Genomic DNA, 115343 nt, shown 5'->3' with positions numbered 1-115343 from the left:
AGGACACCCTCAAGCGCTACGAGGCGTACGGCTGGCACGTCCAGCGCGTCGCGCAGCAGGAGAACGGCGACCTCGACCCGAAGGCCCTCTACGCGGCGCTGCAGGCGGCCAAGGCCGAGACCGGGCGTCCGTCCTTCATCGCGGCCCGCTCGATCATCGCCTGGCCGGCTCCGCACGCCCAGGGCACCGAGGCCTCGCACGGCTCCGCGCTCGGCGACGACGAGGTCGCGGCCACCAAGCGCGTCCTCGGCTTCGACCCGGAGCAGACCTTCGAGGTCTCCGACGAGGTCATCGCGCACACCCGCAAGGCGCTGGACCGCGGCCGCGAGGCCAAGGCCGCGTGGGAGAAGGACTTCTCCGCCTGGCGCACCGCCAACCCGCAGCGCGCGGCCGAGTTCGACCGCATCAACGCCAATGAGCTGCCCGCGGGCTGGGAGGACGAGCTCCCCGTCTTCGAGGCCGGCAAGGGCGTCGCCACCCGCGCCGCCTCCGGCAAGGTCCTGCAGGCCCTCGGCGCGGTCATCCCGGAGCTGTGGGGCGGCTCGGCCGACCTGGCCGGCTCCAACAACACCACCATCGACAAGGAATCCTCGTTCCTGCCGGTGGGCAACCCGCTGCCGGAGGCCGACCCGTACGGCCGCACCATCCACTTCGGCATCCGCGAGCACGCCATGGCCGCGGCCATGAACGGCATCGCCCTGCACGGCCACACCCGCATCTACGGCGGCACCTTCCTGGTGTTCTCCGACTACATGCGCAACGCGGTCCGCCTCTCCGCCCTGATGCACGTGCCGGTCACCTACGTGTGGACGCACGACTCCATCGGTCTGGGCGAGGACGGCCCCACCCACCAGCCGGTCGAGCACCTCGCCTCGCTGCGCGCCATCCCGGGCCTGAACGTGGTCCGCCCGGCCGACGCCAACGAGACCGCCATCGCCTGGCGCGAGATCCTCAAGCGCCACACCAAGGTGTTCGGCAAGGGTGCCCCGCACGGCCTGGCCCTGACCCGCCAGGGCGTGCCGACCTACGCGCGCAACGAGGACGCCGCCAAGGGCGGGTACGTGATGTTCGAGGCCGAGGGCGGTCCTGCGGAGGTCGTCCTCATCGGCACCGGCTCCGAGGTGCACCTGGCCGTCGAGGCCCGCGAGCAGCTCCAGGCCGAGGGCATCCCGACCCGGGTCGTCTCGATGCCGTCCGTCGAGTGGTTCGAGGAGCAGGACCAGGCGTACAAGGACAGCGTCCTGCCGTCCTCCGTCAGGGCGCGCGTCGCGGTCGAGGCGGGCATCGGCCTGACCTGGCACCGCTACGTCGGCGACGCGGGCCGGATCGTGTCCCTGGAACACTTCGGCGCCTCCGCCGACGCGAAGGTGCTGTTCCGCGAGTTCGGCTTCACCGCCGAGGCCGTGACCGCCGCCGCCAAGGCCTCCCTCGCCGCAGCCGCACGCTGACGCCCGTACCGAACCAGTAGGAGATGCAATTCCCATGACAGACGCACTCAAGCGCCTCTCCGACGAGGGCGTGGCGATCTGGCTGGACGACCTGTCCCGCAAGCGCATCACGTCCGGCAACCTGGCCGAGCTCATCGACGAGTCGCACGTGGTCGGCGTCACCACCAACCCGGCGATCTTCCAGAAGGCCATCAGCGGCGGCGAGGGGTACGAGCAGCAGCTCACCGACCTCGCGACCCGCAAGGTGACCGTCGACGAGGCCCTGCGCATGATCACCACGGCGGACGTCCGCGACGCCGCCGACATCCTGCGCCCGGTCTACGACCGCACCGACGGCCAGGACGGCCGCGTGTCGATCGAGGTCGACCCGCGCCTGGCCCACGACACCGCGGCGACCGTCGCCGAGGCCAAGCAGCTCGCCTGGCTGGTGGACCGCCCGAACACGCTCATCAAGATCCCGGCGACCAAGGCCGGCCTGCCGGCGATCACCGAGGTCATCGGCAAGGGCATCAGCGTCAACGTCACGCTGATCTTCTCGCTGGAGCGCTACCGCGAGGTCATGGACGCCTACCTGGCGGGTCTGGAGAAGGCCAAGGCCGCCGGTCTGGACCTCTCCCTGATCCACTCGGTCGCCTCCTTCTTCGTGTCCCGCGTGGACAGCGAGATCGACAAGCGCCTGGACGCCGTCGGCACCGACGAGGCCAAGGCCCTGAAGGGCAAGGCGGCGCTCGCCAACGCCCGTCTGGCCTACCAGGCCTACGAGGAGGTCTTCTCCTCGGACCGCTGGACCGCCCTGGAGCGGGTCGGCGCCAACAAGCAGCGTGCGCTGTGGGCCTCGACGGGCGTCAAGGACCCGGCGTACAAGGACACCCTGTACGTGGACGACCTGGTCGCCCCGAACACCGTGAACACCATGCCGGAGGCCACCTTGGAGGCCACCGCCGACCACGGGCAGATCACGGGCGACACCGTGCGCGGCAGCTACGAGCAGGCGCGCGCCGAGCTCGATGCGGTCGCGAAGCTGGGCATCTCGTACGACGATGTGGTGCAGCTGCTCGAGGACGAGGGCGTCGAGAAGTTCGAGGCGTCCTGGAACGACCTGCTGAAGTCGACCGAGGCGGAGCTCGAGCGCCTCGCCCCCACGGAGGCCTGAACACCTTGTCTGTAAACGGAGCGAACCCGCTTCGTGACGCACAGGACCGGCGGCTCCCGCGCATCGCGGGGCCGTCCGGCCTGGTCATTTTCGGCGTTACGGGTGACCTGTCGCGCAAGAAGCTGATGCCTGCCGTCTACGACCTGGCCAACCGCGGCCTGCTCCCCCCGGGCTTCTCGCTGATCGGCTTCGCCCGCCGGGAGTGGGAGCACGAGGACTTCGCCCAGGAGGTGTACGAGGCCGTCAAGGAGCACTCGCGCACGCCGTTCCGGGAGGAGGTCTGGCAGCAGCTGGTGCAGGGCTGCCGGTTCGTCCAGGGCGACTTCGACGACGACGCGGCCTTCGAGACGCTGAAGGCGACGATCGACGAACTCGACAAGGCGCAGGGCACGGGCGGCAACTTCGCCTTCTACCTGTCCGTCCCGCCGAAGTTCTTCCCCAAGGTGGTCCAGCAGCTCAAGGACCACGGTCTGGCCCAGAAGGAGGGCTCCTGGCGGCGCGCCGTCATCGAGAAGCCCTTCGGCCACGACCTGAAGAGCGCCGAGGAGCTCAACAAGGTCGTCCACGAGGTCTTCCCGCGTGACGAGGTCTTCCGGATCGACCACTACCTCGGCAAGGAGACCGTCCAGAACATCCTGGCGCTCCGCTTCGCGAACACCATGTTCGAGCCGATCTGGAACCGGTCGTACGTCGACCACGTGCAGATCACCATGGCCGAGGACATCGGCATCGGCGGCCGGGCCGGCTACTACGACGGCATCGGCGCGGCGCGTGACGTCATCCAGAACCACCTGCTCCAGCTGCTCGCGCTGACCGCGATGGAGGAGCCGGGCTCCTTCCACCCGAAGGCGCTGGTGGCGGAGAAGCTCAAGGTGCTGACCGCCGTGCAGCTGCCGGATGACCTGGGCAAGCACACCGTGCGCGGCCAGTACGCGGCCGCGTGGCAGGGCGGCGAGAAGGTCGTCGGGTACCTCGAAGAGGACGGCATCGACCCCAAGTCGAAGACCGACACCTACGCGGCCATCCGCCTGGAGATCAACAACCGCCGCTGGGCGGGCGTCCCGTTCTACCTGCGGACGGGCAAGCGCCTGGGCCGCCGGGTGACCGAGATCGCGGTGGTCTTCAAGCGGGCCCCCTACCTGCCGTTCGAGTCGGGTGCGACCGAGGAGCTGGGACAGAACGCCCTGGTCATCCGGGTCCAGCCGGACGAGGGCGTGACGGTCCGCTTCGGCTCCAAGGTCCCGGGCACCTCCATGGAGGTCCGGGACGTCACGATGGACTTCGCGTACGGCGAGTCCTTCACGGAGTCGAGCCCCGAGGCGTACGAGCGGCTCATCCTGGACGTCCTGCTGGGCGACGCGAACCTCTTCCCGCGTCACCAGGAGGTCGAACTGTCCTGGAACATCCTCGACCCGATCGAGGAGTACTGGGACAAGCACGGCAAGCCCGCGCAGTATCCGGCGGGCACCTGGGGGCCGGTCGAGGCGGACGAGATGCTCGCACGAGACGGACGGAGCTGGCGCCGGCCATGAAGATCGACCTCACGGAGACCAACTCCAGCAAGATCAACGCCGCGCTGGTGCAGGCACGCCGGGACATCGGCACGCCGGCCATCGGCATGGTCCTCACGCTGGTGATCGTGACCGACGAGGAGAACGCGTACGACGCGCTCAAGTCGGCGAACGACGCGTCCCACGAACACCCCTCGCGGATCGTCGTCGTCATCAAGCGGGTCAGCCGCTCGCCGCGCAGCCGCCGTGATGCCCGTCTTGACGCGGAAGTCCGCGTCGGGGCGGACTCCGGCACCGGCGAGACGGTCGTGCTCCGCCTTCACGGCGAACTGGTCGACCACGCCCAGTCGGTGGTTCTCCCCCTTCTGCTGCCGGACGCCCCCGTGGTCGTCTGGTGGCCGGACGGTGCTCCCGCGGACCTGGCGGGCGACCCGCTGGGGGCGCTGGGCCAGCGCCGGATCACGGACACGTACTCCTGCGAGGACCCGACCGGGGCGCTCGCGGCCCGCGCCGCGGCCTACGCACCCGGGGACACGGACCTGTCGTGGACCCGGATCACCCCGTGGCGCTCGATGCTGGCGGCCGCACTGGACCAGCAGAACCTGTCGGTCTCCTCGGCGAGCGTCGAGGGCGAGTCGGACAACCCGAGCTGCGAGCTGCTGGCCATGTGGCTGGCGGACCGGCTCCAGGTGCCCGTCCGGCGCACGCCGTCGGCGGGTCCGGGTCTGACGGCCGTACGCCTGGAGACCAAGGACGGCGCGATCGTCCTGGACCGGGCGGACGGAGCGCTGGCCACGCTGTGCATGCCGGGGCAGCCCGACCGCAACGTGGCGCTCAAGCGCCGCGACACGGCCGAGCTCCTGGCGGAGGAGCTGCGCCGGCTGGACCCGGACAACACGTACGAGGCCTCGCTGAAGTTCGGCGTGGCGAAGCTGCGGTCGTCCGACCCGGTCCCGTCCGAGCCCCCGGCCAAGGCCGAGGCCGAGGCTCCGGCCAAGGCCGGGGCTCCGGCCGAGGAGGCCCCGAAGCCGGCGGCCAAGCCGGCGAAGAAGGCCGCGGCCAAGTAACCGGGCCCTGCGGGGCCTTCCACCGCCCCGCCCCTTCCCGAAACCGGGGCTCCGCCCCAGATCCCGGTCCTCACACGCCGGACGGGCTGCAGTGCAGCCTCGCCGGCGTGTGAGGCGCGGGGGCCCGGGCGGAGTCCCGGGAACCGGGGAAAGGGCACGGCGGGGAGCGGCTCCGCCGAGCGGCCCCACCCCACCCTCACTACCGACAAGGCGGCAGCACATGGGTATGACGACTCCCCAGGTCGTCGTCCACCGGGACAAGGAGCTGATGGCCCAGGCCACGGCCGCCCGGCTCATCACGAAGATCGTGGACGCACAGGCGGCCCGGGGCACGGCGTCCGTGGTCCTCACCGGCGGCCGCAACGGCAACGGCCTCCTCGCGGCGCTGGCCGCCGCCCCGGCCCGGGACGCCATCGACTGGTCCCGGCTGGACCTGTGGTGGGGCGACGAGCGCTACGTCCCCGCCGACGACCCCGAGCGCAACCACACCCAGGCCCGCGAGGCCCTGCTGGACTCCGTCCCGGTGGACCCGGCCCGCGTGCACGTCATGCCCGCCTCGGACGGCCCGTACGGGGCCGACGTGGACGCGGCGGCGGCCTCGTACGCGGCCGAGCTGGCGAAGGCGGCCGGCCCGGAGGACCACGGCCCCGTGCCGCGCTTCGACGTGCTGATGCTGGGCGTGGGCCCCGACACCCACGTGGCCTCGCTCTTCCCGGAGCACCCGGCGACCCGCGAGACCGAGCGCACGGTGGTCGGCGTGCACGGCGCCCCGAAGCCCCCGCCCACCCGCGTCTCGCTCACCCTCCCGGCGATCCGGGCGGCCCGCGAGGTCTGGCTGCTGGCGGCGGGCGAGGACAAGGCCGGCGCGGTGTCCATCGCCCTCGGCGGCGCGGGCGGGGTCCAGGCCCCGGCAGCGGCCGCCTACGGCCGTTCGCGCACCCTGTGGCTCCTGGACCGCGCGGCGGCCGCCAAGCTCCCGAGCGGGATGTACCCCCCGGCCGCCTCCTGACCCCGGCACCCCGACGGGCCCGCTCCCCGGGAGAGCAGGCCCGTCGCGCAGAGCGGCGGGCGGCGGGCGGCTCATGCCCGCCGCCCGCCGCCCGCGGTCAGCTCCGGCCGCGCAGCTCCCGGTAGGTGTCCACCAGCGCCTTCGTCGAGGCGTCCAGCCCCGGCACGTCCGCGCCCCCGGTCAGCGCGGGCTCGACCCGCTTCGCGAGGACCTTGCCGAGCTCCACGCCCCACTGGTCGAAGGAGTCGATGTTCCACACCGCGCCCTGGACGAACACCTTGTGCTCGTACAGGGCGATCAGCTGCCCCAGCACCGCCGGGGTGAGCTCGGGGGCCAGGATGGTGGTCGTCGGGTGGTTCCCCCGGAACGTCTTGTGCGGGACCAGCGATTCGGCAGCGCCCTCCGCCCGCACCTCCTGTGCCGTCTTGCCGAAGGCCAGGGCCTGGGTCTGCGCGAAGAAGTTCGCCATCAGCAGGTCGTGCTGCGCCGCGAACGAGGGCTCCAGCTCGGCCACCGGACGCGCGAAGCCGATGAAGTCCGCCGGGATCACCTTCGTCCCCTGGTGGATCAGCTGGTAGTACGCGTGCTGCCCGTTGGTGCCGGGCGTGCCCCACACCACCGGACCCGTCTGCCACTCCACCGGATTGCCTTCGCGGTCCACCGACTTGCCGTTGGACTCCATGTCCAGCTGCTGCAAGTAGGCGGTGAAACGGGAGAGGTAGTGGCTGTAGGGGAGCACCGCGTGCGCCTGCGCGTCGAAAAAGGCCCCGTACCAGATGCCCAACAGCCCCAGCAGCAGCGGGGCGTTCTCCTCCGGCGGCGCGGTGCGGAAGTGCCGGTCCATGGCGTGGAAGCCGCCCAGCATCTCCCGGAAGGCGTCCGGGCCGATGGCGATCATCAGCGAGAGCCCGATGGCCGAGTCGAAGGAGTAGCGGCCGCCGACCCAGTCCCAGAACTCGAACATGTTGGCCGGATCGATGCCGAAGTCCGTGACCTTCTCGGCGTTGGTCGACAGCGCCACGAAGTGCCGTGCCACGGCCGCCTGGTCACCGCCCAGTCCCGCGAGCAGCCACTCGCGCGCCGACGTGGCGTTGGTGATGGTCTCGATGGTGGTGAAGGTCTTGGAGGCGATGATGAACAGGGTCTCGGCCGGGTCCAGGTCGCGCACGGCCTCGTGCAGGTCCGCGCCGTCCACGTTGGACACGAAGCGCACCGTCAGTCCGCGGTCGGTGAAGGCCCGCAGGGCCTCGTAGGCCATCGCGGGACCCAGGTCGGAGCCGCCGATGCCGATGTTGACGACGTTCCTGATGCGCTTGCCCGTGGAGCCCGTCCACTCCCCCGACCTGACCCGGCCGGAGAAGTCGGCCATCTTGTCGAGGACGGCGTGCACGGCGGGGACGACGTTCTCGCCGTCGACCTCGACGACGGCGTCCGCGGGCGCCCGCAGGGCGGTGTGCAGGACCGCCCGGCCCTCGGTCGTGTTGATCTTCTCGCCGCGGAACATCGCCTCGCGCAGCTCGGCCACGCCCGTCGCCGCGGCCAGTTCACGCAGCAGCGTCAGCGTCTCGTCGGTCACGAGGTGCTTCGAGTAGTCGATGTGCAGGTCCCCGACCCGCAGCGTGTAGCCGGTGCCCCGGCCCGGATTCTCCTCGAACAGCTCCCGCAGATGCGTCTGCCCGAACTCCTCCCGGTGCTTGCCGAGTGCCAGCCACTCCGGCATCCGGTTGAGCTTCGTACGGCTGTCTGCGTTCATCTCGGACATCAACCCACTTCTTCCGTCCTGTCGTGCCCCGCCGATCACCAACTTAAGGGATCCGAAGCGGACCAACGCACACAAAGAGGCCCGGTCCCGTCGGAGATGTCTCCAACAGGACCGGGCCTCGCGTCACATGTCTTCTCGGTCGTTCAGATCTCGCCGCGGAGCTTGGCGAGGGCCTCGGCGAGGATCGCCTCGCCGTCGGCGTCCGTGCGCCGCTCCCGTACGTACGCCAGGTGCGTCTTGTAGGGCTCGGTGCGCGGCGGCGCGGGCGGGTTGTCCCGGTCCTGGCCGGCCGGGAACCCGCAGCGCGGGCAGTCCCAGGTGTCCGGCACCTGCGCGTCGCTGGCGAAGCTCGGCTGCGTCTCGTGCCCGTTCGAGCACCAGAAGGAGATGCGCAGGCGGGGCGCGGACTCGCCGCGCTCGGCCTCACCCATCGGCCCCGCTCCGACCCGGCTACCACGGATCGCGTTGCCACTTGCCACGGTCGTAACTCCCCTGCGTGATGGTGCCGCCAAGCATGAGGTATGTCTGCTCAAGGCACCCCGGGTACGTAAAGACCCAACTCGCGTACAGCGTGCGGAGGGATCGACCCCCTCAGGTGCGGGGAGCAGAATAACTCGTTCCGCAACCAGGGTGCAGGACCTCATGATAGGCCGGGCTCCGCCGACCGGACTGCCGGATGGCCAGAACGGTCAGTTGCTCGACTTCATCAGGAGGCCGAGCGCGACGATGCACGCGAACCACAACAGACCGACCACGACGGTGATGCGGTCCAGGTTCCGCTCCGCCACGGAGGAACCGCCGACCGACGACTGCATGCCGCCGCCGAACATGTCGGAAAGGCCGCCGCCCTTGCCCTTGTGCATCAGCACGAGCAGCATCAGCAGGGCGCTGAAGACGATCAGGGCGATCGAGAACCCCATAATCACGGCTGATTCCTACTTTCTGGCTTTTCTGGCTTTCCGGCTGTGCGGGATGTGCGCGGGGGCCAGTGGCTGGTGTCCAGCCTGCCGGCCCCCGCAAGGGTACGACGGATCCGCCCTACCGCATACTCGCTGCCGGCCTACTGGTCGCGGAAGCGGACGATCTTGACGAACTCCTCCGCGTCCAGCGCCGCGCCGCCGATCAGGGCACCGTCGACGTCGGGCTGGGCCATGATCGCCGCGATGTTCCCGGACTTCACCGAGCCGCCGTACTGGATGCGGACCTTGTCGGCCAGCTCCTGCGAGTACAGCTCCGCGAGACGGCCGCGGATCGCCCCGCAGACCTCCTGGGCGTCCTCGGGGGTGGCGACCTCGCCGGTACCGATGGCCCAGACGGGCTCGTACGCGATCACGATGGACTCGACCTGCTCGGCCGGGACGTCCTTGAGGCCGCCGTCGACCTGGCTCAGCGTGTACGGGACCTGCCGGCCGGCCTTGCGGACGTCCAGGCCCTCGCCGACGCACAGGATCGGGGTGAGCCCGTGCCGGTACGCGGCCTTGACCTTGGCGTTGCAGAGCTCGTCGCTCTCGCCGTGGTACTGGCGGCGCTCGCTGTGGCCGACGGCCACGTACGTGCACTTCAGCTTCGACAGCATGGCACCGGAGATCTCGCCGGTGTAGGCGCCGGAGTCCTGCGCGGAGATGTCCTGGGCGCCGTACTTGATCTTCAGCTTGTCGCCGTCGACCAGCGTCTGGACCGAGCGGAGGTCGACGAAGGGCGGCAGGACCGCGACCTCGACGGCGTCGTAGTCCTTGTCGGTGAGGGCGAAGGCGAGCTTCTGGACGTGGGCGATGGCCTCGAGGTGGTTGAGGTTCATCTTCCAGTTGCCCGCCATCAGCGGGGTACGGCCGTTTTCAACTGCGGTCATGACGGGTCAGCCCTCCAGGGCGGCGAGGCCGGGGAGCGTCTTGCCCTCGAGGTATTCGAGGGAGGCGCCGCCACCGGTGGAAATGTGGCCGAAGGCCTTCTCGTCGAAGCCGAGCGTACGCACGGCCGCGGCCGAGTCGCCGCCGCCGACGACGGTGAAGGCGTTGCTGTCGACCAGGGCCTGCGCGATGGCGGTGGTGCCGCCCGCGTAGTCCGGGTGCTCGAAGACGCCGACCGGTCCGTTCCAGAACACGGTCTCGGCATCGGCGATCTTGGACGCGTAGAGCTCGCGCGTCTTGGGGCCGATGTCCAGGCCCTCCTTGTCGGACGGGATGCCGTCCGCGTCGACCGTTTCGAAGACGGCCGGGGTCTTGCCCTTGAGGTCGGGGAATTCGGCCGAAACGAGCACGTCGACCGGGAGGACCAGCTCGACGCCGGTGTCCTTGGCGCGCTGCATGTACTCGGTCACCTTCGGGATCTGGTCCTCCTGGAGGAGGGAGATGCCGACCTCGTGGCCCAGGGCCTTGAGGAAGGTGTACGCCATGCCGCCGCCGATGAGGATGCGGTCGGCCTTGCCGAGCAGCTCGTCGATGACGGCGAGCTTGTCGGAGACCTTGGCGCCGCCGAGGACGACCACGTAGGGGCGCTTGACCTCGTCGGTCAGCTTCTTCAGGACGCCGACCTCGGTGGCGATGAGGTAGCCGGCCGCGTGCGGGAGGCGCGCGGGGAGGTCGAAGACCGAGGCGTGCTTGCGGTGGACGGCGCCGAAGCCGTCGCCGACGTAGACGTCGGCGAGCTCCGCGAGCTGGTCGGCGAAGGCGCCGCGCTCGGCGTCGTCCTTCGCCGTCTCACCGGGGTTGAAGCGCAGGTTCTCGATGACCGCCACCTGGCCGTCGGCGAGCGCCGCGACGGTCTCCTTGGCGGAGTCGCCGACGGTGTCGGTGGCGAACGCGACGTCCGCACCGAGCAGTTCGCCCAGGCGCGCGGCGGCCGGGGCGAGCGAGAAGGCCGGGTCCGGGGCGCCCTTGGGGCGGCCCAGGTGCGAGGCCACGATGACGCGGGCGCCGGAGGCGGCGAGCTTCGCGATCGTGGGCTGGACGGCGCGGATGCGGCCGTCGTCGGTGATGCTGCCCTGGGCCAACGGGACGTTGAGGTCGGCGCGGACGAAGACCCGCTTGCCCTTGACGCCCTCGGCGAGCAGTTCGTCGATCGTCTTCATGTGTTTCTACTCCTTTGAGCCCTTCTCGCGAAGGGCGAGGAAGGGAGACCGAGACAAGCGACAGGGCCCGTGCGGCGCTTCGTCGCGCAGCCCGGACCCTGTGCTCACATCGTGGTGCCTACCTTAGAACCAGAACCGGGTGACCTCAGAGCTGGCCACCGACGAAGACCGTGAGGTCCACGAGACGGTTGGAGTAGCCCCACTCGTTGTCGTACCAGCCGACGACCTTGACGCTCTTGCCCTGGACCATGGTCAGGGAGGAGTCGAAGGTGCAGGACGCGGGCCAGTTCACGATGTCGGAAGAGACGATCGCGTCCTCGGTGTAGTCGAGGATGCCCTTCAGCTGGCCCTCGGCGGCCTTCTGGAAGGCGGTGTTGACCTCGTCCTTGGTCACCTCGCGCTCCAGCTCGATGACCAGGTCCGTCACCGAGCCGGTGGGGACCGGGACGCGCATCGCGATGCCGTCGAGCTTGCCCGCCAGCTCCGGGATCACCAGCGCGGTGGCCTTGGCGGCACCGGTGGTGGTCGGGATGATGTTCTCGGCGGCGGCGCGGGCGCGGCGCAGGTCCGAGTGCGGGAAGTCCAGGATGCGCTGGTCGTTCGTGTAGGCGTGGACCGTGGTCATCATGCCCTTGACGATGCCGAAGTTCTCCAGGAGGACCTTGGCCATCGGCGCCACGCAGTTGGTGGTGCAGGAGGCGTTGGAGATGACGTGGTGGTTGGCCGCGTCGTACTTGTCCTGGTTGACGCCCATCACGATCGTGATGTCCTCGTCCTTGGCCGGAGCCGAGATGAGGACCTTCTTCGCGCCGGCGGCGATGTGCTTGGCGGCGTCGGCCTTCTTCGTGAAGATGCCGGTCGACTCGATGACGATGTCGGCGCCCAGCTCGCCCCAGGGGAGGTTCGCGGGGTCGCGCTCGGCGAAGGTCTTGAAGGTGTTGCCGCCGACGGTGATGGTGTCGTCGGTGTGGGAGACCTCGGCCTTGAGGCGGCCCAGGATGGTGTCGTACTTGAGCAGGTGCACCAGGGTGGCGTTGTCAGTCAGGTCGTTGACACCGACGATCTCGATGTCCGCTCCCTGCTCAAGGAGCGCCCGGAAGTAGTTGCGGCCAATTCGGCCAAAACCGTTGATGCCTACGCGGATCGTCACGAACCGATCTCCTCGTTGGTGCGCCGGTAAGTGCGCCGGCGAGCTGTATGGGATGTCCCCGACCGCTTACGACCCTACCTCTCCGTGAGCTTTTGAGTGACATCGGTCGGAGCCTGACACGCCCCGAGGCCCCGTACCGATTGCCCGGCACGGGACCTCGGGGGACTTTCTCCCCGTCACTCAGGGTGAACCCGGTGAGGGCCCCTGATCAGCGGTTCAGCGCCCGGAGCGCCTTACCGACGAGTACGGCACGGTCAGCCGCCGCCGACACGTGCTCCAGGCCGAAGCCCAGCAGGACGGTGTCACGCGTAGTCACCGCCGCGTAGGACTTGAACAGCTCTCCCGACCGGGACCAATCGCCCGGAACTTCGGGGCTGCCGGCAGGCGCGCCCTGAGCGGTCCACTCGCCGAACGAGGTCTCGAAGCCCTCGGCGGCCCCGTCCGTGCCGCCCACGTTCAGGCGCGCCTCGTCCGCGAAGACGCCGCGGCCGCCCGAGCCGCCGTCGGTGACGGAGGAGAGCGAGACCTCGACGGTCTTGCCCGCGTAGGCGCTCAGGTCGAAGGAGACCTGCTTCCAGCCGCCCGAGGACCCGGTGAAGCTGTTCCACGCCCCGCTGGTGCCCTTCGCGGTGCAGCTGCCGCCCTCGAGGGTGAGGTAGTGGCGCAGGAACGGGTGGCCGTTGACGAAGAACCCCGCCCCGCACTCCTCGGGAACGGTGGTGCTGCTCAGGCCGCCCGCGTCCGGGAGGGTGGTCCAGTCGTCCGCGCCGGCGGTACGGGCCTCCAGCACGGCGTGGTCGTAGCCCTCCTCGACGTTCCAGCTCATCGCGAGCTTCAGCTGCGGCTTGTCCGCGGCGGAGACCTTGGTGAGGTCGATCGTGCGGGTCAGCCGCTTCCAGTCGTCGTCCTCGTGGAGGGCGGAGGCCATCTGGCTGCCGGCATAGGGGGCGTACGGGTTGACGACCCCGCCGAACTGACCGGCCTGCGCGCTCTTGAACTGCGGGAACTGCGCGGGGGCCAGGCTGTCGGAGGTCACCAGGTACGAGCCGGGGGCGTCGAGCGGGTTGCCCGCGGCGTTGCCGAGGCCGCCCTTGGCCCCGGCCAGGGCTCCGGCGCCGGAGAATCCGGTGGCGCCGCTGACGCTCGTACGGCCGTAGGCCCCGAGCCAGTACTGGCTGAAGTCGTTGGTCACGGCGCGGCCGACCTGGGCGTTGCCGCCGGCCAGTTCACCGGCCTCGATCAGCTTGCCGCCCTCGTTGAGGAAGTCGCGGACCGCCAGCTGGGTGTCCCCGCCCGGGGTCTTGCCCCCGGTGTAGTGCAGGGCCGTACGGAAGTGGGAGAGCACCCCGAGGTGGTGCGGCGCCCCCTGGGTGGCGACGTCCCAGACCGCCGCGGACCTGCCGTTGGCGCGCAGCGCGTCGACGTAGCTCTGGGCGTGCTGGGCCTTGGCTCCCTCTTCCGCGATCACCAGCACGTCCGCGCGCGGCCGCTCGGCCACCGTGTACGTGAAGTGCTCGCTGGAGACCCGCTTGCCGGAGCCGTCGCGGCCGGTGAACCAGACCTCGACCTCGTCGCCGGGCTTCGCGCCGTCCACCTCGGCCCGGTACTCGTCGAACCAGTTGTTGTCCTCGCCGCCGTAGACCTCGCCGCCCTTCCAGGCCTTGAGGTCCTCGTCGTGCGTCCGGCCGCCGTTGATCCGGAAGTTGAGCTCCTTGTCCTTCAGCGCCTTGCGGGCCGTGACGGAGACCGTCTGGTCCTCGCCGCGGGACGCGTAGGAGGTCGTGAAGGGGTCCGGGGTGAAGTCGGCGGCGCTCAGGCCGACGACGGACGCCGGACGGTCCGGGTGCGCGGCGCTCTCGCCGACCGACAGGGCGAAGGGGACGTTCTTGGCGAACTCGGCCTGGATGAGCTTCTCGTCGTCCGGGAAGTTGAAGCCGGAGGCGCAGTCCTCGGGCTTCCACCGGTCGTTCGGGTCGATCTCGGAGGCCGTCTGGCAGGTGGTCATCTCCGGCGTGAACATCATGATGCCGTTGACGTTGGAGGCGTGGCCGTCGGCCTCGCCGTTGGTCGTGTAGAGCTCGGAGGACACCTGCGGGTAGTAGCCCGGGACAGCGGGGTTCTCCGGGGTGCCCGCGAGCGCCTTGTAGGCGACGTCGTCGGGGGTGTCGGTGGCCACCTGCCAGCCCACGCCGTAGAGGAGCAGCTCGGCGGCGGAGTGGTAGTTGATGGCGTACTCGAAGCCGATGCGCTTCTCGAAGGCGTCGAGGGCCGCGGTCTCGGGCTCGGAGCCGGCCTTGGGGCCGCGGTAGGTCTCGCTCGCCTGGCTGGGCGAGGACCCTTCGTTGTCGTAGCCCCACTTGTAGGCGAAGTTGCGGTTCAGGTCGACGCCGTCGACGGCGGTGTGCTTGCCGTCTCCGTTGTTGTCGCGCATGTTCTTGCGCCACAGCCGCTCGCCGTCGGGCGCGTGGGTGTAGTCGTACCCGTCGGGGTTGGCCGTGAGCAGGAACCACAGCTCGGTGGAGTCCACCAGCTTGGTGATCCGCGGGTCCTTGCCGTAGTTGTCGACGGTGTGGTGCATCAGCCGCCGCGTCATCTCCGGGGTGATCCACTCGCGGGCGTGCTGGTTGGACATGTAGAGCACGGCCGGCTTGTCGCCGTCCTTGGTCTTCCGGGCGTTCTTGGTGACCTTGAGGGCGAGGATGTCCTTGCCCTGGACGGTCTTGCCGATGGAGACGACCTTGGTGAGCGCGGGGTTCTCCCGGCCGGTCCGCAGGATCTCCTCCTGGAGTCCGCCCTTGCCGCTGTACGGGCGGAACACCCCGTCCCCGGCGGACTTGGCGCGGGCGAGTCCCTCGCCGGTGACCTCGCGTTCGGCGAGCTTGACGCCCTGGGCGGCGAGCGCGTCGGCCTGATCGCCGGTGAGGAAGAGCTCGACCTTGGCGGTGCCGCTCTCCGGCGCGCGTTCGGCGAGCTCGTGCGCGTCCTGGCCGGCCGCGAGGACCAGCGGGACCTGCTCCTTGGTGATGTCGGCTTCGTAGACGCGTACTTCGGCATCGGACGCGGCGCCCGGTGTGGCGCCGGAGCCGGGCTGGGCCTGCGCCGCCGCGGGTAGCGCGGCGAGTGCGGTGCCGAAGACGAGTGCGCTTGCGGCGAGGGTCGATCTCGCTCGGTGCCTCATATGCCCCCCTGGGCGTCGTCTGCCACGAAAGTGTCCGGACGAAAGGCTCACGACCAGTCCATGCTCATGTCAATGGGGCGTGGGACGGGAAGGGGGCCCGCACGAGTGATCGTGCAGGCCCCCTCCAGCGCGGGTACGGCCAGGTCAGCCGACCTGGTCAGCCGGCCATGTTGTCGGCCATCTCCTCGCTGAGATCGAGGTTCGACTCGGTGCCCGGGATGCCGAGGTCCTGGGCCCGCTTGTCGGCCATCGCCAGCAGGCGGCGGATCCGGCCCGCGACCGCGTCCTTGGTCAGCGGCGGGTCGGCGAGCGCGCCGAGCTCCTCGAGGGAGGCCTGCTTGTGCTCCATGCGCAGCCGGCCGGCCGCGGCGAGGTGCTCGGGGACCTCCTCGCCGAGGATCTCCAGCGCGCGCTGCACCCGGGCTCCGGCGGCCACGGCGGCCCGCGCCGAGCGGCGCAGGTTGGCGTCGTCGAAGTTGGCCAGGCGGTTGGCGGTGGCGCGCACCTCGCGCCGCATCCGCCGCTCCTCCCAGGCCAGCACGGACTCGTGGGCGCCGAGGCGGGTCAGCAGGGCGCCGATCGCGTCGCCGTCGCGGACGACGACCCGGTCGACACCCCGCACCTCGCGCGCCTTGGCGGCGATGGAGAGCCTGCGGGCGGCGCCCACCAGGGCCAGGGCGGCCTCCGGACCGGGGCAGGTGACCTCCAGGGAGGAGGACCGGCCCGGCTCGGTGAGCGAGCCGTGGGCCAGGAAGGCGCCGCGCCAGGCCGCCTCCGCGTCACAGGTGGCCCCGGAGACCACCTGCGGGGGAAGACCCCGGATGGGACGGCCGCGGCCGTCCACGAGGCCGGTCTGGCGTGCCAGCTGGTCGCCGCCGGCCACGACCCGGACCACGTAGCGGCTGCCGCGGCGCAGTCCGCCGGGAGCCATGACCACCAGGTCCGAGGAGTGCCCGAAGATCTCGAGGATGTCCTTGCGCAGGCGTCTGGCCGCGATCCCGGTGTCGAGCTCCGCCTCGATGACGATGCGGCCGCTCACCAGGTGGAGGCCGCCCGCGAACCGAAGGATCGCCGAGACCTCCGCCTTCCTGCAGCAGGTCCGGGTGACGGGGAGGCGGGAGATCTCATCCTTCACCGCGGGCGTCATCGCCATGGGCCGATCCTTCCATGCATCCGAAAAATACGGTCGTACGCGGCGGCGAGCAGCTCCGGATCATGCTTCGGAGACCCGTCCTCCCTGGCCACGGGCGCCAGCTCGACCGCGGCACCGAACCGTTTTGCGGCATCGGCGAGGGACTCGCGGTCGGGCACGGCGGCCTCGTCGGCCAGCACCACGTCCAGGGCGAGTTTAGGGGCGTGTCGGGCCAAAACCTCCAAATGACGCTGCGGAGAGAAGCCCTCTGTTTCGCCGGGCTGCGGCGCGAGGTTCAGCGAGAGCACCCGGCGGGCCTTCGTCTCGACCAGTGCGTCCAGCAGCTCCGGCACCAGCAGGTGCGGGATGACGGAGGAGAACCACGACCCCGGACCGAGCACCACCCAGTCGGCGTCCAGGACCGCCGCGACGGCCTCCGGTACGGCCGGCGGGTCGGCGGGCACGACCTGGACGGAGTGCACCTCGCCCGGGGTCAGGGCCACGGTGGCCTGCCCACGGACGGTGTCCACCTCCTCGGGCCTGGCCGGATCGTGCCCCTTGACCAGGGCCTGGAGCTCCAGCGGAACCGCCGACATCGGCAGCACCCGGCCCTGCGCGCCCAGCAGCCTGCCGACCAGGTCGAGGGCCTGGACGGGGTCGCCGAGCTGTTCCCACAGGGCGACGATCAGCAGGTTGCCGACGGCGTGGCCGTGCAGGTCGCCCTGGGACTGGAAACGGTGCTGGATGACCCGGGCCCAGGTCTGGCCCCAGTCGTCGTCGCCGCACAGCGCGGCCAGCGCCTTGCGCAGGTCGCCGGGCGGCAGCACGCCGAGCTCCTCGCGGAGCCGGCCGCTGGAGCCGCCGTCGTCGGCGACGGTGACCACGGCGGTGAGGTCACCGGTGATGCGGCGCAGGGCGGCGAGCGAGGCCGACAGGCCCTGGCCGCCGCCCAGGGCGACCACCTTGGGCGTGGCTCCGCGCCGGCGTCCGGAACGGCCCGCGCCGTCCTCGCCCCGTCCCGGGGTGAGGCGGCGCAGGCGGCTCAGGCGCGGGGTCCGTGCGGTCACTCGCGCCCCATGTCCCGGTGGACGACGACGGTCTCGACTCCCTCGGAGGCGAGGCGGGCGGCGAGCTTCTCGGACACGGCCACGCTGCGGTGCTTGCCGCCCGTGCAGCCGACCGCGATGGTCACGTACCGCTTGCCCTCGCGGCGGTAGCCGGCGGCGATGAGCTGGAGCAGTTCGGTGTAGCGGTCGAGGAACTCCTTCACGCCGGGCTGGCCGAAGACGTACCCCGACACCTCCTCGTTGAGCCCGGTGAAGGGGCGCAGCTCGGGCACCCAGTGCGGGTTGGGGATGAAGCGGCAGTCGACGACGAGGTCGGCGTCGACGGGCAGGCCGTACTTGTAGCCGAAGGACATGACGGTGGCCCGCAGCTCGGGCTCCTCGTCCCCGGCGAACTGGGCGTCCATCTTGGCGCGCAGCTCGTGCACGTTCAGGCTGGAGGTGTCGATCACCAGGTCGGCGTCCCCGCGCAGCTCGCGCAGCAGGTCGCGCTCGGCGGCGATGCCGTCGGTGATGCGCCCGTCGCCCTGCAGCGGGTGCGGGCGGCGGACCGACTCGAAGCGGCGTACCAGCGCGTCGTCGGAGGACTCCAGGAACACGATGCGGCGGGTGACCCCGCGGCTGTCGAGGTCGGCGAGGGACTCGCGCAGGGCGTCGAAGAACTGGCGGCCGCGGACGTCGACGACGACGGCGATGCGCGCCACGTTGCCCTGGGAGCGGGCGCCGAGCTCCACCATGGTGGGGATCAGCGCCGGCGGCAGGTTGTCGACGACGAACCAGCCGAGGTCCTCCAGACACTTGGCCGCCGTACTGCGGCCGGCCCCGGACATCCCGGAGATGATCACCAGCTCGGGGATGGCCGCCTCGGCGGTCTCGCCGGGCTCCACTGTCGTGCCCGTACTCACCTGTGCTCCGTCTCGGTCGTGCGCGGTCTCGTGCTCGGTCATTGATCGGTCCCCCGTTCGGACGATGCCTCCCGGCCGCCGCCGGGAGGTGCCCCCACCCGCTGGGCGGGGTTCTCATCCTCAATGATCTCTCCTGTGGCCGTGTTGACGGCAGGACCGGCGGGGACCGACCGGGCGAGGGCCACGGCCACGGCCTCGGCCGTCTTGCGGCCTATGCCCGGGACCTCGCAGATCTGGTCGATTGTCGCCTGTCGGAGCTTCTTCACCGAACCGAAGTGTTTGACCAGGGCGTGTTTGCGACTCTCGCCGAGGCCGGGCACCTCGTCCAGGGGGCCCGCCTTCAGGCGCTTGCCGCGCTTGTTGCGCTGGTACTGGATGGCGAAGCGGTGGGCTTCGTCACGCACCCGCTGGAGCAGGTAGAGGCCCTCGCTGCTGCGGGGCAGCACGACCGGGTCGTCCTCCCCGGGCAGCCAGACCTCCTCCAGCCGCTTGGCCAGGCCGCAGACGGCCACGTCGTCGACGCCGAGCTCCTCCAGGGCCCGCTTGGCGGCGGCGACCTGCGGCTGCCCGCCGTCGACCACCACCAGCTGGGGCGGGTAGGCGAAGCGCTTGGCCCGCCCGTCGTCCTCGGGTGCCTCGCCCTCCTGCGCCTCCCACTCGCCGGTCTTCAGCTTCTCCTGGAGGTAGCGGCGGAAGCGGCGGGAGACCACCTCGTGCATGGAGCGGACGTCGTCCTGCCCCTCGAAGGACTTGATCTGGAAGCGCCGGTACTCGCTCTTGCGGGCGAGCCCGTCCTCGAAGACCACCATCGACGCGACCACGTCGTCCCCCTGGAGGTGGGAGATGTCGAAGCACTCGATGCGCAGCGGTGCGCTGTCCAGCTCCAGCGCCCCGGCGATCTCCTCCAGGGCCCGGGAGCGGGTGGTGAGGTCGCTGGCGCGCTTGGTCTTGTGGAGGGCGAGGGACTGCTGCGCGTTGCGGTGGACGGTCTCCATGAGGGCCTTCTTGTCGCCGCGCTGCGGGATGCGCAGGCTGACCCCGGACCCCCGGCGCTCGGCGAGCCACTGGCTCAGCGCGGGCGTGTCCTCGGGCAGCGCGGGGACGAGCACCTCCTTGGGGACGGACTCGCCGGTCTCCTCCCCGTAGAGCTGCTGCAGGGCGTGCTCGACCAGCCCGGCCGTGTCGACGGCCTCGACCTTGTCGGTGACCCAGCCGCGCTGGCCCCGGACCCGGCCGCCGCGGACGTGGAAGATCTGCACGGCGGCCTCGAGCTCGTCCTCGGCGACCGCGACGAGGTCGGCGTCGGTCGCGTCGGCGAGCACCACGGCGTTCTTCTCCATGGCCCGGCGCAGCGCCCCGATGTCGTCGCGCAGCCGGGCGGCCTTCTCGTACTCCATCTCCTCGGCCGCCTCGTGCATCTCCTTCTCCAGCCGGGAGAGGTAGGTGCCGGTGCGGCCTGCCATGAAGTCGCAGAAGTCCTCGGCCAGTTCGCGGTGCTCCTCGGGCGTGACCCGGCCGACGCAGGGCGCGGAGCACTTGCCGATGTAGCCGAGCAGGCAGGGCCGGCCGATCTGCGCGGAGCGCTTGAACACCCCGGCCGAGCAGGTGCGCACGGGGAAGACCCGCAGCATGAGGTCGACGGTCTCGCGGATGGCCCAGGCGTGCCCGTACGGACCGAAGTAGCGCACGCCCTTCTTCTTGGGCCCGCGCATGACCTGGACGCGCGGGTACGGTTCGTTCATCGTCACGGCGAGGGAGGGGTAGCTCTTGTCGTCGCGGTACTTGACGTTGAACCGCGGGTCGTACTCCTTGATCCAGGAGTACTCCAGCTGGAGCGCCTCGACCTCGGTGGACACCACCGTCCACTCGACGGAGGCGGCCGTGGTCACCATGGTGGCGGTACGGGGATGCAGGCCGGCGATGTCCTGGAAGTAGCTGGCCAGGCGCTGGCGCAGGCTCTTGGCCTTACCGACGTAGATCACCCGACGGTGCTCGTCGCGGAATCTGTACACCCCTGGGGAGTCGGGGACCTGTCCCGGCTTGGGTCGGTAACTGGAAGGGTCGGCCATGCCAACCACCCTACTGGCGCCCACCGACAACGGGCCGTACCCCTCCACGGCCCGCCCGCCCGGCCTGCCTGCCCGAGGAGCGGGGCACAGGGCCCGGCCCCTGGCGGGAACCGGACCCTGTGGGCGCGGGGCGGGGGCGGCGCCCTGGCAGCGGCGCCTCCCCCGCGGACCGCGCGCGAACCGGGTCAGGCCTGCGCGTGCGCCCGGCGCGACCTGCGCACCGCGGCCACGCCGAGCCCTGCCAGGGCGACCGCCCCCACCGCACTCCCGGCCGCCACGGGCACACCGGTCTGCGGGCCCGGCGGCGGCACCGCGGCCCCGTCGGCGAAGCCGCCCGCCGTGCCGCGCTCTGCGTACGCGGAGCCGGGGAGCTTGTCCCCGTAGGCCTTCGTGACCCGGGCCCGGTAGGCACCGAGGCTCGTACCCCCGGCGCCCACGGCGCCGGCCGCGTCCTCGTCCAGCGGCAGCACCCGCTCGCCCCCGGCCACGTACCACGCGTCGATCTGCGGCTCGCGGAACACCGTCCCGCCGGGCAGTTTCTCCGCGCCCAGCTGCGCGTAGCGGAACTCGTCGTCGCCGGTGGCGATGTTCACGACCTGCCAGCCGGCCTCCGTCCGGGCCGTCCACAGCGCGGCCAGCTGCCCGTCGGCGGAGACGGCCTTGCTGGCGAGGAACTCCAGGCGGGCCACGGAGGCGCCCGGTGTGCCGGCGACGAAGTCCGGGGAGAGGTGGTGCACCGGTATCGCCTCCCCTTCGATGCGGGGCTGGGCGGCGGTGGGCGAGATCCTGCCCTCCCTGGCGAAGAACCGGGAGAGGGTGGCCAGGCTGTCCGGTGCCCCGGCCGCCGACGCGGCGGCCGCCCGGGTCTCGGCGGTGGCGGTCTGCGGCTGCGGCACGGGCGCCGCGGCGGCCTGCGGGGCGAGGCCGAGGAGGACGGCGGAGGCAGCGGCGGCCAGGACCGCGGCAGTGGCGCGCAGGGTCATGGCGCTCACGCCCCGATCCGGTAGAGGGAGTGGGTCCAGGAGAAGGTGCCGTTGTTGACGTACCAGGCGTGCGAGGCCCAGTTGTAGCGGTCGCTGGAGGGCCACGGATCGCCCCAGTACACCCAGCTGTTGGCGGTGTCGTAGCCGTAGATGACGTGCATGTGACCGCCGCCGCCCGACCACTGGATCCGGGTCTCGATCGGGCGGTTGGCGTTGATCTCGGTCTGGACGGTGGAGTACTGGAGCCAGCCGTTCACGTACGAACCGGGGTTGATGCCCGCCCAGCGCAGGCCGGTCTGGACGTTGCCGAGGGTGGCCTGGTTGTTCGGGCAGTCGTAGCCCTGCTGGCGGTTGAAGGCGGCGTTGCAGAACTGGTTCTGGGTGTAGGTGCGGCCGAACCAGGTGGTGATGGTGTTGCCGCCGGCGGCCCAGCACCAGTTGGTCTTCTGCTGCGCCTGCATGGTGATGTTCAGGCGCTTGTACGCGAGGGCGGAATCGGTGTCGGCGGGGGTGGGGACGGCGGCGGTGGCGGTACCGGCGCCGAGGGGCAGGGCGAGCAGCAGGGCGGAGACGAAGGCGGCGAGGGACAACCGCCGGTTTCGGTGGCGCATCGCGTTCCTCCCGAAGCGGGGATGTGGGGGTGGAGGAGCGCGTCCGGACGCTGTGGAGGAGCATCGGGGTGTTGTCGCGATCAGGTCAACACGCTTCAATACGCGGTGACATTGCAGTGTGAACGGTGGGGCTGCGGTGTGAACGGTTGCTGCCGTGTCACCTGGTCCCCCGGAGCCCCCGGAGCCCCAGGCACGATCCCCCGCGCCGACGCGAGTGAACGTTCACAGAGGAGTCGCCATGCGGCCGACCGGCGAGACGGCGGACCCGGCGGACGCCACGGGCACGGCAGAGCTCCGACAGCTGCTGCGCGGCGGCCCCTTCCACCTCGCCCTGCGCGCCGCCCTCGCCGCGCGCGGACTGCCCCTGCACCGGGTGCAGCACCGGCTGGCGGCACGCGGCATCAAGGTCGGTGTCACCAGCCTCAGTTACTGGCAGCAGGGCGCCCGGCGGCCCCGGCACGCGGAGTCCCTGCGGGCCGTCACCGCCCTGGAGCAGATCCTCGAGCTGCCGGACGGCGCCCTCCTGCGGCTGCTGGCCGCCCCCGAATCCGGCCGCGGCCCCGCCCGTCCGGCCGCCCGCCCCTACCGGGCCCTGGTGAGCGTGGGCGCGGCGGTGGAACAGCTGCTGGCCGGGATGGACCTCCCGCCCGACGGCGGACTGCACTCGCTCGGGCACCACGAGCGGGTGCGGATCGGGGCGGCCGGCGAAATGCGGACCCGCGAGTCGCAGCAGATCGTCCGCGCCCACCGCGACGGCGTCGACCGCTACCTCGCCATCCACCACGGCGATCCGGGCTGCGACACGTCCCGGATCGAGGTGGCGGCGTACGAGAACTGCCGCACCGGGCGGGTGCGCAGCCACGGGGAGGCCGGGGTGGTGGTGGCGGAGCTGCTCTTCGACGCCCGGCTGCGGCGCGGTGACACGTACGTCTTCGGCTACGGCATCGAGGACGGCACGGGCGCGCGAAGCGGCGAGTACGTGCGCGGGTTCAGCTATGCGGGCGGCCAGTACATGCTCCAGGTCCGCTTCGACGAGGCGGCCCTGCCGGTGCGCTGCCGCCGCTTCGCCCGTTCCGGGCCACAGGCCCCGCGCACCGGCCTCGCCGACCTCACGCCGAGCGGCCGCCACCGGGCGGTGCACCTGGTGGAACAGTCGGTGCGGCGCGGAATCCTCGGGATCGCCTGGGACTGGGACTGAGCCCGGCGCGGCCCTGGCGCGGCCCCGCGCGAGCCCCGGGCGGTCAGCCCGCGATGAGCCTGCCGTTCTCCGCCCTGACGGGGACGGCGGGCAGCGGGTCGGCGGCGGGGCCCTTCAGGACCTTTCCGGTGGTCACGTCGAAGCGGCTGCCGTGGCAGGGGCAGTTGCCCTCGCCCTCGACGATCTTGTCGAGGACGCAGCCGGCGTGCGTGCACTGGGCGCTGAACGCCTTGTACTCGCCCGCCGCCGGGCAGCTGACGATCAGCTTCCGCTCCCGGTACAGCTTCGCCCCGCCCACGGGCACCTCGGCGGCGGCCCCCAGTTCCACGGGGGCGGTGGGTGTCGCGGGGGTGTTCCCGCCGCTGTGGGTCCCGGTCGAGCAGGCCGCGAGGGCCGCACCGGCGCCGGCTGCCCCCGCGAGCGCGGCCGCGCCCCTGAGAACGGTGCGGCGGGCGGGGGACGGCGATGCGGGCATGGAACTCTCCGGGTGGAAGGGGCGGCGCGGGGTGCACCCGACGATACCGCCGTCCGATGGGGTAGCTTCCCCCGCGTGATCGTCGTCGGCGGAGAAGCCCTCATCGACCTGGTCCCCGTCGCGCGGCCGACGGGCGCACTGCTGCCCCGGCCGGGCGGCGGACCGTACAACACCGCGCTCGCGCTCGGGCGCCTGGGCGCCGAGGTCGCCTTCTGCTCACGGGTCTCGGCGGACGGGTTCGGCGAGAGCCTGCTGGCGGGGCTGCGCGCGGCCGGAGTGGACCTGTCGCTGGTGCAGCGCGGTCCGGAGCCGACCACCCTCGCCGTGCCCTCGCTGGCCCCGGACGGCTCGGCCTCCTACGGCTTCTACGTCGAGGGCACGGCGGACCGCCTGTTCACGCTTCCGGCCGCCCTTCCGCAGACGGTACGGGCCCTCGCGCTCGGGACCTGCTCGCTGGTCCTGGAGCCGGGCGCGAGCGCGTACGAGGCCCTGCTGCGCCGGGAGTCGCGGCGCGGGCTGCTGACCTTGCTGGACCCCAACATCCGGCCGGCGCTGATCGCGGACCCGGCGGGCTACCGCGCCCGGTTCCTGACGCGGCTGCTGCCGTACGCCTCCGTCCTCAAGCTGTCGGAGGAGGACGCGGTCTGGCTGGGCGGACGGGTCACCGACTGGCTCGCGGCGGGTCCCTCGGCCGTGGTGCTGACCCGGGGCGCGGCGGGGCTGACGGTGTGGACCCGGGAGGGCGCGGAGCATTCGGTGGCGGCCCGTCCGGTCGCCGTGGCGGACACGATCGGGGCGGGCGACACCGTCAACGCCGCCTTGCTGCACCGGCTTTCCGCGGCGGGGAGCGGCCCGGTGGACTGGCCGGACGTGCTGGGGTACGCGGCGCACGCGGCGGCCCTGACCTGCACCCGGGCGGGCGCGGAGCCGCCGTACGCGGCGGAGCTCACCGGATAGCCGCCACACACGGTCCGGGCAACGGCGGAGGGGAACCCGGCAGCCCGGCAGCGGCACCGCGGACGGGGCCCGGCATCCGGCAGCGGCACCTGCGGACGGCGAAGGGGGCCCGGCCGCCGGGCCGGACCCCCTTCCCGCGCACGCTGGGGCCGGGCTACGCCTTGCGCGCCCGCGCCGTCGCCTTCTTGGCCGGGACAGCCGCCTTCTTGGCCGCGGCGGTCTTCTTGGCAGCCGGGGCCTTCTTGGCGGCCGGCGCCTTCCTGGCCGCGGCGACCGCGGGAGGCGACCCGGCGTCGGAGATCCGGTCCGCCCCCAGGATGTCCCGCAGGAACTTGCCCGTGTGGCTCGCCCCCACGGACGCGACCTGCTCCGGCGTGCCCTCGGCCACCACCAGGCCGCCGCCGTAGCCGCCCTCCGGGCCCATGTCGATGACCCAGTCCGCGGTCTTGATGACGTCCAGGTTGTGCTCGATGACGATCACCGAGTTCCCCTTGTCCACCAGCCCCGACAGGACCTTGATCAGCTTCGAGATGTCCTCGAAGTGCAGACCCGTCGTCGGCTCGTCCAGCACGTAGACCGTGCGACCCGTCGACCGCTTCTGCAGCTCCGACGCCAGCTTCACGCGCTGCGCCTCACCGCCGGACAGCGTCGGCGCCGACTGGCCGAGCCGGACGTAGCCCAGCCCCACCTCGTTCAGCGTCCGCAGGTGCCGCGCGATCGTCGGCACCGCCTCGAAGAAGTCCAGCGCCTCCTCGATCGGCATGTTGAGGACTTCCGCGATGGACTTGCCCTTGTAGTGGACCTCCAGCGTCTCCCGGTTGTAGCGGTCGCCGTGGCAGACCTCGCACGGGACGTAGACGTCCGGCAGGAAGTTCATCTCGATCTTGATCGTGCCGTCGCCGGAGCAGTTCTCGCACCGGCCGCCCTTCACGTTGAAGGAGAAGCGGCCCGGCAGGTAGCCGCGCACCTTCGCCTCCATGGTCTCCGCGAACAGCTTGCGCACGTGGTCGAAGACGCCGGTGTAGGTGGCCGGGTTGGACCTGGGGGTCCGGCCGATCGGCGACTGGTCGACGTGCACGACCTTGTCGACGAGGTCGTCCCCGTCCACCCGCGTGTGCCGCCCCGGCACCGACCGGGCGCCGTTCAGCTCGCGCGCCAGGTGCGTGTAGAGGATGTCGTTGACCAGCGTCGACTTGCCGGAACCCGACACCCCGGTCACGGCCGTGAGCACGCCCAGCGGGAAGGCGACGTCGATGTCCCGGAGGTTGTTCTCCTTGGCGCCGTGGACGGTCAGCTTCCGCTCGCCGTTCACGGGCCGGCGTACGTCCGGGATCGCGATGGAGCGCTTGCCCGACAGGTACTGGCCGGTCATCGACTCGGAGTTCTTCAGCAGCTCCTTCAGCGAACCGCTGTGCACCACCTTGCCGCCGTGCTCACCCGCGCCGGGGCCGATGTCCACGACCCAGTCGGCCACCTTGATGGTGTCCTCGTCGTGCTCGACGACGATCAGGGTGTTGCCCATGTCCCGCAGCCGCACCAGCGTCTCGATCAGCCGGTGGTTGTCGCGCTGGTGCAGGCCGATGGAGGGCTCGTCCAGCACGTACAGCACGCCGACCAGACCGGAGCCGATCTGCGTGGCGAGGCGGATGCGCTGGGCCTCGCCGCCGGACAGGGTGCCCGCGGCGCGGTTCAGCGAGAGGTAGTCCAGGCCGACGTCGACGAGGAAGCGGAGCCGCTCGTTGACCTCCTTGAGGACGCGCTCGGCGATCTTCTTGTCGCGGGCGTCGAGCCGCAGCCGGCCGAGGAAGTCCGCGCATTCGCTGATCGACATGGCGGCGACCTCGGCGATGGACTTCTCCATCACCGTCACGGCGAGCACGATCGGCTTGAGCCGGGTGCCCTCACAGGTCGGGCAGGGCACCTCGCGCATGTAGCCCTCGAAGCGCTCGCGGCTGGCGTCGCTCTCGGACTCCGCGTGCCGCCGCTTGACGAAGGGCACGGCGCCCTCGAAGGCGGTGGTGTACGCCCGCTCCCGCCCGTAGCGGTTGCGGTAGCGGACCTCGATCTGCGTCCTGTGCCCGTAGAGCAGGGCCTTCTTGGCGCGGGCCGGCAGCCCGGCCCACGGGATGTCCGTCCGGAAGCCCAGCTCCCCGGCGAGCGCGCCGATCAGCCGCTGGAAGTAGTCCTTGGTGTGGCCCAGCGACCACGGCGAGACGGCCCCCTCGTCCAGGGACTTCTCCTCGTCCGGAATGATCAGCTCCGGGTCCACCTCCATGCGCGTGCCGATGCCCGTGCACTCGGGACAGGCGCCGAACGGCGAGTTGAAGGAGAAGGAGCGCGGCTCCAGCTCCTCGAAGGAGAGGTCGTCGTACGGGCAGTAGAGGTGCTCGGAGTACATCCGCTCACGCTCGGGGTCGTCCTCGGGGAGGTCGACGAAGTCCAGGATGACCATGCCGCCGGAGAGGCCGAGCGCGGTCTCCACCGAGTCGGTGAGCCTGCGCTTGGCGCTGTCCTTGACGGTGAGGCGGTCGATGACCACCTCGATGGTGTGCTTCTCCTGCTTCTTCAGGGTGGGCGGCTCGGAGAGCTGGATGGTCTGCCCGTCCACCCGCGCCCGGCTGTACCCCTTGGTCTGCAGGTCGGCGAAGAGGTCGACGAACTCGCCCTTGCGCTCGCGCACCAGCGGCGAGAGCACCTGGAAGCGGCTGCCCTCGGGGAGCGCGAGCACCTTGTCGACGATCGCCTGCGGCGACTGCCGCGAGATGGGGCGCCGGCACTCGGGGCAGTGCGGCTTGCCGATGCGGGCGAAGAGGAGGCGGAGGTAGTCGTAGACCTCGGTGATGGTGCCCACGGTCGAGCGCGGGTTGCGCGAGGTCGACTTCTGGTCGATCGAGACGGCCGGCGAGAGCCCCTCGATGAAGTCGACGTCGGGCTTGTCCATCTGCCCGAGGAACTGGCGGGCGTACGACGAGAGCGACTCGACGTAGCGGCGCTGGCCTTCGGCGAAGATCGTGTCGAAGGCCAGGGAGGACTTGCCCGACCCGGAGAGTCCGGTGAAGACGATGAGTGAGTCGCGGGGCAGGTCGAGCGAGACGTTCTTGAGGTTGTGCTCGCGAGCGCCACGAACGATGAGACGGTCGGTCACGCCGGTCCGCACCTTTCTTGAGAGAGCGGGGGGCACGGGGCCCCCGTCCCAGGGTATGGGGGGCGCCTCTGCGGTGGAGATGGAGTCTGACTTCCGAGCGTATAGCACGCACATTCGATTTACGGCACTCCGCCAACCGCTTCACCCGATCGTGTGGCCGGAGCCGGGAGAGCACTAGGCTCGCCCTCATGACTGATCATGTGCACGACCTGCGATCTGTACGTGAAGCGACGGACCGACTGCTGACCGCGGTCGCGAAGCTGGACAACGCCGCGCTCGCCGAGGAGTCACACCTCCCCGGCTGGAGCCGCGGCCACGTCCTGGCCCACCTCGCGCGCAACGCCGACGCCCTCGTCAACGTCTTCGAGGGGCGCCCGATGTACGAGAGCGCCACCGCGCGCGACGCGGACATCGAACGCGACGCCGGCCGGCCTCTGGAAGAACACCTGGCGGACCTCCGTGATTCCGCGGCCCGCTTCCTCGCCACCACCGAGCGCGACCAGGACTGGTCCCGCACCGTCGAGCTGCGCAACGGCGTCACCGACCTCGCAGCCAACGTGCCGTTCCGCCGCTGGGTCGAGGTCGCGCTGCACCACGTCGACCTGAACATCGGCTACGAGCTCTCGGACCTCCCGGAGGAGTTCACCGACCGCGAGATCGCCTTCCTCGCCGACCGCTGGTCCGGGCGCCCGGAGGTCCCGCCGGTCACGCTCCGCGCCACGCCCGACGGGGTCTGGCACACCGGCGGCACGGAAGGCACCCCGGTGGTCCTCGAGGGACCCAAGGACGAGCTCCTCGGCTGGCTGGCCGGGCGCGGTCGGCGGGGCGCCCGCCTCTCCGTCACGGCCGGCGCCGGCCTGCCCGAGCTCCCGCCGCTCTAGGAACCGACACCTCTAGGATCAAGACATGACGTACACCGGAGAGGTCAAGGTCGGCGGCCCGGCCGACGTGCACGAACTCGCGGACCTGATGATTTCCAAGGTCGCGGTGGGTCCGATGAACAACAACGCCTACCTGCTGCGCTGCCGGGCGACCGACGAGCAGCTGCTGATCGACGCGGCGGCGGACGCGGGCACGCTGCTGAGCCTGATCGGGGACGACGGCATCGCGTCCGTCGTCACCACCCACCAGCACGGCGACCACTGGGGCGCGCTCCAGGCCGTGGTCGATGCGACGGGGGCGACCACGTACGCCGGCGCCTATGACGCCGAAGGCATCCCGGTGGCGACGGACGTCCCGGTGGCGGACGGGGACACCGTCCGCGTCGGGCGGGTCGAGCTCACCGCGCGCCACCTGGTCGGACACACCCCCGGATCGATCGCCCTGATCTACGACGACCCGCACGGGCACCCGCACGTCTTCACCGGCGACTGCCTCTTCCCGGGCGGCGTCGGGAACACCTGGGGCGACCCGAAGGCCTTCGCGAGCCTGATCGACGACGTCCAGCACAAGATCTTCGACCGGCTCCCGGACGAGACCTGGATCTACCCCGGCCACGGGAACGACACCACGCTGGGCGCCGAGCGCCCGCACCTGGCCGAGTGGCGCGAACGCGGCTGGTAGGTCCGCAATCCGTCAACTTCGCGGCGCGGGGAGCTCCTTCCGGTCGATAAGAGCCGAACGCACCCCCCGAGGGCCGGGGAGGGGGTATCTGCTGCACCATGCACCAAGAGCCCTCCCCGTCCCCCTCCCCCGCCGCGTCCCGCCCCGCCCCCTCGATGCTGCGCCTGGCCTCGGCCTCCCTCGCCGGAACCGCCATCGAGTTCTACGACTTCTTCGTGTACGGAACGGCCGCCGCCCTCGTGCTCGGCCCGCTGTACTTCCCTTCCTTCTCCCCGCTCGCCGGTACCCTCGCCGCGTTCGGGACCTTCGGCGTCGGCTTCCTCGCCCGTCCGCTCGGCTCGGCGGTCTTCGGCCACATCGGCGACCGCTACGGGCGCCGGCCCGTGCTCCTGGCCTCCCTGCTGCTCACCGGCCTCGCCACCGTCGCCGTCGGCTGCGTGCCGACGTACGACTCGATCGGCGCGGCCGCGCCCGCGCTGCTGCTCGCGCTGCGCTTCCTGCAGGGTCTGGGGCTCGGCGGCGAATGGGGCGGCGCGGTCCTGCTGACCGCCGAGCACGCCCCCGAGCGGCGGCGCGGCCTGTGGTCGAGCTTCCCGCAGATCGGCCCGCCGGTGGGCTTCCTGCTGGCCAACGGCATCGTCCTCGCCCTGTCGGCGGCCCTGACCGACGCGCAGTTCACCTCCTGGGGCTGGCGCGTCCCGTTCTGGGCGGCCGGACTGCTGGCCCTTGCGGGGCTGTGGCTGCGCCGCACGGTGGAGGAGACCCCGCAGTTCCGGGCGCTGGCCGGCAGCGGACGGCGGGCGGACGCCCCGCTGGCGGAGGTGGCCCGCCAGCACTGGCGGCTGCTCCTGCTCACCGGCGGGGCGCTGGCCGTGGGGTACGCCGTGTTCTACGCGGTCACCACCTGGTCCCTGGCGTACGCGACCGAGCGCCTGGGCATGGGCCGCACGACGGTGCTGGCGTGCATCATGGGCGCCGTCGCGTTGATGGGCCTGGTGACGCCGCCGCTGGCGGTGCTCGGTGACCGGTACGGGAGGCGGCCGCTGTGCCTGGCCGGATCGGCGGCCTGCGCGGTGTGGATGTTCCCGCTGGTGGCCCTGCTGGGCACGGCCGATCCGGTGCTGATGACGGTGGGCTTCGTCGGGGCCCTGCTGGGCATGGTGACGATGTTCGCGGTGGTGGGCGCGTACCTGCCGGAGTTGTACGCCCCGCGGATCCGCTGCACGGGCGCGGCCGTCGGCTACAACCTGGGCGGGGTGCTGGGCGGGGCGCTGACCCCGATCGTGGCGACGGCGCTGGCGGACGGGTCCGGCAGGCCGTGGGGGGTGGCCGTGTACCTGAGCGCGATCGCCCTGGTCAGCCTGGGCTGCTTCGCACTGCTGCCGGAGACCGGCCCGGCGGTCGTACGGCCGCGGTCGGCCCCCGACGCGACGGCGGGCACGCAAACGGGGGCGGCCGAAACGGCCGCCCCCGCGTAGCCCGGCCCCGGCGTCAGGCGTCAGGCGTCAGGCGTCGATGCTCTCCGGGCGGGCGGCGGCTTCGGCCGCCGCCTGCTTCTTGGAGGCCATCAGGCTGGTGATCGTGGTGATGACCAGGACACCGCAGATGACTCCCAGGGAGACCGGGATCGAGATGACCGGGACGTGCACCCCGGACTCGTGCAGGGCGTGCAGCACCAGCTTGACGCCGATGAAGCCCAGGATGATCGACAGGCCGTAGCTGAGGTGGACCAGCTTCTTGAGCAGGCCGCCGATCAGGAAGTACAGCTGGCGCAGCCCCATCAGGGCGAAGGCGTTGGCCGTGAAGACGATGTACGGGTCCTGGGTGAGGCCGAAGATCGCGGGGATGGAGTCCAGGGCGAACAGCACGTCGGTGGTGCCGATGGCGAGCATGACGACCATCAGCGGGGTCAGGACGCGCTTGCCGTTGTTCCGGATGAAGAGCTTGGTGCCGTGGTAGCGGTCGGCGACGCCGAACTTCTTCTCCACGGACTTCAGGAGGCGGTTCTCTTCGAACTCGTCCTCGTCCTCGTCCTTGCGGGCCTCCTGGATCAGCTTCCACGCGGTGTAGATGAGGAAGGCGCCGAAGAGGTAGAAGACCCAGGAGAAGCTGGCGATGATCGCCGCGCCGGCCGCGATGAAGACCGCGCGGAGCACCAGGGCGATCAGCACGCCCACGAGCAGCACGCGCTGCTGGAGGTGGGAGGGCACCGCGAACTTCGCCATGATCAGGACGAAGACGAACAGGTTGTCGACGCTCAGGGACTTCTCGGTGATGAAGCCCGCGAAGAACTCCTGGGAGGCCTGGCCGTTGCCGAAGAACCACAGGCCGAGGCCGAAGAGCGCGGCGAGGACGATCCAGACGACCGTCCAGGTGCCCGCTTCCTTGATCGATACGTCGTGGGGTTTGCGGCCGATGAAGAAATCGGCGCCGATGAGGAGGGACAGACCGAGGATGGTCAGCGCCCACAGGGTCCAGGAAACTTCCACGTAAACACGCCTCCGGCGGATGGCTCAGCACTTCGTCAGCGTCATCGCTGCCGGAGGTCTCTTCCACCCGGGCGGCCTGGAGGCCGTGGGCCGACGCCCCGGGACCGGCTGCGCTCACTCACCGCAGTGGTCCGTATTGACGGGTACGCCGTAGCAGGAAAGCAGGAATACTCCCCTCCGCGCTCCTCAGGGTACCCGCCGGAAGGCAAAAAGGTAAAGGGAGTCCCAAGAGGTGGTCAGCGGCAGGTCATCGACCTGCCGCTTCTCCCTCACGGGCGGGTGCGCCGCCGGGCCTGCGCCACCCGGTCCAGTGCCTGGTCGAGGACCTGGCTGCCCTGCGGGGGCAGGTCCGGTTCGAAGGTCCAGGCGTGGTGGACCCAGGGGTCGGCGAGGTGGCTGTCCGGTACGGGCGACAGCCGCATGAGCGAGCGCCACAGCGGGTCCAGCAGCGGGCCGTAGGCCGAGGCCTCGTCACGGTCCGCGACCATCAGCAGGTGCACGCCGACCGCCGGGCCCTCGTCGGCGAGGTAGCGCAACTGCGTGACGGCCCGGTCGTCGAAGCCGTGCGGGAAGTCGTGCACGAGGAGCAGCTGGTCGGCCGTGTCCACGTCGGGCGGCAGGTCCTCGGGCGCGCCGGCCCGCAGCGCCATCTGGACGAGGTCCACCCGCTTGGTCAGCCGCGCCAGCGTCTCGGTGACCCCGGCGGCCCCGGCGGCGGGCGGACCGGCCAGCACCCCGGCGCGTACCAGGGGCGCCAGGGAGGCGGCCGCGGCTCCGGCTGCGTCGATGACGTGGACGGAGAACCGGTCGGCGGGGTGGACGGCGAGCAGCCGGGCCGCGTGGGCGACGGCCATGTCCATGGCGGCCCGGCGCAGCCGGTCGGTGTCCATGGCCATCGCGGCCTCGGAGCCGGTGCGGCCGTTGTCGATCCAGAGGCCGCGCTCCAGCGGGAGCCTCATCAGCATGGGGATCCGCAGGTCTGGGCGCTCGGGCAGGTACAGGTCGCCCAGGCGCAGGGCGAGCGGGTTCTCCTCGGGCGGAGCGGCGGACCGGCCGGCGTGCCAGACCGGGTTGGCCCAGCGGGCGTACGCGGCCGGCAGGGCCGGCTCGACCACTTCGGACTCGGCGACCAGCTGGGCGAGGTCGCGGTCGAGGACGGCCCGGGCCTGGGCCACGAGCTCCTCGCGGCGCGCCCGGGCGGTGTCGCGGGCCGCGTTCCCGGAGCCTCCCAGGCGGTGGCGGGGGTCGGACAGCGCCTCGTCGAGCTCGCGGTCCATGCGGGAGTCGGCGAAGTCGACGGCGCTGCGGTAAGCGGCGACCGTGCGGGCCAGGTCCTCGAACATGCCCCAGACCTGGTTGTAGAGCCGCTCCTCCATGGACCAGCCGCTGGCGTCCCCGGCGACGGGCCTCGGGGGCTGCCCGGGCTCCTGGGCCGGGGCGGTGCGCGGCGCGGGCTCGGGCGGCTCGGTGGCGGCGGGGCGGCGCCGCGGGTGGGCGTAGCTGATGGTGCTGTTGCCGTCGGCTGGAGGTGGGGCCGCAGGGGTGGGCGCGGGGCCGGGCGTGGGCGCGGGGCCGGGCGTGCCCGCGTACGGGGTTCCGGAAACGGGGGCCACCGGGTCGGGTGCGACGGGAACCGGGTCGGGTGCCACCGGCGCCGCGACGCCGGCGTGCACGCGGGCGGCCAGCTCGGCGGCGGCGGGGGCGCCGAGCCCCTGGTCGGCCAGCAGGGCGGCGAGCCCGTCGGCGTAGCCCTGGCCGACGGCGCGGACCTTCCAGGCTCCCTGGCGGCGGTAGAGCTCGAGGGCGACGACGGCCGTCTCGGCCTCCAGCCCTGTCAGGGTGTACTCGGCCAGCCCGGTGCCGTCCATGTCCGTGACGGCCACGTGCGTGGCCGGGACGGCACCGAAGCGGGCCGGGCCGCCCGGGGGCAGGGAGAGCAGGACGCCGACGCGGTGCACCTCGGCGGCCACCGCGTCGAGGTCGACGGCGAACCGGTGCCGGTCCGCGGATCCGCCGGGCGCCTCGACCCCCGGAAGGTCGCCCGCACCGGGGTGCGCGATCCCTTCCGGGCCGGTCACGGCACCCCGCTCGTCTGCGAGCGAGGCCAGGGCGAGCACCGGTGTGCCCGCCGAGACCGTGATCCGCACCCGGTGTTCGGACAGGGCATGGTTCTGCCCCCGGACCAGTTCGGCCGCCATCGTCCCGTCTCCCCCCGTTCTTCTTCGCTTACAGGTGCGGCAGGATCGCCGGCATCAGGTCCTGGAACGTACGGCCGTTGGCCGGGTTGCCGAGGGCCGTCATCTGCCAGCCGGCACCCGAGCGGGACACCTTCGCCATGATCTGCGCGGTGTACTGGCCGCCCCCGTCGAGGGTGTAGCGGGCCAGCTCCTGGCCGTTGGTCTCGTCGACGATGCGGCAGAACGCGTTCTGCACCTCCTGGAACGTCTGGCCGGTGAAGGAGTTCACCGTGAAGACGATCTGGTCGATGTGCACCGGCACGCGCTGGAGGTCGACGAGGATGGCCTCGTCGTCCCCGCCCTGGCCCACGCCGCCGACCAGGTTGTCGCCGGTGTGCCGGACCGAGCCGTCGTCGCTCTGCAGGTGCCGGAAGAAGACGACGTCCACCGGCTGCTTGTCGGCGAAGAGAACCGCCGACGCGTCCAGGTCGATCTCCCGGGTCCGCGAGCCGAACAGCCCGCGGCGCTTGGCCGCCTGCCAGCCCAGACCCATCCGGACCGCGGTCAGGGTGCCCCCGTCCGACTTTTGCAGACTGATGGCCTGACCCTTGGTCATGTTGACCGTCACGCGCTGTCCCCTCTCCATAGCCCGCCCCAACAACGGGAGCGCAGCGTGTACCTGCGGCTGAGACCCAACCCTACTGACAGGCCCGGGGTCAGGCGAGGCCCGCTTCCTTCATCTGTCGCAGCTCCTTCTTCAGCTCGCCCACCTCGTCCCGGATCCGGGCCGCGACCTCGAACTGCAGCTCGGCCGCCGCCGCCCGCATGCGCTCGGTCATCTCCTCGATGATCGCGGCCAGTTCGGCGGCGGGCCGGTCGGTGAGCACCGCGGCCGCCTTGGCGCCCTTCGCGCCCTTCGCACCCTTCCCGGCCTTGGCCGAGACCGCCTTGCCGCCCAGGGCGGGAACCGGTGTTTTGACGCCCTTGCCGTCCTTGGCCTGCCGGTACCCGGTGCCGAGGAGCTCCTCGGTGTCGAGTTCCTCGCGGGCGATCGTGGCGACGATGTCGTTGATCTTCTTGCGCAGCGGCTGCGGGTCGATGCCGTGGGCGGTGTTGTAGGCGACCTGCTTCTCCCGGCGGCGGTTCGTCTCGTCGATCGCCTGGGCCATGGCCGGGGTGATGCTGTCCGCGTACATGTGGACCTGGCCGGAGACGTTGCGCGCCGCGCGGCCGATGGTCTGGATCAGCGAAGTGCCGGAGCGCAGGAAGCCCTGCTTGTCGGCGTCGAGGATCGCCACGAGCGACACTTCGGGCAGGTCGAGCCCCTCGCGCAGGAGGTTGATGCCGACCAGGACGTCGAACTCGCCGGAGCGCAGCTCGCGCAGCAGCTCGATGCGGCGCAGCGTGTCGACGTCGCTGTGCAGGTAGCGGACCTGGATGCCGAGCTCCAGGAAGTAGTCCGTGAGGTCCTCGGCCATCTTCTTGGTGAGGGTGGTGACCAGGACCCGCTCGTCCTTCTCGACCCGCTCGCGGATCTCGTGCACCAGGTCGTCGATCTGGCCCTCGGTGGGCTTGACCACGACCTCGGGGTCGACGAGGCCGGTGGGACGGATGATCTGCTCGACGAAGCCGTCGCCGCGCGAGAGCTCGTACTTGCCGGGGGTGGCCGACAGGTAGACGGTCTGGCCGATCCGCTCCTGGAACTCCTCCCACTTCAGCGGCCGGTTGTCGAGGGCCGACGGCAGCCGGAAGCCGTGGTCGACCAGGGTCCGCTTGCGCGAGGCGTCGCCCTCGTACATGGCGCCGATCTGCGGGACGGTGACGTGCGACTCGTCGATGACCAGGAGGAAGTCCTCCGGGAAGTAGTCGATGAGGGTGTTGGGCGCCGAGCCGGGCTCGCGGTCGTCCATGTGCAGCGAGTAGTTCTCGATGCCGGAGCAGGACCCGATCTGCCGCATCATCTCGAGGTCGTAGGTGGTGCGCATGCGCAGCCGCTGGGCCTCCAGCATCTTGCCCTGCTTCTCCAGCTCGGCCAGGCGCGCGGCCAGCTCGGCCTCGATGCCGCGGACCGCCTTCTCCATGCGCTCGGGGCCCGCGACGTAGTGGCTGGCGGGGAAGACGTACAGCTCGCGGTCGTCGCTGATCACCTCGCCGGTCAGCGGGTGCAGGGTGGAGAGGGCCTCGATCTCGTCGCCGAACATCTCGATGCGGACGGCCAGTTCCTCGTAGACCGGGAAGATCTCGATGGTGTCGCCGCGCACCCGGAAGGTGCCGCGGGTGAAGGCCACGTCGTTGCGCGTGTACTGGATGTCGACGAAGCGGCGCAGCAGCTGGTCCCGGTCGATCTCCTCGCCCACCTTGAGCGAGACCATCCGGTCGACGTACTCCTGCGGGGTGCCGAGGCCGTAGATGCAGGACACGGACGCGACGACGATGACGTCGCGCCGGGTGAGCAGCGAGTTGGTCGCGGAGTGGCGCAGCCGCTCCACCTCCTCGTTGATCGAGGAGTCCTTCTCGATGTAGGTGTCCGACTGCGGAACGTAGGCCTCGGGCTGGTAGTAGTCGTAGTACGAGACGAAGTACTCGACGGCGTTGTTCGGCAGGAGCTCGCGGAACTCGTTCGCCAGCTGGGCGGCGAGGGTCTTGTTCGGCGCCATCACCAGGGTGGGGCGCTGGAGCTTTTCGATCATCCACGCGGTGGTCGCCGACTTGCCGGTGCCGGTCGCACCCAGCAGGACGACATCCTTCTCACCTGCACGGATGCGCTTCTCCAGCTCGGCGATGGCCGCCGGCTGGTCGCCGCTGGGCTGGTAGGGGCTGACGACCTCGAAAGGCGCCACCGTGCGTTCGATCTTCGATACGGGCCGCATGAGTCAACCGTACGACCCCCCACTGACACTCACGTATCCGCGCGCGGCCGCGCGGCGCGCCCGGCCGGAGCGGCATCACACGTTCTGGTCCGTTTGTCGTAGTTCGGTAGCGGCTCGGTGATCTTCAACCGCATGATCGCGGTGAAGGCCCCGCGTGCAGCGCACCGCCACAACGTCTGCCTCCGCGCACCCGTCTGACGCAGGAACAGGGCTCCCGACCCGAGGAGAACGCATGTACGTCCGACCCGCCGCCGCGGCAGCCGCCGCGTTCCTGGGCTTGACCCTCACCCTGCTGGGCGGGACGGCCTCGTACGCCGCCACCGGCCCCGGCCCCGCCCCCGGACCGGCGGGGCTCCTGGGGAACCCCGTCGTGTACGCCCACCGGGGGGCTTCGGCGTACGCCCCGGAGAACACCCTCGACGCGATCGACCTGGCGATGCGGCTCGGGTTCAGCTGGGTGGAGAACGACGTGCAGCGCACCAAGGACGGCGAGCTGGTGGTCATCCACGACGACACCCTGTCCCGGACCACGGACGTCGAGGAGCTGTTCCCGGACCGGCGGCCCTGGAAGGTCAAGGACTTCACGGCGGCGGAGATCGCCCTGCTGGACGCGGGCAGCTGGTTCGGGCAGGAGTACACGGGCGCCCGGGTGCCCACCCTGAGGGAGTACCTCGACCGGGTGCAGCGCAACCGGCAGCGGCTTCTGCTGGAGATCAAGAGGCCCGAGCTGTACCCCGGGATCGAGCAGCAGACCCTGAAGGTGCTGGACGAGGCGGGCTGGCTCGACCGGCGCCACGTGGAGCAGCGGCTGGTCGTGCAGAGCTTCAGCGCCGACTGCGTGCGCATCGTGCACGACCTGCGCCCGGACCTGGTCACGGCCTTCCTGGGCACCCCGCCGGTCGCGGACCTGCCGCGGTACGCGCAGTTCACCGACCGGATCAACCCGTGGCACACCACGATCTCCGCCGAGTGGGTCGCGGCGGTGCACGGGCTGCTCGGAGCCCACGGCAAGGCCATGGAGGTGGACACCTGGATCGTGGACGACGCCACGACCGCCCGCAAGGTCCGGGCCATGGGCGTGGACGGGATCATCACCAACGCCCCCGACGTCGTCCGCGAGGCCGTCGGCGGCTTCTGACGCGAACCGGGCCGTCGGTTGTCGGTGGGGCGCCGTACCGTGGACCCGTGGACAGCACCGAGCGGCCCCGCGGGCCGCGCCTCGAATGGACCGTCGTCGCGAGCGACATCGGTCCCCTGCTCCTGGCCGCGACCCCGGAGGGTCTGGTCCGGGTCGAGTTCCATGCCGGGCCCGACCGGGTCGACGCGATGATCGGCCCGCTCGTCTCCCGGCTGGGCGCCGACGCCTGGCGGCCCGCGCCGGGCGAGGAAGTCCTGCTGGCCGAGCCGATACGCCAGCTGGCCGCGTACTTCGCCGGCTCGCTGCGGCGCTTCGAGCTGCCCCTGGACTGGCGCCTGAGCTCCGGCTTCAACCGCCAGGTGCTCCAGGAACTGGACCGGTCCGTGCCGTACGGGGCGGTCGTCGGGTACGGGGAGCTGGCCGCCCGCGCCGGACAGCCGGGAGCCGCCCAGGCCGTGGGCAACGCCATGGGATCGAACCCGCTCCCGCTGGTGGTGGCCTGCCACCGGGTGGTGGAGAACGACGGGGGAATCGGCGGCTTCGGCGGCGGGATCGAGACCAAGCGCCGGCTGCTCGCGCTGGAGGGCGTCCTCCCACAGCCGCTGTTCTGAGCGGGACGCCTACCCGGTTCCGCCCGCCCGGTAAGGGGTGGCACACTGCCGCGGTGACTACTCCAGCCGCCGCACCCGGCCGCAGCGCGTCCCACCCCTCCGCGCACCCCCGCCCGCGCGGGGGGTGTCCGGCATGACCGCCTCCCCCGGCACGGACCGGCTCGCCACGGCGGCCGGCCTCCCGGACCTGGCCCGTCTGCGGCGGCGCACCACCGGGGTGCTCATCGCCAGCCAGATGCTCGGCGGGCTCGGCGTGCCCATCAGCATCGCCCTGGCCCCCGTACTCGCCAGCGAGGTCAGCGGCACCGAGGCCCTGTCCGGCCTCGCCTCCACCGCCGCCGTGATCGGCACCGCCCTGATCTCCCTGCCGCTCGCCGCCCTGATGACCGCGCGCGGCCGGCGCCCGGGGCTGGTCCTGGCGTACCTGATCGGCGCCGCCGGCGCGGGCCTCGTCGTCCTCGCCGCGACGATCAAGAGCTTCCCGCTGCTGATGCTCGGCATGGCCGCCTTCGGCTCCGCCTCCTCGGCCAACCTCCAGGCCCGGTTCGCCGCCGCCGACCTCGCCGCCCCGGACCGCCGGGCCCGCTCCATCTCCGTCGTCGTGTGGGCGTCCACCATCGGCGCGGTGCTCGGCCCCAACCTGTCCGCCCCCGCCAGCCGCAGCTTCGCCGGCACCTCCATACCCGAGACGGCGGGGCCCTTCGTGTGGGCCGCCGCCGTCTTCCTCGTCACGGGCACGCTGATCGCGGTGCTCCTGCGTCCGGACCCGCTGCTGACGGCCCGTGCGCTGGCCGCGCCCGAGGAGCAGACCCGCGAGGGCCGTTCCCTGCGCGCCGGGTTCGCAGCCGTCAAGGCCTCCCCGCGGGCCCGGCTCGCGCTGGTCACCGTGGCCGTGTCGCACACCACCATGGTCTCGATCATGGTGATGACCCCGATGGACCTGGGCCACCACGGTGCGGGGCTGGAGCTCGTCGGGCTGGTGATCAGCGGTCACATCGCCGGCATGTTCGCCTTCTCCCCCCTGATGGGCTGGCTCGCGGACCGCCTCGGCCGGCTGTCCGGGATCGGTCTGGCGGCCGGGCTGCTGTCGATCGCGGCGCTGCTCGCCGGCACGGCGGGGCCGCACCACGGCCAGAGCGCGGCGGGCCTCTTCCTGCTCGGCCTCGGCTGGTCCGCCGGGATGGTGTCCGGGTCGGCGCTGCTGACCGACTCGGTGCCGCAGCCCGCGCGGGCCGCCGTACAGGGGCTGAGCGACCTGACGATGAACACGGCCGCGGGCGTGGGCGGCGCGGCGGCCGGGCTGGTCATGGCCCAGGCGGGCTACGGCTGGCTGAACGCCGTCGGCGCCTGCCTGCTGCTGCCGATGGCGGCGCTCGCGCTGTTCACCGCGCGCCGCCACCCCGCCCCCGCGAAGGGCGAGGTCAGCAGTTGATGTGGTAGGCCTTGCGGAGCGTCTCGTGCACGGTCCAGGTCGTCTTGTCGCCCTCCCGGAGCACGCACGCGGACCCGGGGCCCACCTCCAGGGTCGCGCCGCCCTCGACCTCGATGGTGGCCCGGCCGCTGACCACGACGAACAGCTCGTCGGCCTCGGTGTCGGTGACCACGCCCGGGGTGATCTGCCAGATCCCGCGGACCTGCCGGCCGTCGGGCGACTCCCAGAGCACCTTGCCGCTCACCACCGGTTCTCCGGAGACGATCTGCCCGGGGTCGAGGTCCTCGGCCTCCAGTTCGGCGTCCGGTACGTCCGGAACGCAGACGGCGAAGGAGGCGGAGGCGCTGTGATCACTGGTGCTCATGAGCCGCGAGCCTAATCCGGCCGGGCGGCGCGGCGCGGTGACCAGAGCGTCCAGCGGGGCCGGGGCGGACGCGTCACCCTGTCCAGCGGCCGGCCGCGCGGTCCGCGCAGTCCGCGCTGGGAGCGGTACTCGGACAGGTTGGGGCGGGTGGGGCGGGAGCGCGTTTGGGGGCGCGAATCCGGTGCCATGGATGGGGACATGTCACAGCACACAGCAACTGCATCCCGGTCCACCCCGTCCGGCGGACCGGTCCTGTCGGAAGAGGTACGCGAGGCGCTCGACCGGAACCGACCCGTGGTGGCCCTGGAGTCGACGATCATCGCCCACGGCCTGCCGCGTCCCCGCAACCTGGCGGTGGGCCTCGAGCTGGAGGCGCTGGTCCGCTCGGAAGGCGCGGTTCCGGCGACGATCGCCGTCATCGACGGCGTGGCGCACGCGGGTCTGGACAAGGACCAGCTGGAGCGGATCGCGGGCGGGGAGGGCGTACGCAAGCTCGGCCACCGGGACCTGGCGCCCGCGCTCGCGGCGGGTGCCACCGGGGCGACCACGGTGTCCGGCACGGCCTTCCTGGCCGCGCGGGCGGGCCTGCGCGTCTTCGCCACGGGCGGGCTGGGCGGCGTACACCGCGAATGGGCGCAGACGCAGGACGAGTCGGCGGACCTGTCCCTGCTGGCGCGGACGCGGATCACGGTGGTGTGTGCGGGGGTGAAGTCGATCCTGGACGTGCCGGGCACGCTGCAGCGGCTGGAGACGCTGGGCGTGGGCGTGCTCGGCTACCGGACGCAGCGGTTCCCCGGCTTCTACCTGGCCGATTCCGGCGAGCCGGTGGACTGGACGGTGGACGGCCCCGAGGAGGTCGCGGCGGTGATGGCCGCTCAGGACGCCCTCGGCGGCCCGGCCGCCGCCCTGCTGGTGGCCAACCCCGTCGCGGAGGCGGAGCAGCTGGATCCGCAGCTGCACGACCGGGTGCTGGCCGAGGCCCTCGCCGAGTGCCGTGAGCGCGGGATCACGGGGCAGGCGGTGACACCGTTCCTGCTGGGGTTCCTGGTGCGGGCGACGGGCGGGGCCTCGCTGGAGGCGAACCTGGCGGCGGTGCGGGGCAACGTGCGGCTGGGGGCCAGGATCGCAGGGGCCTGGGCGGCGCGGGCATGACCCGGGCGCAGCCGGCCGGTCCCGGGGCGCTGCTGGTCATCGGGGACGTGGTCACCGATGTGGTGGCGGTCCACCCGGAGCCGCTCGTTCCGGCCACCGACACGGCCGCCCGCATCCGGACCCTGCCGGGCGGCGCGGGGGCCAACGCGGCGTGCTGGGCCGCCCGTACGGGGGCCGCGGAGGTACGGCTCCTCGCGCGGGTGGGGACCGAGTCGGCGCGGTGGCACGAGCGGGCCCTGCTGGACGCGGGGGTGCTGCCGCGGCTGGTGGTCGACCGGCAGGAGCCGACGGGGACGGTGGTCGCGCTGGTCGGCAAGGACGCGGAGCGGACGTTCCTGACCGACAGCGGGGCCGCGCTGCGCCTGTGCCCCGCCGACTGGTCGCCGTCCCTGCTGGACGGGGTGGCCCACCTCCACCTGTCCGGGTACCTGTTCTTCGCCGACAGCAGCCGGGAGCTGGCCCTGGTGGCGCTGCGGGCGGCCCGGGCGCGGGGGGTGCCGGTGAGCGTGGACCCCGCCTCGGCCGGGTTCCTGGCCGGGCTGGGCCCACAGCGGTTCCTCGATGCGGTGGAGGGGGCCTGCGTCCTGCTGCCCAACGAGGACGAGGCCCGGCTGCTGGCCGGCCTGCCGGAGCCGGGCGGGGTGGCGGGGGCCGCGGCGCGGCTGAGCCGGCGGATACCCCTGGTGGTGGTGACCCGGGGCGCGGCGGGGGCGCTGGTGGCCGAGCGGGGCCGGATCACCGCCGAGGTCACGGCGGAGCCGGTGGAGGCGGTGGACTCCACCGGCGCGGGGGACGCCTTCACCGGCGGCTTCCTCGCGGCCCGGCTGGCGGGCGCGGACCCTGCCGGGGCCGCCCGTGCGGGCTGCCGGGCGGCCGCCCTGGCCGTGACGCGCCTGGGCGGCAGGCCCTGAGGCTCCTACCGCGAGGCTCCTACCGCGCGCGGATGCCCGTCCAGGCGGGGTGGCGGGGGTCGTCGGCCCGGACCACCGCGTCGGCGGCCGAGGCCGGGTCCGTGTCGGCCTCGTAGCGCGCGAAGGCCGGCAGCGTCCAGCGCGCGGACTCCTCGGTGCGGCGCGCGAGCGCGCCCGGGGAGAGCCGGATGTGCACGCTCAGGTCGAAGGGGAACCAGTGGCCGAGGAGCAGCGGGCCGTGCACGATCAGCACGCCGCCGGGCGGGAGTTCGGCGTACGGACTGCGGGTCGCCCGGTCGCTCACCGGGTCCCAGAGGTCGGGCAGTACCCGCCCGGTGCCGCCCGGATCGGTCGGGCCGAAGACCTCCCGCCAGAGCGCGGCCGTGTCGTACCAGCCGCCGAGGTACGCATCCACGTCCTGGCGGCCGAACTCGAAGCGGAGGGAGGCCGGTCGCAGGAAACCCTCGGCGGCCACCACCAGGGCCGACCGTCCGCGCAGGCGCAGCGCGTCGGCGAGGTGCCCGGCCAGGACGCCCGTCTCGGCCGCCGGGGCCCCGTCGATGCCCACCCGCTGCCAACTCCCCTGTCCGGGGGCGGCCTCGGGGAGGGTGGCGGGGTCGTCGAGGTGACCGGCGAGCCGCTCGGCCATCCGCTGCCATGTGATCGCTTCCAGCTGCACGAGCCCATTGTCAGTGGTGGGCCGTAGCGTTTTTCACGAGGGATCACCGGCGGAAAAGCAGTCGGCGGCCCGGCCTTTGGGGAGGGGTCTGTCATGGCTCGGGAGACGACGTATCTGGAGCTGTCGCAGGAAGACGGCGCCGCGCACAAGTTCTACGAGGTCACGGTGGACGGCACTGCCGTCAGCGTGCGGTACGGCCGCATAGGCGCGGACGGCCAGCTGCAGAGTTCCTCCTTCCCGACGGTGGACAAGGCCCGGGCGGCGGCCGCCAAGAAGATCGGGGAGAAGATCCGCAAGGGGTACGCCCCGGCCGTGCCCGGGCAGCGCGCCGCCCGGTCGGTGACCCGCCGGCAGGTCACGTCGGCGCCCTCGACGGCGCGGTCCGTGGCTCCGGTGCTGTGGCGGTTCCGCACGGGCTCCTCGGCCTTCGGGATCCACGTCGACGAGGACCGCTGCTGGGTCGGCAACCAGGCGGGTGACGTCTACACCCTGAGCCACGACGGGGAGGTGCTGGCGCGGTACTCCCTGCCGGACGGGGTGAAGTGCCTGGTGGCGGACGAGTTCTGGATCTACGCGGGCTGTGACGACGGCACGGTGTACGACCTGTCGTCGAAGGTGCCGTTCGGGGCCTACGACATAGCCGCCGATGTGGACATCTTCTGGCTCGACATCCGGGAGGGCGTGCTGAACGTGTCCGACCGCAGCGGCGGGCTGACGGTCATCGACCACGAGGACGAGTTCCAGTGGTCGCGGCGCTCGGACGGCTCCAACGCCTGGATGGTCCGGGCGGACGCGGACGCGGTCTACCACGGACACAGCAAGGGGGTCACCGCGTACGCCCCGGACGGGGGGCGGGAGCTGTGGCACACCGCCACGAACGGCTCTGTGCTGTTCGGCTGGCAGGAGGACCACGCGGTGTACGCGGGGACGGGGCGCAACACGGTGCAGCGGCTCTCGAAGGCGACCGGCGCGGTCGAGGCCTCCTACCCGTGCGACGCGGCGGTGTACTCGTGCGCGACCTCCCCGGACGGCCGGCACGTCTTCGCCGGCGACCTCGCCTCCTCGGTGTACTGCTTCGACGCCGACGGGCAGCGGCTGTGGAAGCTGGGCACGGGCAGCGGGGCCGCGCTGTCGATGCAGTACCGGGACGAGCGGCTGTACCTGGTGACCACGGACGGATCGCTGGTCTGTGTGGATGCGAGCGAGCAGGCGATATCCGCGGCCCAGCAGGGCTCGGTGCCGGCGCCGGTGGACGTGAAGTCGGCGGCCGCGCTGCCCGTCTACACCCCGGCCGCGTCGGCGGCGGCGGTCGCCACCGTCTCGGTGGCGGCGGCCGGGGCGGGCGGCGTGGTGGTGGAGTGCGTCCAGCAGGGCGGCCGGATGCGGGTGCAGGTGGTTTCGGGAGGCTTCGAGCCCTCCTGGAACGTGCAGTTCCCGCGCGGGATACGGGAGCCGGGCGCCCGGTACGTGGTGGACGGGCTGCACGCGGCCTCGGGCGGCTTCTACCGGGTGCGCGGGGAGATACGCCGGCTGGTGTGATCCCGCAGCCGGGGGCGGGACCCGGTCATGCGGCGTGCTCGCGGCAGACGGCCGGGGTGACTCCGGGCGGGGGCGGGGTGGGTATCGCGAAGGGGGTTCCGACGGGGAGCGAGGGGGTCACGTGGAGCACGACCGGCTCGCTGCCGAAGTTGTGGCCCAGGTGGATGTGCCCGATGCCCGCGGGTTCCTCGAAGGCGGTCCCGGGCCGGTGCACCTCGACCGTGCCGTCGTGCAGGACCCGGGTCAGGGTCCCGGCGAGGACGACGGCGTGCAGCCGCACCCGGTGGTAGTGCCAGCCGGTGCAGCCGCCCGGCGGTATGACGATCTTGCGGCCCGCCGGGGCCGCCGGAATGCGTGCCCTTGCCGGCCGAACCGTCACCTGCTGCCCCGTCATGTGCCCTCCTCGGTGGACCGGCCGCCGTCCACGGGCTCACCGTAGAAGGGTGCCACGGCATCGAGGAAGAGTTGCCGAAACATCAACCACCCTTCTCCATCAGGTGATATGAGGCCCCTTCGGCGGTATCACCCCTGTATGAGCCTGGTGGTGTTCGAGTCCGGTAAGCAGATCCACTGCGCGGAGTGCCGGCAGGGCCCGCTCCGGCACCTCGTGCGCGAGGCGGGCGTGCCGCGCTGCCTGGACTGCGCGGATCTCGGTCATCTGGTGTACCTCCCGCGCGGGGACGCGGCGCTGACCCGCCGCTCCCGCGAGGCGAGTGCGCTGTCCGCCGTCGTCGTGCGCTTCAACAGGCGCCGCCGCCGCTACGAGCGCCAGGGCATCCTCGTCGAGGATGCCGCCCTGGCCCGCGCCGAGCGTGCGTGCCTGGCGGACGCCGAGGCCCGGGCCAGGCGCCGGGAGCGGGACCGGCTGCGTCGCGCCGCCGAGGACACCCGGTTCACGGCGGCCTTCGCCGCCGAGATAGTCCGGCTGTTCCCCGGCTGCCCGGCCGAGCGGGCCGTGGCCATCGCCACGCACGCCTCGGTGCGCGGCAGCGGCCGGGTCGGCCGCAGCGCCGCCGGCCGGGCCCTGGACGAGCGCGCCGTCTCGTACGCGGTGCGCGCGGCCGTGCGGCACACGGACACCGAGTACGACGCCCTGCTGATGGCAGGTGTCCCGCGCTTCGCGGCCCGGGCCCGGCTGGCCGCACGGATCGACGCCATCCTGGACGGCTGGCGCCCCGTACCGCCCGGCCGCCCGGCCTAGCCGAGGCCGAAGCGGCGGTAGAGCAGCGCTCCGCCGAGGAGGAGCGCTCCGCCGGCGGGGAGCAGGTAGCCGACGGCGTCGGTGCCGGTGTGGGCCAGGGCCTCGGTGTGCCGCGGCGGCGTCGGCGGGGCCACCGGCCGCTCGACGACGGGCGGTTGGACGGGCGGTTGGACGGGCGGCTTGGCGCCGGTGGGCACGTCGCCGTTGACCGAGGTGTTGCCGGAGGAGCCGTTGCCGACGCCGACGACGCTCACCGCGTTGCCGCTGACGTTCACGGGCAGGTCGACCGGGAGCTGGAGCCCGTTGCCGGACAGCACCCCGGGCGAATCCTTTCCGCGCCCCTCGGCGGCGGCTCCGCCGCCAGGGGCCGCGCCCTGTTTCGACGGGTGGGAGTGCCCCGGCTCCGGATGGTCCTCGTTGGCACAGCGGTTCCCGGCGGCCGGGTTGAGCACGCCGACCACACTCACCGTGTTCCCGCACGCGTTCACCGGAACGTGGACCGGCAGCTGCACCAGGTTCCCCGAGAGCAGCCCGGGCGAGCGCTCGGTCCGCCCGCCGGCGTCCGCGTCGGCGTAGGCGAACCCGCCCGCACCCGCGACTGCCAGCCCACCTCCCGCAACCACCGCCGCGATCAAGCCATTCCGACGACTGTGACGCATCAGTTTCCCTGCCTTCCGGAGGAGTCCGCGGGCATTGGTCCCGCACCGGAGACAACGCTCTGAACCCATTCGGGTTATAGAGCCGGTAGGCATTTCACTCCATCGTGTACTGGGTAATGCCTACTTCATGACTGATCGCCCGCTGCTCCTCCTCGATGTGGACGGCCCGCTCAACCCCTTCCGGTCCCCCTTCGCCGGCCTGCGCGGATACCGGAGCCACCGGATGCGTCCGGACGTCTGGCTCGCCTACCGCGACCCGGAGTCGCGCCGTGCCCGGCGCGGCGCGCGGGTCCGCCTGCACCCCTCCCACGGCGGCCGGCTGCTGGCCCTGCCCTTCGAACTCACCTGGGCCACCGCCTGGACGCACCAGGCCAACACGCTGATCTCCCCGCACATCGGACTGCCGGGTGATCTTCCTGTCGTCGAATGGCCGGAACTGTTCGCCCGGGACCCGGACGGCCTCTCGTGGAAGACGCGCCCCCTCGTGGAGTGGGCGGCGGGACGCCCCTTCGCCTGGGTCGACGACATGATCACCCCCCGCGACCGTGCCTGGGTCGCCGCCCACCACCCCTCCCCGGCCCTGCTCCTGCGCATCCACCCCCGCCGCGGCCTGCGGGACCGCGACTTCTCCACCCTCAACCGCTGGGCTCGCGAAGTGACGCGCTGATCCGTCCGTCCACGTGCCGCATCCGTCCCTGAGACACCAGGGCGGCGACGTCCGACTCCAGCGCGCTCCTGATGTCGTCGCCCATCCGCTTCCAGCCGAAGAACTCGCGCCCCTGTCGCATGAGTTCGTCGAGGGACATGCCCGGACACTCCGCGGCCAGCTCGGCCAGGGCCGTCTGCCGCTCCGCCGGCGCCACATGGGTGACCTTCCGGTGGGCGCCGTCCACCGCCGTCCGTGCCCCGCCGAGGTGCCGGCCGCGCACATCGGCGAAGCCGCCGGTGTGGACCACGATCCGCTGCCGGACCAGGTCGCGCAGCACGAGCAGCACGTTGTCCCGGATCCGGCTGCCGGCCCGCTTCACCCCCCACACCTCCCGCGCCCGCTGCACCAGCAGGTCCTCGTGGATCGGCCCTTCCACCTCCACGATCCGGGCCAGTGCCCCGCGCAGCGCCGGCCGCGCCTCGGGGGTGTGGAGCTCCGCCCCGGTGGGCACGCGCACGACCGCCACCTCGTAGGGGCGGCTCCAGTCGCGTTCGGGCACCTCGTCCCCCCGCACCCGTACCCGTACCGGTTCCGGGCGCGGTGCCTGGAACGGGACCGGGACCGGGACCGGAGCAGAGCCCGGAGCCGGATCCTGAGCCGGAGCCGCGCCAGGGGCCGGTACCGAACCCGGAACCGGAGCCGCGCCAGGGGCCGGTACCGAACCCGGAACCGGAGCCGCACCAGGGGCCGGTACCGGGGCGGCGGGCCGCGCGAAGGGGTCGCGGGCCGTGGCGGCCGCCACCGCCGCCTTCAGCCGGCTCTCCGCCCCGGCACGATTGCGGTACCAGTCGGTCCCCCAGATCCGGTGCAGCGTCCACCCGAGTCCTTCGAGGACCTGCTGGCGCAGTCGGTCCCGGTCCCGCGCCGCCCGCGAGGAGTGGTACATCGCGCCGTCGCACTCGATGCCCAGTGCGTACGAGCCCGGCGCCGCCGGATGCCTGAGCCCCAGGTCGATGCGGTAGCCCGAGACACCGACCTGCGGCTGGACCTCGTAGCCCCACCCGCGCAGCACCCGCAGCACGGACTCTTCGAACGGGCTGTCCGGTTCCGTGTCGGCGGCCACCGCGTCCCGGGACAGGACCGCGGGCCCGTTCTCCGCGTACTCCAGATAGCGCTTGAGGTACCGGACGCTCGGGTTCGCGCTGTCCTTGAGCTGCCCGCCGTGGAAGGACGCGACGAGTTCCACCCGGTAGCGCGCACGGGTCACGGCCACGTTCAGCCGCCGCCAGCCGCCCTCCCTGTTGATCGGGCCGAAGCCCAGACCGAGGACTCCACGCTCGTCCGGGCCGTAGCCGACCGACATGATCATGACGTCGCGCTCGTCGCCCTGGACCGATTCGAGGCTCTTGACGAAGAACCCGTCGAGCCGGTCCTCCGTGAAGCAGCGGTCCAGGTCCGGACGGGCCAGTCTGGCCTGCTGCACGCACTCGTCGATCGTGCTCGCCTGGGCCTGCGAGAGCGCCACCACGCCCAGGCTCCGGCCCGGCCGGGTGTCGAAGTGGTGCAGCACGCGCCGTGCCACCTCTTCGGCCTCGCGCCGGTTGTCCCGGCGGCCGCCCTTGTCGTAGCAGCCGTCGGCCTTGAAGAACGCGACGCCGAGGTCGGGGCCGCTCTCCGTCGCGCCGGGAAAGGTGACCAGGCCGTTCTCGTAGAACTCCCGGTTGCTGAAGGTGATCAGGTCCTCGTGGCGGCTGCGGTAGTGCCAGCGCAGCGGCAGCTCACGCAGGGCGCCGGCCTTGCAGGCGTGCAGCAGGGACTCGAAGGAGTCGGGCACGTCCTCGTCGTACTCGTCTCCCCCGTCCCCGACCGCCGCGTCGAAGAAGGCCGTCGGCGGGAGCTGCTTCTCATCGCCCGCGACGATCAGCGAACGCCCCCGGTAGACGCAGTTGACCGCGTCCCCGGGCCGGACCTGCGAGGCCTCGTCGAAGATCACCACGTCGAAGCGGTAGTCGGCCGGCAGGTACTGGCTGACCGACAGCGGGTTCATCATGAAGCAGGGCTTGACCGCTTGGACGACCTCCCGCGCCCGTCCCAGGAGGTCGCGAACCGGCATGTGCCGCGCCTTCTTCTCGGCCTCGCGCCGGATGACGGCCGCGCCGCCCCCGCCGAACGCCCGCGGCCTGCGGCTGTTGCAGGCCGCGACCACGGCGCCGGCCGCGGCGGCCACCAGCATCCGGTCGGCCTCGCGGAAGCTGCCCACGCGGGCGTCCAGTTCCGCGGCGCCCGTCGTCCGCAGCCGTGGATCCGAGGCGAGCAGGGTGTCGGCCCACAGCTGGAGCACCGCGCGTTCGACCACCGCGGGGAAGACCTCCGCGGGGATGTTCCGCTCCGCGGCACGCGGGACGAGGTCGTCGAGGCCGTGGGCCGCCAGGACCGAGAGTCCACTGCGGTACGCCTGCCACTGCGCCGGCCCGGAGGGGTCGCGCGCCAGCACGGCGAGGGCCTCGGCCGCCTCCGCCATCGTGCCGCCCAGTGCGGCACGCAGGTTCGGCCTGCGGGCGTCGTCGAACATCGCGGTGAAGGACGCCGAGGCGGCAGCCCACCGCCCGGTACGCCGTTCCACCTCATCGCACCAGTCGGCGAGGGCCGCCCGGAGCACCTCGGCCCGGAGCACGCAGGGGTGCGGCGAGGCCTCGTACGCGAGCACCTGCGGCAGCCGGTCCGGATGGGCGGCGCCCCTCGTGAGCCCGGCGATCCGGTCCGCGTTCGCCAAGGCCTCCAGGGCCGGCCCGAACCCGCTGTCCCGGCCCGGTACATAGGGTCCGAGCAGTGCGCCGTGCTCCGCGACGAGCCGCCGCGCGCGCTGGTGGCCCCGCTGCCAGGCGAGCGCCTCGCCGAGCCGCTCCCGCACCGCCTTGCTCCAGATCCCGTCCACCGTCAGGGCGGCCGCCGCGGCACGGTCCGCCCGGTACTGGCCGGTCAGCCGGGCCGTCAGCCCCCGGTGGTCCGCCTCGAACCTGCGGACCAGCTCGGGCAGTTCGGCGTATTCCAGGACCTGCGGTCCGAACACGTCCTGCGCCGCCGCGCGTGCGGAGTGCGCCTCGGCGACGGCGGCCCGGATCTCGTCGACCGCCGCGCGGGCGTTGCGCAGCTGCCGCTCGTCGAACCAGTGGGCCGGCGGCCGGTGTGCCGCCTCACTCAGCCCGGCGAGCTCGATCAGCGCCAGGACGGCCGCGATGTCCCCCGGCCGGTCAAGCCCGAAGTCCTCCGCGAGCTGCTCGGCCGCGGCGGACCGGTCCTCCAGTCGCGTACCGCTCCGCGAGTCCGGGTGCCGGGCCGGCAGCCCCGCCTTCAGCTCGTCCGCGAGCCGCCTGATCTCCCGTACGTCCTGCGCGACCGGCATCGCCGACACCAGCGGCCTGCGCTCCGCCGCCGACCGGACCGACTGCACCGCGTCGACCGCCTCCGCAAGGGCCGTGGCCACCGAGCCGTCCCCTGCCTCGTCCGCGTCGCGCAGGCCCCGCCAGGCGAAGCCCTCCCCCTCGGCCGACGGCCGCCAGGACCTCGCCACCGACCGGGCGGCGGCCAGGACCTCCGCGAGGGAGGCGGCACTGAGCGTACGGGTGGAGCCGCCGGCCCCGGTGGTGGGGGGCAGGTGCGGGACCGCGTCCTGGTCGAGCCGTGCGAGCCGGCCCAGGACATGGTGCAGGGAGCGGCCGAGCGGGTGCCGCTCCTCGTTCATGGCCGCCGCGTGGGCGGACACCTGCTCGCGCAGGCGTCGCGCCGCGTCGAGTTCGTGCTCCGCCGCGCCCGAGGCCCGTACCTCGGTGGTCAGGGCCCGGTCCAACTCCTGGGCGACCGCCTTCTTGCCGGTGTCGCCGCTGTGCAGGGCGAGCACGAAGTCGCCGAGTCCGACGTCCGTCAGCCGGTTGCGCACGACGTCGAGGGCGGCCGCCTTCTCGCTGACGAACAGGACCGTGCGGCCGGAGTGCATCAGGCCCGCGATCATGTTGGTGATCGTCTGGCTCTTGCCGGTGCCGGGCGGGCCGCTCATGACGAACGACCTGCCCGCCATGGCCGCCGCGATGCACTGGCGCTGCGAAGCGTCCGCGTCCAGCACGAGCGGCGTCTGCTCCGGCAGCTGGATCTCGTCGATGCGGTCCGGCGCGGGCGGTTCGAAGCCGATCAGGTCGTCGGGGAGTCCGGACTCCGGGCCGAGCCCGATCGCCCTGATCAGCGGGTGGTCGAGGATCGCCGCCTCGTTCTCCTTGAGGTCCTGGTACATCGCCTCCTTGTGGGCGGCGAAGGTGGCCAGGACGACGGTCTCGCAGACCTCCCAGCCGGCCTGTCCGGCGGCCGCGGACCGGGCCGCGGCCAGCACGCGGTCCGGAGCCAGGCAGTCGGTCTGCGCAACGGCCGTCCAGTCGACGCCGAGCTGCGCGAGTTTCACCGCGAGGGCCGGGTTGTGCAGGGCGTCCTGCCCCTCGGCCCTGTGCAGCCGGATCCTGCCGGTCCGGTCGCGTACGAGCTCCACGGGGACCAGCACCAGAGGGGCCGAGCTGTTCTCGTGGGCCCCCTCCTCACGCCACCGGAGCATGCCGACCCCGAGCCAGAGCACCCACAGGCCGAAGTCGTTGTAGGTCTGGTTCGCCTTCTGCCTCAGCTGCCGCAGGGCGCTGTCGAGCGCCCCCTGCGTCCGCTTCTGCGTGACGAGGCCGTCGGCTCCGGCCTTGCGGCGTTCTTCCTCCCCGGGCTCGTCCTCCTCCGCCTCGTCCTCCTCCGCCTCGTCCTCCCCGGGCTCCTCCTCCTCGGCTTCGTCGCGGACCGGCGCGAAGTCCCAGCCCCGGCCCAGTCCGCCGAGCAGTGCTTCGTACCCCGGCTCGGTGATCTCCAGGGTGAGGGTCCGCGTGTGCGTGAAGTTCAGCAGGCGGTTGCGGCCGCCGAGGTCGATCAGCGACTCCCGCCAGCCGCCCAGCACGGCCCTCAGCTTCTCGAGGCTGGGGTCGGTGCTTCCGTGGGCGGCGTCGGCATGCGCCGTGGGGCCGTGCATCAGGGGGCTACCTCCGCGGCAGGGGTCGGAAGAGGCCGTCCCGGCAGGGGGGCGGCCTCTTCGTCGCTTCTATCAGCTGCCGTCCGGGAACACGCCGCGATTGATCCTTTTACCGACCGCGCACCAACGATCCTCGAGCTCCGCGCCACCGTGCCGCCGCGTCACCGTGCCACCGCGCCACCGCGCCACCGCGCCACCGTGCCGCCGGCACCGGGCCCTACCCGCTCAGCGCCGTGACCGGGTCCGGGGAGGGGCGGCCCGTGGGCCACCAGTCGGTGTCGTCCGGGCGGGACTCGTAGGCGTACCAGAGGGAGTCGCGGCCGAGGCGGAGCTGACGGGTGCCGGACGTCAGGCGGTTGCGGTCGGGGCGGAAGGAGCCCTGCGCGGCGGCGAGGAGTGCCGGACGGGCGCGGTCGAAGGGGCCGGCCGGCGGGTCCCAGGGCTCTTCGAGGGCGGCGAGGGCGGGGCGGCCGCCCTGCCGCCATGCCGCAGCGGCCCGGGCCAGGTCGGTGGTGGTACGGCCGGTTGCGCGGGCCAGGTCCCGGTAGAGGGTACGGGCGGCTCCCGTGAGCCCCGAGGTGGGGTGCGCGGAGGCCAGCCGGACGGCGTCCTGCCACAGGCCGAGTCCGGCGATCGGGTCCTCGGTGGTGGTCAGGATGGCGAGGGCGCGGGCCGCGGCGTCGGAGGCGAGCTGGTCCAGGGCGAGCGGGTCCGGGGCCGCGGGGTCGGCCGGGTAGGCGGGCGGCAGACCCGCGGCGGCGGGCGCGGCGAGCGGCGCGGGCAGCAGCGGCAGGCTGGTGCGGGCGAGCGCCGCCCGGGCCGGGACGCCGGGGAAGTCGGGGGAGGCGTCGGGCTGTTCGCGCGCGGCGTGGGAGGCGTTGCGCCGGGTCAGCTCGTCGAGGATCTCCCGTTCACCGCGGCCGCGCAGGAGCAGCAGGACGAAGGGGTCCTCGTCGAGCAGCCGGGCCGCGCGGTAGCAGAGGGCGGCCGCGTGCTTGCACGGCGGACGCGCCACGTCCGGGCAGGAGCAGCGCGGAAGGAGCTCGCCGGCGCCGGGCAGCACGTTTCCCGCGAGCGACTGCGGGACCTCCCGCTCCAGCAGGGCGGCGAGCGCCGCGGGATCGGCCGCCACCGCCTCCAGCAGTTCGTCCCACTCCGGGTCCGCGAAGGCGGGAAGCGCCAGCTCGGTACGGTACGGGCGCGGCCGGCTGCCCCGTACGTACGCCACGATCCGGCCCGGTGTGATGGTGACCGCGTCGACGTGGCCCTCGGCGGCGTACGCACGGCCCCGGGCCAGTCGTGCCGGGTCGCGGGAGACCGCCTCCAGCGCCGACACCCAGGCCCGGCCCCACCAGCTCACCGCCTCGGCCCCGGCGGGCACGGTCTCGAAGGTGCGGCGGCGGTCGTCCCGCGCGGTGATCATGCGGACCTCCGCAGGGAGACGAGATCGGCCAGCTCCCGGTCGGTCAGCTCGGTCAGCGCCGCCTCGCCGGAGCCCAGGACGGCGTCGGCCAGCGCCCGCTTGGCCTCCAGCATCTCGGCGATCCGGTCCTCCACGGTGCCTTCGGCGATGATCCGGTGGACCTGGACGGGCTGGGTCTGCCCGATCCGGTAGGCACGGTCGGTGGCCTGTTCCTCGACGGCCGGGTTCCACCAGCGGTCGAAGTGGATGACGTGGCCTGCCCGGGTGAGGTTCAGCCCGGTGCCCGCCGCCTTCAGGGACAGCAGGAAGACCGGGACCTCGCCCGCCTGGAAGCGGTCGACGAGCTCCTCGCGGCGCGCCACCGGTGTGCCGCCGTGCAGCAGCTGGTGGGAGATCCCCCGGGCCGCGAGGTGCCGCTCGATGAGCCGGGCCATCGTCACGTACTGCGTGAAGACCAGCACCGAACCGTCCTCGGCCAGGATCGTGTCCAGCAGCTCGTCGAGCAGGGCGAGCTTGCCCGAGCGGTGCGCGATCCGCGGCTCCGCCTCCTTCAGGTACTGCGCCGGGTGGTTGCAGATCTGCTTGAGCGAGGCCAGCAGCTTCATGATCATGCCGCGCCGCTCCATGCCCTCGCTGGACCCGATGACGGCCATCGCCTCGTCCACCGCGGCCTGGTACAGCGAAGCCTGCTCACGGGTCAGGGAGACGGGATGGTCGGTCTCCGTCTTGGGCGGCAGCTCGGGCGCGATACCGGGGTCGGACTTCTTGCGGCGCAGCAGGAACGGCCGCACGAGCGCCGCGAGCCGGGCCACCGCCGCCTCGTTGCCGCCGTCCTCCTCCTGCTGGTGCTCCACCGGACGGGCGTGGCGGGCCCGGAAGGCGGTGAGCGGACCCAGCAGACCCGGTGTGGTCCAGTCGAGCAGCGCCCACAGTTCGGAGAGGTTGTTCTCCACCGGGGTGCCCGTCAGCGCCACCCGGGCCGGAGCGGGGATCGTGCGCAGGGCCTTGGCGGTCGCCGAATGCGGGTTCTTGACGTGCTGGGCCTCATCGGCGACGACCATGCCCCAGCTCTGCCCGGCGAGCAGGGGGGCGCTGGCGCGCATCGTCCCGTACGTGGTGAGGACGAAGCCCCCGGCGAGGTCCTCGAGGTGGCGGCTGCCGCCGTGGAAGCGGCGCACGGGCGTGCCGGGGGCGAACTTCTCGATTTCCCGCTGCCAGTTGCCCAGCAGGGACGCGGGACAGACGACGAGCGTCGGCTCGGGGCGGTCGCGGTGCAGGTGCAGCGCGATCAGGGTGACGGTCTTGCCCAGGCCCATGTCGTCGGCGAGGCAGCCGCCGAGGCCGAGGGAGGTCATCAAGTCCAGCCAGGCCAGGCCGCGGGCCTGGTAGTCGCGCAGGGTGGCCTTGAGCGCGGCGGGCTGCGGCAGCGGGGCCAACTCCCCCGTCAGGCGCTCCCGGAGAGCGGCCAGCGCTCCCACCGCGACCGCCTCGACGGGCTCCCCGTCGACCTCGGCCGTGCCGGACAGTACGGTCGCCAGCGCGTCCACCGGGTCCAGCAGGCCGAGTTCCCGCTTGCGCGCCTTGCGCACCAGTTCCGGATCCACGCGCACCCACTGGTCCCGCAGCCGTACCACCGGCCGGTGGGCCTGCGCGAGGGCGTCCATCTCCCCCGGGGTGAGCCGGTCGCCGCCCAGCGCCAGCTCCCAGGAGAAGGCGAAGAGGTGCTCGGCGTCGAAGAAGGCGGTGCCGTCGGTCGCGGAGCCGGGTGCGGTGGACCGTACGACGGCGGTCGCGGACAGCGTACGGGCCAGCTCGCGGGGCCAGTGGACCGGTACGCCGGCGGCTGCCAGCCGGTGCGCGGCGGTGCCCAGCAGGTCTTCGAGCTCCGGGTCCGACAGGGCCAGGGCGTCGGGCACCGGCTGGTCGAGCAGGCGCAGCAGGGGCGGCCACACCCGCGCGGCCCGGCGCAGCGCGAGCACGGCGTCGATCCGCGCGCGAGGACCGAACCCGGCGGCCGCAGCGCCCGCCCACAGGTGGCCGGCATCGGTGACCAGAGTCGGGTCGGCGAGGCTGTGCACCTGGACCACGGCGGCCCCTGCGCGCCGCACGTCCTCGGGCTCGGCCTCGTCGAAGAGGCGGAAGGAGGACAGGTCGAGGCGCAGCGAGATCCCGACGCCCGTGTCCGCTCCGGCCGCGACCTGCGCGGCCCACTCCCGTATCCCGGGCACGCGCTGCGGCTCCCGGGCGGCGAACGGCCCTCCGGCCGCGACGGCGGCGGCCGGGGTACGGGGCAGGCTGTCGGCGACGGCGTCGAGGAAGGCGCGGACCAGGGCTTCCGGTTCGGGCAGGTGCAGCGGGCGGCGGCCGGCGAGCGGGGTCGCGTATCCCTCGTGCGGCAGTGCGGCGGCGACCGCGCGCAGATGGTCGACATCGGCGGCGTCGAGCGGCCCGGCGCGCCAGGCGTCGACGCCCTCGGGGGTGAGCCCGGGGAGCAGCCGGCCCCGGGCGACCAGGCTGAGCGCCTGCGTGGCGGCGGTGCCCCAGGCGCGGGTGGCGGGGTGGGCGGCGGGGCTGCGGGGTGCCTGGGCGAGCAGGGGCAGGGCGGCGGTGACGGAGAAGGCCACGGCGGGCACGGTCCGGGTGCGGACCCCGTCGCCGTGCGGACGGACCACGGTGAGCTCCGTCTGCGTACCGGCCTCGGGCAGGGCGTCCCCGCCGGGCGCCCAGAACAGGAGCCGCCCCTCGCGGGGGACCGCGGCGGGCAGGAACACGGCCGCGTGGCGCAGCAGTGCGCGTGGTGTCATGGCGTGGCCCCCTCCCCGGTCGCTGCGGATGTCCTGTCCACCGAGTCTAGGTGCGGTCACTGACAACGCCGCTGACCTGGGCATACGCCCGCGTGGGTCAGTGTGCCCAGCGGCTCTGTTCGGTGGCGTAGCCGTACACGGGACGGTCCGCGGCCGCCGCGCTGGTGCGCAGGGGCCGGCCGTTGTCGTCGAGGCGCAGGGTGCCCGATCCGGAGGGCGCGGTCCACCGCAGGTCCAGGGACCAGTCGCAGTCGCACCCCGTGGTGGCGGCCTCCACGCGCAGGACGGCCGGCTCGGACGCCGAGACGCGGAGCGGGAACGCGGGTGCCGGGAGGGTGCTCCCGGTGTCGTTGCCGGGGACGGGCCGCAGGACGGGGCGCGGCGCGTCCAGGTTCACCGCGAAGGCCGCCGGGGTGAGCGCACCGCCGCAGCCCTGGGACATCCGGTACACGTTCCAGGCGGGCGGAGTGCGCCGCGCGGCCACCCGGACCTCCAGGTCTTCGAGCACGACGCTGCCGGTGCCCGTGCCGTGGAGGGTGATCTCCACGATCTGCGTCCCTGCGTGCACGGCGCGCTGTGCCGAGGCCCAGGCGGGGGCGTCGGCCTCGACGGGCGGCGGGGGCACCGACCCCGGATCCGGCTCGGCCAGGTAGGCGTGATCACATCCGTGGGCCCATACGTGCGACCGCACCGCCTCCGTGAGCGGAGCCGGCGCGGGCGCCGGGGACGGGCCGGCGGAGGACCCCGGGGCGGTCCCCACGGCCCCCGGGCCAGTACCCGGGCCCGTGCCCGGGCCGGCGCCGGGCGGGGTCCCGCGTTCCGGCAAGGACACCGCCAGCACGGCCACGGCCACCGCACCCGCCGCCACCCCGCCGGCCAGCACGGCAACCGCCCGCCGCCGGTGCCGGCGCACCCGGCCGGCGCCGGGCCCCGAGGCCGACTCCTGCTCCCGCTCCTGCTGCCGCTCCCGCTCCTGCTCCGACCCGGACACCGGCCCCCGGCCCGCCCCCGGCCCTGCCCCCATAACCGCCCCGGCTGCCGAGCCCGAGCCCGCCCGCGGCCCCGCCCCCGGCCGCAGCCCCGGCGCGGCCCGCTCCGGGGGCGGGGGCGCCGCCCGTCGGCGGGCGTCCGCCAGCAGCCAGGCCCGGTGCAGCGCCACCGCCTCCCCCGGCGCGGCCCCGCAGGCCCGGGCGAAGCGGTCCACCGCCGCGAACTGCGTCGGCACGGCCTCCCCGTTGCAGTAGCGGTGCAGGGTCGACGTACTCGTGTGCAGCTTGCGCGCGAGCGCCCCGTAACTCAGCCCGGCGCGCTCCTTCAGCTCCCGCATCAGCCGGGCGAACGCCTCCGCCTCGACCGACCGCTCCGCCTCACCCACGGCGTTCCCCCGTCCCGCGACTGCGTTCCATGCAGGGGGTGTTCCCCCAGGTGACAGCAGGTACGGCCGTTCCAGTGTCCCGAATGTGCCGCAATCCGTCGCCCGGCACCCCGCGCCGGGGAAACCCTGCTCACGCACGGCACCGCACCACCACACCGAACGCAACGGGGAGAGCCGACCATGTTCCGACGCACCGCCACCAGCACCGCCTCCGCAGCCCTCGCGGCAGCCGCCGCCCTCGTCCTGACCGCATCGACCACTGCCACGGCCGCCACCGCGCCCGGGTTCATCGACGGCACCGACCTGCCGCCGCACCCCACCTCCCCCTGGTACGCGGGCCAGGTCACTCCGGGGCTGCCCGAGTTCGCGCCGCTCTGCCTGGACGGGGTCCTCCCGGCCCAGGGCAGCCGGCACCGCGCGTTCGGTACGGAATTCGACACCGGCGCCCTGCAGATCTCCGTACGGGCCGCCTCCGCCACGGCCGCCGCGAAGCTGGCCACCACCCTGGAACGCAAGGTCGCCGGCTGCGCCGCCGACTGGCTGCGGACGACCCCGGGCGGAACCGCTTCCTGGAACGACTACGGAAAGCTCGCCGTGGAGGAGGGCGCTCACGTCTACGGCGTGCACACCTCGATCCCGGAGTCCGAGCCGGGCGTGCACCTCTACGGCATCGGACGCGACGGTTCCACGGTGACCGTCGTGCAGTGGGGTCAGATGGGCGACCTGTCCCACGCCCCCGTCGCCGACTTCAGGAAGACGACGGTCAAGGCCGTGGACAAGCTGCTCCCGTAACCGTCCGCCCGAGGCCCGCCCGCCCGCGCCCCGCCCGCCCCTGGCACGACCGCCCCCCGCCCGCCCCCGCCTGGCCCGACCGCCCCGGCCACCGGAGTGGCACCATGGACATGAGGCGATGACCATGCGTTCCGGGAACGAGCCGGTGACTGCCCGCAGTCCGCTGCGGCTGCGGTTCTGGCTGAGTCTGTGGGGGCTGATCTGGGCTGCCGCCGGGACGGCCGGGTTCACGCTGGCCGGGCGTTCCGGATGGGCGGCGGCCTGCGGGGCGGTGGCGCTGGTGGCGGTCGTCGACCTGGCGGTGGTCGTCCACCACATCCACCAGGGCCCGCACTACCAGCCCGGCCCCGACATCCCCCCGTACGAACCGCCGCGCCATTAGGGCGTCGGCAGAGGGGGCCGATGGCGGGCACCCGCGGCCGCGGCCCGTGGCTGCCGTTACTGCTCGAAGCGGGCCGCTTCCAGGTACTCCGGCTGCGGGTCGAGGGCCGCGGCCAGCCGGAAGTGCTTGCGCGCTTGGTCGGGCCGGCCCGAGCGCTCATGGGTGCGGGCCAGGGCGAAGTGCGCGAAGGCGTTGTCCGGCTCACGCTCCAGCACCAGCTCGAACTCCAGCTCCGCGGGGCGCAATTGGGCCGCAGCGAAGAACGCCCGGGCACGCAGCAGCCGGGCCGCCGTGTTCTCGGGGTGGGCGGCTATGACCGAGTCGAGCAGCTTGACCGCGCCCCGCGGGTCGCGTGCGGCCAGCAGCTGCTCGGCGGCCCGGTAGTCGATGACGTGCGTCTCGGGGCTCGCCGGGGGCGAGGAGGAAGACGAGGACTGCGGCGTGGTGTCGGACACGATCGGTTCCTTCCCTCTACGGGCGCGTTCAACGCCGCGCCGAGCGCCCGCTATTCCGCCGCTCGAGCCGGCTGCGCCGCACGCGCGGTGAGCTCCGCCCACACCTTGCGCACCTGCGGCTCCAGCGCCTCCAGCGGCCCGTCGTTGTCGATCACCAGGTGCGCCACCGCGAGCCGCTGCTCCCGCGTGGCCTGCGCGGCCATCCTGGCCCGCGCCTCGTCCTCGGCCATCCCGCGCAGCGCGGTCAGCCGCGCCAGCTGCGTCTGCGGCGCCGCGTCCACCACGACCACCAGGTCGTAGAGCGGCGCCAGGCCGTTCTCGGCGAGCAGCGGTACGTCGTGCACCACGATCGCGTCGGCCCCCGCGGCGGCCTCCAGCTCGGCGGACCGGGCCCCGACCAGGGGGTGCACGATCGCGTTCAGGGTCTGGAGCTTCGCCGGGTCGGCGAACACGATCGTGCCCAGCTTCGGCCGGTCCAGCGCCCCCTGCGGGGTCAGCACGTCCTCTCCGAAGGCCGCCACGACGGCCGCGAGCCCCGGCGTGCCCGGTTCGACGACTTCCCGCGCGATCCGGTCGGCGTCCACGATGACCGCCCCGTACCCCGCCAGCAGTCGCGAGACCTCGCTCTTGCCGGCACCGATTCCGCCCGTCAGGCCCACTTTCAGCATGTTCTTCAGCCTAGACGCCGCCCCCGTCACCCCCACAGCCCCCTGCGTGTCAGTTCTCGCCCTCGCGCTCGGCGAGGAACCGCTCGAACTCGCGCCCGATCTCGTCCGCGGAGGGGATCTCGGCGGGCTCGGCGATCATGTTCCCCCGGGTTTCTGCGCCGGCGGCCGCGTCGTACTGGTGCTCCAGCCCCCGCACCAGGCTGACCAGTTCCTCGTCGCCCTCGCGGATCTGCCGGTCGATCTCCGTCTGCGTGCGGTGCGCCTCGGTCCGCAGGGCGTGCGCCACGGCGGGCAGGACCAGCCCGGTGGCGGCCGTGATCGCCTCGAGCACCGTCAGCGCCGCGTCCGGATACGGGGAGCGGGCGACGTAGTGCGGTACGTGCGCGGCGACGCCCAGCACGTCATGCCCGGCCTGGGCCAGGCGGAACTCCACCAGCGACTCCGCGCTGCCCGGCACCTGCGCCTCGTCGAAGGGGCTGCGGTGGCCCGGCATGAGGTCGGTCCGGTTGCCGTGGGGGGTGATGCCGACGGGCCTCGTGTGCGGGACGCCCATGGGGATGCCGTGAAAGTTCACCGAGAGCCGCACGCCGAGGCGCTCGACGATCTGCCGGACGGCCAGGGTGAAGCGCTCCCACTCCACGTCCGGCTCCGGGCCGGACAGCAGCAGGAAGGGGGCTCCGGTGGCGTCCTGGACGAGCCGGACCTCGAGCCGGGGCTCCTCGAACTCCGTCCAGTGGTCGCGCTGGAAGGTCAGCAGTGGACGGCGGGCCCGGTAGTCCACCAGCCGGTCCGCGTCGAAGCGCGCCACCACCTGGTGGGGCAGGGTGTCCAGGAGCCGCTCGACGATCTGCTCCCCCGCCTCACCCGCGTCGATGTACCCCTCGAAGTGGTACAGCATGACCAGCCCGGCCGAGTCCTGGGCGACCGCCAGGTCGGCCACCGCCAGGCCCTTGGCGTCCCATTCGTACAAGCCCTGTGGATCAAGCACCGTCACCACTCCTCCCTCGCAGCGTTCTCTGCAAGAACGTGCAAGGAGGCTCCACCATTCCCCAGTTGACCGGTTTCACGTGAACGCAACGGTTGGACGGGTCAACGGCGCGACTGTTCGACGGTTCGACGGATCAACAGGTCAACGGGTCAAGGGGTCAACGGATCAAAACCTGCCCGTTCCGCCGGTGGACCGAACGGAGGGGGGACCGCGCACCACGCGACAAGGCCCGCCCCCCGAAGGGGACGGGCCTTGTCGTTCAGCTCAACCAGCTCGGCTCACGCCCGGAGGCGTGGTGCGCGCTGCGATCAGCTCTGGCCGCCGGCCAGCTTCTCGCGGAGCGCGGCCAGGGCCTCGTCCGAGGCCAGGGCGCCGGAGGTCTCGTCCGACTCCGAGGAGTACGAACCACCCGAGATGCCCGCACCGGCGTTGCCACCGGCGGCCGGGGCGGCAGCGCCCTCGGCAGCGGCGGCCTCGTCGGCCTCGCGGCTCTTGATGACCTGGGCCTGGTGCTGCTCGAAGCGCTGCTGCGCCTCGGCGTACTGGGTCTCCCAGGCCTCGCGCTGCTTCTCGTAGCCCTCGAGCCAGTCGTTGGTCTCGGGGTCGAAGCCCTCGGGGTAGATGTAGTTGCCCTGGTCGTCGTACGACGCGGCCATGCCGTACAGGGTCGGGTCGAACTCGACCGACGCCGGGTCGGCACCGAAGGACTCGTTGGCCTGCTTCAGGGACAGCGAGATCCGGCGACGCTCGAGGTCGATGTCGATGACCTTGACGAAGATCTCGTCGTTGACCTGGACGACCTGCTCCGGGATCTCCACGTGGCGCTCGGCCAGCTCGGAGATGTGGACCAGACCCTCGATGCCCTCGTCCACGCGGACGAACGCACCGAACGGAACCAGCTTGGTGACCTTACCCGGGACGACCTGGCCGATCTGGTGGGTCCGGGCGAACTGCTGCCACGGGTCCTCCTGCGTCGCCTTCAGCGACAGGGAGACACGCTCGCGGTCCATGTCGACGTCGAGGACCTCGACGGTGACTTCCTGGCCGACCTCGACAACCTCGGACGGGTGGTCGATGTGCTTCCAGGACAGCTCGGAGACGTGGACGAGACCGTCGACGCCGCCCAGGTCCACGAAGGCACCGAAGTTGACGATCGAGGAAACGACGCCGGAGCGGACCTGACCCTTCTGCAGGGTGGTGAGGAACGTCTGGCGGACCTCGGACTGGGTCTGCTCGAGCCAGGCACGGCGGGACAGGACCACGTTGTTGCGGTTCTTGTCCAGCTCGATGATCTTCGCCTCGAGCTCCTTGCCCACGTAGGGCTGGAGGTCGCGGACGCGGCGCATCTCGACGAGGGAGGCCGGCAGGAAGCCGCGGAGGCCGATGTCGAGGATGAGACCACCCTTGACGACCTCGATGACGGTACCGGTGACGATGCCGTCTTCTTCCTTGATCTTCTCGATCGTGCCCCAGGCACGCTCGTACTGAGCGCGCTTCTTGGACAGGATCAGACGGCCTTCCTTGTCCTCCTTCTGGAGAACCAGGGCCTCGATCTCGTCGCCGACCTTGACGACCTCGTTCGGGTCGACGTCGTGCTTGATCGAGAGCTCGCGGCTCGGGATCACGCCTTCGGTCTTGTAACCGATGTCGAGCAGGACCTCGTCCCGGTCGACCTTCACGATGACGCCGTCGACGATGTCGCCGTCGTTGAAGTACTTGATCGTCTCGTCGATCGCGGCGAGGAAGGCTTCCTCGTTACCGATGTCGTTGACCGCTACCTGCGGGGTGGTAGAGGTGGTCTCGGTGCTGCTCGTCATGTGGGAAAGGGCTCCGGTTACGGACAGAAAGTCGTAGGTACTGCTACGCCGGGAGCCCTTATCGGCATCTGCCGAAGCCGGACAGCCAAGGAGACCCCCACTTCCGCGAAGAGCGGCGGGGCCTCGAAAACCGAGGGGACATCAACAGATGCAAGCGCAGCCTGCTAGGTCTGAGGAGCACAGGCTCGCAGCGCAACTTGTAGCATACGGGGGCAGCCGGACACGGTCAATGCGCGAAGGCGGACACCCCCGGCGGATCGCCGTATTACCGGCACAATTCGTGGGCGGGGAGGCCGTGATGACGCTTCCCGACCGCTTTCCGCGGCGAGCCACGGACAGCCGCCGGCCGCACGCGGGCCTGCCCACGGGCATGCGCCGGGCACGCACACATGACATCCGCTGACATCCACAGACATTCGCAGACTACGACGACGGGCCCCATGAACCAAGAGGACTACGTCCCCGAAGACGCGTACGACGCCGATCCGCACTCGGTCGTCGCCTCCGACGCCTCCGACGCCTCCGACGACGCCGAGGCGACGCGGCGTGACGCCGGGGAGGCGGAGAGCAGCCGGGCCAGCCGCGGCTGGTGGGACCGCAACGCCGACGAGTACCAGAGCGAGCACGGCGCCTTCCTCGGCGACGACCGCTTCGTATGGGGGCCCGAGGGGCTCGACGAGGCGGACGCGGCCCTCCTCGGCCCGGCCTCCTCCCTCAAGGACAAGGACGTCCTGGAGATCGGCGCCGGAGCGGCCCAGTGCTCGCGCTGGCTCGCCGCCCGGGGCGCCCGCCCCGTCGCCCTCGACCTCTCCCACCGCCAGCTCCAGCACGCCCTGCGCATCGGCGGCGGCGACGTGCCGGCGGTCCGGCTGGTCGAGGCCGACGCCGGCCGGCTGCCCTTCCGGGACGCCTCCTTCGACCTGGCCTGTTCCGCCTACGGCGCCATCCCCTTCGTCGCCGACCCGGTGAACGTGATGCGCGAGGTGCGCCGCGTGCTCCGTCCCGGCGGCCGGTGGGTCTTCTCCGTCACCCACCCCATCCGCTGGGCCTTCCCCGACGAGCCCGGCCCCGCGGGGCTGTCCGTGGCCGCCTCCTACTTCGACCGCACGCCCTACGTGGAGCAGGACGAGCAGGGCCGCGCCGTGTACGTGGAGCACCACCGCACCATCGGCGACCGGGTCCGCGACGTGGTGGCCGGCGGCTTCCGCCTGGTCGACCTGGTCGAGCCGGAGTGGCCCGAGTGGAACAGCCAGGAGTGGGGCGGCTGGTCTCCGCTGCGCGGCAACCTGATCCCGGGTACGGCGATCTTCGTCTGCGAGAGGGACTGATCCCTTGATCCGCCACTCGGCCCTCGACGCGCTTCCGGTACGGGAGGCCGTGCCCGCGCTCGTCGCGGCACTGGACGCCCGCGGCACCGCCGTGCTCTGCGCCCCGCCCGGCACCGGCAAGACCACGCTGGTGCCGCTGGTACTGGCGGGGCTGGTGGGGGACGGGCCCCGGCGGCGTGTCGTGGTGGCCGAGCCCCGGCGGATCGCCGCACGGGCGGCAGCGCGGCGGATGGCGTGGCTGCTGGGCGAAGGGGTCGGGGGCTCGGTCGGCTTCACGGTGCGCGGAGAGCGGGTGGCGGGGCCGGCGACGGTGGTGGAGGTGGTCACCACCGGTGTGCTGCTGCAGCGGCTCCAGCGGGACCAGGAGCTGTCCGGGGTGGACGTGGTGGTCCTGGACGAGTGCCACGAGCGGCACCTGGACGCCGATACGGTCGCCGCCTTCCTGCTGGACGTACGGGACACCCTGCGCCCGGATCTCCGGCTGGTGGCGGCTTCGGCGACGACCGACGCGGCGGGGTGGTCGCGCGTCCTCGGCCGGGGAGGTTCCGCAGACGCGCCGGTGGTGGAGGCCGCGGGAGTCTCGTACCCGGTGGAGACGGTCTGGGCCCCGCCGGCCCGGCCGGTGAAGCCGCCGCACGGCATGCGGGTGGATCCGGCACAGCTGGCGCACGTGGCCTCGGTGGTGCGCCGGGCACTGGCGGAACGTTCCGGCGACGTCCTGTGCTTCCTGCCCGGCGTCGGGGAGATCGCCCGGGTCGCCGGGCAGCTGGGCGGGGTGGACGCGGAGGTGCTCCAGGTCCACGGACGGGCCCCGGCCCCGGTGCAGGAAGCGGTGCTGACCCCCTCGGACCACCGGCGGGTGATTCTGGCGACGGCGGTCGCGGAGTCCAGCCTCACCGTGCCCGGGGTGCGCGTGGTGGTGGACTCCGGGCTGGCCCGCGAACCGCGGGTGGACCATGCGCGGGGGCTGGGTGCGCTGGCGACCGTACGGGCCTCCCGCGCGGCCGGGCGCCAGCGGGCGGGCCGGGCCGGGCGTGAGGCGCCGGGTGCGGTCTACCGCTGCTGGACCGAGGCGGAGGACGGCCTGCTCCCCGCCTTCCCGGCGCCGGAGATCCGCATGGCGGACCTGGCGCAGTTCGCCTTGCAGGCGGCGTGCTGGGGCGACCCGGACGCGGCCGGTCTGGCGCTGCCGGACCCGCCACCCGCCGGGGCGATGGCCGCGGCGCGGGAGGTGCTGGTGGCGGTCGGCGCGGTGGACGCGGCGGGGCGGCCGACCTCGCGGGGCCTGCGGATGGCCCGGCTCGGGCTGCACCCGCGGCTGGCGCGTGCGCTGCTGGACGGGGCCGCGGCGCTCGGCCCCCGGCGGGCGGCCGAGATCGTGGCGCTGCTCAGCGAGGAGCCGCCGCGGGAGTACGCGGACGACCTGGCCTCGGCCTGGCGTTCCGCCCGCCGGGGCGTCGACGCCTATGCCGCGCGCTGGCGCGCGGAGGCCCGGCGGCTGGAGCGGGCCGTGGGGGAGCCTGCAGGGCTCTCCCCCACCCCGTCCCTTCCCGGAACCGGGGCTGGCGACCCCGGCCGCCGCTCCCGGGGCGCGGCCCCCGATGCCCGCGCCGCACACGCCGGCGGGGCCGGATCGTCCCCGGCCGGGGCCTGCATGTCGCTGCCCGGAGCCCCGCCGCACGTGGCGGGCGGCAGCAGCCGAAATCCGGCCCCTGCGGCGTTTGAGGAGCGCGGTCCGGGGCGGAGCCCCGGTGACGACGCCGCCGCCGGGCTCGTGGCGGCCCTGGCGTTCCCCGAGCGGGTCGCCAAGGCCAAGGGCGAGGCGGCCTTCCTCATGGCCTCCGGCACCGCGGCCGAGCTCGGCGAGGGGTCGCAGCTGCGCCGCGCGCCCTGGCTCGCGGTCGCCGTCGCCGACCGCCTCCCGCACTCCGCCTCCGCCCGCGTCCGGCTGGCGGCCGCCATCGACGAGGACACCGCTCTGGCCGCCGCCGCCCATCTGCGGACCGACGGCGAAGAGGTGCACTGGGAGGACGGGAACCTCGTCGCCCGTGCGGCGCAGCGGCTCGGGGCCATCGAGCTCGCGGTGCGCCCGTTGCCCGACCCCGACCCGGCGCTGGTACGGGCCGCCCTGCTCGACGGGCTGCGCGCCGAGGGGCTCGGCCTGCTGCGCTGGTCCGCGGACGCGCAGGCGCTGCGGGCCCGGCTGGGCTTCCTGCACCGGACGCTCGGCGGCGCATGGCCCGACGTGGCCGACGACGGCGCCCTGCTGGACCGCGCCGGCGACTGGCTGGAGCCCGAGCTGTCGCGGGCCCGGCGCCGGGCGGATCTCGGACGGATCGACGCGGGGCAGGCCCTGACCCGGCTCCTCCCCTGGGCCACCGGCGAGGCCTCCCGGCTGGACGAGCTGGCTCCGGAACGCCTCGAGGTGCCCAGCGGATCCCGGATCCGGGTGGACTACTCCGCCGAACACGGGCAGCCGGTGCTCGCCGTCAAGCTCCAGGAGCTGTTCGGCCTGGCCGAGACCCCCCGGATCGCGGGCGTGCCCGTCCTCGTCCACCTGCTGTCGCCGGCCGGACGGCCCGCCGCGGTCACCGCCGACCTCGCCTCCTTCTGGCAGGGCGGCTACCGCGCCGTCCGCGCCGAGCTGCGCGGCCGCTACCCCAAGCACCCGTGGCCCGAGGACCCGTCCACCGCGGAGCCCACCCGCCACACCAACGCCCGGCTCAGGCGCTGACCTCCTCCCGCGGGCCGCGCCGGCTCCTCGCCTGCAGCCACAGCGCGAGCGCCAGGAGCACCAGCCCGCCGGCCGCCAGGCCGACCGGGGCGTAGGTGTGCAGCGCGAGGACCTTCGTGCGGTTCGAGGCGACCAGGTCGAGGGTGTACTTCGCGTAGTCCTCGCGCATCTTCACGTGCCCGGCGAAGGCGGTGAGCTTGCCGTCGGGTCCGCCCGCCGCGATCCCGCCGCGCATCTCCTGCTGGATCTCCTGCTCGGCGTTGACAGGGGCCCCGGTCACCGGGTCGACCCAGAACATCGCCTTGGTCGTGTACCAGAGGGTGGTGCCGGTGGTCGCCTCGATCGTCGCCGGGTCGATGCCCTCGATCGGCATCTTCTTCGGCATGGCGACCTTGGTCCACGGGACGGTCTGCTCGAAGTAGTAGACGTCCATGCCGCGGTAGGTGCGCGGGCCGACGTAGTGGATCGGCGAGGAGGTGCGGGTCTGCGCGTCGAAGTACAGGTAGTCGCGCGGCTCGGTGAAGAACGGCCACTTGAACTCGATGCCCTGCCGTGTGACCGGGTCCCCGTCGACCATCTCGCCGGTGGCGTGCACCGGGTCCTGGGTGTGGGCGTCGAAGATGTAGCGCTCCGGGATCTGGGAGACCATCTTCCCCTCCGGGTCCATGATGTGCGTCAGCGTGTCCCAGACCACGACGTCCTTGCCGGCGCTGGACTCGATCTCCTTCGAGGCCTCGACGTTGCCCTTGAGCGTCTGGACGATGGTGACCTTGTCGACCTTCTTGGGCTGCATGCCGTTGAAGTAGTCGAGGAGGGTGGCGTCCTTCGCCTCCAGGACCATCTCCTGGTACTGGTTCGGCGGGATCTTGGCGAGCCGCGGGTACGCGTACCAGCGCAGCAGCGGTGCGAGGGCCGCGCAGAACACGGCGAGGGCCAGCAGGACGAGGCTCGCTCTGCGTCGCATGACCGGGCCCTCCTCTACTGTCCGGGCGCGGGGGGCGCGGTGGTGAGCAGGGGCTTGGGCGAGGTCGTGCCTTCGGGCGCCCCGAGCGCCGTGATGGCGAGGACGAGGAGCACCGCGAGCACGAGCCCGCCGGCGGCGGCGGTGAATGCGCGCATGCCGGGCCTCCGGAATCTGATAGGGCGTCAGGGCGGAGGCACCGTAGCAATGCGGACGCGAGATGAGAACCGTTCGACTACGGGGTTTCCCCCGAGGCAGTCGGCGTCGGCGTGGCGGACGGGGAGGGCGCGGCGGAGGCGGACGGCTCGGGAGCCGCGGGCTCGGCGGTCGCGGTGGCCGTCGGGGGCCGACTCGTACTCGGGCTCGCACTCGGGCTCACACTCGGGCTCGGGCTCGGCGCACGCGTCGGGGAAGCGGTCGGGGCGGGAGTGCGAGGGGGAGTGGGGCGGGGAGTCGGCGTGGGACTGGGCGTGGGTGTCGGAGTCGGGGCCGGGGTGGGGGCCGGGGTGGGCGTGGGGCTCGGGGTGGGCGTGGGGGTCGGCTTCGGGTCCGGCGTAGGCGTGGGCGTAGGAGTAGGCGTCGGCGCAGGAGTGGGAGTCGGGGACGGCTTCGGGTCCGGCTCAGGGCTCGGGCTCGGGCTCGGCTGCGGGTTCGGCCGGGTCTGCGCAGGTGCGGGGGCGGGCGTGCCCCCCGCGTCCGGGACCTGGTGCGTCCCCTTGAGGTAGTAGGTGAACCAGGACCGCACCGTCCGCAGGTACTCCGCGGAGTGGTTGTACGAGAGCACGGCCCGGTCCAGGTCGGCCTCCACCCCCAGGTCGCGGCTGCCCGCGCACAGGTACCGCCCGGCTGCGAGGGCCGCGTCGTACACGTTGTTGGGGTTCCGCCGCCCGTCGCCGTCCGCGTCCTGGCCCCAGGCGGCCCATGTGGAGGGGATGAACTGCATGGGCCCGACCGCCCGGTCGTACCGGGCGTCCCCGTCGTACGCCCCGCCGTCCGTGTCCGGTATGTTCGCGAAGCCGTTGCCGTCGAGCACGGGGCCCAGGATCGGCCGCAGCGTGGTCCCGGACGCGTCCACGCGGCCGCCGCGCGCCTGCCCGGATTCCACCTTGCCTATCGCCGCCAGCAGTTGCCAGCGCAGCCCGCAGCGGGCGTCGCTCTCCCCCACCGTCTTCTCCGCCCGCAGGTACGCGGCGAGCACGCTCGCGGGTATCCCCTGCGCACCGGCGGCGAAGGCGACCGCCGCGCCCGCGTCCCCGGCCGCGGGAACGGTCTCGGGCGCCGCCTGCCCGGCGGCGGCCGCAGGAGGTCCGTCCGGCAGCACCACGGCCGGCGGCTCGGGGCTCACCAGCGGCGGGAGTTCGGTGAAGTAGGAGCCGTCCCCTCCGGCTCCGGCGTCCGGGAGGGGGTGCGCGGCGCCGTCCCCGGCCGCGGAGATCCGTTCCGCGCGCCCGGCGGCCGGCCCCTGGGAGGCGGTCACGGCGGCGACCACCAGCGCGGAGACCAGGGCTGCCGCCGCGCCCCTGCGCAGCCTGCGTCCGAATATGCGAGCCGACATGAGCTGGACCCCTCCCCCTCGACGTCGGCGTGACCCTACGTCAACTCCCTGCACAGGGCACGCACGACGAGGTGGAATTCACCACATCCCCACGTCCTGGGCAGGTCGCGCATACTGGTCCGGACCGACACGCACCAGGAGCACCGCCATGCCGTTCACCCTCAGCCATGCGGCTGCCGTCCTTCCGGCCGTCCGTCGGACCGGGCGGGCGCGGGGGCCGTTGGTCGCCTCGGCGCTGGTCCTCGGATCGTTCGCACCGGACACGTTCTACTTCGCCGACGCGGTCGTGGGCGGAGTGATGTCGTACGGCGCCTTCACGCACTCCCTGCCGGGCGTGCTCACTGCGGACGCCGCGCTCACCGCCGTCCTCGTGGCGTACTGGCTGCTGCTGCGCGAGCCGCTGGTCGCGCTCCTGCCGCGCGCCTGGCGGGGGCGGGTGCACGCCTTCGTGCGGGGCGAGCACTGGCGGGGGCGCCAACTGCGCGCGCTCGCCCTCTGGTTCTACCTGTCGGCGGTCGCGGGCTCCCTCACGCACGTGGTGTGGGACAGCTTCACGCACCTGGACCGCTGGGGAACCAATGCCCTGCCCGCGCTCGGTGAGCCGCTGGCCTTCGGCCTGCCCCTCTACTCGTACCTGCAGTACGGGAGTTCGGCGGCCGCCGCCTGCGCCCTCGTCTGGTTCGCGGCCACCGCGCTGCGCCGGATCGCGCCCCGCCCCGTGCCCGCGTCCGTGCCGGTGCTGACCCGTCTCGAGGCCGGAGGTGCGGCGGCCCTGCTCGTGGGGTGCGTGGCGGCCGGGGTCACGGTGCGCGTGATCCGCTTCTTCACGTTCTTCGACCGGATCCGCACGCCGCTCGACATCATCCCGACCGTCTGTTTCGGTGCGGGCGGCGGCCTCGCCGTGGGCCTGCTGCTGTACGGGGCCGCGGTACGGCTCCGGCACCGCGGCGACCGCTCCCCCACGGGCGAGGACGCGCGAACGCCCGTCCCCACCGCATAGCGAGGACGCGCGAACGCCCGTCCCCACCGCATAGCGGGGACGGGCGCAGCGCGGTTCCCGGGCGGGCGGGCGGGTCAGTGGGCGGCGGACTCCCAGTCGGAGCCGACGCCCACGGACACGTCCAGCGGGGCCCGGAGCTCGACGGCGGCGCCCATCTCGCGGCGCACCAGCTCCTCCACCCGCTCGCGCTCGCCCGGGGCGATCTCGAGCACGATTTCGTCGTGGACCTGGAGCAGCATCCGCGACGCCAGCCCGGCCGCGACGATCGCCTTGTCCACGCGCAGCATCGCGACCTTGACGATGTCGGCGGCGGTGCCCTGGATGGGGGCGTTGAGCGCCATCCGCTCGGCGGCCTCGCGGCGCTGGCGGTTGTCGCTGCCCAGGTCGGGCAGGTACCGGCGGCGTCCGAAGACCGTCGCCGTGTAGCCGGTGGCCCTGGCCTCGTCGACGACGCGGCGCAGGTAGTCCCGCACCCCGCCGAACCGCTCGAAGTAGGTCTCCATCAGGCCGCGGGCCTCGGCGGGGTCGATGTTCAGCTGCTGCGAGAGGCCGAAGGCGGACAGCCCGTACGCCAGCCCGTAGGACATCGCCTTGATCTTGCGCCGCATTTCGGCGTCGACCGCGGACCGCTCCACGCCGAACACCTGGGAGGCGACGGTGGTGTGCAGGTCCTCGCCGGTCGCGAACGCCTCGATCAGGCCCTCGTCCTCGGAGAGGTGGGCCATCACGCGCAGCTCGATCTGGCTGTAGTCGGCGGTCATGAGGGACTCGTAGCCCTCGCCGACGACGAAGCCACGGCGGATGGCGCGGCCCTCGTCGGTGCGCACCGGCACGTTCTGCAGGTTGGGGTCGGTGGAGGACAGCCGGCCGGTCGCGGCGACGGTCTGGCTGAAGCTGGTGTGCACGCGGCCGTCGGCGCCGATCGTCTTGACCAGGCCCTCGACGGTGACGCGCAGCTTGGCCTGCTCCCGGTGGCGCAGCATGATCACCGGGAGTTCGTGGTCGGTCTGCGTGGCCAGCCAGGCCAGTGCGTCCGCGTCCGTGGTGTAGCCGGTCTTGGTCTTCTTGGTCTTCGGCAGGTCCAGCTCGCCGAAGAAGATCTCCTGGAGCTGCTTGGGCGAGCCGAGGTTGAACTCGTGGCCGACCGCCGCGTGCGCCTCCTTCACCGCCTGCTGCACCGCTCCGGCGAACTGCTGCACCATGGCCTCCAGGTGGTCGCGGTCGGCGGCGATGCCGGCCCGCTCCATCCGGGCCAGCAGCTCGGACGTCGGCAGCTCCATGTCGTGCAGCAGCTCCACCGCCCCGACCTCGGCGAGCTTGCCGGTGAAGGCCTCGCCCAGGTCCAGGACGGCGCGGGCCTGCGCCATCAGCGCCTCCGCCTCGGCCGTCTCGTCGGCGCCGAAGGCCAGCTGCCCGTCGGCGGCGGCCGGCGCCAGCTCGCGGTGCAGGTATTCGTTGGACAGCAGGTCCAGGGCGAAGGACCGGCGGCCCGGCTTGACCAAGTAGGCGGCGAGCGCGGTGTCCATGGTGACGCCGGCGAGGGTCCAGCCGTGCTCGGGGAAGACCCGCATCAGGCCCTTGGCGTTGTGCACCACCTTCGGCTGCGCGGCATCGGCGGCCCAGGCCGCGAAGGCCCGCTCGTCGGACTCGTCCAGCTCGGACGGCTCGAACCAGGCGGCCGCCCCGTCGGCGGCGGCCAGTGCGATCTCGCTGACGTTGCCCTGGCCCAGCGCCCAGCTGTCGACGGTGGAGATGCCGAGCGGCGCGCCGGCGCGGGCCTCGAGCCACGGCGCGAGCTCGCCCGCGCCGATCACCGAGCCGTCCAGCTCCACACCCGCGGCCACCGGAGCCGGCGCCTCGGCCTCGGCCGCGCCCGGGTCCACGGCCAGCAGCCGCTCGCGCAGCGAGGCGTTGCGGATCTCCAGTACGTCCAGGACCCCGGTGACAGCGGACCGGTCGTAGGGGAGGCGGGTCAGGTCGGCGGGCGACTTGGGCAGCTCCACGTCCTTGACCATCTCGGTCAGGACGCGGTTGAGCTTGACGGACTCCAGGTGGTCCCGGAAGTTCTGCCCGGCCTTGCCCTTGACCTCCTCGGCGCGCTCGACGAGCTGCGCGAAGGACCCGAACTGGGTGATCCACTTGGCGGCGGTCTTCTCGCCGACGCCCGGGATGCCGGGCAGGTTGTCCGACGGGTCGCCGCGCAGCGCGGCGAAGTCCGGGTACTGCTGGGGGGTGAGTCCGTACTTCTCCTCGACCTTCTGCGGGGTGAACCGCGTCAGCTCGGAGACGCCCTTGGTCGGGTACAGCACGGTGGTGTGCTCGGAGACGAGCTGGAAGGAGTCCCGGTCGCCCGTGACGATCAGCACCTCGAAGCCGAGGGCCTCCGCCTGCGTCGCCAGCGTCGCGATGACGTCGTCGGCCTCGTAGCCGTCGATGGCGAACCGCGGCACGTGCATCGCGTCGAGCAGCTCGCCGATCAGCTCGACCTGCCCCTTGAACTCGTCGGGGGTCTTGGAGCGGTTCGCCTTGTACTCGGGGAACTCCGTCGAGCGCCACGTCTTGCGCGAGACGTCGAACGCCACCGCGAAGTGCGTGGGCGCCTCGTCGCGCAGCGTGTTCGCCAGCATCGACGCGAAGCCGTAGATGGCGTTGGTCGGCTGGCCGGTCGCGGTCGTGAAGTTCTCCGCGGGCAGCGCGAAGAACGCCCGGTACGCCAGGGAGTGCCCGTCCATGAGCATCAGGCGGGGGCGGTCCGCTGCGGTCGTCTGGTCGGTCTTCTTCGATGCTGTCTCTGCCACGCCCCCGATCCTAGGCGCCCCCACCGACAAATCCGGACGGCCTGTGCGGGGCGGCAAATCCGCCGTCGGCGATGTCGGCGGAGCGTGACAGGATCGGATGTGTACGCGAAGACTGCTCGAAGGGGAGCGCCATGGCCACCAAGCCGCCCGCAGGTGATCCGGTACAGGACGCGCCCCAGGTCGCGCCTCCGAAGCACGCGGCCGCCGGGCTCCCCGCGATCGGGCACACCCTGAAGATCGCGCAGCAGCAGATGGGGCTGGCCCGTACCGCCCGCACCCTGCTCAAGGTCAACCAGAAGGACGGCTTCGACTGCCCCGGCTGCGCCTGGCCCGAGGGCGACAAGCGGCACACCGCCGAGTTCTGCGAGAACGGCGCCAAGGCCGTGGCGGAGGAGGCCACCCTGCGCCGGGTCACCCCGGAGTTCTTCGCCGCGCACCCGCTGGCCGATCTGGCCGGCCGGTCGGGCTACTGGCTGGGACAGCAGGGCCGCATCACGCAGCCGATGTACCTGCCCGAGGGCGGCGACCGGTACGAGGCGGTGAGCTGGGAGCGGGCCTTCGCGATCATCGCGGAGGAGCTGCACGCCCTGGCCTCCCCCGACGAGGCCCTCTTCTACACCTCGGGCCGCACCAGCAACGAGGCGGCGTTCCTCTTCCAGCTCTTCGCCCGTGAATTCGGCACGAACAACCTGCCCGACTGCTCCAACATGTGCCACGAGTCCTCGGGCTCCGCGCTGAACGAGACCATCGGGATCGGCAAGGGCAGCGTCTCCCTGGAAGACCTCCACCAGGCCGAACTGATCATCGTGGCCGGGCAGAACCCGGGGACCAACCACCCGCGCATGCTCTCCGCCCTGGAGCAGGCCAAGGCCGCCGGCGCGAAGATCATCTCGGTGAACCCGCTGCCCGAGGCCGGCATGGAGCGGTTCAAGAACCCCCAGAGCCCCCTCGGCATGCTCAAGGGCACCGCCCTCAACGATCTGTTCCTGCAGATCCGCATCGGCGGCGACCAGGCGCTCTTCCGCCTCCTGAACAAGCTGGTCATCGAGGCGGACGGGGCCACCGACGAGGCGTTCATCCGTGAACACACCCACGGCTACGACGCGTTCGCGGCCGCTGCCAAGGAGGCCGACTGGCCGGAGACCCTCGCGGCCACCGGCCTGACCCGGCCCGAGATCGAGCGCGCCCTCGCCATGATCCTGGACTCGAAGCGCACGATCGTCTGCTGGGCCATGGGCCTGACCCAGCACAAGCACGCCGTCGCCACCATCCGCGAGGTCGTCAACCTCCTCCTGCTGCGCGGCGACATCGGCCGCCCCGGCGCGGGCGTCTGCCCGGTCCGCGGCCACTCCAACGTGCAGGGCGACCGCACCATGGGGATCTTCGAGCGGCCGGCGCCCGCCTTCCTCGACGCCCTTGACCGCGAGTTCGCGATCACCTCGCCCCGGCACCACGGGTTCGACGTGGTCCGCTCCATCCGGGCCCTGCGCGACGGCGAGGCCAAGGTCCTCTTCGCCATGGGCGGCAACTTCGTCGGCGCCACCCCCGACACCGAGGTCACCGAGGCCGCGATCCGCCGGGCTTCCCTGACCGTGCACGTCTCCACCAAGCTCAACCGCTCCCACGCGGTCACCGGCAGGCGCGCCCTGATCCTGCCCACCCTGGGCCGGACCGACAAGGACGTACAGGCCGGCGGCAAGCAGTTCGTGACCGTCGAGGACTCCATGGGCCTGGTCCACTCCTCCCGCGGAAACCTCGCCCCCGCCAGCCCCCACCTGCTCTCCGAGCCGGCCATCGTGGCCCGCATGGCCCGCGCCGTCCTGGGCAGTGCCTCGAAGACGCCGTGGGAGGAGTTCGAGAAGGACTACGGGGCCATCCGCGACCGGATCGCCCGCGTGGTCCCGGGCTTCGAGGACTTCAACGCCAAGGTGGCCCGCCCGGGCGGGTTCCGGCTGCCGCACGCCCCGCGCGACGAGCGGCGCTTCCCCACGAAGACCGGCAAGGCCAATTTCACGGCCGCGCCGGTGGAGTACCCGAAGGTTCCCCAGGGGCGGCTGCTCCTGCAGACCCTGCGCAGCCACGACCAGTACAACACCACGATCTACGGGCTCGACGACCGCTACCGCGGGATCAGCGGCGGCCGCCGCGTCGTGATGGTCAACCCCGAGGACGCCGCCGAGCTGGGGCTCGCGGACGGCGCGTACACCGACCTGGTCAGCGAGTGGAAGGACGGCGTCGAGCGGCGGGCCCCCGGCTTCCGCGTCGTGCACTACCCGACCGCCCGCGGCTGCGCGGCCGCGTACTACCCCGAGACGAACGTGCTGGTCCCGCTCGACTCCACCGCGGACACCAGCAATACCCCGGCGAGCAAGTCCGTCGTCATCCGCTTCGAACCGGCCTGATAGAACGACCTCAGGACAAGATGGTTAACGAGCGTTGACGAACGGAGCCGGCCCATGGGCGAGCAGCACGCAGTGAAGTTCCCGCAGGAGGTCCTCGAGGAGTACGCGGCCTTGGGCATCGACCTGCCCTCGCTGTTCTCGGCGGGCCACCTCGGCGAGCGCATGGACATCAGGATCCTCGAGGCCTCGGCCGAGCGGGTCGTGGCCACCATGCCGGTCGAGGGCAACACCCAGCCGTACGGGCTGCTGCACGGCGGGGCCTCCGCCGTCCTCGCCGAGACCCTCGGCTCCGTCGGCGCCATGATGCACGGCGGCATCACCAAGATCGCCGTCGGTGTGGACCTGAACTGCACCCACCACCGGGGCGTGCGCTCCGGTGTGGTCACCGGAGTCGCCACCCCCGTCCACCGGGGGCGCTCCACGGCCACCTACGAGGTCGTGATCAGCGACGAGCAGGAGCGGCGCGTCTGCACCGCCCGCCTGACCTGCCTGCTGCGCGACGCGGACCCGGCGGGCGGCCAGGCCGCCGCCGGAGCCTGACACCGGCCTCGCCCCCTCTTCGGGGCGCCCGACGCCTTGGCCACGGGCCCTGCGCAGGCCCGGACCCCCGCCCCCACGGGCGGCGCGTCCGGGCCTGTGCCCGTTTTCGGCTGCGCCCGCGGGCGCGCCCTCTTCCGCCCCCACCCGCCCGGAATCCGCCAGTCCGCACCTGCCCCGTCCCCATCTGTTGTGTCACCGATGGTGACCGCCTACCTTCCCCTCATGGGGACACCGCCACGCTCCACGGTCCGGTACGCCGCCGCCACCCTGCCCGCGGCGCTCGCCCTGGCCGGCGCCCTGACCGGATGCTCGCCTTCCGCCCCACCGCCCGCGGCGGGCACGCACAGCCCCGCTCCCAGCCCCTCCTCGCCCGCACAGATCTGCACCAGCCTCGTGTCCTACTGGGCGAGGGAGACGCTTCTGGGCACGAAATGGTCCGGCCTGGACTGGGAACAGAAGGGCCTGTCCAACGACCAGTACGCGATCCACGAGGACGCGGTGGCCGCGGGACGCGCCGAGGAGCGAACGGCCGGGCGGGACAAGGCACTTGAGCTGATCGACCGGTTCGTGGCGCAGCGCTGCGCCGAGCAGAACGGCGCGACGTGGAGCTCGGAGAACTGGCGCCCTCCGACGTGACCCAGGTCACCGCATTCCGAGCGCGTTGTCCGGCTTCCGGGCACGTGCCGCCATATCGCCCCGCCGCAGGTGGCGGGCCCTTTCGACATCCCGGCAAGATCCATCCCGCGCCAATGGAACACCGCAGATGATGACGCTCCGTAATGACCATGCCGTACGGAATCCCCCTTTTCCGCTGGGAATGGCCACCCCGCGGATTCTTTCGGACACGCGCTGCCACATTCGGCCGAATTTGATCTAAGACAGGTGCATGAAGGCCTCAAGCCCCTTAGGGGAACAGGCATTTCTCAGAATGCGGACGATCACAGACGTAGTTAAATGTCTGATTTGTCCACACTCCCACCACGCATTCTTGGCCTTGGCATAACAAGAGCGTCACATCCTCCTTTCTCCGCTCCCCGTGTTCGCCACCTCGGGCCTAGAGTCACGGCCAGTCACCGCGCCGCTGGGCGCGACCAGCACGGCCGCTGTACATCCCAGTGCGGCCCGGCGACCGAACGGCACCTCACAGAGGGAGCCGCGCCAGGGAAAGGAAGAATCGTGCGACACCGTTCTTTGCTCGTCCTCACCACCGTGATCACCACGGGAGCACTGACCCTCACCGCCTGCGGATCGCGCGACGAGGCGAAGACCGGGGACACGTCCGGCGGCAAGAAGACCGTCGTCGTCATCGGCGTGGACGCTCCCCTCACCGGCTCGCTCTCCGCCCTCGGCCAGGGCATCAAGAACTCGGTCGACCTCGCGGCCAAGACGGCCAACAAGAACAACGAGGTCCCCGGCATCGAGTTCAAGGTCGAGGCCCTCGACGACCAGGCGGTCCCCGCCTCCGGTCAGGCCAACGCCACCAAGCTCGTCGGCAACAAGGACGTCCTCGGCGTCGTCGGCCCGCTGAACTCCGGTGTGGCCCAGCAGATGCAGGGCGTCTTCGCCTCGGCGAACCTGGCCCAGGTCTCCCCGGCCAACACCAACCCCTCGCTCAGCCAGGGCGACAACTGGGGCAAGGGCGAGTTCAAGCGTCCCTTCCCGACCTACTTCCGCACCGCCGCCACCGACGTGGTCCAGGGCAAGTTCGCCGCCCAGTACCTCTTCAAGGACGCCGGCAAGAAGAAGGTCTTCGTCGTCGACGACAAGCAGACCTACGGCGCCGGCCTGGCCGCGATCTTCTCCGACGAGTTCAAGAAGCTCGGCGGCGAGGTCGTCGGTACCGACCACGTCACCGTGAAGGAGACCGACTTCTCCTCCACCGCCGACAAGGTCAAGTCCTCCGGTGCCGACTCCGTCTACTTCGGCGGCCAGTACCCCGAGGGCGGCCTGCTCGCCGACCAGATCAAGAAGACCGGCGCCAACATCCCGCTCATGGGCGGCGACGGCATCCAGGACCCCGCCTTCATCACCGCCTCCGGCGAGGCCAACGAGGGTGACCTGTCCACCTCCATCGGCTACCCGGTCGAGAAGCTCCCCACCGCCAAGCAGTTCATCGAGGACTACAAGGCGGGCGGCTACAAGGACCCGTACGCCGCGTACGGCGGCTACTCCTACGACGCCGGCTGGGCCGTCATCCAGGCCGTCAAGGCCGCTGTCGCCGCCAACGGCGGCAAGCTGCCCACCGACGCCCGCGCCAAGGTCGTCGAGGCCCTCGGCAAGGTCTCCTTCGAGGGTGTGACCGGCAAGGTCGCCTTCGACGAGTACGGCGACACCACCAACAAGCAGCTCACGGTCTACAAGGTCGAGGGCGGCAAGTGGATCGACGTCAAGAGCGACACCTTCAACCAGTAGTCCCCGCGTCCCGCTAGCCGGGACCTCGGTCCGGTCCGTCCCGACGGCCTGACCCCCCTCAAAAAGAACCAGCCGCGCGAGGGCGCAAACAGCGCCCTCGCGCGGAGTCTTATCCGACACGCTCATCGGAGGCCCTGCGGTGCACGAACTGCCGCAACAGCTGGCCAACGGCCTTGCCCTCGGTGCCCTTTATGGCCTCATCGCCATCGGGTACACCATGGTCTACGGCATCGTCCAGCTCATCAACTTCGCCCACGGCGAGATCTTCATGATCGGCGGCTTCGGCGCGCTCACCGCCTACGCCATCCTCCCGACCGGCACCTCCCTGCTGATCGCGATACCGGTCATGATCGTCGGAGGCGCACTCGCCTCGGTCCTCGTCGCCACCGCAGCCGAACGCTTCGCCTACCGTCCCCTGCGCAGCGCTCCACGGCTCGCCCCGCTCATCACCGCAATCGGCCTCTCGATCGCGCTCCAGCAGCTTGTCTGGCAGTTCTACCCGGACGCCAAGAAGGCCGTCAGCTTCCCTGAGTTCAAGGGCGCCGCCTTCAAGATCACCGACAGCCTGGCCATCCAGCGCGCGGACCTCTTCGTCCTCATCCTCGCCCCGCTGTGCATGCTCGCGCTCGGCGTCTTCGTCTCCAAGAGCCGCAGCGGCCGCGCCATGCAGGCCACCGCGCAGGACCCGGACACCGCGAAGCTGATGGGCATCAACACCGACCGCATCATCGTCATGGCCTTCGCCATCGGTGCCGCGTTCGCCGCCGTCGCCGCCGTCGCCTACGGCCTCGACAAGGGCCAGATCAACTTCGAGATGGGCTTCATCCTCGGACTGAAGGCCTTCACCGCCGCCGTCCTCGGAGGCATCGGCAACATCTACGGCGCCATGGTCGGCGGCGTCGTCCTCGGCCTCGCCGAGGCCCTCTCGATCGCGTACATCGAAGAGATCCCCGGCATGCAGCAGCTCGGCGGTGGAGCCTGGTCCAACGTCTGGGCGTTCGTACTCCTCATCGTCGTCCTCCTCGTGCGGCCCCAAGGCCTGCTCGGCGAGCGCGTCGCGGATCGGGCGTGAGAACCATGACCACCAACACCACCCCGCAGACCGCCGTCGCCAAGCAGGGCCCCGCCCCCGCCGCACTCCTCTACGCGGTCATCGGCGGCAGCCTCCTGACCGTCATCAGCGCCTACCTCCGCTGGACCTGGACGCCCGACTTCCCCGGTGACCTCACCTACAACGGCAGCCCGGCGCCCATCCAGTTCCTCAGCCTGATCGCCGGCCTCCTGACCGCCGCCTTCGCGCTCTCCGCGCTCGGCGTCAAGGGCCTGCGCTGGCTCAGCCCCACCGGCGCCCGCAAGCCCGTCTGGATCCTGTCGCTCGGCACCCTGGCCGGCACCTGGTTCACGGTCATCTCCATCGCCGTGGTCCTGGGCGGCTTCGCCCACCTGGAGCCCGGCGCCTACGTCGCCCTCGTCGGCTCGCTCGTCCCGGCCCTCGCCGCGTACAAGCTCCCCGACGACAGCCGCAAGGCGGCCCCCGCCAAGCAGCTGCCGGCCTGGGCCGAGATCCTCGTCATCACCGGCGTCTTCGCCCTCGGCCTCTACGTGGTCACCTTCGGCATCGACACCGACGACAAGGAGCCGCAGCTCTTCGTCACGTACCTGATCATCGTCGGCTTCGCGGCCTTCGCCCTGCTCAAGTCCGGCCTCTTCGACCGGCTCGGCAGCATCACCGCGAAGCACCGCCAGGTCACGCTGATCGGTACCGCGGCCGCCGCGATCGCCTTCCCGTTCATCCAGCAGAGCGGCGACACGTACACGCTCATCGCGGTCAACATCCTGATCTTCGCGACCGTCGCCCTCGGCCTCAACGTCGTCGTCGGCCTCGCCGGCCTCCTCGACCTCGGTTACGTCGCCTTCCTCGGCGTCGGCGCCTACACGGCGGCACTGGTCTCCGGAAGCACCGCCTCCGCCTTCGGCGTCCACCTGCCCTTCTGGGCGGCGGTCATCGTCGGTGCCCTCGCCTCGCTGGTCTTCGGCGTGGTCATCGGTGCGCCGACCCTGCGCCTGCGCGGCGACTACCTCGCCATCGTCACCCTCGGCTTCGGAGAGATCTTCCGCATCGCCATGGGCAACCTCGACGGCGACTCCGGTCCGGACATCACCAACGGCCCGAACGGCATCCCGAACATCCCCCACCTGGACCTGTTCGGGTGGAACTTCGGGGAGTCCCACACGGTCGGCGGCATCGTCCTCGGTGCATACGCCAACTACTACTTCCTGATGCTGCTGGTCATGGCCCTGGTGGTGCTGGTCTTCTCCCGCGCCGGCAACAGCCGCATCGGCCGCGCCTGGGTCGCCATCCGCGAGGACGAGACCGCCGCCGAGGCCATGGGCATCAACGGCTTCAAGGTCAAGCTGATCGCCTTCGCCCTCGGCGCCACCCTCGCCGGCCTCGCCGGCACCGTCCAGGCACACGTCAACAGCACGGTCGTCCCCGAGAACTACGTCTTCGCCGGCCCCGTGCCGCCGAACTCCGCGTTCCTCCTCGCCGCCGTCATCCTGGGCGGCATGGGCACCATCCGCGGACCCATCCTCGGCGCCGCACTCCTCTTCCTGATCCCGGCGAAGCTGGCCTTCCTCCAGGACTACCAGCTCCTCGCCTTCGGCATCGCCCTCATCCTGCTCATGCGCTTCCGCCCCGAAGGCCTCATCGCCAACAAGCGGGCGCAGCTCGAGTACCACGACGACACCGCTGACCAGGCCCCCACGGACCTGGCCACCGCCAAGGCGGGGGCGTGAACGACATGACCACCACAGACACCACCACCACGACCACCGTGCTGGAAGCCAGCGGCGTCACCATGCGCTTCGGCGGCCTCACCGCGGTCAAGGGCGTCGACCTCAAGGTCAACGCCGGCGAGATCGTCGGCCTCATCGGCCCCAACGGCGCCGGCAAGACCACCTTCTTCAACTGCCTCACCGGGCTGTACGTCCCCACCGAGGGAAGCGTCAGCTACAAGGGCACCGTCCTGCCGCCCAAGCCCCACAAGGTCACCGCGGCCGGCATCGCCCGTACCTTCCAGAACATCCGGCTCTTCCACAACATGACCGTGCTGGAGAACGTCCTGGTCGGACGCCACACCCGCACGAAGGAAGGCCTCTGGTCGGCCCTGCTGCGCGGCCCCGGCTTCAAGAAGGCCGAAGCCGCCAGCGAAGCACGCGCCATGGAACTCCTGGAGTTCATCGGCCTGCAGCACAAGGCCGGCCACCTCGCCAAGAACCTGCCCTACGGCGAGCAGCGCAAGCTGGAGATCGCCCGCGCCCTCGCCAGCGACCCCGGCCTCATCCTCCTGGACGAGCCGACCGCCGGCATGAACCCGCAGGAGACGCGGGCGGCCGAAGAACTCATCTTCGCCATCCGCGACAAGGGCATCGCCGTCCTCGTCATCGAGCACGACATGCGCTTCATCTTCAACCTCTGCGACCGCGTCGCCTGCCTGGTCCAGGGCGAGAAGCTCATCGAGGGCACGGCGGCAGAGGTCCAGGGTGACGAGCGCGTCATCGCCGCCTACCTCGGCACCCCCTTCGAGGGCGCGCCGGGCGAGGAGGAGGTCGCCGAGGTCGAGGCCGCCGAGGCCCACGCCGAGGCCGAGGCCGCCGAAGCCGAGGCCGAGGCCGCCGAAGCCGAGGCTGAGGCCGAAACCGCCGACGCCAACGCCGACGCGGACGCCGACGCGGACGCCGACGCGGACGCCGACGCGGACAGCACCACCAGCACCACCAGCACGGAAGGAGAGGCCAAGTGACCGCACTGCTCAAGGTCGAGGACCTCAAGGTCGCCTACGGCAAGATCGAAGCCGTCAAGGGAATCTCCTTCGAGGTCAACGAGGGCGAGATCGTCTGCCTCGTCGGCACCAACGGCGCCGGCAAGACCACCACCCTGCGCACCCTCTCCGGGCTCCTCAAGCCCACCGCGGGCAGCATCACCTTCGACGGCAAGCCCCTCGTCGGTGTCCCGGCCCACCAGATCGTCTCCATGAAGCTGGCGCACTCCCCCGAGGGACGCCACATCTTCCCCCGGCTGACGATCGCCGAGAACCTCCAGCTCGGCGCCTTCCTGCGCAGCGACAAGGAAGGCATCGAGAAGGACGTCCAGCGCGCCTACGAGCTCTTCCCCATCCTGGGCGAGCGCCGCAAGCAGGCCGCCGGAACCCTCTCGGGCGGCGAGCAGCAGATGCTCGCCATGGGCCGCGCCCTGATGTGCCAGCCCAAGCTGCTCATGCTGGACGAGCCCTCCATGGGTCTGTCCCCGCTGATGATGCAGAAGATCATGGCGACCATCGCCGAGCTCAAGGCGACCGGTACCACCATCCTGCTCGTCGAGCAGAACGCCCAGGCCGCGCTCTCGCTGGCCGACCAGGCGCACGTGATGGAGATCGGCAAGATCGTGCTCTCCGGCACCGGCCAGGACCTCCTCCACAACGAGGACGTCCGCAAGGCCTACCTCGGCGAGGACTGATCACGAACGTGTGAGGCCCGCCTTCCCTCGGGGGGAGGCGGGCCTCACGCACGTCCCGGATCAGGCACGGGCCGCGAACGGACCCCCGTCGGCGAAGACCTGCTCCGCGAAGCGCTCACCGATCAGACGGTGACCCGCCTCGTCCGGGTGCAGCCGGTCCGGCAGCGGCAGCTCGGCGAAGTCCTTCTCGCCGTACAGCGAAAGACCGTCCAGGTAGTACAGGTTCGGATCCTCGGCCGCCCGCTGCTGCGTGATCCGGGCCAGCTCCTGCCTGATCACGGTCAGCGTCAGCTTCCCGGCCGCGACCTCCGCCGGGTCACCGGTGGCCCGGTAGCTCACCTGCTCGCCGTCGAGGTCCGGCGCGGTCGGGCCCGGCGTGTCCTCGTGCATGGGACACAGCACCGGGGAAACCACCAGCAGCGGAGTGTCCGGGTGCCCCTCGCGGATCGTGTCCAAGAACCCGTGGACCGCCGGCGCGAAGGCCCGCAGCCGCATCACGTCGGTGTTCACCAGGGCGATACCGATCTTGACGCTGATCACGTCCGCCGGAGTGTCCCGCATCGCACGCGCGGTGAAGGGATCGAGCAGGGCGTTGCCGCCCAGCCCCATGTTGACCAGCTCCACGCCGCCCGCCGCCGCCGCCACCGCCGGCCACGTCCCCGACGGGCTCTGCGCGTTGGAGCCCTGGCTGAGCGAGCTGCCGTGATGCAGCCACACCCGGCGGCCGCTGTCCGCGGCGGCCTCCACCGGCGCATCCGACCGCAGGGCGATCAGCTCGGTGCGCTCGTTGTGCGGCAGCCAGATCTCCACGTCCTTCACGTCACCCGACAGCCCGGAGAAACGGGCCGTACCCGGCTCGCCGGACCGGGTCTCCGATGACAGGGTCCGCATGTCGAAACGGAACTCGTGTCCCCCCGACACCGTGGCCTGGCCCGCCAGCCGACCGTCCACCACCAGGTCGTACACGCCGTCCGGATTGTCCTGACCACCCACGAACACGATCTTCGTCGGCATCGTGTCCAGCTCGATGGCGGTCGCCCGGGTACGGAACACCAGCCTCACACCGGAGGGCTGCGCCTCCACGGTGGCCAGTTGAGCCGCCGGGTGCTGCTTGCGCGCCCACGCCGGCATCCGGTGCGGCACCAGGCCCTGCTCGGTACGCTCCACCTCGAGGGCGCCGCGCAGCAGCGGCTCGATGGGCGTGGTGATCCATTCCGTCACGTCAGAGGTCATGGCCCCACCCTGCCCAGCACCACTCGGACAGGACTCGCATCACGCTGGGGCCGGGCCGCACCGTGCGGCAGCATGTCCCCATGCCCGCACTGACGCGCAACGAAGCGCATCTCCGAGCCCAGCTCCTCGACGTCCACCACTACGCCGTCACCCTCGACCTCACCACCGGCGACACCACCTTCGACTCCACCACGGTCATCCGCTTCACCGCCCGCACTGACGCGGACACCTTCCTGGAGCTGAAACCGGACGAACTGCGCTCCGCCACCCTCGACGGCCGGCCCCTCGACCCGGCCGCCCTCGACGGCAACCGCCTCCCGCTCCCCGGCCTCACCCAAGGCCCCCACGAGCTGCGCCTGGACACCCGCATGCGCTACTCCCGCACCGGCGAGGGCCTGCACCGCTTCACCGACCCCGCGGACGGGGAGACGTACGTCTACAGCCAGATGTTCATGGACGACGTCCAGCGCGTCTTCCCCGCCTTCGACCAGCCCGACCTCAAGGCCGTCTTCGCCTTCACCGTCACCGCCCCCGCCCACTGGACCGTCCTGGCCAACGGCATCACCACCCGCACCGGGACCCGCGAGGCCGACGGCGCCGGCATCTGGGACTCCGCCCCGACGCCCCCCATCTCCACCTACCTCGCCGCCGTCGCCGCGGGCCCCTGGCACAGCGTGGGCACCGAACACGCCGGACTGCCCTTCGCCATCCACTGCCGCCGGTCCCTCGCCCCCCACATGGACGCCGACGCCGAGGAGATCCTCTCCCTCACCAAGGACTGCTTCGACCGGTACCAGGAAAAGTTCACCGAGCCCTACCCGTTCGACTCCTACGACCAGGCCTTCGTACCCGAGTTCAACGCCGGAGCCATGGAGAACCCCGGCCTCGTCACCTTCCGCGACGAGTTCATCTACCGCTCCGCCGTCACCGACACCGAACGCCAGACCCGCGCCATGGTCATCGCCCACGAGATGGCCCACATGTGGTTCGGCGACCTCGTCACCCTCGCCTGGTTCGACGACATCTGGCTCAACGAGTCCTTCGCCGAGTACATGGGCTACCAGACCCTCACCGAAGCCACCCGCTTCACCGACACCTGGACCGAGTTCGGCGTCACCCGCAAGGCCTGGGGCTACGACGCAGACCAGCGCCCCTCCACCCACCCCGTCGCCCCCGACCCCGACGACGTCCCCGACACCGCCTCCGCCCTCCTCAACTTCGACGGCATCTCCTACGCCAAGGGCGCCTCCGCCCTGCGCCAACTCGTCGCCTGGCTCGGCGAGAAGGACTTCCTCGCCGGCATCAACACCCACTTCGCCCGCCACAAGTTCGCCAACGCCTCCCTCGCCGACTTCGTCGACTCCCTCGCCGCCCACACCGAACGCGACGTCCACGCCTGGGCCCGGGTCTGGCTGCGCACCACCGGCATCGACACCCTCACCCCGCACATCGAGGAGAGCGCGCAAGGCCCCGCCGGCTGGACCCTCACCGTCGACCGCAAGGGCAGCCGCCCCCACCGCATCGCCGCCGGCGTCTACCACCGCGACCCGGCCGACGGCCGCACCCTGCACCGCACCGACTTCCCCCACCTCGACGTCCCCTCCGACGAGGTCCTCTCCGTCGGCGGCCCCCGCCCCGCCCTCCTCGTCCTCAACGACGGCGACCTCACCTACGCCAAGGTCCGCCTCGACGAGACCTCACTCGACACCGCCCTGCGCAGCCTGGGCGACATCCCCGACGCCCTCACCCGCGCCGTCGTCTGGAACTGCCTGCGCGACATGGTCCGCGACGGCGAACTCGACCCACAGGACTACCTCACCGCCGCCGGCGCACACCTGCCCGCCGAACGCGACCTCGCCGTCGTCCAGGGCGTCCTCACCTTCGCCCGCACCCAGATCGCCACCCGCTACCTCCCCCCCGAACAGCGCACCGCCGCCCTCGCCACCGTCACCGCCATCGCCCGCGACCTGCTGCAGCGCACCGAGGACGGCTCCGACCCCGGCCTGCGGCTGACCGCCGTGCGCACCCTCATCGACAGCGCCACCGACCCCGAGACCCCCGCCGCCTGGCTCGCCGAGGACACCGTCCCCGGCGGCCCCGCCCTCGACCCCGAGCTGCGCTGGCGCATCCTGTCCCGCCTCGCCGTCCTCGGCGCCGTCGACGAGGGCGACATCGACGCCGCCCTCGCCGCCGACCCCAGCGCCACCGGCCAGGAGGGCGCCGCCCGCTGCCGCGCCGCACTGCCCACCGCCCAGGCCAAGGCCGCCGCCTGGGACCGCCTCTTCCACGACGACAGCCTCTCCAACTACCTCTTCAGCGCCACCGCCCAGGGCTTCTGGCAGCCCGAACAGGCCGACCTCGTCCACACCTACGTCAGCCGCTTCTACCCGGACGCCGTCGCGCTGGCCGCCCGCCGCGGCCCGGCCATCGGCGAAGCCGCCGGCCGCTGGGCCTTCCCCGTCTACGCCGTCGACGAGTCCCACCTCCAGACCGGCCACGCCTGCCTCGCCGACCCCGACATCCTCCCCCTCCTGCGCCGCAAGCTCGTCGACCAACTCGACGACCTCGCCCGCGCCCTGCGCGTCCGCGGCTAGCCACCGGCGGTGGGCGGGGTGGGCTTCGGCGCCCGTGCCGGGGCTCCAGCCGGGGACGGGGGGCGGGCAGGGGCGGAGCCGCGGCCACATCGGGGCCGCAGCCCGCCAGGGGACCGGCCGGAAATCGATCCCGGACAAACCCCGGCGGTTACCCCATTCGGGTCGGATCGTTGTACCGGCCGGGTGGCCCCGCCCCACCCCGCCCCCGGCCCCCTCGGAGGACCCGATGACCGCGCCGCCCGGCCACGGCACAGTGGCCCCCCTCGCCGGCGGAGCCGACGGCCCCGCAGCCCTGCGGCCCCTCCTCGACACGGTGCTCGAAGCCCTGCACAGCGGAGCCCGGGAGCGCGGCGGGCCACTTCCGGCCGGCGGCCCCGACACCCTCGCGGCCCGCGTCCAGGCCGCACTGGGCGACGTACTGCCCACGAAGGGAACCGGGGACCACGAAGCGCTCCGGACCCTCGTCCACACCCTCACCGCAGGCGCCGCCGACCCCGCCGACCCGCTCTGCGCGGCCCACCTGCACTGCCCGCCCCTCGCCGTCGCAGCCGCCGCCGACCTCGCCGCCAGCGCCCTCAACCCCTCCCTCGACTCCTGGGACCAGGCCCCCGCCGCCTCCACCATCGAAGCCCTCGTCACCCGCACGCTCGCCGCCGAGTTCTACGACACCCCGCACGCCGACGCCCTCGTCACCACCGGCGGCACCGAAGCCAACCAACTCGCCCTGCTCCTGGCCCGCGAACGCCACGGCCCCCGCCTCACCGTCCTGCACGGCGCCAACGCCCACCACTCCGTCCCCCGCGCCGCCTGGCTCCTCGGCCTCCCCCCGACCACCACCCTGCCCACCCCCACCGGCACCCTCGACCCCGCCGACCTCGCCCGAGCCCTCGCCACCACCCCCGGCCCCGTCCTCGTCACCGCCACCGCCGGCACCACCGACGCCGGACTCATCGACCCCCTCCCCCCCATCGCCGACCTCTGCGACCGCTACCGCGCCGACCTCCACATCGACGCCGCCTACGGCGGACTCCTCGCCCTCACCCCCCGCCACCGCCACAAGGTCACCGGCCTCGCCCGCGCCACCTCCCTCACCATCGACCTGCACAAACTCGGCTGGCAGCCCGTCGCCGCCGGACTCCTCGCCGTCCCCGACACCGCCCTGCTGGCCCCCCTCGCCCACCAGGCCGACTACCTCAACGCCCCCGACGACACCGAAGCCGGCCTACCCGACCTCCTCGGCCGCTCCCTGCGCACCACCCGCCGCCCCGACGCCCTCAAAATCGCCACCACCCTGCGCTCCCTGGGCCGCGACGGCCTCGCCCGCCTCATCGACCACACCTGCGCACTCGCCCACCAACTCGCCGAACGCCTCGACACCCACCCCGGCTTCACCCTCCACGCACCCCCCACCCTCACCACCGTGCTCTTCCGGCCCACCCACGCCGATGACACCCAGGTCGCCACCCTGCGCCGCACCCTCCTGCACCAAGGCCGCGCCGTCCTCGGCCGCACCCGCGCCGACGGCCGCCTCTGGCTCAAAGCCACCCTGCTCAACCCGCACACCACCGCGGGGGACCTGGACACCCTCATCGCCCTCCTGGAAGGCAGCACCCACCGATGACCGCCCAGCTCGATGCCCCCCACGACCTCGTCGGAATCGGCATCGGCCCCTTCAACCTGTCCCTCGCCGCCCTCGCCCACGGCCTGCCGCACCAAGGAGCGGGCGAACTCGCCACCGCCTTCTACGACCAGCGCCGCGACTTCCGCTGGCACCCCGGACTCCTCCTCGACGGAGCCACCCTCCAAGTCCCCTTCCTCGCCGACCTCGTCACCCTCGCCGACCCCGCCAGCCCCTGGAGCTTCCTCAACTACCTCAAACACAAGGAACGGCTCTTCCCCTTCTACTTCGCCGAGCAGTTCCACATCCAACGCGCCGAATACGACGCCTACTGCCGCTGGGTCGCCGGCCGCATCCCCGGCCTCCACTTCGGCCACCAGGTCGACGCCGTCCGCTGGAACCCCGAACGCGACCTCTTCGAAGTCGACTACACCCAACTTGACGCCGACGGCGAAGCCGAAGCCCTCGGCCGCACCCACACCCGCAACCTCGCCCTCGGCATCGGCACCGCCCCCTACGTCCCCGAACCCCTGCGCCCCCTCGCCGAAGCCCCCACCGTCCCCGTCATCCACTCCGCCGACTACCTCGACAACCGCGCCCGCATCCTCGGCGCCGAACACGTCACCGTCATCGGGTCCGGCCAGTCAGGCGCCGAAGTCTTCCTCGACCTCCTGCGCGCCCGCCCCGCCGGCCGCGAACGCCTCACCTGGCTCGCCCGCACCCCCTCCTTCGCCCCCATGGAGTACTCCAAGCTCGGCCTCGAACACTTCACCCCCGACTACACCCGCTACTTCCACGCGCTCCCCGAACCCGTCCGCGACAAGCTCGTCCCCGCCCAATGGCAACTCCACAAGGGCATCGACGCCGACACCATCGCCGCCATCCACGACGAGCTGTACCGCCGCACCCTCCACGGCGGCTGGCCCGACACCGTCCTCACCCCCGGAGTCAGCGTCCGCACCGCCGGCCGCGTCGCCACCACCAAAGTCGAACTGCACCTCGAACACCTCGACCAGGGCACCCGCTCCCGCCTCACCACCGACGCCGTCGTCCTCGCCACCGGTTACCGCGAACGCCCCCTCACCAGCCTCCTCGCAGGCCTCGACCCCTACCTGCGCAAGGACTCCTCCGGCCGCCCCCGCATCGACGACCGCTACCGGATGATCACCGACCCCGCCGTCACCGGCAGCATCTTCGTCCAGAACGGCGAACGCCACACCCACGGCGTCGGAGCCCCCGACCTCGGCCTCGCCGCCTGGCGCAGCGCCGCCATCCTCAACACGCTCACCGGCAAGAACCCCTACCCCCAACCCACACGGACCGCCTTCACCACCTTCGGCCTCGAACAGCGCGAGCACACCCGCCCCCGACCCGCAGGCGAGCTGCTCCCCCTGGTCGAACACCCCTGAGGGGGTGCCCGGCCCATCAGGCCCGACACCCCCCGGCGGCCGCAGCAGACCCACCTCCCCCAGGACACCGGCCTGGAAGACCGGTCCAGGAGACCCGGCCCAGGAGACCCGGCCAGAAGACCCAGCCGGAAGACCCAGGCAGGAGACCCAGCCGTCAGACCCGGCCGGAAAGCCCGCCTAGAAGACCGGCACGCCCTCCCGCGTCAGCCGCCACGACACCGAGGCGAACTGCGCCGGATCCACCGTCCCCTTCGCCTTCACCCACTGGATGATCGTGTTACGGATCTCGTCCGAATTCGCCCACACCTGCCGGGCCTGCGGAACGTGCGGGAAGTTCCCGCCACCCGAAGCCCGGTAGTTGTTCACCGCCAACACGAACCGCGCCCCCGGATCCACCGGCTTCCCCTCGAACGACAACCCGGTGATCCGCGAACCGACCGGCTGCGCCACATCGATGTCGTACGTGAACCCGTACACCGCGTCGTAGTTGTAGTCCGGCGTGCCCTCGGAGTTCGTCAGCTTCGCCGGATCCACCACCTCACCCGGCGCCGTCCGCACGAAGTACCGCGCCGAATACTCCAGATAGTCCTTCACCTGCGCACCCGTCAGCAGCCGCGCCTCCAGCGTGTTCTCGAACGGGTACAGCCCGGCCGCATCCCGGATCGTCACCTGCCCCGCCGGGATCGCCGCCGTACGCGAGAAGCACGAAGCCTGCGACACCACCGGAAGCGCCGCCCACTCGGTACCCGCCAGCGCCCCCTTCACCGTCTCCGCCTGCACGTGATTGATCAGATCGATGATCGCCACGTCCTTGACCGGACCCTCCGCCGCCGACATCGACTGCGTCGAGGTACCTATCACCTGGTTCACGTACGCCACGACCTTGCGGTGCTCATCCGACAGCAACCCGGTGATCCGCGGATCCTCCTCCACCGCATTGGAATTCAGCACCCGCGCCGCGACCTTCGCCACCGACCAGCGGCCCTTCGCCCACGACAGCTCGAAATCAAACAGCGTCAGCCGCTGCCCCCACTTCAGCGGCTCCGACAGCACCACCTCCTTGCCCGTCGCCTTGTTCTTCACCCGGTACTCCGGGATCTCCGTGTGCGCGTGCCCCACCAGGATCGCGTCGATCCCCGGCACCTGCTCCGCCACCAGCGCCGCCGCGTTCTCCACGTACGGCAGCTGATCCCCGTACGAGGACGTCCCGCTCGACCCCGAATGCGCCGACACGATCACCACGTCCGCACCCATCGACCGCAGCTTCGGCACGTACTTCGCCGCCTGCTCCTCCAGCCCCGGGAACGTCATCTTCCCCTGCACGTTCGCCTTGTCCCACAGCGCGATCCCCGGGTTCGTCAGCCCCAGCACCGCCACCTTCACATCCCGCCCGTGCGGCGTGCACAGCCGGTGCATGCTGTACGGCGGGAACGCCGGCAGCAACGTCTTCGCATCCAGGGCATTGGCCCCCAGCAGCGGGAAATCACACTGCTCCTCGAACCTGCGCAGCACCGGAATGCCGTAATTGAACTCGTGGTTCCCCAGCGCCGCCGCGTCATAGCCGATCGCGTTCATCGCCTGCGCCATCGGGTGCACCGGACCCCGCCGCGCCGTGATCGGATCAACCTTCGCGTAGTAGTACGAAAGCTGCGTGCCCTGGATCGTGTCACCCGCGTCGATCAGCAGCGTGTTGTGCCGCCCCTTCTCCGCCCGCACCTGGTTCACCAGCGTCGAGATCTTCGCCAGACCGACGTCGTTGTGCGCCTTGTCGTCGAACTCCTTGTCCGTGAAATAGTCCCAATTGAAGACGTTCCCGTGCAGATCGGTCGTCCCCATCACCGTGAACGCGTACGTACGCGGCGCGGGTCCCGCCACCGGCCCGGCCGCAGCCGGGGTGCTCGTGGCCCCCGCCAACGCCACAGCCGCACCCGTCGCAGCCGTCGTGCCCAGAAATGTCCTACGGTCGAACGCCATGCCATCTCCCCTTTTTGAGGCGTGAACAACGCGCGTAGATTCTCACCCACGATGCGACAGTGAAGCCATGACCCAGGACGCATCACACGACGCCGCCCACCAGCCCTACGGAACCCCCGAAGTACCCCGCGTCGCCGTCCGCGGCGAAGCCCGCCTCGAAGTCGACCCCGAAATCGCCCGCATCGGCATCACCATCAGCGCCCGCGGCACCGACCGGCGCACCGCCCTCGAGGACCTCACCCGCCGCAACACCGCCGTCCTCGACCTCATCAAGAGCTACGGCGACCCCGTCGAAAAACTCGAAACCGGTGCCTTCTCCATCACCCCCGAACCCACCCGCCACGGCCGCGGCGAACGCATCCGCGCCTACCACGGCCGCGTCCACATCACCGCCGAACTCAACGACTTCACCGCACTCGGCGAACTCACCACCCGCCTCGCCGACCTCGACCTCACCCAAGTCGACGGACCGTGGTGGGCCCTGCGCCCCACCTCACCCGCCCACGGCCAAGCCCGCCGCCAAGCCGTCCTCGAAGCCGTCCAGCGCGCCCGCGAATACGCCGAAGCCCTCGGCGCCCGACTCGCCGCCCTCGTCGAACTCGCCGACCTCGGCGCCGAAAACGCCGTCCCCTTCCCCGCCTCACCCGGCGGAATGCGCACCATGGCCTTCAGCGCCTCCGAGGACGCCGGCGCCCCGCCCCTCGACCTCGAACCCCAGCGCCAAACCGTCTACGCCCAAGTGAACGCCCGCTTCACCATGACCCCTCCCCAGCTCTAGAACGGCAGCACCGGAACAGCTCCGGGACCGGCTCGGGAACAGCTCCGGGACCGGCTCCGGAACAGCTCGGGAACAGCGCCGAAACCGCACGCCGGGGGTGCTCATCAGAGCACCCCCATGCACATTCAACTATTGTCAACAAGCTTTTGCACAAAGGTTGTTGAGCGGACACCCGGAACCAATTTCCTACTCCCTGGTAGGGGAATACGCTCGCCCCATGCGCCGAGCGAAAATCGTATGTACCCTGGGCCCCGCCACCGACTCATACGACCAGATCAAAGCCCTGGTCGAAGCCGGAATGGACATCGCCCGCCTCAACCTCAGCCACGGCACCTACGCCGAACACGAAGAGCGCTACCAGCGCGTGCGCAAAGCCTCCGACGAAACCCGCCGCAGCGTCGGCATCCTCGCAGACCTTCAAGGCCCGAAGATCCGCCTCGGCCGATTCCGCGAAGGACCCGTACTCCTTGAACGCGGCGACCAGTTCACCATCACCGTCGAAGACCACGAAGGCGACCGCCACACCTGCGGCACCACCTACAAAGGCCTCGCCACCGACGTCACCCCCGGCGAACGCATCCTCGTCGACGACGGCCGCGTCACCCTCGAAGTCACCACCATCGACGGACCCCGCGTCCACACCCACGTCATCGAAGGCGGCATGGTCTCCGACCACAAGGGACTCAACCTCCCCGGCGTCGCCGTCTCCGTCCCCGCCCTCTCCGACAAAGACATCGACGACCTCCGCTGGGCCCTGCGCACCGGCGCCGACGTCATCGCCCTCTCCTTCGTCCGCAGCGGCCGCGACATCGAAGACGTCCACCGCATCATGGACGAAGAAGGCCGACGCCTCCCCGTCATCGCCAAGATCGAAAAACCCCAAGCCGTCGAAAACATCGACGACATCGTCGCCGCCTTCGACGGCATCATGGTCGCCCGCGGCGACCTCGGCGTCGAAATGCCCCTCGAACAAGTCCCCATCGTCCAAAAGCGCGCCGTCAAACTCGCCAAACGCAACGCCAAGCCCGTCATCGTCGCCACCCAGATGCTCGACTCGATGATCGACAACTCGCGCCCCACCCGCGCCGAGGCCTCCGACGTCGCCAACGCCGTCATCGACGGCACCGACGCCGTCATGCTCTCCGGCGAAACCAGCGTCGGCAAATACCCCGTCGAAACCGTCCGCACCATGTCCCGCATCGTCGAAGCCGCCGAAGAGGACATCCTCGCCAAGGGCCTCCCACCCCTCACCGAACGCAACAAGCCCCGCACCCAAGGCGGAGCCGTCGCCCGCGCCGCCGCCGAAATGGGCGACTTCCTCGACGCCAAATTCCTCGTCGCCTTCACCCAGAGCGGAGACACCGTCCGCCGGCTCTCCCGCTACCGCTCCCCCATCCCCCTCCTCGCCTTCACCCCCGACCCCGCAACCCGCTCCCAACTCAACCTCACCTGGGGCGTCGAAACCTTCCTCGGCCCCCACGTCGACTCCACCGACGCCATGGTCGCCCAAGTCGAAGAAGAACTCCTGCGCATCGGCCGCTGCGTCCGCGGTGACGTCGTCGTCATCACCGCCGGCTCACCCCCCGGCGTCACCGGATCCACCAACCTCGTCCGCATCCACCACATCGGCGACGCGGTCCGCTGACCGACACCACGCACCGCGTCGGGCCCTCACCGCCCGACGCGGACACCGGCCTACCAGCCGAACCGCCGGTCCACGACCGCCGCGAACTCCTCAAAGCTCAGAACCTCGTCCCCGTTCGCATCAGCCGCATCGAACAACGCCGACGACACATCCGCGTTCCCCAGCGCCCAGAACGGCAGGTCTCCCCGCGCGGCCAGCGTCGGCCCCTTCGACCGCAGGGCCGAGATCACCTCCGCACGGGTCAACTGCCCGTCGTGGTTCAGATCCAGCGCGTCGAACAGCTTGCGAGCCTTCTCGCTCATGGCAGGTCCCCATTCCGTGTGCGTGACCGGTCGTACGGTCACAGCATGACGGGAGCGGGACCCGCCCTAGTACTTGGGCCCGATGTGGGCGTCCATCAGCGCGACGGACTCCTTGCGGGCGACGGACACGTTTAGGGGGTCGCAACCACGCGCAAGGATCGTCCACCTGACGCCGACCTTGGTGAGCGTATCCGTGCACAGCTTCCGGATGTCGTCCGACTTGTTGGTGAAGAAGTACCGCGGGTACTCGTAACGCTTCCTCACCCCGCCGACGATCCGGGTCGTCCAGTTGGTGATCCGGCACCCGTCGGAGTGGATCAGGCCCCGGATGAGCTCCCAGGGGTACGCGTCGACGATCTCCTGCTGCCATTCCTCGAGGACGATCCGCCGCTCGTGCTTCCTGCCGGGGCCGTGCTGCGGGAACAGGCAGGGCCAGTGCCGGCCGTAGCTGGTGACGGCCACGCAGCCCTGGCGCTGCAGGACGTAGACCTTGTCGGACGGACGGACCGCGAGGATCGCCGCGCGGCACTGCTCGATGAGGCCGGGCCACGCGTCTGCGCATGCGATGCGGAGGTGGTACCCGCCTCGGGGGTGCGGGCTGATGCAGCCGTCGCCGAGACAGAGGCCCAGGAGATAGGCGTAGGCGGCCGGGTCTGGTGGGGCCGTGCACTGCGTCTGGTCCATTCGGGGGAGCGGTTCGATGCGAACCTGCCAGGCGCGGATGGCTGCCCGGGATATCCCTGTTTCCTTGCTGACCGAGTTCATGCTGCGGCCGCTGAGCAGAAGAGCAAGGGCGTGCTGTCGGGTTTCCATGTCGTACATGCGCTCGACGCTGCCGTTCGCACATCGCACGCGCGACACGTTCGCCCTTACAGCGCCAAAACGAGTGAAGGTCACACATTATTGCGTGACCTTGGAAAGGAAGGAAAAGTGCCCCGGGTCGGACTCGAACCGACACTGAATGGGTTTTGAATCCATCGCCTGCTGCCAATTGGGCTACCGGGGCCCCGCGAATCGAAGGTCAACCCCAACCCGCTGCGAGTCCACCATACCGTAGCTAGGTAGGCTCAGGGGAGCAGTAACGCCCCGTATCAAGGAGCCCTCAAGTGACCGCCTCGCACGAGTCGACGCCCACGCCCGACGCCGACCAGTCGCACGTTCCGCCGCTGACGACCCGCGTCGTCATCGCCGAGGACGAGGCGCTCATCCGTCTCGATCTGAAGGAGATGCTCGAGGAGGAGGGGTACGCCGTCGTCGGTGAGGCCGGGGACGGCCAGGCGGCCGTGGAGCTGGCCCGCGAGCACCGGCCCGACCTCGTGATCCTCGACGTGAAGATGCCCGTCCTGGACGGGATCTCCGCGGCCGAGAAGATCGCGGAGGAGTCCATCGCCCCCGTGCTGATGCTCACCGCGTTCTCGCAGCGCGACCTGGTGGAGCGGGCTCGTGACGCCGGGGCCATGGCGTACCTGGTGAAGCCGTTCAGCAAGAGCGATGTCGTGCCGGCCATCGAGATGGCGGTCTCGCGCTTCGCCGAGCTGAAGGCGCTGGAGAAGGAGGTCGCCGACCTCTCCCTCCGGCTGGAGACGCGCAAGCTGGTGGACCGGGCCAAGAGCATCCTGCAGACGCAGTACGGGCTGACGGAGCCGGCCGCGTTCCGGTGGATCCAGAAGACGTCGATGGACCGCCGCATGTCGATGCAGCAGGTCGCCGAGGCGGTCATCGAGGACGCCGAGGAGAAGAAGCAGAACGCCGCCAACGGCTGACGCGCCCGGTCGGCCCGGGCCGCCGCTTCCCGGCCGAGGGTGGTCGGCGGCAGCAGGAGCGGCCTGGGCGTGCCGACGGTCGGTCTGGCGGGCCGGAGGGATGGGCTGTGGCGGTCACGGGGGCGCGCCGCAGCCCGTTCGCGTTCCGGTGTGCGTGGTCCGGTGTGTGCGTGTGTCCGTCGGCTTTGGCGGACGCTTCGGGTCCGCCGGGGCGGTGGGGTGGCCGGTCAGGCCTGGTCTTCGCCCGCCGCGATGGTTTCGTGGTGGCGGATCACCTCGGCGATGATGAAGTTGAGGAGTTTCTCGGCGAAGGCCGGGTCGAGTTTGGCGTTCTCGGCGAGCTGGCGCAGTCGGGCGATCTGGCTGGCTTCGCGGCCAGGGTCGGCCGGGGGGAGCTGGTGCCTGGCCTTGAGGTGGCCGACCTGCTGGGTGCATTTGAAGCGTTCGGCGAGCATGTGGACCACGGCGGCGTCGATGTTGTCGATGCTGTCGCGCAGGCGGGCGAGTTCGGCGGCGACGTTGTCGTCGATTCCGTTGCCGGTCCCGTGGTGGATCCCGTTGTCGATCTCGTCGCTGTTGTTCATGGTCAACGAGAATACGTGGCGGCGGCGGGTGGTTCTCCGGGCAGCCGATCAGTGAGACGGGATCCGGTCGCATACCGGTCGAGTCCTGGTCAGAGGGGTCACGGGGCAGGGTCGCGGTGATGAGCCGGCCGCCTTCTGGGGTGGGTCCGGCGGCGGGCGAGCCGCCGAGGGTTTCGGCGCGTTCGGTCGTGCCGGCGAGGCCGTGGCCGCCCCGGACGTTGTCGCGGAGTGGGGGGCGGGGGTGGCGGGGTGGCTGCGCCGGGGCCTTCCGGGCTCCGCGCCGGACCGCGCGCCTCACACGCCGGCGGGGCTGGGTGGGGGGGGCGTGGGGGGGGGGGTGGCCGGGGGGGGTGGGCTGGGGGGGGGGTGGCGGGGGGCCCTGGGGGGCTCGGCGGCGGCCGCGGGGCCTCACTCGGGGGGGGGGGGGGGTGTGGGGGGCCTGGGGGGTGTGTGCGCCGATGGGTGTGGCCGGGCTGGGGGTGGTGGGGGTCATGCCGTGGTTGCGGCCAGGCCGCTTTCCCAGGCCCAGGCGGCGATTTCGACGCGGTTGCGGGCGCCCAGTTTGGCTTGGACGTTGGCGAGGTGGGTTTTGACGGTGGAGAGGGAGACGTAGAGCTCGGCGGCGATTTCGGCGTTGGTGAGGCCGCGTGCGAGGGAGCGTACGACGTCTCGTTCGCGTTCGGTGAGGGGTTCGGCGGGGCGGCGGGCTGGGGTGGCGGGGGTGTGGGGGGCCATGTCGCGGAGGAGTCGGACGGTGATGGCGGGTGAGACGAGTGCGTCTCCGACGGCGGCGGCGCGGACGGCTTCAACCAGCATGGCGGGGCTGGCGTCTTTGAGGAGGAAGCCGGATGCTCCGCCGTGGAGTGCCGCGTGGACGTATTCGTCGAGGTCGAAGGTGGTGACGATGACGATGCGCGGGGTGGTTTGGCCGGAGAGTCGGCGGGTGACTTCGAGGCCGTCGAGTGTGGGCATGCGGATGTCGAGGAGGAGGACGTCGGGTCGGTGTCGGGTGACGGCTGCGAGGGCGGCCTCGCCGTCGGCGGCGTCGGCGACGACCTCGATGTCCGGTTGGCTTTCGAGGATCATTCGGAATCCGGTTCTGACCATTTCCTGGTCGTCCGCGATGACCACTCTGATCGCCATGTGCTGCCTGCCCCGCTGTCGCCCGTGTCGCCCTTGTCGCCCGCTATAGCCTCCGCTTGTTTCCCATGGGACCCGGTGCGGGCGGGGGCTCGCAACCGGACGGCGGGTCCATCGGGCGGTGGTGGTGTCGACCATGCGTGGGGGGGTGGGGGCCTCGTCCTTCCGGCCGGTTCTTGGCAGGCCGGAAGGACGAGGGGGTTGCGCGGTGGGGGTGCGGGTGCAGGTGCGGCTACATGCTTGCCGCGGCGCTCTTGATGGCGGAGGCGAAGGTGGACACCTCGGTGTAGACGCCGGGGTAGTCGGGTCGGGCGCAGCCTTCGCCCCAGCTGACGATGCCGACCTGGATCCAGGCGTTGGTGTTGTCGCGGCGGAACATGGGGCCGCCGGAGTCGCCCTGGCAGGTGTCGACGCCGCCTTGGTCGTAGCCGGCGCAGATTTCTTCGCTGGGGACGAGGGAGCTGCCGTAGGAGGCCTGGCAGCTGGCGTCGGAGACGAAGGGGACGGTGGCCTTCATGAGGTAGCGCTGTTGGGCGCCGCCTTCGCGGGTTGCCCCCCAGCCGGCGACGGTGAAGGTGCCGTTGTCGTATTCCTTGGTCTCGGCGATTTTGAGGGTGGGGAGGTTGATGGGCTGGGCGAGTTTGATCAGGGCCCAGTCCTTGCCGGTGCCGTTGTAGCCGGGGGCTTGGAGGACTTTGGTGGACCGGACTTTGATGGCGCTGGAGCTGCGGAGGTCGACGACTCCGGCGGTGGCGGTGATGGAGGTGTTGTTGCCGGAGCCGCTGACGCAGTGGGCGGCGGTGAGGACGATCTGCTGGGTGTAGAGGGCGCCGCCGCAGCCCATGGAGAGGCGGACCATGAAGGGGAATTCGCCTTGGGCGGCGCGGGTGCCGCCGACGACGGGGGCGGTTCCGGCGGTGGCGGTGCCGGGTTGGAGGCTGACGGCGGCGAGGGCGATGGCGCCGGCGGCGAGGGTGCGCTTGAGGAGTCGGGCGAGGGTGGACACAGTCAACACACTGCCTTTCGTGGGGGGTTGGGCTGTGCGCGTCATTGGGTGGATGACACGTCCATGACACATCTGATGGAGGGCGGGCATCAAGAACGTGTTTTCGGACAACTTCCCGCCCGGGGGCCGGCATGACGGAGAACAGCGGGCGCAGCGGCCCGGTCGAGCATGGATTTCCGCACCTGGAGACGGTGCGCGCCTCGGTCCCGGCGCTGTTCCGCCGGCTGACCCCGGACGGGACTCGGGCCTACGGCACGAGCTTCGCGGCGGCCGACGCGGCGTTCGGCGGCGGGGAGGACCTGTACGTGGGGGCGCGTCGGGTGGCTTCCGCGGTGGTGCGTGCGCTGAGGCTGCCCGATGCGCGCATTGCTGGACGCCTACCGCGAGGACGCGCCCGCCACCAGAAGCCGGGCCATCTCACGCCGGAGGCTGACGTCGGGTCGGGTCGCTGTGGTGCGATCGGCGCCGGTTCATCGGGCGGCTACGAAAAGTTTCCTACCGGCCAGTAGACAGGGGGGCGAATCTGGCCAACGCTGGTCGCGTACATGCCAACGTACGTACCCTTCGTGACCCAGGAGCGCCCCCACATGCTCACCACCCGCCGCATCCGCACGACCCGCGCCGCCGCCGGCGCGGCCGTCGCCGCCGCCGCAGTCCTGGCCCTGCTGCCCGCCACCGCCGCCGAGGCGGCGCCGGTCCCGGCCGCCGTCACCACCTCGGTGTCGGCCTCCGCGCCCGGCGGCAACGCGGCGATCCTCGGCATCGACTACGCGACCTGGCAGCGCGATGTCGCCACCGTCATCGACGCGGTCCGCCCCGCCATCGAGCAGCGCATCGCGGCCTCGCCCGCCGGCGAGAAGCCCGCGATCGTGCTCGACATCGACAACAGCTCGCTGGAGACGGACTTCCACTGGTTCTGGACCTTCCCGACGCCCGCGATCGCCAAGGTCCGCGAGCTGACCCGGTACGCCGACGAGCGCGGGGTGGCGATCTTCTTCGTCACCGCCCGCCCCGGGATCATCTACTCCCTCACCGAGCGGAACCTCAGGTCCGTCGGCTACCCGGTCTCGGGCCTGTACGTCCGTGATCTGCCCGACCTGTTCGACGAGGTGAGCGCGTACAAGACCGGCAAGCGCGCCGAGATCGAGGGCCGCGGCTACACGATCATCGCGAACATCGGGAACAACGAGAGCGACCTCGTCGGCGGGCACGCCGAGCGCACCGTCAAGCTGCCGGACTACGGCGGCAAGCTGTCCTGACCCGCCCCGGCACAGTCCGGCCCAGTCCGGTCGCAGTCCGGCCCAGTCCGACCCAACCCGGCGCAGTCCGGTACAGGGTGCGGGTGCGAAGCCCCGGTCCCGGCGGGCCGGGGCTGCGCCCGTCAGTCGGCGGCTCCGTAGACCGGCAGCGGGGGCTGGGCCGCGGCGAGGAGTTTCAGCGTGGCCTCGCCCGCTTCGGCGGGGCTCCAGCGGGCGTCCCGGTCGGTGGTGGGGCCGGGGCGCCAGCCCTCCATCACCGTGATGCGGCCGCCCTCCGCCTCGAAGACCCGCCCCGTGACACCGGCCGAGGCGTCGGAGCCGAGCCACACCACCAGCGGGGAAACGTTCTCCGGGGCCATCGCGTCGAACGTCCCGGCGGCCGGGGCGGCCATGGTCTGGGCGAAGGTCTGCTCCGTCATCCGGGTCCGGGCCGCCGGGGCTATGGCGTTGACCTGGACCCCGTAGCGGCCCATCTCTGCGGCGGCGACCAGGGTGAGCCCCAGGATCCCCGCCTTGGCCGCGCTGTAGTTGCCCTGGCCCACCGATCCCAACAGGCCTGCCCCGGAGGAGGTGTTGACCACGCGGGCGGCCACCGGCCGGCCGGCTTTGGCCTGCGCCCGCCACCAGGCGGCCGCCGCCCGCAGCGGCAGGAAGTGCCCCTTCAGGTGCACCCGCACCACGGCGTCCCAGTCGTCCTCGTCGAGGTTCACCAGCATCCGGTCCCGTAGGAACCCGGCGTTGTTGACCAGCGTGTCCAGCCTCCCGAACGCCGACAGCGCGCACTGCACGAGCGAGGACGCCCCCTCGCCCGTGGCGATGTCCCCGCCGTGCGCCACCGCCTCCCCGCCCAGCGCCCGGATGTCGGCGGCGACCCGCTCGGCCGGGGAGTCCGGCCCCGGCGCCCCGTCCGGGCCCACCCCCAGGTCGTTGACGACGACCTTGGCCCCTTCCGCCGCGAAGGCCAGCGCGTGGGCCCGGCCCAGGCCCCGCCCCGCGCCCGTCACGATCACGACACGCCCCCCGGCGATACCGGTCATCTCAGCTCTCCTTGTTGACGGTTGCCGCATCCAAGAACGCGGGGCGTTCGCCGCCCCCGTGCACGAGCAGGCTGGCCCCGCTGACGTACCGCGCGCGGTCGGAGGCGAGGAACACCGCCGCCTCCCCCACGTCGGAGGGTTCCGCCAGCCGCCCCAGCGGTACGGTCGCGCCGACCGCCGCGATCCCGGCCTCGTCTCCGTAGTGCAGGTGCGCGAGCTCGGTGCGCACCATGCCCAGGACCAGGGAGTTGACCCGTACCTCGGGGGCCCACTCCACGGCCATGGAGCGGGCCAGGTTTTCCAGTCCGGCCTTCGCCGCCCCGTAGGCCGCTGTCCCCGGGGAAGGCCGGGTGCCGCTGACGCTGCCGATCATCACCACGGAGCCGTGTGCCGTGCGCAGCCACGGACGGGCGGCGAGGGAGGCGGTCATCGGTGCGATCAGGTTCAGCTCGAGGATCCGGGCGTGCCGCTGTGCGTCGCCTTCCCCCAGGAGCCGGTAGGGGGTGCCGCCGGCGTTGTTGACGAGGCAGTCCAGGCGTCCGTACCGGTCGGCGACCGCGGCGAAGAAGTCCTGCACGGCGGCGGGGTCGCGCAGGTCGAGGGTGGTGAAGGACGCGTCGCGGCCGCCGGCGCGGACCGGTTGCCGCGGCGGACGTCTTGCACAGATGACGACCTCGGCGCCGGCCGTGAGGAACGACCGGGCGATTCCGGCTCCGACGCCCCGGGTTCCGCCGGTGACGACGACGACCCTCCCGTCCAGCTCCATGGGCTGCTACCTTCCTCACCTAACAAATGTTTGGTGGAAAGGTAGCTGATCCTCCCATGGGTGTCTCCACCTCCGCCCCGGACAAGGGCATCGCACTCGTCACAGTCGACTTCCCACCCGTCAACGCGCTTCCCGTGCAGGGCTGGTACGACCTGGCCGAGGCCCTGCGCGCCGCCGGCCGCGACCCGCAGGTGCGCTGCGTCGTCCTGGCCGCCGAGGGCCGGGGCTTCAACGCCGGTGTCGACATCAAGGAGATGCAGCGCGACACCGGCCATGCCGCGCTCATCGGCGCCAACCGGGGCTGCTACGAGGCCTTCGCCGCCGTCTACGAGTGCGAGGTGCCGGTGGTCGCGGCCGTCAACGGGTTCTGCCTGGGCGGCGGCATCGGCCTCGTCGGCAACGCCGACGCGATCGTGGCGAGCCAGGACGCGGTCTTCGGCCTGCCCGAGCTGGACCGGGGCGCCCTCGGCGCCGCCACCCACCTGGCCCGGCTCGTGCCCCAGCACCTGATGCGCGCGCTGTACTACACCTCGCGCACCGCGACCGCCGCCGAACTGCACGCGCACGGCTCGGTGTGGAAGGTGGTCCCGCGCGGGGAACTGCGGGACGCCGCCCTGGACCTGGCCGCCGAGATCGCACGGAAGGACGGGTACCTGATCCGGCTGGCGAAGGCGGCGATCAACGGCATCGACCCGGTCGACGTGCGCCGCAGCTATCGCTTCGAGCAGGGCTTCACCTTCGAGGCCAATCTCAGCGGGGTCGCGGACCGGGTCCGCGACACCTTCGGGAAGGAAGCGCGTTCATGACCGACAAGAGCATGACCCCCGACGAGGTGGTGGGGCAGCTGCGCAGCGGGATGACCCTGGGCATCGGCGGCTGGGGTTCGCGGCGCAAGCCCATGGCCCTGGTGAGGGCGCTGCTCCGTTCCGAGATCACCGATCTCACCGTGGTCTCGTACGGCGGGCCCGACGTGGGCCTGCTGGCCGCCGCGGGCCGGATCCGCCGGCTCGTCGCCCCCTTCGCCACCCTCGACTCCATCCCGCTGGAGCCCCATTTCCGGGCCGCCCGCGAGCGCGCCGCCTTCACCCTGACCGAGTACGACGAGGCCATGTTCATGTGGGGTCTGCACGCCGCCGCCAACCGGCTGCCGTTCCTGCCCGTCCGGGCCGGCCTCGGATCCGACGTGATGCGGGTCAACCCGGAGCTGCGCACCGTGACCTCCCCCTACGGCGACGGCGAGGAGCTCGTTGCCGTGCCCGCCTTGCGCATGGACGCCGCCCTGGTCCACCTGAGCCGCGCCGACCGCCTCGGCAACGCCCAGTACCTGGGCCCGGACCCGTACTTCGACGACCTGTTCTGCGAGGCCGCCGACACGGCGTACGTCTCCTGCGAGCAGCTCGTGGAGACCGCCGAGCTCTCCAAGGCCGGTCCCCCGCAGTCCCTTCTCGTCAGCCGTCACTCCGTCACCGGCGTCGTCGAGACGCCGGGCGGCGCGCACTTCACTTCCTGCGTGCCCGACTACGACCGCGACGAGGCCTTCCAGAAGCTGTACGCGAGCACCCCCTCGCCCGAGTTCGCCGAGCGCTTCCTGTCGGGGGCGAGCGAGCACGACTACCAGTCCGCCGTGCGGACCTGGCACGAGGAGCAGCAGTGACCGGTCGTTCCGCCCTCCGGCCGCCCACCCGGTCCGAGTACTGCGTGATCTCGTGCGCCGAGGCGTGGCGCGACAACGGTGAGGTCCTGGCGAGTCCGATGGGCCTGGTGCCGTCGTTCGGTGCCCGGCTCGCGAAGCGGACGTTCTCCCCCGATCTGCTGCTGACCGACGGCGAGGCGATGCTCGTCGGGCTCGACGGCACGGCCGAGGGCTGGCTGCCGTACCGGCGCCATCTGACGATGGTCACGGGCGGCAGGCGGCACGTGATGATGGGCGCCAGCCAGATCGACCGGTTCGGCAACCAGAACATCTCCTGCATCGGGGACTGGGCGCGGCCGGCCCGACAGTTGCTCGGGGTGCGCGGGGCGCCGGTCAACACGCTGAACAATCCGGTGAGTTACTGGGTGCCGCGGCATTCCCCGCGGGTGTTCGTCGAGCGCGTCGACATGGTCAGCGGTGTGGGCTACGACCGTGCGGAGGCAGCCGGGGTGACGCGCTTCCACCGCCTGCCCCGGGTGGTGAGCGATCTCGGTGTCTTCGACTTCACCGGGCCCGGCCGGTCGATGCGCCTGGTGTCGGTGCATCCGGGGGTCACGGTGGACCAGGTCCGGGCGGCGACCGGCTTCGACCTCGCGGTCGGCGGCGAGGTGCCGTTCACGCGGGAGCCGACCGCCGAGGAACTGCGGCTCATCCGGGAGGTCATCGACCCCGGGGCTCTGCGCGACCGCGAAGTGCGGGTCTGATCCGGTGGGGACGGCGCGGAGGGAGACGGCCGGAAGGGAGACGGCTCCGGGGGAGACCGCTCCGGCGGAGACGGCCGGAAGGGAGACCGCTCCGGCGGAGGCGGCTGCGCTGGACAGGGCTCTGTTGGAGGCGGCCCGGAAGGAGGCCCGGATGGAGACGGCGCTCACCAAGCTGGTCGGGGTCCGGTACCCGATCGTGCAGACGGGCATGGGCTGGGTCGCCGGTCCCCGCCTGGTGTCGGCGGCGGCGAACGCGGGGGCGCTGGGGATCCTGGCGTCGGCGACGATGACCGTGGAACAGCTGCGCTCGGCGGTGCGGGAGGTCAGGTCGCGGATCCCGGACGGGACTCCGTTCGGGGTGAACCTGCGTGCGGACGCCGGGGACGCGGCCGAACGCGCCCGGCTGATCATCGACGAGGGGGTGCGGGTGGCGTCCTTCGCCCTCGCGCCGTCCAGGGAGCTGATCGCGCGGCTCAAGGACGCGGGTGTGGTCGTCATCCCGTCGATCGGGGCCCGGCGGCACGCCGAGAAGGTGGCGGCCTGGGGCGCCGACGCGGTGATCGTGCAGGGCGGGGAGGGCGGCGGGCACACCGGGGACGTGGCCACGACCGTGCTGCTGCCGCAGGTCGTCGACGCCGTGGACGTCCCGGTCGTCGCGGCGGGCGGCTTCGGCGACGGACGGGGGCTGGTCGCGGCGCTGGCGTACGGGGCCTGCGGCATCGCGATGGGGACCCGGTTCCTGCTGACGTCGGACTCCACGGTGCCCGACGCGGTCAAGGCCGAGTACCTGAAGGCCACGGTCAAGGACGTCACCGTCACCACGGCCGTCGACGGGCTGCCGCACCGGATGCTGCGCACCGAGCTGGTCGACTCCCTGGAGCGGGCGGGCCGCGCGCGGGCGCTGGTGCGGGCGGTGCGGCACGCGGCGGGGTTCCGGAAGCTGTCCGGCCTGAGCTGGCCGCAGATGGTGCGCGACGGTCTGGCGATGAAGCACGGCAAGGACCTGTCGTGGAGCCAGGTGCTGCTCGCCGCGAACACCCCCATGCTCCTGAAGGCGTCCATGGTCGAGGGCCGTACGGACCTCGGCGTCATGGCATCGGGCCAGGTCGCGGGCGTGATCGAGGATCTCCCGTCCTGTGCGGAGCTCGTCTCCCGCGTCATGGCCGAGGCACAACAGGCACTCGAAGCACTGCACTCGCTCCGCACCCTGCCACCCGCAGGGTGATCCCCCTTCTCCGTCAGAGGAGTTGCCCCCATGAGACGTGCCCGGATCCGCCTGGCGACCGCGGCGGCCGCAGCCGCCCTCGCCCTCGGTACCCTGCCCGCCGCCACCGCCACTGCTGCTGCCGCCCCCGCGGCGCCCGCCGGTGCGAGCGCCCGCGCCCTGCTGTGGGAGGCGGAGACGATCCGCCAGATCCCCCTCCAGGGCGCCGTCAACGTCCGGGACGTCGGCGGCTACCTCACCTACACCGGTGGCCGGGTCCGCCAGGGGCTGGTCTACCGCTCCGACGCGCTGAGCAAGCTGACCGCCGCGGACCTCACCACCGTCTCCGGTCTCGGCCTCACGAAGGTCGTCGACTTCCGCATCCCGATGGAGGTCCAGTACGACGGCGCCGACAAGCTGCCGCCGGGGCTCTTCGCGACCTCGCGGCCGGTCAGCGACCTCGGCCTGTACGGGACGCTGGTCGGCGCGATCTCCAGCGGTGACCCAGTCAAGCAGGAGCAGATGCTCGGGGGCGGCCGCGCCGAGGCGTACATGCGCGACATCTACCGTACGTTCGTGACCAGCCCCGAGAACCGGGCGCAGTTCGCGGCGACGCTGCGGGAGATCGCGGACGGCGGGCAGGGACCGCTGCTGTACCACTGCACGTCCGGCAAGGACCGCACCGGCTGGATGAGTTACGTCCTGCTGCGGGCGCTGGCCGTTCCGGAGTCCTCTGCGGCGCGCGACTACCTGGCGTCGAACACCTTCCGCGCCGCGTACGACGCCCAGGTGCGGGCGGGTCTGAGGCAGTCCGGGCGGATGCAGAACCCGGACCTGCTGATCCCGCTCCAGGAGGTCCGCCAGGACTACCTGGACTCCGCGACGGCGCAGCTGGAGGCCGACTACGGCGGCTTCTACGGCTATCTGACGCAGGGGCTGGGCCTGGACCTGCGGACGCTGGCGCGGCTGCACGACAGGATGGTCCGCTAGCACAAACGGCTGCGCCGGACGGCATGCCGGCGCGCACGACTGCGCCGGGCGGCACGAGGAGTGCTGCCCGGCGCAGGGGTGCGTCCGCGGTGCGGGTGGGTGCGGTCAGACCGCGCGGCGGCGGCCCTGGCTGCCGGTGCCGACCCGGCTGCGGGAGGACGCGGCGGCCGCGCCGCCGCCGGAGGCGCCGCCCGCGGTGCGCCGGCCCTGGCCGGCGGAGCCGCCGGCTCCGCTGCCGCCGCCCTGGCCGCGACGGGCCTGACCGGCGCCGGAGGCCGCCGGGGCCTGCCCGGAGCCACCGCCGGAGCGGCGGCCGCGGCCGCCGGTGGCCGGGGCGCCGCCCGTGGCGGAGCCGGTGCGCGGGGCGCCGGAGCGGCGGCGCGAGCTGGAGCCCGAGCCGGAGCCGGAGCGCGGCTTGGGCGCGGTGGGCTGGGGCACCTCGAGGATCACCGGGATGCCGGAGGGCTCCTTGGCGCCGGTCAGCCGGGCGAGCTCCTCGTCGGAGGACTTGATCTGCGCGGTGCGCGGGGAGATCCCGGCGTCCGACATGAGGCGGGTCATCTCCCGCTTCTGGTCGGGCAGCACCAGGGTGACCACGCTGCCGGACTCGCCGGCGCGGGCGGTGCGGCCGCCGCGGTGCAGGTAGTCCTTGTGGTCGGTGGGCGGGTCCACGTTGACGACGAGGTCGAGGTCGTCGATGTGGATGCCGCGTGCCGCGACGTTGGTGGCGACCAGTGCGGTGACCTCGCCGGTCTTGAACCAGTCGAGGGTCCGGTTGCGCTGCGGCTGGGAGCGGCCGCCGTGCAGACCGGAGGCGCGGACGCCGTCCGCGAGGAGCTTCTTGACCATGCGGTCCACACCGCGCTTGGTGTCCACGAACATGATCACCCGGCCGTCGCGTGCGGCTATGCGCGTGGCCACGGCCTTCTTGTCGGTCTCGTCCAGGACGTACAGGACGTGGTGCTCCATGGTGGTGACCGCGCCGGCCGACGGGTCGACGGAGTGGCCGACCGGGTCGTGCAGGAACATCTTGACGAGCTTGTCGATGTTCTTGTCCAGCGTCGCGGAGAACAGCATGGTCTGGCCCTCGGGCCGCACCTGCTTGAGCAGCGCGGTGACCTGCGGCATGAAGCCCATGTCGGTCATCTGGTCGGCCTCGTCCAGGACGGTGACCGCGACCTGGGAGAGGTCGGCGTCACCGCGGTCGATGAGGTCCTTCAGACGGCCGGGGGTGGCGACGAGCACCTCGGCGCCGCGGCGCAGGGCGCCCGACTGCCGGTTGATCGACATGCCGCCGACGACGGTCGCGATGCGCAGGTTGACGGCCGTGGCGTACGGGGCCAGGGCGTCGGTGACCTGCTGCGCGAGCTCGCGGGTCGGTACGAGGACCAGGGCGAGGGGCTGCTTGGGCTGCGCGCGGTGGCCGGCGGTGCGGGCCAGGAGCGCGAGTCCGAAGGCGAGCGTCTTGCCGGAGCCGGTGCGGCCGCGGCCGAGCAGGTCGCGGCCGGCGAGGGAGTTCGGCAGGGTGGCGGCCTGGATCGGGAACGGCTCGGTGACGCCCTGGGCGGCGAGGGTCTTCAGCAGCGCCTCGGGCATGTCCATGTCCTCGAACGCGGCGACCGGCGGCAGGGCCGGGACGGTCGGCTCGGGCATGGTGAATTCCTGGGGCCGGGGGGCGGGGGCGGACTTCTGCCGTCCCGCGCCAGCCTTCGGACGTCCCTGAGCCGCACCTCGACCCCGGGTGGGGCGACGGCTGGGTCGTGCGGAGCTGGAGCTGGTCATGCGAGAAAGCCCTCCTGAAACCGGCAGGTAAAACAAAGGTCGAGACAGCAGACAAGCCGGGGCCCGCACCTCTCGGTGCGGACCCCGGCATGCTGAAGGAATTAGGCGGGGATGATGTTCTCCGCCTGGGGGCCCTTCTGGCCCTGGGTGACGTCGAAGGACACGCGCTGGCCCTCGGTGAGCTCACGGAAGCCCTGGGTGGCGATGTTCGAGTAGTGGGCGAACACGTCCGGGCCGCCACCGTCCTGCTCGATGAAGCCGAAGCCCTTTTCCGAGTTGAACCACTTCACGGTGCCAAGTGCCATTTTGAATCTCCTGAATAGGCGGCAAGGGCCCCATCCGGAGTTTCCGGCAAAAACAATAAAAGCGCCTGAGGAACATTCCCGTCAGGCGCACATAAAGTTCATGGGTACCACAACTGCAACGAGCTCTAAGCTAGCACACCTCCGTGCGTCCGTGTCGATCAGCGGGTGTGACCTGCGCCGCGGAGGTCCGCGGGGGCCCGCCCGTCCCCTCGGGTGCGGGCCCCGCGGACCGGCTCTAGAGCCGTTCGATGATCGTCACGTTGGCCTGGCCGCCGCCCTCGCACATGGTCTGGAGGCCGAAGCGGCCCCCGGTGCGCTCCAGTTCGTGCAGCAGCGTCGTCATCAGCTTCACGCCGGTCGCGCCCAGCGGATGGCCCAGGGCGATCGCGCCGCCGTTGACGTTGACCTTCTCGGGGTCGGCTCCGGTCTCCTTCAGCCAGGCCAGGACCACCGGGGCGAACGCCTCGTTGATCTCCACCAGGTCGATGTCGGCCGGCGACATGCCAGTCTTCTTCAGCGCGTGCGCCGTGGCGGGGATCGGCGCGGACAGCATGCGGATCGGGTCCTCGCCCCGGACCGAGAGGTGGTGGATGCGGGCCCGCGGCCGCAGGCCGTGCTCGCGCACCGCCCGCTCGGAGGCGATCAGCAGGGCCGCCGCGCCGTCGGAGACCTGGGAGGAGACGGCCGCGGTGATCGTGCCGCCCTCGACGACGGGCCGCAGGCCCGCCATCTTCTCCAGGGTCGTGTCCCGGCGCGGGCCCTCGTCGATGGCCACCTGCCCGTAGGCGACGGTCTCCCGGGTGAAGCGGGCCTCGTCGATCGCGCGGATCGCCCGTTGGTGGGACCGCAGGGCGAACTCCTCCATGTCGCGCCGGGTGATGCCCCACTTCTCGGCGATCAGCTGCGCGCCGTGGAACTGGTTCACCGGGGCGTCGCCGTACCGGGCCCGCCAGCCGGCCGATCCCGCGTAGGGGCCCTCGGTGAAGCCGAGCGGTTCGGCGGCCTGCCGGGAGGCGAAGGCGATCGGGATCATCGACATGTTCTGGGTGCCGCCGGCGACCACCAGGTCCTGGGTGCCGGAGAGCACGCCCTGCGCCGCGAAGTGCACCGCCTGCTGCGAGGACCCGCACTGGCGGTCGACGGTGACCCCGGGCACCTCTTCGGGCAGTCCGGCCGCGAGCCACGCCGTGCGGGCGATGTCCCCGGCCTGCGGCCCCACCGTGTCGAGGCAGCCGAACACCACGTCCTCCACGGCGGCCGGGTCCACCGCGGACCGTTCGACGAGCGCCTTGAGGACGTGCGCGCCCAGGTCGGCGGGGTGGACCTGGGACAGGCCGCCGCCCCTGCGCCCCACGGGGGTGCGTACGGCTTCGACTATGTAGGCCTCGGGCATGGGGACTCCTTGACGGGTTCAGGGGCGTACGGCGATCCCGTCCAGCACCATCGACAGGTACTGCCGGGCGATCTCCTCGGGGCTGTGCTGGCCGCCCGGCCGGTACCAGGAGGCCGCCACCCACACCGTGTCGCGCACGAAGCGATAGGTGAGGCGGATGTCGAGGTCGGCGCGGAAGACCTGTGCGGCGACTCCCCGCTCCAGCGTGCCCAGCCAGGCCTTCTCGAACTTCTGCTGCGAGTCGGAGAGGTAGTGGAAGCGGGGCTGCGCGCTGAGGGTGCGGGACTCCTTCTGGTAGATCGCGACGGCGGCGCGGTGCCGGTCGATCTCCCGGAAGGACTCGGTGACGAGGGCCTCGATGGTCTCCCGGGGGCCGAGGCCGGCGGCGAGCACGGTGTCGTAGCCCTCCCAGAGTTCGGTCAGGAAGGCCGAGAGGATCTCGTCGAGCATCGATTCCTTGGAATCGAAGTGGTAGTAGAGGCTGCCGGCGAGCATCCCGGCGGCGTCGGCGATCTTGCGGACGGTGGTGGCGTTGTAGCCCTGGGCGGCGAACACCTCGGCCGCCGTGTCGAGGAGCTCGCGGCGCCGCTCGGGCGAGGGCGTCACCTGCGGCTTCTTCTTCGGGGCGGGGTCGGCCGCCGGCTGCTTCGTCGACTTGTTCGTAGGCACGTGCCCATTGTGGTGCTAGGCGCGCTGGCTGCTGACCGACACGGTCTCGCCCGTCATGTACGACGAGTAGCCGCTGGCCAGGAAGACGATGACGTTGGCGACCTCCCAGGGTTCGGCGTGGCGGCCGAAGGCCTCGCGGGCGGTGAGTTCGGCGAGCAGCTCCTCGCTGGTCACCTTCACCAGGTGCGGGTGCATGGCCAGGCTCGGTGCGACGGCGTTGACCCGTACGCCGAACGCGGCGGCCTCCAGTGCCGCGCAGCGGGTCAGGGCCATCACGCCGGCCTTGGCGGCGGCGTAGTGGGCCTGGCCGGTCTGGGCGCGCCAGCCGATGACGGAGGCGTTGTTGACGACGACTCCGCCCCGCCCGGAGGCCTTCAGCGCGCGCAGGGCGGCGCGGGTGCAGCGGAAGGTGCCGTTCAGGGTCACGTCGAGGACGCGGGACCACTGGGCGTCGGTCATGTCGACGAGGTCGGCGGTGCCGCCGAGGCCGGCGTTGTTGACGACGATGTCGAGGCCGCCGTGGGTCTGCTCGGCGTGCGCGAACAGGGCGCGTACCTGTTCCTCGTCGGTGACGTCGCAGGGCAGGGAGGTGACGCGGTCGGCGCCGAACTCGGCGGCGAGGGAGTCCTCGGTCTCCTTGAGGCGTCGGGCGTGGGCGTCGCCGATGACGATGCGGGCGCCCTCCTCCAGGAAGCGGCGGGCGGTGGCGCCGCCGATCCCGGCGCCGGCGGCGGCGGTGATGAGGGCGGTGCGGTCTTGCAGCAGGTGGTGGCCGGCGGTGTACCGGGGGTCGTTCATGCGAACTCCTCGACGCTGCTCATGGCCGTACGTTAACCTACCAAACAATTGTTAGGGAAGCGTTGGAGGAGGCGGGCCCCCCGATGGACCTCACGGAGACGGCGGAGGTGGCGGCCTTCCGGGCCGAGGCCCGCGCCTGGCTGGCCGACCACGTTCCCGCCTCCCCCCTGCCCTCCCTGGAGACGGCCGAGGGCTTCGCCGCGCACCGGGAGTGGGAGCGGGTGCTGCACGCGGACCGCTGGTCGGCGGTGTCCTGGCCCGAGGAGTACGGGGGCCGCGGCGCGGACATCGTCCGGTGGCTGGTGTTCGAGGAGGAGTACTGGGCGGCGGGCGCGCCCGGCCGGGTCTCGCAGAACGGCATCAGCCTCCTCGCCCCCACCCTCTTCGAGCACGCGGACGAGGAGCAGCGGGCGCGGGTGCTGCCGCCCATGGCGAGCGGCGAGGTGGTCTGGGCGCAGGCCTGGTCGGAGCCGGAGGCGGGCTCCGACCTGGCCTCGCTCACCTCCCGGGCGGTGCGCACCGACGGCGGCTGGCTGCTGTCCGGGCAGAAGACCTGGTCCTCGCGGGCGGCGTTCGCGGACCGGGCCTTCGGCATCTTCCGCACGGACCCGGACGCGCCGAAGCCGCACCAGGGGCTGACGTATCTGATGTTCGACCTGCGGGCGCCGGGGGTGACGGTGCGGCCCGTCGGCCGCCTGGACGGCAAGCCCGCCTTCGCGGAGCTCTTCCTGGACGAGGTGTTCGTACCGGACGCGGACGTGATCGGGGAGCCGGGGCAGGGCTGGCGGATCGCGATGGCGACGACGGGCAACGAGCGGGGGCTGACGCTGCGCTCCCCGGGCCGGTTCCTGGCGGCGGCGGACCGCCTGGTCGCGCTGTGGGAGGCGGCCGGGGACCCGGCCGACACCGCGCTGCGGGACCGGGTGGCGGACGCGGTGGTCGGGGCGCGCGCCTACGAGCTGTTCACATGGGCCGGCGCCTCGCGCTTCGCGGGGGGCGGGTCCATCGGCGCCGAATCCAGCCTGAACAAGGTGTTCTGGTCGCAGTACGACATCGACCTGCACGAGACGGCGCTGGACCTGCTGGGTGCGGACGCGGAGCTCGCGCAGGGCGCGTGGGCCGAGCCGTGGGTCTTCTCGCTGGCCGGGCCGATCTACGCGGGCACGAACGAGATCCAGCGCGACATCATCGCCGAGCGGCTGCTCGGCCTTCCGAAGGGCCGCCGCTGATGCGCTTCCTGCCGACCGACGAGCAGTCGGACTTCGCGCGCACGCTGCGCTCGCTGCTGGGCGCGGCGCAGGTGCCGGGCGTCGTACGGGCCTGGGCGGACGGCGAGCACGGGCCGGGGCGGGTGCTGTGGTCGCGCCTGGCCGGTACGGGCCTGTTCGCGCTGGCGGTGCCGGAGGACTGCGACGGTGCCGGGCTGCTGCCGGTGGAGCTGTCCCTGGGCTTCGTGGAGCTGGGCCGGGCGGGGGTGCCGGGGCCGGTGGTGGAGACGGCCGCCGCATCCGTGCTGTTCGCGGAGCTGGGGGACGAGGGGCTGGCGAAGCGGTTCCTGCCGGGGCTGGCGGCGGGCGGGGCCTCGGCCACGCTGACGCTGCCGGGCGGCAGTCCGTACGCCCTGGACGCGGACGCGGCGACGTACTGCTTCACCGTGTCGGCGGCGGGCGACCTGTGCCTGTCGCAGGACGCGGCGCACGGACCGGCGCTGGCCTCGCTGGACCCGGCCCGCAGGCTCCGGGCCGTCCCGGCGGGCGGGGAGCTCCTCGCGGCGGGCCCGGCCGTGACGGCGGCGGCCCGCACGGCCGCCCGCTGGGCGCGGCTGCTGACGGCGGCCCAGTGCCTGGGCGTCGGTGAGGCGTTGCTGGCCCGGACCGTGGAGTACGCCCGCCGGCGCACGCAGTTCGGGGCGCCGATCGGGTCCTTCCAGGCGGTCAAGCACCGGCTGGCGGACACCCTGCTGGGCCTGGAGTTCGCCCGGCCGCTGCTGTGGGCGGCGGCGCTGTCGACGGCGCCGGGTGAGGTGGCGGCGGCGAAGCTGACGGCGGGAGAGGCGGGGTACGCGGCGGCGCGGACGGCCCTGCAGGTGCACGGCGCGGTCGGGTACACGCAGGAGCTCGACCTGTCGCTGTGGCTGCGCAAGGCCCGCCCGCTGCGGGACGCGTGGGGCACGCCCGCGCAGTGCCGGGCGGCGGTCCTTCAGGCGCCGGTGCGGGCGACGCGCAGGGTGACCCCGTAGGGCTCCTGGACCGTTCCGGCCGGGAACAGGGGCAGCAGCAGCTCCCGCTCGGCCGCCGTGAACGCCGTCCCGTCCCCCGGCTCCACGCGACGACGGCGCGGGCGTCGGGGCCAACGTGCGTGGCAGGCAAGGAATGTGATGGGATCGCCGGTGATCGAACGCACGACGGAGAACGAGGTACGGGACCCATGCGAAGGACGATGACCGGGACGGCGCTGTGCGCCGCGGCGGCGGCGCTGCTCACCGGCTGCGGGAGCGGGACCCCGAAGGCTCCCGCGGAGGCCGGCAAGCCCGCGGCCTCCCAGAGCCCGGCCCCGTCGGCTCCGGCGGCCAAGACCGTCGGCGCGACCCACGAAGTGCCCCTGGAGGTCGGCGGCACGGGCAGGACGGCCGTGATGTACAGCGGCGTGGACAGCGGCTTCGAGCAGCAGACCCTGCCGTGGACGAAGACCGGCACCGTCGAACTCACCGCCGCGGAGCAGAAGGTGGGCTACCTGGTGTCGGTGGTCCCGGGCACGGTCACGGGCCCCGGCGGCACGCTCCAGCAGGCCCCTTGCGTCATCAAGGTCGACGGCAAGAAGGTCGCGGAGAGCGACGGCGTCACGAGCACCAAGGGCTGCTCCTACACCATCAAGTAGCCCGCCTGCCGCGCTGTCAGCGGTGGGAGCGGCGCAGGGAGAGGCGGGTGAGGGCAGCCGTCTGGAGCAGGAGGAGGGCGCCGGCGGCCGCGGCCTCCCCCCGCGGTGCGGGCGGGCGCTTGCCGAGCGACCAGGCCGGGCCCTCGGGGTCCGCGGTCACCGCCAGACGCGCACCGACCGGCAGGTCCATCGCGAGGGGGCCGGGGAGGTCGCGGCCGGCCTCCGTGCGCAGGCGCAGGGACGGGGAGTGGCCGGAGCCGTCCTCCAGCAGGGTGCGTTCCACGACCACCGCCGTCTCCTCGCGGCCGCGGTCGTGCAGGGTGTGGCGATCCCAGGTGATCTGGCCGAGCACCGCGACCCCGACCGCGGCCAGCGCGACGGCGGTGCGGGCGACGAACTCCGCTTCGGTGCCGTGCGGTACGGCCGCGCCCGCGACGAACACGGCCAGGAGAATCGGGAGCCAGAGCGCCTCGGGGCCACGCAGCAGCCAGATCGCGCC

At 72.2% G+C, this 115343-nt stretch carries 97 protein-coding genes, 1 tRNA gene and 1 pseudogene (1 of these 99 running past the window's edge); 47 read left to right on the top strand and 52 right to left on the bottom strand.

Annotation, left to right across the window (positions count from 1 at the left end; all coding sequences use genetic code 11):
* The 5 genes from tkt to pgl form a co-directional block, all read left to right on the top strand.
* Positions 1-1448: the 3' portion of a transketolase gene (gene tkt / locus AB0D44_RS03440; protein WP_362583658.1), read on the top strand. 640 nt of this gene lie to the left of the window's left edge; the window shows 1448 of its 2088 coding nt (coding positions 641-2088); its start codon lies off the left edge, out of view; the stop codon is at positions 1446-1448.
* A 34-nt stretch (positions 1449-1482) separates the two neighbouring features.
* Positions 1483-2601: a transaldolase gene (gene tal / locus AB0D44_RS03435; protein WP_362583655.1), complete on the top strand. Its 1119-nt coding sequence runs from the start codon at positions 1483-1485 to the stop codon at positions 2599-2601.
* Positions 2602-2606: 5 nt separating this feature from the next.
* Entirely contained in the window at positions 2607-4133 is a 1527-nt protein-coding gene (gene zwf, locus AB0D44_RS03430) for a glucose-6-phosphate dehydrogenase (protein WP_362583652.1), read from the top strand.
* Positions 4130-5179: a glucose-6-phosphate dehydrogenase assembly protein OpcA gene (gene opcA / locus AB0D44_RS03425; RefSeq protein WP_362583650.1), complete on the top strand. Its 1050-nt coding sequence runs from the start codon at positions 4130-4132 to the stop codon at positions 5177-5179. Before zwf ends, opcA begins: the two co-directional genes overlap by 4 nt.
* A gap of 226 nt (positions 5180-5405) precedes the next feature.
* Positions 5406-6188, top strand: a complete 783-nt coding sequence (pgl, locus tag AB0D44_RS03420) for a 6-phosphogluconolactonase (protein ID WP_362583647.1) — start codon at positions 5406-5408, stop codon at positions 6186-6188.
* Positions 6189-6285: 97 nt separating this feature from the next.
* Here pgl and pgi read toward each other — a convergent pair whose 3' ends face one another.
* The 13 genes from pgi to AB0D44_RS03355 all read right to left on the bottom strand — a co-directional run bounded on the left by pgi (position 6286) and on the right by AB0D44_RS03355 (position 22109).
* Positions 6286-7941 carry a glucose-6-phosphate isomerase gene (pgi, locus tag AB0D44_RS03415; protein ID WP_362583936.1) on the bottom strand — a complete coding sequence of 552 codons (1656 nt, stop codon included), beginning with the start codon at positions 7939-7941 and terminating at the stop codon, positions 6286-6288.
* 152 nt (positions 7942-8093) lie between these two features.
* On the bottom strand, positions 8094-8429 hold the full coding sequence (locus AB0D44_RS03410; protein WP_007263454.1) for an RNA polymerase-binding protein RbpA: 336 nt from the start codon (positions 8427-8429) through the stop codon (positions 8094-8096).
* A gap of 210 nt (positions 8430-8639) precedes the next feature.
* Positions 8640-8870 (bottom strand): preprotein translocase subunit SecG, encoded by a 231-nt coding sequence (gene secG / locus AB0D44_RS03405; protein WP_362583934.1) that lies wholly within the window; start codon positions 8868-8870, stop codon positions 8640-8642.
* A gap of 140 nt (positions 8871-9010) precedes the next feature.
* Positions 9011-9799, bottom strand: coding sequence for a triose-phosphate isomerase (gene tpiA / locus AB0D44_RS03400; protein WP_362583644.1), 789 nt, complete (start codon positions 9797-9799; stop codon positions 9011-9013).
* Positions 9800-9805: 6 nt separating this feature from the next.
* Positions 9806-11017: a phosphoglycerate kinase gene (locus AB0D44_RS03395; RefSeq protein ID WP_362583641.1), complete on the bottom strand. Its 1212-nt coding sequence runs from the start codon at positions 11015-11017 to the stop codon at positions 9806-9808.
* Between the two features lie 145 nt (positions 11018-11162).
* The gene (gene gap, locus AB0D44_RS03390; RefSeq protein ID WP_362583638.1) at positions 11163-12167 is read right to left on the bottom strand and encodes a type I glyceraldehyde-3-phosphate dehydrogenase; all 1005 of its coding nucleotides are present in this window, start codon (positions 12165-12167) and stop codon (positions 11163-11165) included.
* A gap of 208 nt (positions 12168-12375) precedes the next feature.
* Positions 12376-15345 (bottom strand): M14 family zinc carboxypeptidase, encoded by a 2970-nt coding sequence (locus AB0D44_RS03385; RefSeq protein ID WP_362583635.1) that lies wholly within the window; start codon positions 15343-15345, stop codon positions 12376-12378.
* A 157-nt stretch (positions 15346-15502) separates the two neighbouring features.
* A complete protein-coding gene (gene whiA / locus AB0D44_RS03380; protein WP_030009075.1) occupies positions 15503-16498 on the bottom strand; it encodes a DNA-binding protein WhiA in 996 nt (331 codons plus the stop codon).
* A complete protein-coding gene (gene yvcK, locus AB0D44_RS03375; protein ID WP_362583631.1) occupies positions 16489-17544 on the bottom strand; it encodes a uridine diphosphate-N-acetylglucosamine-binding protein YvcK in 1056 nt (351 codons plus the stop codon). Before yvcK ends, whiA begins: the two co-directional genes overlap by 10 nt.
* Entirely contained in the window at positions 17541-18488 is a 948-nt protein-coding gene (rapZ, locus tag AB0D44_RS03370; RefSeq protein WP_361751852.1) for an RNase adapter RapZ, read from the bottom strand. The genes yvcK and rapZ overlap by 4 nt, the downstream gene beginning before the upstream one ends.
* The gene (uvrC, locus tag AB0D44_RS03365) at positions 18485-20515 is read right to left on the bottom strand and encodes an excinuclease ABC subunit UvrC (protein WP_362583628.1); all 2031 of its coding nucleotides are present in this window, start codon (positions 20513-20515) and stop codon (positions 18485-18487) included. The genes rapZ and uvrC overlap by 4 nt, the downstream gene beginning before the upstream one ends.
* Positions 20516-20700: 185 nt before the next feature.
* Positions 20701-21507, bottom strand: a complete 807-nt coding sequence (locus AB0D44_RS03360; RefSeq protein WP_362583625.1) for a hypothetical protein — start codon at positions 21505-21507, stop codon at positions 20701-20703.
* A complete protein-coding gene (locus AB0D44_RS03355) occupies positions 21504-22109 on the bottom strand; it encodes a papain-like cysteine protease family protein (protein ID WP_362583622.1) in 606 nt (201 codons plus the stop codon). The genes AB0D44_RS03360 and AB0D44_RS03355 overlap by 4 nt, the downstream gene beginning before the upstream one ends.
* Before the next feature lie 238 nt (positions 22110-22347).
* Here AB0D44_RS03355 and AB0D44_RS03350 point away from each other — a divergent pair, with 238 nt between their 5' ends.
* On the top strand, positions 22348-23307 hold the full coding sequence (locus AB0D44_RS03350; protein WP_362583619.1) for a hypothetical protein: 960 nt from the start codon (positions 22348-22350) through the stop codon (positions 23305-23307).
* A 43-nt stretch (positions 23308-23350) separates the two neighbouring features.
* On the opposite strand, the gene AB0D44_RS03345 is transcribed toward AB0D44_RS03350, so the two are convergent.
* Positions 23351-23782, bottom strand: coding sequence for a Rieske (2Fe-2S) protein (locus tag AB0D44_RS03345; protein ID WP_362583616.1), 432 nt, complete (start codon positions 23780-23782; stop codon positions 23351-23353).
* Between the two features lie 75 nt (positions 23783-23857).
* Between AB0D44_RS03345 and AB0D44_RS03340 the strand changes: the two genes are divergently transcribed.
* The gene (locus tag AB0D44_RS03340; protein WP_362583614.1) at positions 23858-24739 is read left to right on the top strand and encodes a carbohydrate kinase; all 882 of its coding nucleotides are present in this window, start codon (positions 23858-23860) and stop codon (positions 24737-24739) included.
* A gap of 154 nt (positions 24740-24893) precedes the next feature.
* On the opposite strand, the gene uvrA is transcribed toward AB0D44_RS03340, so the two are convergent.
* Positions 24894-27884 (bottom strand): excinuclease ABC subunit UvrA, encoded by a 2991-nt coding sequence (gene uvrA, locus AB0D44_RS03335; RefSeq protein ID WP_362583611.1) that lies wholly within the window; start codon positions 27882-27884, stop codon positions 24894-24896.
* A 188-nt stretch (positions 27885-28072) separates the two neighbouring features.
* On the opposite strand from uvrA, the gene AB0D44_RS03330 reads away from it, so the two are divergent.
* The 3 genes from AB0D44_RS03330 to AB0D44_RS03320 all read left to right on the top strand — a co-directional run bounded on the left by AB0D44_RS03330 (position 28073) and on the right by AB0D44_RS03320 (position 30925).
* Positions 28073-28765 carry a maleylpyruvate isomerase family mycothiol-dependent enzyme gene (locus AB0D44_RS03330; RefSeq protein ID WP_362583608.1) on the top strand — a complete coding sequence of 231 codons (693 nt, stop codon included), beginning with the start codon at positions 28073-28075 and terminating at the stop codon, positions 28763-28765.
* A gap of 25 nt (positions 28766-28790) precedes the next feature.
* On the top strand, positions 28791-29447 hold the full coding sequence (locus AB0D44_RS03325; protein WP_362583605.1) for an MBL fold metallo-hydrolase: 657 nt from the start codon (positions 28791-28793) through the stop codon (positions 29445-29447).
* A 155-nt stretch (positions 29448-29602) separates the two neighbouring features.
* Complete coding sequence (locus AB0D44_RS03320) at positions 29603-30925, top strand: MFS transporter (protein ID WP_362583931.1); 1323 nt, start codon at positions 29603-29605, stop codon at positions 30923-30925.
* Between the two features lie 27 nt (positions 30926-30952).
* On the opposite strand, the gene AB0D44_RS03315 is transcribed toward AB0D44_RS03320, so the two are convergent.
* From AB0D44_RS03315 to uvrB, 4 genes are all read right to left on the bottom strand, one after another.
* Positions 30953-31936 carry a TerC family protein gene (locus AB0D44_RS03315; protein WP_362583602.1) on the bottom strand — a complete coding sequence of 328 codons (984 nt, stop codon included), beginning with the start codon at positions 31934-31936 and terminating at the stop codon, positions 30953-30955.
* 269 nt (positions 31937-32205) lie between these two features.
* On the bottom strand, positions 32206-34134 hold the full coding sequence (locus AB0D44_RS03310) for a TerD family protein (protein ID WP_362583600.1): 1929 nt from the start codon (positions 34132-34134) through the stop codon (positions 32206-32208).
* 28 nt (positions 34135-34162) lie between these two features.
* Complete coding sequence (locus AB0D44_RS03305) at positions 34163-34741, bottom strand: TerD family protein (RefSeq protein WP_202202060.1); 579 nt, start codon at positions 34739-34741, stop codon at positions 34163-34165.
* A gap of 88 nt (positions 34742-34829) precedes the next feature.
* The gene (gene uvrB / locus AB0D44_RS03300) at positions 34830-36983 is read right to left on the bottom strand and encodes an excinuclease ABC subunit UvrB (protein ID WP_362583597.1); all 2154 of its coding nucleotides are present in this window, start codon (positions 36981-36983) and stop codon (positions 34830-34832) included.
* A 232-nt stretch (positions 36984-37215) separates the two neighbouring features.
* On the opposite strand from uvrB, the gene AB0D44_RS03295 reads away from it, so the two are divergent.
* The 3 genes from AB0D44_RS03295 to AB0D44_RS03285 all read left to right on the top strand — a co-directional run bounded on the left by AB0D44_RS03295 (position 37216) and on the right by AB0D44_RS03285 (position 40164).
* Positions 37216-38121: a glycerophosphodiester phosphodiesterase family protein gene (locus tag AB0D44_RS03295; RefSeq protein WP_362583594.1), complete on the top strand. Its 906-nt coding sequence runs from the start codon at positions 37216-37218 to the stop codon at positions 38119-38121.
* A gap of 47 nt (positions 38122-38168) precedes the next feature.
* Positions 38169-38732: a methylated-DNA--[protein]-cysteine S-methyltransferase gene (locus tag AB0D44_RS03290; RefSeq protein WP_362583591.1), complete on the top strand. Its 564-nt coding sequence runs from the start codon at positions 38169-38171 to the stop codon at positions 38730-38732.
* A 133-nt stretch (positions 38733-38865) separates the two neighbouring features.
* A complete protein-coding gene (locus tag AB0D44_RS03285; protein ID WP_362583588.1) occupies positions 38866-40164 on the top strand; it encodes an MFS transporter in 1299 nt (432 codons plus the stop codon).
* Here the strand turns inward: AB0D44_RS03285 and AB0D44_RS03280 are convergent.
* On the bottom strand, positions 40154-40528 hold the full coding sequence (locus AB0D44_RS03280) for a cupin domain-containing protein (RefSeq protein WP_362583585.1): 375 nt from the start codon (positions 40526-40528) through the stop codon (positions 40154-40156). The two genes, AB0D44_RS03285 and AB0D44_RS03280, sit on opposite strands and share 11 nt — an antisense overlap.
* A 198-nt stretch (positions 40529-40726) precedes the next feature.
* Between AB0D44_RS03280 and AB0D44_RS03275 the strand changes: the two genes are divergently transcribed.
* On the top strand, positions 40727-41680 hold the full coding sequence (locus AB0D44_RS03275; protein ID WP_362583582.1) for a pseudouridine-5'-phosphate glycosidase: 954 nt from the start codon (positions 40727-40729) through the stop codon (positions 41678-41680).
* Positions 41677-42591 (top strand): PfkB family carbohydrate kinase, encoded by a 915-nt coding sequence (locus AB0D44_RS03270; RefSeq protein ID WP_362583579.1) that lies wholly within the window; start codon positions 41677-41679, stop codon positions 42589-42591. The genes AB0D44_RS03275 and AB0D44_RS03270 overlap by 4 nt, the downstream gene beginning before the upstream one ends.
* Before the next feature lie 19 nt (positions 42592-42610).
* Here the strand turns inward: AB0D44_RS03270 and AB0D44_RS03265 are convergent, their stop codons facing one another.
* Complete coding sequence (locus AB0D44_RS03265) at positions 42611-43270, bottom strand: uridine kinase (protein WP_362583576.1); 660 nt, start codon at positions 43268-43270, stop codon at positions 42611-42613.
* 93 nt (positions 43271-43363) lie between these two features.
* Between AB0D44_RS03265 and AB0D44_RS03260 the strand changes: the two genes are divergently transcribed.
* Complete coding sequence (locus AB0D44_RS03260) at positions 43364-44809, top strand: WGR domain-containing protein (protein WP_362583574.1); 1446 nt, start codon at positions 43364-43366, stop codon at positions 44807-44809.
* 25 nt (positions 44810-44834) lie between these two features.
* Here AB0D44_RS03260 and AB0D44_RS03255 read toward each other — a convergent pair whose 3' ends face one another.
* Positions 44835-45203, bottom strand: coding sequence for a cupin domain-containing protein (locus AB0D44_RS03255; protein ID WP_362583571.1), 369 nt, complete (start codon positions 45201-45203; stop codon positions 44835-44837).
* A gap of 138 nt (positions 45204-45341) precedes the next feature.
* Here AB0D44_RS03255 and AB0D44_RS03250 point away from each other — a divergent pair, with 138 nt between their 5' ends.
* Positions 45342-46010: a DUF2293 domain-containing protein gene (locus AB0D44_RS03250; protein ID WP_362583568.1), complete on the top strand. Its 669-nt coding sequence runs from the start codon at positions 45342-45344 to the stop codon at positions 46008-46010.
* Here AB0D44_RS03250 and AB0D44_RS03245 read toward each other — a convergent pair.
* The gene (locus tag AB0D44_RS03245; RefSeq protein WP_362583566.1) at positions 46007-46633 is read right to left on the bottom strand and encodes a chaplin; all 627 of its coding nucleotides are present in this window, start codon (positions 46631-46633) and stop codon (positions 46007-46009) included. The genes AB0D44_RS03250 and AB0D44_RS03245 overlap by 4 nt on opposite strands.
* Positions 46634-46796: 163 nt before the next feature.
* On the opposite strand from AB0D44_RS03245, the gene AB0D44_RS03240 reads away from it, so the two are divergent.
* Entirely contained in the window at positions 46797-47336 is a 540-nt protein-coding gene (locus AB0D44_RS03240; protein ID WP_362583563.1) for a hypothetical protein, read from the top strand.
* On the opposite strand, the gene AB0D44_RS03235 is transcribed toward AB0D44_RS03240, so the two are convergent.
* The 4 genes from AB0D44_RS03235 to AB0D44_RS03220 all read right to left on the bottom strand — a co-directional run bounded on the left by AB0D44_RS03235 (position 47305) and on the right by AB0D44_RS03220 (position 57970).
* Positions 47305-52368, bottom strand: coding sequence for a DUF3320 domain-containing protein (locus AB0D44_RS03235; protein WP_362583561.1), 5064 nt, complete (start codon positions 52366-52368; stop codon positions 47305-47307). The two genes, AB0D44_RS03240 and AB0D44_RS03235, sit on opposite strands and share 32 nt — an antisense overlap.
* Positions 52369-52585: 217 nt before the next feature.
* Complete coding sequence (locus tag AB0D44_RS03230; RefSeq protein WP_362583558.1) at positions 52586-53791, bottom strand: SWIM zinc finger family protein; 1206 nt, start codon at positions 53789-53791, stop codon at positions 52586-52588.
* Complete coding sequence (locus AB0D44_RS03225; RefSeq protein ID WP_362583555.1) at positions 53788-56595, bottom strand: DEAD/DEAH box helicase; 2808 nt, start codon at positions 56593-56595, stop codon at positions 53788-53790. The genes AB0D44_RS03230 and AB0D44_RS03225 overlap by 4 nt, the downstream gene beginning before the upstream one ends.
* A gap of 97 nt (positions 56596-56692) precedes the next feature.
* Positions 56693-57970 (bottom strand): helix-turn-helix transcriptional regulator, encoded by a 1278-nt coding sequence (locus AB0D44_RS03220; protein ID WP_362583553.1) that lies wholly within the window; start codon positions 57968-57970, stop codon positions 56693-56695.
* Between the two features lie 180 nt (positions 57971-58150).
* Between AB0D44_RS03220 and AB0D44_RS03215 the strand changes: the two genes are divergently transcribed.
* Both AB0D44_RS03215 and AB0D44_RS03210 read left to right on the top strand, forming a co-directional pair.
* Positions 58151-58762 (top strand): hypothetical protein, encoded by a 612-nt coding sequence (locus AB0D44_RS03215; protein ID WP_362583550.1) that lies wholly within the window; start codon positions 58151-58153, stop codon positions 58760-58762.
* Between the two features lie 124 nt (positions 58763-58886).
* Positions 58887-59144, top strand: a complete 258-nt coding sequence (locus AB0D44_RS03210) for a DUF6343 family protein (protein ID WP_362583928.1) — start codon at positions 58887-58889, stop codon at positions 59142-59144.
* 56 nt (positions 59145-59200) lie between these two features.
* On the opposite strand, the gene AB0D44_RS03205 is transcribed toward AB0D44_RS03210, so the two are convergent.
* From AB0D44_RS03205 to rpsA, 4 genes are all read right to left on the bottom strand, one after another.
* Positions 59201-59599 (bottom strand): tetratricopeptide repeat protein, encoded by a 399-nt coding sequence (locus tag AB0D44_RS03205; protein WP_362583548.1) that lies wholly within the window; start codon positions 59597-59599, stop codon positions 59201-59203.
* Between the two features lie 50 nt (positions 59600-59649).
* Positions 59650-60267: a dephospho-CoA kinase gene (gene coaE / locus AB0D44_RS03200; RefSeq protein WP_362583545.1), complete on the bottom strand. Its 618-nt coding sequence runs from the start codon at positions 60265-60267 to the stop codon at positions 59650-59652.
* A 49-nt stretch (positions 60268-60316) separates the two neighbouring features.
* Complete coding sequence (locus tag AB0D44_RS03195; RefSeq protein ID WP_362583542.1) at positions 60317-61255, bottom strand: PAC2 family protein; 939 nt, start codon at positions 61253-61255, stop codon at positions 60317-60319.
* A gap of 308 nt (positions 61256-61563) precedes the next feature.
* The gene (gene rpsA, locus AB0D44_RS03190; RefSeq protein WP_327413389.1) at positions 61564-63072 is read right to left on the bottom strand and encodes a 30S ribosomal protein S1; all 1509 of its coding nucleotides are present in this window, start codon (positions 63070-63072) and stop codon (positions 61564-61566) included.
* Positions 63073-63512: 440 nt separating this feature from the next.
* Between rpsA and AB0D44_RS03185 the strand changes: the two genes are divergently transcribed.
* Positions 63513-64400: a class I SAM-dependent methyltransferase gene (locus tag AB0D44_RS03185; protein WP_362583539.1), complete on the top strand. Its 888-nt coding sequence runs from the start codon at positions 63513-63515 to the stop codon at positions 64398-64400.
* Between the two features lie 4 nt (positions 64401-64404).
* The gene (locus tag AB0D44_RS03180) at positions 64405-67134 is read left to right on the top strand and encodes an ATP-dependent helicase C-terminal domain-containing protein (RefSeq protein ID WP_362583536.1); all 2730 of its coding nucleotides are present in this window, start codon (positions 64405-64407) and stop codon (positions 67132-67134) included.
* On the opposite strand, the gene AB0D44_RS03175 is transcribed toward AB0D44_RS03180, so the two are convergent.
* The 3 genes from AB0D44_RS03175 to AB0D44_RS03165 form a co-directional block, all read right to left on the bottom strand.
* Positions 67124-68098 carry a DUF3068 domain-containing protein gene (locus AB0D44_RS03175; RefSeq protein ID WP_362583534.1) on the bottom strand — a complete coding sequence of 325 codons (975 nt, stop codon included), beginning with the start codon at positions 68096-68098 and terminating at the stop codon, positions 67124-67126. The genes AB0D44_RS03180 and AB0D44_RS03175 overlap by 11 nt on opposite strands.
* 14 nt (positions 68099-68112) lie before the next feature.
* Positions 68113-68253 carry an SPW_0924 family protein gene (locus AB0D44_RS03170; protein WP_362583532.1) on the bottom strand — a complete coding sequence of 47 codons (141 nt, stop codon included), beginning with the start codon at positions 68251-68253 and terminating at the stop codon, positions 68113-68115.
* Between the two features lie 77 nt (positions 68254-68330).
* Entirely contained in the window at positions 68331-69650 is a 1320-nt protein-coding gene (locus AB0D44_RS03165; RefSeq protein WP_362583529.1) for a lytic transglycosylase domain-containing protein, read from the bottom strand.
* A gap of 148 nt (positions 69651-69798) precedes the next feature.
* On the opposite strand from AB0D44_RS03165, the gene AB0D44_RS03160 reads away from it, so the two are divergent.
* Entirely contained in the window at positions 69799-70650 is an 852-nt protein-coding gene (locus AB0D44_RS03160) for a DUF4184 family protein (RefSeq protein ID WP_362583527.1), read from the top strand.
* 74 nt (positions 70651-70724) lie between these two features.
* Here the strand turns inward: AB0D44_RS03160 and polA are convergent, their stop codons facing one another.
* Positions 70725-73448, bottom strand: a complete 2724-nt coding sequence (gene polA, locus AB0D44_RS03155) for a DNA polymerase I (RefSeq protein WP_362583524.1) — start codon at positions 73446-73448, stop codon at positions 70725-70727.
* Between the two features lie 131 nt (positions 73449-73579).
* Between polA and AB0D44_RS03150 the strand changes: the two genes are divergently transcribed.
* The 8 genes from AB0D44_RS03150 (at position 73580) to AB0D44_RS03115 (ending at position 83321) form a co-directional block, all read left to right on the top strand.
* A complete protein-coding gene (locus AB0D44_RS03150) occupies positions 73580-75850 on the top strand; it encodes an FdhF/YdeP family oxidoreductase (RefSeq protein WP_362583521.1) in 2271 nt (756 codons plus the stop codon).
* 54 nt (positions 75851-75904) lie between these two features.
* Positions 75905-76390 (top strand): hotdog fold thioesterase, encoded by a 486-nt coding sequence (locus AB0D44_RS03145; RefSeq protein ID WP_362583519.1) that lies wholly within the window; start codon positions 75905-75907, stop codon positions 76388-76390.
* A gap of 222 nt (positions 76391-76612) precedes the next feature.
* Positions 76613-77026 (top strand): hypothetical protein, encoded by a 414-nt coding sequence (locus AB0D44_RS03140; protein WP_362583516.1) that lies wholly within the window; start codon positions 76613-76615, stop codon positions 77024-77026.
* Positions 77027-77566: 540 nt separating this feature from the next.
* Positions 77567-78802, top strand: coding sequence for a branched-chain amino acid ABC transporter substrate-binding protein (locus AB0D44_RS03135; protein WP_362583515.1), 1236 nt, complete (start codon positions 77567-77569; stop codon positions 78800-78802).
* A gap of 139 nt (positions 78803-78941) precedes the next feature.
* Entirely contained in the window at positions 78942-79874 is a 933-nt protein-coding gene (locus AB0D44_RS03130) for a branched-chain amino acid ABC transporter permease (protein ID WP_362583512.1), read from the top strand.
* 5 nt (positions 79875-79879) lie between these two features.
* Positions 79880-81601: a branched-chain amino acid ABC transporter permease gene (locus AB0D44_RS03125; protein WP_362583926.1), complete on the top strand. Its 1722-nt coding sequence runs from the start codon at positions 79880-79882 to the stop codon at positions 81599-81601.
* Between the two features lie 5 nt (positions 81602-81606).
* Positions 81607-82608, top strand: a complete 1002-nt coding sequence (locus AB0D44_RS03120; RefSeq protein WP_362583510.1) for an ABC transporter ATP-binding protein — start codon at positions 81607-81609, stop codon at positions 82606-82608.
* A complete protein-coding gene (locus AB0D44_RS03115) occupies positions 82605-83321 on the top strand; it encodes an ABC transporter ATP-binding protein (protein ID WP_362583507.1) in 717 nt (238 codons plus the stop codon). Before AB0D44_RS03120 ends, AB0D44_RS03115 begins: the two co-directional genes overlap by 4 nt.
* A gap of 60 nt (positions 83322-83381) precedes the next feature.
* Here the strand turns inward: AB0D44_RS03115 and AB0D44_RS03110 are convergent, their stop codons facing one another.
* Positions 83382-84554: a GDSL-type esterase/lipase family protein gene (locus AB0D44_RS03110; RefSeq protein WP_362583504.1), complete on the bottom strand. Its 1173-nt coding sequence runs from the start codon at positions 84552-84554 to the stop codon at positions 83382-83384.
* 80 nt (positions 84555-84634) lie between these two features.
* On the opposite strand from AB0D44_RS03110, the gene pepN reads away from it, so the two are divergent.
* The 3 genes from pepN (at position 84635) to AB0D44_RS03095 (ending at position 90175) form a co-directional block, all read left to right on the top strand.
* Positions 84635-87148: an aminopeptidase N gene (pepN, locus tag AB0D44_RS03105; RefSeq protein ID WP_362583501.1), complete on the top strand. Its 2514-nt coding sequence runs from the start codon at positions 84635-84637 to the stop codon at positions 87146-87148.
* Between the two features lie 226 nt (positions 87149-87374).
* Positions 87375-88769, top strand: coding sequence for an aminotransferase class V-fold PLP-dependent enzyme (locus tag AB0D44_RS03100; protein WP_362583498.1), 1395 nt, complete (start codon positions 87375-87377; stop codon positions 88767-88769).
* A complete protein-coding gene (locus AB0D44_RS03095) occupies positions 88766-90175 on the top strand; it encodes a SidA/IucD/PvdA family monooxygenase (RefSeq protein ID WP_362583495.1) in 1410 nt (469 codons plus the stop codon). The genes AB0D44_RS03100 and AB0D44_RS03095 overlap by 4 nt, the downstream gene beginning before the upstream one ends.
* Before the next feature lie 177 nt (positions 90176-90352).
* Here the strand turns inward: AB0D44_RS03095 and AB0D44_RS03090 are convergent, their stop codons facing one another.
* Positions 90353-92149 carry a 5'-nucleotidase C-terminal domain-containing protein gene (locus tag AB0D44_RS03090; protein ID WP_362583493.1) on the bottom strand — a complete coding sequence of 599 codons (1797 nt, stop codon included), beginning with the start codon at positions 92147-92149 and terminating at the stop codon, positions 90353-90355.
* A gap of 67 nt (positions 92150-92216) precedes the next feature.
* On the opposite strand from AB0D44_RS03090, the gene AB0D44_RS03085 reads away from it, so the two are divergent.
* Positions 92217-92927: an SIMPL domain-containing protein gene (locus AB0D44_RS03085; RefSeq protein ID WP_362583490.1), complete on the top strand. Its 711-nt coding sequence runs from the start codon at positions 92217-92219 to the stop codon at positions 92925-92927.
* A 217-nt stretch (positions 92928-93144) separates the two neighbouring features.
* A complete protein-coding gene (gene pyk, locus AB0D44_RS03080; protein ID WP_362583487.1) occupies positions 93145-94572 on the top strand; it encodes a pyruvate kinase in 1428 nt (475 codons plus the stop codon).
* A gap of 50 nt (positions 94573-94622) precedes the next feature.
* On the opposite strand, the gene AB0D44_RS03075 is transcribed toward pyk, so the two are convergent.
* The 3 genes from AB0D44_RS03075 to AB0D44_RS03065 all read right to left on the bottom strand — a co-directional run bounded on the left by AB0D44_RS03075 (position 94623) and on the right by AB0D44_RS03065 (position 95880).
* Positions 94623-94874, bottom strand: coding sequence for an EF-hand domain-containing protein (locus AB0D44_RS03075; RefSeq protein WP_362583484.1), 252 nt, complete (start codon positions 94872-94874; stop codon positions 94623-94625).
* A gap of 66 nt (positions 94875-94940) precedes the next feature.
* On the bottom strand, positions 94941-95696 hold the full coding sequence (locus AB0D44_RS03070; protein WP_362583481.1) for a transcriptional regulator: 756 nt from the start codon (positions 95694-95696) through the stop codon (positions 94941-94943).
* Positions 95697-95805: 109 nt separating this feature from the next.
* Positions 95806-95880: transfer RNA gene (locus AB0D44_RS03065), tRNA-Leu, on the bottom strand.
* Positions 95881-95980: 100 nt separating this feature from the next.
* Here AB0D44_RS03065 and AB0D44_RS03060 point away from each other — a divergent pair.
* Positions 95981-96637, top strand: a complete 657-nt coding sequence (locus AB0D44_RS03060; protein WP_362583479.1) for a response regulator — start codon at positions 95981-95983, stop codon at positions 96635-96637.
* Positions 96638-96864: 227 nt separating this feature from the next.
* On the opposite strand, the gene AB0D44_RS03055 is transcribed toward AB0D44_RS03060, so the two are convergent.
* The 3 genes from AB0D44_RS03055 to AB0D44_RS03045 form a co-directional block, all read right to left on the bottom strand.
* Complete coding sequence (locus AB0D44_RS03055) at positions 96865-97221, bottom strand: chorismate mutase (RefSeq protein ID WP_362583476.1); 357 nt, start codon at positions 97219-97221, stop codon at positions 96865-96867.
* Positions 97222-97710: 489 nt separating this feature from the next.
* Positions 97711-98364 (bottom strand): response regulator transcription factor, encoded by a 654-nt coding sequence (locus tag AB0D44_RS03050; RefSeq protein ID WP_362583474.1) that lies wholly within the window; start codon positions 98362-98364, stop codon positions 97711-97713.
* Between the two features lie 229 nt (positions 98365-98593).
* On the bottom strand, positions 98594-99412 hold the full coding sequence (locus AB0D44_RS03045) for a serine protease (RefSeq protein WP_362583472.1): 819 nt from the start codon (positions 99410-99412) through the stop codon (positions 98594-98596).
* 86 nt (positions 99413-99498) lie between these two features.
* On the opposite strand from AB0D44_RS03045, the pseudogene AB0D44_RS03040 reads away from it, so the two are divergent.
* Both AB0D44_RS03040 and AB0D44_RS03035 read left to right on the top strand, forming a co-directional pair.
* Positions 99499-99735, top strand: a pseudogene (locus AB0D44_RS03040) (hypothetical protein); the annotation flags it as partial.
* Between the two features lie 219 nt (positions 99736-99954).
* Positions 99955-100626: an HAD family acid phosphatase gene (locus AB0D44_RS03035; protein ID WP_362583923.1), complete on the top strand. Its 672-nt coding sequence runs from the start codon at positions 99955-99957 to the stop codon at positions 100624-100626.
* Between the two features lie 122 nt (positions 100627-100748).
* On the opposite strand, the gene AB0D44_RS03030 is transcribed toward AB0D44_RS03035, so the two are convergent.
* Together AB0D44_RS03030 and AB0D44_RS03025 are read right to left on the bottom strand one after the other, a co-directional pair.
* Positions 100749-101663: an SDR family oxidoreductase gene (locus AB0D44_RS03030; protein ID WP_362583469.1), complete on the bottom strand. Its 915-nt coding sequence runs from the start codon at positions 101661-101663 to the stop codon at positions 100749-100751.
* A 1-nt stretch (position 101664) separates the two neighbouring features.
* Positions 101665-102429, bottom strand: coding sequence for an SDR family oxidoreductase (locus AB0D44_RS03025; RefSeq protein WP_362583467.1), 765 nt, complete (start codon positions 102427-102429; stop codon positions 101665-101667).
* A gap of 56 nt (positions 102430-102485) precedes the next feature.
* Here AB0D44_RS03025 and AB0D44_RS03020 point away from each other — a divergent pair, with 56 nt between their 5' ends.
* From AB0D44_RS03020 to AB0D44_RS03000, 5 genes are all read left to right on the top strand, one after another.
* Positions 102486-103235, top strand: a complete 750-nt coding sequence (locus tag AB0D44_RS03020; RefSeq protein ID WP_362583464.1) for an enoyl-CoA hydratase family protein — start codon at positions 102486-102488, stop codon at positions 103233-103235.
* Positions 103232-104083, top strand: a complete 852-nt coding sequence (locus AB0D44_RS03015; RefSeq protein ID WP_362583462.1) for a CoA-transferase — start codon at positions 103232-103234, stop codon at positions 104081-104083. Before AB0D44_RS03020 ends, AB0D44_RS03015 begins: the two co-directional genes overlap by 4 nt.
* A complete protein-coding gene (locus AB0D44_RS03010) occupies positions 104080-104826 on the top strand; it encodes a CoA-transferase (RefSeq protein WP_362583459.1) in 747 nt (248 codons plus the stop codon). Before AB0D44_RS03015 ends, AB0D44_RS03010 begins: the two co-directional genes overlap by 4 nt.
* A gap of 124 nt (positions 104827-104950) precedes the next feature.
* Positions 104951-106051: a nitronate monooxygenase gene (locus AB0D44_RS03005; RefSeq protein WP_362583457.1), complete on the top strand. Its 1101-nt coding sequence runs from the start codon at positions 104951-104953 to the stop codon at positions 106049-106051.
* 30 nt (positions 106052-106081) lie between these two features.
* A complete protein-coding gene (locus AB0D44_RS03000) occupies positions 106082-107020 on the top strand; it encodes a tyrosine-protein phosphatase (RefSeq protein ID WP_362583454.1) in 939 nt (312 codons plus the stop codon).
* 105 nt (positions 107021-107125) lie between these two features.
* Here AB0D44_RS03000 and AB0D44_RS02995 read toward each other — a convergent pair whose 3' ends face one another.
* From AB0D44_RS02995 to AB0D44_RS02975, 5 genes are all read right to left on the bottom strand, one after another.
* Positions 107126-108802: a DEAD/DEAH box helicase gene (locus tag AB0D44_RS02995; RefSeq protein WP_362583451.1), complete on the bottom strand. Its 1677-nt coding sequence runs from the start codon at positions 108800-108802 to the stop codon at positions 107126-107128.
* Between the two features lie 101 nt (positions 108803-108903).
* Positions 108904-109107: a cold-shock protein gene (locus AB0D44_RS02990; protein WP_030028954.1), complete on the bottom strand. Its 204-nt coding sequence runs from the start codon at positions 109105-109107 to the stop codon at positions 108904-108906.
* Positions 109108-109342: 235 nt separating this feature from the next.
* A complete protein-coding gene (locus AB0D44_RS02985) occupies positions 109343-110500 on the bottom strand; it encodes an acetyl-CoA C-acetyltransferase (protein WP_362583448.1) in 1158 nt (385 codons plus the stop codon).
* 18 nt (positions 110501-110518) lie between these two features.
* Positions 110519-111106: a TetR/AcrR family transcriptional regulator gene (locus AB0D44_RS02980; protein ID WP_362583920.1), complete on the bottom strand. Its 588-nt coding sequence runs from the start codon at positions 111104-111106 to the stop codon at positions 110519-110521.
* Between the two features lie 78 nt (positions 111107-111184).
* Positions 111185-111967, bottom strand: coding sequence for an SDR family oxidoreductase (locus AB0D44_RS02975; RefSeq protein ID WP_362583446.1), 783 nt, complete (start codon positions 111965-111967; stop codon positions 111185-111187).
* An 83-nt stretch (positions 111968-112050) separates the two neighbouring features.
* Between AB0D44_RS02975 and AB0D44_RS02970 the strand changes: the two genes are divergently transcribed.
* Positions 112051-113196, top strand: coding sequence for an acyl-CoA dehydrogenase family protein (locus AB0D44_RS02970; RefSeq protein ID WP_362583443.1), 1146 nt, complete (start codon positions 112051-112053; stop codon positions 113194-113196).
* Entirely contained in the window at positions 113196-114206 is a 1011-nt protein-coding gene (locus AB0D44_RS02965) for an acyl-CoA dehydrogenase family protein (protein ID WP_362583440.1), read from the top strand. Before AB0D44_RS02970 ends, AB0D44_RS02965 begins: the two co-directional genes overlap by 1 nt.
* Here the strand turns inward: AB0D44_RS02965 and AB0D44_RS02960 are convergent.
* Entirely contained in the window at positions 114167-114292 is a 126-nt protein-coding gene (locus tag AB0D44_RS02960) for a hypothetical protein (RefSeq protein WP_362583437.1), read from the bottom strand. The two genes, AB0D44_RS02965 and AB0D44_RS02960, sit on opposite strands and share 40 nt — an antisense overlap.
* A 102-nt stretch (positions 114293-114394) precedes the next feature.
* On the opposite strand from AB0D44_RS02960, the gene AB0D44_RS02955 reads away from it, so the two are divergent.
* A complete protein-coding gene (locus AB0D44_RS02955) occupies positions 114395-114844 on the top strand; it encodes a hypothetical protein (protein WP_362583435.1) in 450 nt (149 codons plus the stop codon).
* 16 nt (positions 114845-114860) lie between these two features.
* Here the strand turns inward: AB0D44_RS02955 and AB0D44_RS02950 are convergent.
* Positions 114861-115343 (bottom strand): hypothetical protein (locus AB0D44_RS02950; RefSeq protein WP_362583432.1); only part of this gene is annotated, 483 nt, incomplete at its 5' end.

The sequence above is a fragment of the Streptomyces sp. NPDC048349 genome, assembly GCF_040651925.1.
Classification (GTDB): domain Bacteria; phylum Actinomycetota; class Actinomycetes; order Streptomycetales; family Streptomycetaceae; genus Streptomyces.
This window is presented reverse-complemented; position numbering and strand designations above follow the sequence as displayed.

Bases quoted from the DNA above. Each gene is read 5' to 3' on its own strand.
- AB0D44_RS03255 (WP_362583571.1), bottom strand. From the start codon at position 45,203: ATGACGGGGCAGCAGGTGACGGTTCGGCCGGCAAGGGCACGCATTCCG.
- AB0D44_RS03015 (WP_362583462.1), top strand. From the start codon at position 103,232: ATGACCGACAAGAGCATGACCCCCGACGAGGTGGTGGGGCAGCTGCGC.
- whiA (WP_030009075.1), bottom strand. From the start codon at position 16,498: ATGGCGATGACGCCCGCGGTGAAGGATGAGATCTCCCGCCTCCCCGTC.
- AB0D44_RS03020 (WP_362583464.1), top strand. From the start codon at position 102,486: ATGGGTGTCTCCACCTCCGCCCCGGACAAGGGCATCGCACTCGTCACA.
- AB0D44_RS02965 (WP_362583440.1), top strand. From the start codon at position 113,196: ATGCGCTTCCTGCCGACCGACGAGCAGTCGGACTTCGCGCGCACGCTG.
- AB0D44_RS03145 (WP_362583519.1), top strand. From the start codon at position 75,905: ATGGGCGAGCAGCACGCAGTGAAGTTCCCGCAGGAGGTCCTCGAGGAG.
- AB0D44_RS03295 (WP_362583594.1), top strand. From the start codon at position 37,216: ATGTACGTCCGACCCGCCGCCGCGGCAGCCGCCGCGTTCCTGGGCTTG.
- AB0D44_RS03325 (WP_362583605.1), top strand. From the start codon at position 28,791: ATGACGTACACCGGAGAGGTCAAGGTCGGCGGCCCGGCCGACGTGCAC.
- AB0D44_RS03210 (WP_362583928.1), top strand. From the start codon at position 58,887: ATGCGTTCCGGGAACGAGCCGGTGACTGCCCGCAGTCCGCTGCGGCTG.
- uvrC (WP_362583628.1), bottom strand. From the start codon at position 20,515: ATGGCCGACCCTTCCAGTTACCGACCCAAGCCGGGACAGGTCCCCGAC.
- coaE (WP_362583545.1), bottom strand. From the start codon at position 60,267: ATGCTGAAAGTGGGCCTGACGGGCGGAATCGGTGCCGGCAAGAGCGAG.
- AB0D44_RS03320 (WP_362583931.1), top strand. From the start codon at position 29,603: ATGCTGCGCCTGGCCTCGGCCTCCCTCGCCGGAACCGCCATCGAGTTC.
- AB0D44_RS03260 (WP_362583574.1), top strand. From the start codon at position 43,364: ATGGCTCGGGAGACGACGTATCTGGAGCTGTCGCAGGAAGACGGCGCC.
- AB0D44_RS03345 (WP_362583616.1), bottom strand. From the start codon at position 23,782: ATGCCCGCATCGCCGTCCCCCGCCCGCCGCACCGTTCTCAGGGGCGCG.
- pgl (WP_362583647.1), top strand. From the start codon at position 5,406: ATGACGACTCCCCAGGTCGTCGTCCACCGGGACAAGGAGCTGATGGCC.
- AB0D44_RS03275 (WP_362583582.1), top strand. From the start codon at position 40,727: ATGTCACAGCACACAGCAACTGCATCCCGGTCCACCCCGTCCGGCGGA.
- AB0D44_RS03070 (WP_362583481.1), bottom strand. From the start codon at position 95,696: ATGTACGACATGGAAACCCGACAGCACGCCCTTGCTCTTCTGCTCAGC.
- AB0D44_RS03185 (WP_362583539.1), top strand. From the start codon at position 63,513: ATGAACCAAGAGGACTACGTCCCCGAAGACGCGTACGACGCCGATCCG.
- tpiA (WP_362583644.1), bottom strand. From the start codon at position 9,799: ATGACCGCAGTTGAAAACGGCCGTACCCCGCTGATGGCGGGCAACTGG.
- AB0D44_RS03140 (WP_362583516.1), top strand. From the start codon at position 76,613: ATGGGGACACCGCCACGCTCCACGGTCCGGTACGCCGCCGCCACCCTG.
- AB0D44_RS03110 (WP_362583504.1), bottom strand. From the start codon at position 84,554: ATGACCTCTGACGTGACGGAATGGATCACCACGCCCATCGAGCCGCTG.
- pyk (WP_362583487.1), top strand. From the start codon at position 93,145: ATGCGCCGAGCGAAAATCGTATGTACCCTGGGCCCCGCCACCGACTCA.
- AB0D44_RS03095 (WP_362583495.1), top strand. From the start codon at position 88,766: ATGACCGCCCAGCTCGATGCCCCCCACGACCTCGTCGGAATCGGCATC.
- AB0D44_RS03285 (WP_362583588.1), top strand. From the start codon at position 38,866: ATGACCGCCTCCCCCGGCACGGACCGGCTCGCCACGGCGGCCGGCCTC.
- AB0D44_RS03215 (WP_362583550.1), top strand. From the start codon at position 58,151: ATGTTCCGACGCACCGCCACCAGCACCGCCTCCGCAGCCCTCGCGGCA.
- AB0D44_RS03030 (WP_362583469.1), bottom strand. From the start codon at position 101,663: ATGACCGGTATCGCCGGGGGGCGTGTCGTGATCGTGACGGGCGCGGGG.
- AB0D44_RS03230 (WP_362583558.1), bottom strand. From the start codon at position 53,791: ATGATCACCGCGCGGGACGACCGCCGCCGCACCTTCGAGACCGTGCCC.
- opcA (WP_362583650.1), top strand. From the start codon at position 4,130: ATGAAGATCGACCTCACGGAGACCAACTCCAGCAAGATCAACGCCGCG.
- AB0D44_RS03075 (WP_362583484.1), bottom strand. From the start codon at position 94,874: ATGAGCGAGAAGGCTCGCAAGCTGTTCGACGCGCTGGATCTGAACCAC.
- AB0D44_RS03000 (WP_362583454.1), top strand. From the start codon at position 106,082: ATGAGACGTGCCCGGATCCGCCTGGCGACCGCGGCGGCCGCAGCCGCC.
- AB0D44_RS03085 (WP_362583490.1), top strand. From the start codon at position 92,217: ATGACCCAGGACGCATCACACGACGCCGCCCACCAGCCCTACGGAACC.
- AB0D44_RS03100 (WP_362583498.1), top strand. From the start codon at position 87,375: ATGACCGCGCCGCCCGGCCACGGCACAGTGGCCCCCCTCGCCGGCGGA.
- AB0D44_RS03025 (WP_362583467.1), bottom strand. From the start codon at position 102,429: ATGGAGCTGGACGGGAGGGTCGTCGTCGTCACCGGCGGAACCCGGGGC.
- AB0D44_RS03240 (WP_362583563.1), top strand. From the start codon at position 46,797: ATGACTGATCGCCCGCTGCTCCTCCTCGATGTGGACGGCCCGCTCAAC.
- AB0D44_RS03150 (WP_362583521.1), top strand. From the start codon at position 73,580: ATGGCCACCAAGCCGCCCGCAGGTGATCCGGTACAGGACGCGCCCCAG.
- AB0D44_RS03280 (WP_362583585.1), bottom strand. From the start codon at position 40,528: ATGAGCACCAGTGATCACAGCGCCTCCGCCTCCTTCGCCGTCTGCGTT.
- AB0D44_RS03055 (WP_362583476.1), bottom strand. From the start codon at position 97,221: ATGAACAACAGCGACGAGATCGACAACGGGATCCACCACGGGACCGGC.
- AB0D44_RS03225 (WP_362583555.1), bottom strand. From the start codon at position 56,595: ATGACACCACGCGCACTGCTGCGCCACGCGGCCGTGTTCCTGCCCGCC.
- AB0D44_RS02975 (WP_362583446.1), bottom strand. From the start codon at position 111,967: ATGAACGACCCCCGGTACACCGCCGGCCACCACCTGCTGCAAGACCGC.
- AB0D44_RS03045 (WP_362583472.1), bottom strand. From the start codon at position 99,412: ATGACGCGCACAGCCCAACCCCCCACGAAAGGCAGTGTGTTGACTGTG.
- AB0D44_RS03355 (WP_362583622.1), bottom strand. From the start codon at position 22,109: ATGCGCCACCGAAACCGGCGGTTGTCCCTCGCCGCCTTCGTCTCCGCC.
- tal (WP_362583655.1), top strand. From the start codon at position 1,483: ATGACAGACGCACTCAAGCGCCTCTCCGACGAGGGCGTGGCGATCTGG.
- AB0D44_RS03090 (WP_362583493.1), bottom strand. From the start codon at position 92,149: ATGGCGTTCGACCGTAGGACATTTCTGGGCACGACGGCTGCGACGGGT.
- AB0D44_RS03170 (WP_362583532.1), bottom strand. From the start codon at position 68,253: ATGCGCGCATTCACCGCCGCCGCCGGCGGGCTCGTGCTCGCGGTGCTC.
- rapZ (WP_361751852.1), bottom strand. From the start codon at position 18,488: ATGACCGAGCACGAGACCGCGCACGACCGAGACGGAGCACAGGTGAGT.
- rpsA (WP_327413389.1), bottom strand. From the start codon at position 63,072: ATGACGAGCAGCACCGAGACCACCTCTACCACCCCGCAGGTAGCGGTC.
- AB0D44_RS03330 (WP_362583608.1), top strand. From the start codon at position 28,073: ATGACTGATCATGTGCACGACCTGCGATCTGTACGTGAAGCGACGGAC.
- secG (WP_362583934.1), bottom strand. From the start codon at position 8,870: ATGGGGTTCTCGATCGCCCTGATCGTCTTCAGCGCCCTGCTGATGCTG.
- AB0D44_RS02955 (WP_362583435.1), top strand. From the start codon at position 114,395: ATGCGAAGGACGATGACCGGGACGGCGCTGTGCGCCGCGGCGGCGGCG.
- AB0D44_RS03120 (WP_362583510.1), top strand. From the start codon at position 81,607: ATGACCACCACAGACACCACCACCACGACCACCGTGCTGGAAGCCAGC.
- AB0D44_RS03385 (WP_362583635.1), bottom strand. From the start codon at position 15,345: ATGAGGCACCGAGCGAGATCGACCCTCGCCGCAAGCGCACTCGTCTTC.
- AB0D44_RS03050 (WP_362583474.1), bottom strand. From the start codon at position 98,364: ATGGCGATCAGAGTGGTCATCGCGGACGACCAGGAAATGGTCAGAACC.
- pgi (WP_362583936.1), bottom strand. From the start codon at position 7,941: ATGAACGCAGACAGCCGTACGAAGCTCAACCGGATGCCGGAGTGGCTG.
- uvrB (WP_362583597.1), bottom strand. From the start codon at position 36,983: ATGCGGCCCGTATCGAAGATCGAACGCACGGTGGCGCCTTTCGAGGTC.
- pepN (WP_362583501.1), top strand. From the start codon at position 84,635: ATGCCCGCACTGACGCGCAACGAAGCGCATCTCCGAGCCCAGCTCCTC.
- AB0D44_RS03165 (WP_362583529.1), bottom strand. From the start codon at position 69,650: ATGTCGGCTCGCATATTCGGACGCAGGCTGCGCAGGGGCGCGGCGGCA.
- AB0D44_RS02990 (WP_030028954.1), bottom strand. From the start codon at position 109,107: ATGGCACTTGGCACCGTGAAGTGGTTCAACTCGGAAAAGGGCTTCGGC.
- AB0D44_RS02995 (WP_362583451.1), bottom strand. From the start codon at position 108,802: ATGACCAGCTCCAGCTCCGCACGACCCAGCCGTCGCCCCACCCGGGGT.
- AB0D44_RS02970 (WP_362583443.1), top strand. From the start codon at position 112,051: ATGGACCTCACGGAGACGGCGGAGGTGGCGGCCTTCCGGGCCGAGGCC.
- AB0D44_RS03395 (WP_362583641.1), bottom strand. From the start codon at position 11,017: ATGAAGACGATCGACGAACTGCTCGCCGAGGGCGTCAAGGGCAAGCGG.
- AB0D44_RS03035 (WP_362583923.1), top strand. From the start codon at position 99,955: ATGCTCACCACCCGCCGCATCCGCACGACCCGCGCCGCCGCCGGCGCG.
- AB0D44_RS03235 (WP_362583561.1), bottom strand. From the start codon at position 52,368: ATGCACGGCCCCACGGCGCATGCCGACGCCGCCCACGGAAGCACCGAC.
- AB0D44_RS03310 (WP_362583600.1), bottom strand. From the start codon at position 34,134: ATGGCGGCCGAACTGGTCCGGGGGCAGAACCATGCCCTGTCCGAACAC.
- AB0D44_RS03125 (WP_362583926.1), top strand. From the start codon at position 79,880: ATGACCACCAACACCACCCCGCAGACCGCCGTCGCCAAGCAGGGCCCC.
- AB0D44_RS03250 (WP_362583568.1), top strand. From the start codon at position 45,342: ATGAGCCTGGTGGTGTTCGAGTCCGGTAAGCAGATCCACTGCGCGGAG.
- AB0D44_RS03350 (WP_362583619.1), top strand. From the start codon at position 22,348: ATGCGGCCGACCGGCGAGACGGCGGACCCGGCGGACGCCACGGGCACG.
- AB0D44_RS03175 (WP_362583534.1), bottom strand. From the start codon at position 68,098: ATGCGACGCAGAGCGAGCCTCGTCCTGCTGGCCCTCGCCGTGTTCTGC.
- AB0D44_RS03270 (WP_362583579.1), top strand. From the start codon at position 41,677: ATGACCCGGGCGCAGCCGGCCGGTCCCGGGGCGCTGCTGGTCATCGGG.
- AB0D44_RS02985 (WP_362583448.1), bottom strand. From the start codon at position 110,500: ATGCCCGAGGCCTACATAGTCGAAGCCGTACGCACCCCCGTGGGGCGC.
- AB0D44_RS03160 (WP_362583527.1), top strand. From the start codon at position 69,799: ATGCCGTTCACCCTCAGCCATGCGGCTGCCGTCCTTCCGGCCGTCCGT.